Source organism: Goekera deserti (assembly GCF_010685995.1).
Lineage (GTDB): Bacteria > Actinomycetota > Actinomycetes > Mycobacteriales > Geodermatophilaceae > Goekera > Goekera deserti.
Window position 1 is genome coordinate 1 of record NZ_JAAGWK010000026.1, and the last position, 110,013, is coordinate 110,013.

The window sequence follows — 110,013 nt, forward strand, 5'->3', positions numbered from 1 at the left end:
TCCAAGAACCGGGATGGGGATTTGTTACTTGGCACTGACTTTCGGCACGCTGTTGAGTTCTCAAAGAGCGGACGCACGCAGCTGCTGGGCCTCTCGGCCTGTTCACTGCGGCTGGTTGTGTTCCTCGGCGGCGGGCCCGGCCTCGCGGTCGTTCCCGGCGCAAGAAGTAAGTTACGTGCCCCTGCTGGCGGTGTCAAACCGCGCTGGAGTGACGGCGGACACCGGCGCGGAACCCCACCGTCATCCCCCGTTCACACGGTGGCGGAGCGCAGGCTCAGCCCGCGGACGGGCTGCCGTCACCCCGGTGCACACCGGCGATGGTGCGCTTGCCCTTGCGCAGCACCAGCCACGCACCGGGCAGCCAGTCCCCCTCGGCCGGCACCGCGTCGGCGTCGGTCACCCGCTCGTTGTTCAGGTAGGCGCCGCCCTCCTTGACGGTGCGGCGTGCCTCCGACAGGGAGCCGGCCAGGCCGGTCTGCTGCAGCAGCACGGCGATGCTCGGCACCGGGTCGGTCACCTCGACGGCGCCCGCCTCGGTGAGCGCGGCAGCCAGGGTGGCGGCGTCCAGGTCGGTGAGGTCGGCGCGTCCGAACAGTGCCCGGCCGGCGCCCTCGGCCTGGCGCAGCTGGTCGGGTCCGTGCACCAGCAGGGTGAGCTCCTCGGCGAGGGCCCGCTGCAGCTCGCGAGCCGCCGGCCGTTCCCGGCTGGCGGTGAGCAGCTGCTCCAGCTCGTCGGCGGGGCGCTCGGAGAACAGCGGCAGCCAGGCTCGGGCGTCGGCGTCGTCGATGGTGAGCCAGTACTGGAAGAACGCGTACGGGCTGGTGAGCTCCGGGTCCAGCCAGACCGTGGCGCCCTCGGTCTTGCCGATCTTCCTGCCGTCGGCGGAGGTGATCAGCGGGGTGGCGACGGCGTGCGTGGCGGCGCCCTCGGTGCGGCGGGCCAGGTCGACGCCGGCGGTGATGTTGCCCCACTGGTCGGACCCCCCGCTCTGCAGCGTGCAGCCGTGCCGGGCGTACAGCTCGCGGAAGTCGTTGGCCTGCAGGATCTGGTAGCTGAACTCGGTGTAGCTGATCCCGGCGTCGGAGTTCAGCCGGGCCGACACCGCCTCCTTGGCCAGCATCCTGTTGACCCGGAAGTGCTTGCCGAGGTCGCGCAGCAGGTCGATCGCGGTCAGCTGCGACGTCCAGTCGAGGTTGTCGACGTACAGCGGTGCCCGCAGCCCCTGCTCCGCGGCGGGCCGGTCGAGGAACGGGGCGACCACCCGGCGGATGCGGTCCACCCAGCCGGCCACGGTCTCCCGGTCGTTGAGCGTGCGCTCGGACGTCGGCCGGGGGTCACCGATGAGGCCGGTGGCCCCGCCGACCAGCACGATCGGCTGGTGCCCGGCCCGCTGCAGGGCCCGCAGCACCATGAACTGCACCAGGTGTCCGACGTGCAGGCTCGGCGCCGTCGGGTCGAAGCCGCAGTAGTAGGTGACCGGCCCGGCGGCCAGGTGGGCGCGCAGCGCCCCCTCGTCGGTGCTCTGGGCGATGAGCCCGCGGCGGTGCAGGTCGTCGATCACGTCGCCGGTGGGCGACGGGGCAGCGGAGGTCACGGGGTCACATCCTGCCCGGCGGCCGGACCCTGCCCCCGGCCAGCCCGCGACCGGGTGCCCGGACGGAAGGCGCTCACCGTCGCCGCCCCGGTCTCGGTGAACCGCCACGGCAGGTCCACCGCCCGGCTGATGCCGACCCGGGGACCGGCCGTCACCGACGTCACGGGACGGCCGCGGTGCAGCCGGACGGCGCCCGCCGGGTCGAGCAGGTCGACGCCGCGGTCGTCCGGGCCGATCGCCAGGGCAGAGGTGAGCCGGGCCGGGCCGCGCGCCAAGTCACGCACCGAGGAGGAGGCGGGACGGCGGGAGCGGGCGACCTCCTCCCCCGCCACGACCTCCCCGGCGCGCAGCAGCACGGCCGCGCCCTCGCCGTCCGGGCCGACGACGACGTTCGCGCACCAGTGCACGCCGTAGCTGAAGTACACGTACAGCCGACCGGGCGGGCCGAACATCACCTCGGTGCGCGGGGTGCGGCCGCGGTGGCTGTGCGACGCGGGGTCCGCTCCCCCACCGGAGTACGCCTCGACCTCGGTGAGCCGCACCGCGACGGTGCCCTCGTGCCGGTCGGTGACCACCCAGCAGCCCAGCAGGGTCGGGGCCACGACGTCGGCCGGCCCGAGCAGGTCCCCCGGGGTGAGCAGGGGACCCGGCCCGGGCCGGTCGTCGAGCGGGTGCACGGGTGTCAGTCGGCCACGATCACAGCGCCGCCGCCACCGGGGAGGCCGCGGCCCACGCGGTGTGCTCCCCGACCAGCGCGAGCAGCGCGGTGATCTGCTCGGCCACCCGCTCCGGTGCCGTGCCGCCGCGCGCCTTGCGGGCGGCCAGCGCGCCGCGCACCGACAGCACGCTGCGCACCTCCGGGGTGAGCTCGGGGGCGACCTCGGCCAGCCGGACGTCGGAGAGCTCGTCCAGCTCCAGCCCGGCCTTCTCGCAGTAGGCCACCATCGCGCCGCTGATCTCGTGCGCCGACCGGAACGGCACGCCGGAGGAGACCAGCCACTCGGCGACGTCGGTGGCCAGGGCGAACCCCTGGGGGGCGGCCGCCTCGAGCACCTCCGGGCGCAGCGTGAGCGTGGCGATCATGCCGGTGACCGCGGGCAGCAGGAGCATCAGCTGCTCGACGGAGTCGAAGACCGGCTCCTTGTCCTCCTGCAGGTCGCGGTCGTAGGCCAGCGGCAGGCCCTTGAGCATGGTGAGCAGGCCGGTCAGGTTGCCCACGAAGCGGCCGGCCTTGCCCCGGGCCAGCTCGGCGATGTCCGGGTTCTTCTTCTGCGGCATGATCGAGGACCCGGTGGCCCAGGCGTCGTCCAGCACGGCCCAGCCGAACTCGGTCGACGTCCAGAGCACGACCTCCTCGCCCAGCCGGGACAGGTGGACGCCGAGCAGGGCCGCGGCGAAGCAGAACTCCGCGGCGAAGTCGCGGTCGCTGACCGCGTCGATGCTGTTGTCCGCGGCCCGGTCGAAGCCGAGCTCGGCGGCGACGGCGTCGGGGTCCAGGCGCAACGAGGAGCCGGCCAGCGCGCCGGCGCCCAGTGGGCTGACCGCCGCCCGGCGGTCCCAGTCGGCCAGCCGGTCGACGTCCCGGGCGATCGCGTGGGCGTGCGCCAGCAGCTGGTGGGCGATGAGCACCGGCTGGGCGTGCTGCAGGTGCGTCATGCCCGGCGCGGGGACGTCGACGTAGCGCTCGGCCAGCCCGATGAGCGCCTGCTCCAGGTCGGCGAGCTCGCCGACCAGCGCGCGCACGTGGTGCCGCAGGTACAGCCGCAGGTCGGTGGCCACCTGGTCGTTGCGGCTGCGTCCGGCGCGCAGCTTGCCGCCGAGGGTGCCGAGCTTGGCGGTCAGGCCGCGCTCGAGCGCCTCGTGCACGTCCTCGTCGCTCTGCACAGGGGTGAAGCTGCCGTCGGCCACCTCCGCGGACAGCTCGGTGAGGGCGCCGACCATGGCGGTCAGCTCGGCCTCGGTGAGCAGCCCGGCCCGGTGCAGCACCCGGGCGTGTGCCCGCGAGCTCGCCAGGTCGTAGGGCGCCAGCCGCCAGTCCACGTCGGTGGACTTGGACAGCGCCGCCATGGCCGCCGAGGGGCCGCCGCCGAAGCGGCCGCCCCACAGCCGGGTCGACGGGGCGGACGCCTGCGTGCCCGGCTCGGCAGCGATCGGCGGGACAGCGGTGGCCGGGACGGGCGGGGGCCCGGGCTGGGCGGGGGTGGCCGGCACGGCGTCGGTCACTGAGGCGCACCGCCGGCGAGCCGCTGGTCCCGGGCGGTGGCCAGCTTGCTGGGCATGCCCCACAGCTGGACGAAGCCCTTGGCCAGCCGCTGGTCGAAGGTGTCACCGGTGTCGTAGGTGGCCAGGTTGAAGTCGTACAGCGAGGCGTCGCTGCGCCGGCCGGTGACGGTGGCCCGCCCGCCGTGCAGGGTCATCCGGATCTCACCGGTGACCTGCTGCTGGGACTCGGCGATGAAGGCGTCCAGCGAGCGCTTGAGCGGGGAGAACCACAGGCCGTCGTAGACCAGCTCGGCCCAGCGCTGCCCGACGGTCCGCTTGAACCGGGCCAGGTCGCGCTCGACGGTGACCGCCTCCAGCTCCTGGTGGGCGGTGATCAGCGCGATCGCGCCGGGCGCCTCGTAGACCTCGCGGCTCTTGATGCCCACCAGCCGGTCCTCGACCATGTCCAGCCGGCCCACGCCCTGGGCGCCGGCCCGGGTGTTGAGCTCCTCGATGGCCTGCAGCACCGACACCGGCCGGCCGTCGATCGAGGTCGGGACGCCGGCGGTGAAGCCGACGGTCACCTCGTCGGCGTCCCGGACGACGGCGGGGTCGGAGGTGTACTCGTAGAGGTCCTCGATGGGTGAGTTCCAGATGTCCTCGAGGAAGCCGGTCTCGACCGCGCGGCCCCAGACGTTCTGGTCGATCGAGTACGGCGACTTCTTGGTGGTCTGGATCGGCAGCCCGCGCTCCTCGGCGAAGACGATCGCCTTGTCCCGGGTCATCCCGGAGTCGCGCACCGGGGCGAGCACGGTCAGGTCCGGGCCGAGCGCCCCGATGCCGACCTCGAAGCGCACCTGGTCGTTGCCCTTGCCGGTGCAGCCGTGCGCCACCATCGTCGCGCCGTGGTACTTCGCCGCGGTGACCAGGTGCTTGACGATCAGCGGCCGGGACAGCGCGGAGACCAGCGGGTAGCGGTCCATGTAGAGGGCGTTGGCCTGCAGGGCGGGCAGGCAGAACTCGTCGGCGAACTCGTCGCGCATGTCGGCGACGATCGACTCGACGGCACCGCAGTCCAGGGCGCGCTGGCGGATGACGTCCATGTCCTCCCCGCCCTGGCCGACGTCGCCGGCGACGGCGATCACCTCGGCCCCGGTCTCCTCGGCGATCCAGCCGATGGCCACGGAGGTGTCCAGTCCGCCGGAGTAGGCGAGGACGACGCGTTCAGTCACGGGAGGTGCCCTTCAGGTCAGGGTGGTCGGGGTCTGTGGTCGGGCTGGTGCCGGGGACCGGCGCCCCGGAGGCCAGGGCGAGCAGGTGCTCGGCGAGGGCGGGGCCCCCGGCGGGGTCCCGGGAGACGACCAGCAGGGTGTCGTCCCCGGCGATGGTGCCCAGGACGTCGGGCAGGCCGACCTTGTCCAGGGCGGAGGCGAGGAACTGCGCGGCGCCCGGGGGCGTGCGCAGCACCGCCAGGTTGGCGCTGCCGGCGGCCTCGGTGAGCAGCTCACCGAGCATCCGGGTCAGCCTGCCCGGTGCGGACTGGGCCGGGCGCAGCGGTGCGTTCTCCGGCGGCAGCACGTAGCTGGCCGGGGCGCCGTCGGAGCCGCGCAGCTTGACCGCGCCCAGCTCCTCCAGGTCCCGGGACAGCGTGGCCTGGGTGACCTCGACGCCGGCCTCGGCGAGCAGCCGGGCCAGGTGCGCCTGGGAGGTCACCGGACCGGTGGCGATCAGCTCGGCGATCCGGGCGTGCCGCGCGGACCGGCTGAGCGCCGCCGTCATCGTCGGTCCCGCACGGGTCGCCTCACGAGGAGTTCTCCAGCAGCCAGACCAGCAGCGCCTTCTGGGCGTGCAGCCGGTTCTCGGCCTCGTCCCAGACCACGCTCTGCGGACCGTCGATGACCGCGGCGGCGATCTCCGTGCCGCGGTAGGCCGGCAGGCAGTGCAGCACGACGGCGTCCGACGCCGCCCGGGCCAGGGCCGCCTCGTCCAGGGCGTAGGGCAGGAACGGGGCGGCGCGGGCCGCGTACTCGTCCTCCTGGCCCATCGACACCCAGGTGTCGGTGACCAGCACGTCGGCGCCGTCGGCGGCGGCCGCGGCGTCGGCGGTCCAGTGCACCGAGCCCCCGGTGGTGGCCGCCACCTGGGCGGCGCGGTCGAGCACCGCGGGGTCGGGGACGAAGGTCTCGGGCGAGCCGACCCGCACGTGCATGCCGGCCAGCGCCCCGCCCAGCAGGTAGGAGTGCGCCATGTTGTTGGCGCCGTCGCCCAGGTAGGTCATGGTCAGCCCGGACAGCCGGCCCTTGTGCTCGGCGACGGTCTGCAGGTCGGCCAGGATCTGGCACGGGTGGTAGGCGTCGGTGAGCGCGTTGACCACGGGCACGCCGCTGGCCGAGGCCATGGCCTCGATCCGGTCCTGCCCGGAGGTGCGCCAGACGATCGCGGCGGCCTGCCGGTCGAGCACCCGGGCGGTGTCCTCGATGGACTCCCCGCGGCCCAGCTGGCTGGAGCCGGCGTCGATCACCAGCGGGTAGCCGCCGAGCTCGGCGATCCCGACGGAGAAGGACACCCGGGTGCGGGTGGAGGGCTTGTCGAACAGCACGGCCACCGACCGGGGCACGCCGTTGGGCGCCCGCAGCGGGGTGGGGGCGCCGTCGGTGTGCCGGGAGGCCTTGAGCTCGGCGGCCAGCACCAGCACCTCGGCCTGCTCGGCCGGGGTGAGGTCGTCGTCGGAGAGGAAGTGCCGGATCGTCATGCGCCCGACCCTCCCAGGGCGGCGTCGAGGGCTGCGGGCAGGGCGGCGACGAAGGCGTCGACCTGCTCGTCGGTGACCACCAGCGACGGCGCCAGCCGGACGACGTCACCGGCGACGGCGTTGGTGAGGAACCCGGCGGCCCGCAGGTGCGCCTCGACGTGCGCGGCGACGGCCGAGGTGAGGACGACGCCGAGCAGCGCGCCGCTGCCGCGCACCTCGCTGACCGCCTCGTGGCCCAGGCCCTCGATGCCGGTGGTGAAGCGCTGCTCCAGCTGCTTGGCGCGCTGCAGCAGGCCCTCGTCGCGGATGGTGTCCAGCACCGCCAGCGCCGCGGCCGCCGCGATCGGGTTGCCGCCGAAGGTGGAGCCGTGCGAGCCGGCCGACATCAGCTCGGCGGCGTCGCCGAAGGCGAGCGTGGCACCCAGTGGCAGCCCGCCGCCGAGCGACTTGGCCAGGGTGATCACGTCCGGCTGCAGGCCGTCGGCCTGGTGGGCGAACCAGTGGCCGGTGCGCCCGGTGCCGGTCTGCACCTCGTCGACGGCGAACAGCGCACCCACCTGCGCCGCCTGCGCCGCCGCCGCGGCCAGGTACCCCGGGGGCGCGGGCAGCACGCCGCCCTCCCCCAGGATCGGCTCCAGCAGCACCATGGCGGTGGCGTCGGTGAGGTCGAGGGCGTCGGCGTCGCCGTAGGGCACGTGCCGCACGCCGCCGGGCAGCGGGGCGAACGCGGCGGCCTTGCCGGGCTGGCCGGTGAGGGCCAGCGAGCCCATCGTGCGGCCGTGGAAGGACCCCAGCGCGGTGACCACCTCACCCCGCCCGGTCAGCCGGCTGATCTTGAAGGCCGCCTCGTTGGCCTCGGCCCCGGAGTTGCAGAAGAACACCCGGCCGGGCCGGCCGGCCAGTTCCAGCAGCCGCTCGGCCAGCGTCAGCTCGAGCTCGTGCATGGCGAGGTTCGACACGTGCCCGAGGGTCTGTGCCTGGTGGGTGATCGCGGCGACGACCGCGGGGTGCGCGTGGCCCAGGATCGTGGTGGCGATGCCGCCGAGCAGGTCGACGTACTCGGTGCCGTCGACGTCCCAGACGACGGCGCCGGCACCGCGGGCCAGGGCGACCGGGGGTGTGCGGTAGTTGCCCATCATGACCGTCGACCAGCGACGGGTCAGCTCCTCCGTGTGCGTCATGCCGACCCCTCCTCCGGTGTCGTGGCAGAGGACTCTGCCTGCGGCTCCTCGGCCGGGACGACCATCGTCCCGGTGCCCTCGGTGGTGAACATCTCCAGCAGCAGCGCGTGCGGCAGCCGGCCGTCGACGACGGTCGCGCGGGCCACCCCGCCCTCCACCGCGCGCAGGCACGCGGCCATCTTGGGGATCATCCCGGCGTCCAGCGTGGGCAGGATCTGCGCCAGCTCGGCGGCGTCGATCTGCTCGACCAGGGAGTCCCGGTCGGGCCAGTCGGCGTAGAGGCCCTCGACGTCGGTGAGCACGACGAGCTTCACCGCGCCCAGGGCGACGGCGAGGGCCGCGGCGGCGGTGTCGGCGTTGACGTTGTGCACCTGGCCGGCGGCGTCCGGGGCGACGGTGGCCACGACCGGGATGTGCCCGGCCTCGATCAGCGCGGTGACCGGGGCCGGCTCGACGGCGACGACGTCGCCGACCAGGCCGACGTCGACCGGCTGGCCGTCGACCACGGCGTGGGTGCGCTCGGCGGTGAACAGCCCGCCGTCCTCACCGGAGAGCCCGACGGCCAGCGGGCCGTGGTCGTTGATCAGGCCGACCACCTCGGGGGTGACCTGACCGGTGAGCACCATCCGGACGACGCCGATGGTCTCCGGCGTGGTGACCCGCAGGCCGCCGCGGAACTCGCTGGTCACGCCGAGCCGGGTGAGCATGGCGCTGATCTGCGGGCCGCCGCCGTGCACGACCACCGGCAGGATGCCGCAGGTGCGCAGGAAGACCATGTCCTCGGCGAAGGCCCGGCGGCACTCCTCGTCGACCATGGCGTGCCCGCCGTACTTGACGACGACGACGCGGCCGTGGAACTCCCGCAGCCACGGCAGCGCCCCGGTGAGCACGGCGACCTTGGCCTGGTCGCCGGCCGGGTCGTTGGTGCGCATGACCCGGGAGGTGCCGATCCTGCGGCGCCGGCCGGTGGCCGGTGGGCCGACGTCGGGTGGGGTGGGGTCCTGGTTGGTCTGCGTCATGTCGAGTAGGCCGAGTTCTCGTGCACGTAGGCGATGGACAGGTCGTTGGTCCAGATGGTGGCCTGCTCGCTGCCGGCGGCCAGGTCGACGTCGATGGTGACCGCGCGGCCGGTGAGGTCCACGCCGTCCCGGTCGTCGCCGATCGCGCCGCCCCGGCAGACGGTGACGCCGTTGATGGTGACGTCGACCCGGTCGGCCTCGAAGGCGGCGTCGGTGGTGCCGATGGCGGCCAGCACCCGGCCCCAGTTGGGGTCGTTGCCGAACAGCGCGGTCTTGAGCAGGTTGTTGCGGGCGCAGGCCCGGCCGGCGGTGAGCGCGTCGGCGACGGTGGCCGCGTTCCGCACGGTGATCGCGATGTCCTTGGTGGAGCCCTCTGCGTCGGCGAGCAGCTGCATCGCCAGGTCCAGCGAGGCCGCCTGCAGGGCCTCGGCGAACTCCTCTGGCGTCGGGGTGACACCGCTGGCGCCGGAGGACAGCACGACCACGGTGTCGTTGGTGGACAGGCAGCCGTCGGAGTCGACCCGCTCGACGGACAGGGCGGTGGCCGTGCGCAGCGCCGGGCCGAGCAGCTCGGCGGGCACCACGGCGTCGGTGGTGAGCACCACCAGCATCGTGGCCAGCGAGGGCGCCAGCATGCCGGCGCCCTTGGCCATGCCGCCGATGCTCCAGCCGTCCCGCGCCTGCACCGTCGTCTTGGGCACCGAGTCGGTGGTCATGATCGCCCGGGCGGCGTCGGCACCGCCCTCGGTCGACAGCGTGGCCGCGGCGGCGGTGACCCCGGCGGTGAGCCGGTCCATCGGCAGCCGGATGCCGATCAGCCCGGTGGAGGCGACGGCGACGTCGATCGCGCCGATGCCCAGTTGCTCGGCGACGTGCTCGGCGGTGGCGTGGGTGTCGGCGAACCCGTCCGGCCCGGTGCAGGCGTTGGCCCCGCCGGAGTTGAGCACGACGGCCCGGGCCCGCCCCTCGGCGAGCACCTGCCGGCTCCACAGCACCGGCGCCGCCGGGAAGCGGTTGGTGGTGAACACGGCGGCCGCGGCGTCGTGCGGGCCGTCGTTGACCACCAGGGCGACGTCCGGGTCGCCGGAGGACTTGAGCCCGGCGGCGACGCCGGCGGCCCGGAACCCGGCCGGGTGGGTGACGGTCACGGCGCGACCCCCACGAGCGGGAGGCCGGTGGTCTCGGGCAGGCCGAGGGCGATGTTGGCGCACTGCAGCGCACCGCCGGCGGTGCCCTTGGTGAGGTTGTCGACCGCGGCGACGACGACCAGCCGGCCGGCCGCGCGGTCGACGGCGACCTGCAGGGCCACGGTGTTCGCGCCGAGCACCGCGGCCGTGGTGGGCCACTGCCCCTCCGGCAGCAGGTGCACGAACGGCTCGTCGGCGTACGCCTTCTCGTAGGCGGCCCGCGCGGCGTCGGCGTCGGTGCCCGGGGTGAGCGGCGCCGAGCAGGTGGCGAGGATGCCCCGGCTCATCGGCACCAGCACCGGGGTGAAGCTGACGGTGACCGGTCCGCCGGCGACCGCGGTCAGGTTCTGCACCATCTCCGGGGTGTGCCGGTGCACCCCGCCCACCCCGTAGGCACGGGCGGCGCCCATGACCTCCGCGCCCAGCAGGTCCGCCTTGGCCGCCCGGCCGGCACCGGAGGTGCCACTGGCGGCGACCACGACGACGTCCGGATCGACCAGGCCGGCGGCCAGCGCCGGGGCCATGGCCAGCGACACCGAGGTCGGGTAGCAGCCGGGGACGGCGATCCGCCGGGCGCCGGCGAGCACGTCGCGCTGGCCGGGCAGCTCGGGCAGCCCGTAGGGCCAGGAGCCGGCGTGCTCGGAACCGTAGAACTGCTGCCAGGCGGCCGGGTCGGTCAGCCGGTGGTCCGCGCCGCAGTCGAGCACCAGGACGTCGTCGGACAGACCGGCGGCGATGGCGCCGGACGCCCCGTGCGGCAGGGCCAGCACGACGACGTCGTAGCCGGCGAGCTGCTCGGGCTCGGAGGCCTGCACGACCATGTCGGCGTAGGGCAGCAGGTGCGGCTGGGACTCGCCCAGGCGTCGGCCAGCGCTCGACGCTGCGTGCACCCCGGTCAGCTGCAGCCGCGGGTGCCCGGCCAGCAGCCGGCACACCTCACCGCCCGCGTACCCGGTGGCGCCGGTGACCCCGACCGTCCACGTCCGTCCGTCCATCACAGTGCATGATCATGCAGCATCACGGATGATGATGCAACCCGGGGGTCAGCGGATGGGCGGGTCCCCCGGCGGCTGCTGGGTGGCTGTGCCGAACGGGTCGGCCGGGCTGCCGCCGGTGACCGTGGCGGTGTCCGTCGCGGGCGGCTCGCGGTGGCCGTACCGGCTGGCGATGGTGATCAGCAGCCACAGCACGCCGGAGACGAGGAACAGGTTGCGCGGGGTGGCGACGCCGGAGAACCCCAGCACGAACGGCGCCGCGACGAGCAGGCCGGCCAGGATCACGTCGAGCAGCGCCTGGACCACCGGCGGGAGCTGCTTCACCAGGCCGGTGGGGCCCGCGCTGGTGGCGGCCACGACCAGGAACGCGATGCCGAGCACGATGGACGCCGCGGTGGCCATGCCCTCGTCGGTGAACGCGAACAGGAACGGGGCGGCGACGAACAGCGCGCCGACGAGGTACTCGAGCAGACCGTGGACGGCCTGGGGGATCGGGCCTTCGCGCAACATGCCGTGAGCCTAGGTCGGCGCGCACCCGGCGGCCCGCGGTGCCGGGGCGACACCCCGGCGCGGGCGGCGCCGGTCAGCCGACCGGGTCGTCGTCCCCGTAGGGGTGCAGGCGCAGCTGGCGGGCGGTGCCGGTCGGCGTGGTGGAGAGCAGCGTCGCGAGGGCGTCGGCCCCCGCCCGGAGGAACCGGCCCGACCACCGGTCCAGCTGCCCCGCGGCGATCGCCACGGCCAGGGCGACGACGTCCTCCGGGCTGGTCCAGTCGGTCCGCCCGGCGTGCATCGCCATGGCCCGGGTCATCCCGGTGTCGACGACGCCCGGCGCCAGGTCGAAGGCCCGCACCCCGTGCGCGGCGCCGGCGAGGTGGACGGCCTCGGTGATCCGCATCTGCGCGCTCTTGCCGGCGGAGTAGGCGCTGTAGACGTCGCTGCCACGGGTGCCCAGGCCGCTGGCCAGGCCGATCACCCGCCCGCCGCCAGCGGCGAGCATCCCGGGCAGCACGGCGTGCGCGAGCAGGAACGGCCCGCGGACCTGGCTCTGCACCACCTGCCACCACTGGTCGGGGTCGGCCTCCCACAGCGGGACCTCGGCGGCGTCGATCAGCCCGGCGTTGTTCACCAGCAGCGTGACCGGGCCGAGCTCGGCGGTGACCTGCTCGACCGCGGCCCGCACGGCCGCCGGGTCGGTGACGTCGGCGGCCACAGCGAGCGTGCGTGCGTCGGTCGCCGCGGCGATCTCGTGCATCGCCGACCGCAGCCGGTCGGCCGAGCGGGCCAGCCCCACCACAGCGGCGCCGCGGGCGGCGAGGCCGTGGGCCAGGTGCCGGCCGATGCCGGCCGACGCCCCGGTCACCAGCGCCACGGTGCCCTCAAGCTCTGCCATCCGGCCTCCACCGGTCGCGCCGTGAGCCTGCCCCAGGGCCCCGTCCCGTGTCCCGCCCTGAGCCCGTGAAGGGTGGGGAGGAAGGGGTCCGTCCGAGGGTCCTGCTGGGAGTCGTTCCTCAGCCACGGAGCGCCGCGTCGAAGAACTCACCGACGATGGCGATCGCTCTGTCGAATGCCTCCTTGGCCTCATCACCGGTCAGGGTCCGGTCGGACGCCCGGAAGGTGAACGAGTAGGCGAGCGAACGGTGTCCCTCGAGAACTTGCGCGCCGGCGTACACATCGAAGAGGCGAAGACTCTCCAGCAGTTCGCCCGCGCCCTCGATCAGGTACTTGCGGACATCGGCTTCTGCGTGTCGCTGGTGCACCACCAGGGCGGCGTCCATGTGCACCGGCGGGAAGGACGACACCGGCGGGCCGACCGGGATCGGTGCGGCGGGCAGTGCGTCGACGTCCAGTTCCATCGCGCAGCTGCGGGCCGGCAGCTCCAGCGCGGCGCACACCCGGGGGTGCAGCTCGCCCGCGTACCCGACGACCTGCTCCCCCACCAGCAGCTCGGCGCACCGGCCCGGGTGCCAGGGCGCCCGGTCAGCGGCGCGCACGGTCAGCTCCACGCCGGCGGTGGCGGCGACCACCCGGGCGGCCTCGACGGCGTCGGCCCAGTCCGCCGGGCGGCCCGGCCCCCACCAGCCGCGGGGCTCGCGGTTGCCGGTGAGCGCGACCGCGACGTGCCACGGCTGGGCCGGCACCGCATCCAGCAGCGCGGCGAGCGTCTCGTCGTCCGGGCGGGTGTCGACGCCGGGGATCGGCGCCGGCGTGCGGCGGTCACCGGGGAAGACCGCGCCGTGCTCGAAGACGGCGACGTCGCGCTGGCCGCGGGAGAGGTTGCGGGCCAGGGTCGCCAGCAGGCCCGGCAGCAACGTGGTCCGCAGCCCCGGTTCCTCCTCCGACAGCGGGTTGCGCACCACGACGACCTGGCGGCGCACGTCGTTGTCGGGCAGGCCCAGCGCGTCCAGGGCCGCCGTCCCGACGAACGGGTAGGCCGGAGCCTCGACGTAGCCGGCCTCGGCCAGTGCCCGCCCGATGCTGCGCCGGCTGCGCTGCCGGTCGGTCAGCCCGCGGCCCGGGGGCACGTTGGGCAGCACCGAGGGGATGTCGTCGTAGCCGGCCAGCCGGACGACCTCCTCGACCAGGTCGGCCGGGTCGGTCAGGTCCGGGCGCCAGGACGGCGGGGTGACCTGCAGCAGGTCGCCGTCCCCGTCGACCGACGCACCAACGGCGCTCAGCGCCTCGACCACCTGGGACGGCGGGTAGGCCACCCCGGCGATCCGTGCGGGCCGGCCGGCGTGCAGCGGGATCGCCGGCCGGGGGTCGCGGGTGTCCGGGTCGACCGGGGAGCCGACGACCCGCGCGCCACCGTGCTCGGCCAGCAGGGCGGCGGCCCGGGCGAGGGCCACCATGGTCATCTCCGGGTCGGTGCCGCGCTCGAAGCGCTTGGCCGCCTCGCTGGGCAGCTTGTGCCGGCGGACCGTGCGGGCGATGCCGGTGGGCTCCCAGTGCGCGGCCTCCAGCAGCACGCTGGTGGTGCCGTCGCCGATCTCGGTGGTGGCGCCACCCATGACCCCGGCCAGCCCGATCGGGCCCGAGTCGTCGCTGATCAGCAGGTCGTCGGGGTCCAGCGCCCGGTCGGCGCCGTCCAGGGTGGTGACCCGCTCCCCCGGGGCCGCCGGGCGGACGACGATCGGGCCGCGGACGGCGTCCCGGTCGAAGGCGTGCATCGGCTGGCCGAGCTCGAGCATCACGTAGTTGGTGACGTCGACGGGCAGCGAGATGCTGCGGATGCCCGACTGGGTGAGCCGGCGGCGCATCCACCACGGGCTCGGCGCGGTCGGGTCCAGGCCCTCCATCGCGATCATGGAGAACCGGTCGCACCGCGACGGGTCGGCGACCTGCACCTGCCAGGCCGCCTCGCCCGACCAGGCCGGCGGGGTGACCGAGCCGGGGTCGCGCCAGTCGACGGCCAGGCCGGTGCCGATCTCCCGGGCGATGCCGCGCATAGCCAGGCAGTAGCCGCGGTCGGGGGTCACGTTCAGCTCGATGACGACGTCGTCGAGCCCCAGGACCCCGGCGGCCGGCGTCCCCGGGGGCAGCCCGACGTCCCCGAGCACCAGGATGCCGGCGTGGTCCTCACCGATCCCGAGCTCGCGGACCGAGCAGATCATCCCGTCGGACACGTGGTCGTACGTCGTCCGGGCGGCGATCTCGAACCCGCCCGGGAGCACGGCACCGGGCAACGCGACGACGACCAGGTCGTCGACGGCGAAGTTGCGGGCCCCGCAGACGATGCCCCGGGGGGCCTCCTCCCCGACCTCCACCTGGCAGTACCGGATCGGCTTCTTGAAGCCGGTCAGCTCCTCGATCTCCAGCACCCGGCCGAGCACCAGCGGGCCGGTGGTCTCCGGCGTGCGGTGGACCTCCTCGACCTCCAGGCCCAGCCGGACGAAGGCCGTGTCCAGGTCCTCGACCGACGTGCCCGCGGGCAGGTCGACGTACTCGGCCAGCCAGCCGATCGGGACCCTCACTGGACTGCCTCTCTGGCGTACCGGGTGCTCACTGCTCGACTCCGAATGCTCGTGTGAAGCGGACGTCGCCCTCGACGATGTCGCGCATGTCGCCCACCTCGTGGCGGAACTGCAGCGCACGCTCGATGCCGCACCCGAAGGCGAAGCCGGTGTACTCCTCCGGGTCGATCCCGCAGGCGGTCAGCACCCGCGGGTTGACCATCCCGCAGCCACCCCACTCCACCCAGCGCGGCCCGTCCCGGTGCTCGGGGAACCACACGTCGAACTCCGCCGAGGGCTCGGTGAACGGGAAGTACGACGGCCGCCACCGGGTCGTGGCGTCGGCGCCGAACAGCTGCCGGGCCAGGTGGTCCAGCGTGCCGCGCAGGTGTGCCATGGTCAGGCCGCGGTCGACCGCGAGCCCCTCGACCTGGTGGAACACCGGGGTGTGCGTCGCATCCAGCTCGTCGGTCCGGTAGACCCGGCCGGGCGCGATGACGTAGATCGGCGGCCGGCGCTCCAGCATGGTGCGCGCCTGCACCGGGCTGGTGTGCGTGCGCAGCACCAGGCCGGAGTCCTCGGGCGCGACGAAGAAGGTGTCCATCATCGAGCGGGCCGGGTGGTCGGTGCTGATGTTGAGCGCGTCGAAGTTCAGCCACTCCGCCTCGAGCTCCGGGCCCTCGGCGACCTCGTAGCCCATCGCCACGAAGACGTCGGCGATCCGGTCGGTCAGCGTGGTCAGCGGGTGCCGGGCGCCGCGCGGGGTGCGGTCCCAGGGCAGGGTGACGTCGACCCGCTCCTCGGCCAGCGCCCGGGCGTCCCGCTCGACCTCCAGCACCGCCAGCCGGGCGTCGTAGGCCTCGGTCACCGCCACCCGGGCGGCGTTGACCCGCTTGCCGGCGTCCGCGCGGGCCGCCGGGGGCAGCGCGCCGAGCTCGCGGCGGGCCAGTAGCACCGGAGCGCGGTCACCCAGGTGGGCGGGGCGCACGGCAGCCAGCCCGGCCAGGTCGGCCGCGCCGGCGAAGGCGTCCCGGGCAGCGGCGACCGCGGCGTCGAGGGCCTCCGGGGAGAGCGCGGCGACCTGCTTGGGGTCGTAGGGGTCGTTGGCGCCAGACACGGGAGCCCATTCTGCCCGCCCCCGTCCGGGCGCCACGCACGGGCCGCGACAGGGGCCCACCTCCTCCCCCCGGGGGAGGCGGGCCCCGGTTGGACTCCACCGGGCGCCGGGCGGGCCGATGCAGATCACGTGGACCTGATCACCAACGCGACCGTCGCTGACGACACCGTGGCCGCTCTGCGCGAGGTGCTGCGGGCCGGGACGGTGCGCAGCGTCTTCCAGCCCATCGTGCACCTGGACAGCGGCACCGTGGTGGCCTACGAGGCGCTGGCCCGCGGACCGGAGGGCCCGCTGCGCGCCCCGGACGTGCTGTTCGCCGCCGCCCGCGCCGGGGACTGCCTGGCCGAGCTGGACGAGGCCTGCCGGGCGGCGGCGTTCCGCGGTGCGGTCGCCGCGGGCCTGCTGGCGCCGCTGACCGTGTTCGTCAACGTCGAGCCCGAGGTGCTGGACGCCGCCCCGCTGTCGGACCTGCTGGCCATCGCCGAGACCGCCCCCCGCGACCTGCGCGTGGTCATGGAGATCACCGAGCGGGCGCTGGCCGCCCGCCCGGCGGAGCTGCTGCGCACCGTGGAGCGGGTGCGCGAGCTCGGCTGGGGCATCGCCCTGGACGACGTCGGCGCCGACTCGCTGTCCCTGGCGTTCATGCCGCTGCTGCGCCCCGACGTCGTCAAGCTGGACCTGCGGCTGGTGCAGGACCGCCCCGGCCCGGCGATCGCCGAGATCATGAACGCCGTCAACGCGCACGCCGAGCGCAGCGGTGCGGTGGTGCTCGCCGAGGGCATCGAGACCGAGGAGCACCTCGCCGTGGCCCGGGCCCTGGGCGCGACACTCGGGCAGGGGTGGCTGTTCGGCCGGCCCGCCGAGGGTGCCTCCAGCGTGTTCGGCGTCGGCGAGCTGGTGCTGCCGGCGCTGCGCGACACCGGCAGCACGGCCAGCACCTCCCCGTTCGCCTGCCTGCCCGCCGGCACCGCACTGCGCACCTCACCCAAGGCCCTGCTGATCGAGCTGAGCAAGCAGCTCGAGCGCGAGGCTGCCCGGGTCGGCGAGACGTGCGTGGTGGCCTCCACGTTCCAGGACCAGCGCTACTTCACCGAGCCGACCGAGCGTCGCTACACCGCGCTGGCCGAGGCGGTCGGTTTCGTCTGCGCACTGGGCGAGGGCCTGGGCGACGAGCCGGCGCCCGGCGTACGCGGTGCGTCGCTGGCCCCGGACGACCCGGCCCTGGGCGAGTGGGACGTCGTCGTCCTGGGCCCGCACTTCAGTGCGGCGCTGCTGGCCCGCGATCTGGGCGACGACGGCCCGGACGCCGAGCGTCGCTTCGAGTTCGCGCTCACCTACCACCGGCACACCGTGGTGGCGGCCGCCTCCGCGCTGCTGTCCCGGGTCGTGCCCCGCCCGGCCCGGCCGGCGCCGGGGACGTCGGCCCCGGCCACCGCGGCGGGTGAGCGGCGGGCCACCACCGCCCCGCGCGGCCTGCCCACCCCGGAGCCGGGCAGCGCTGCCGACAGCGTGCTGCACCGGGCGCTGGCCGCCACGACCAGCGGCGTGACCATCGCCGACGTCACCCAGCCGCAGCAGCCACTGGTGTACGTCAACCACGCCTTCGAGGTGCTCTCGGGCTACCGCGCCGACGAGCTGCTGGGGCGCAACTGCCGCTTCCTGCAGGGCCCGGAGACCGACCGTGCTGCCATCGCCCGGATGGGCATCGCCGTCGCCACCGGGCAGGAGATCCGGGAGACGCTGCTCAACCACCGAGGGGCGTCCCGGGAGGCGTGGTGGAACGAGGTGTACCTGGCACCGGTCACCGACCACGACGGCACGGTGCTGCAGTACATCGGCGTCCAGCACGACGTCTCCGACCGGATGGCCGCCGAGCGCGCGCTCATCGGCGAGCGGGACCGGGCGCAGAGCTACCTCGCGCAGATCGAGAAGCTCGCCTACACCGACCCGCTGACCGGCCTGGCGAACCGGAGGCGGCTGGAGGAGCAGATCGAGGTCGCCCTCTGGGACGCCCGGGTGGCGGACACCTCGGTCGCCGTGCTGTTCGTCGACCTGGACGGGTTCAAGCCGGTCAACGACGCGCTCGGGCATGCCGCCGGCGACGAGCTGCTGGTGCGCACCGCCCAGCGGCTGCGCGCCCGGCTGCGCCGCGGCGACCTGCTGGCCCGGCTCGGCGGCGACGAGTTCCTCATCGCCCTGCCGGCGCTCAGCCGGCACGTCGGTCAGCTCGAGGCGCAGGTGGTGGCCCAGGACCTGGCCGGGGCCATCGCCCAGCCGGTGGTGGTGCACGGCACCGAGGTGCGCGTCACCGCCAGCATCGGGATCAGCATCTCCCCCGACGACGGCGACACCGTCGGTGAGCTGCTGCACGCCGCCGACCTGCGGATGTACACCCGCAAGCACGCGCTGCGCTGACGTCCGGGACCGGGCCGGCCCGGGCGCTCAGCCCGCGGCGCGGGTGTCCGGGCCGGCCGGCGAGGGCAGCAGCACCGCCAGGCCCTCCCAGGCCAGTGCGGTGAGCTGCTCCACCAGCACCGGGGCGGGCACGTGCCGGGTGCTGGCCCACCAGTGGGCGGACAGCTGCACCATGCCGACCACGCCGTAGGCCCACGTGCCGGCGGCCTCCGGCGAGCGGCCGGAGTCCCGGAGCAACTGGGCGAAGAGGACGGTGAGCGTCTCGGCGACCTCCCGCTCGGTGGCAGCGACCAGGTCGGCGCCGCCGGCCCGGCCGGTGTGGGCGTAGGCGAACCGGTACAGCGCGGGCTCGGCGACGATCAGCTCGACGAAGGCACCGACGACCGCACGCATCTTGTCCCGGCCCTCGCCGCGCTCCTGCGCCATCTCGCCCATCAGCCGGGGCAGCAGGATGGTCTGCGCTATCCGGTCCAGCACCGCGTCCACCAGCTCGTCCTTGTCGGCGAAGTACCGGTAGAGCACCGTCTTGCTGACCCCGGCGACCCGGGCGACGTCGTCGACGGAGAAGTCGGGCCCGGTCAGCCGTACCGCGCTCACCGCGGCGCCGATGAACTCCTCGCGGCGGACCCGGCGGTGCTCGGTCCAGCGCGAGCGGCGACCGTCCTCGGCGCGCGGCGCCGCCACCGGTGCGTCCGCGGCGACGGCCTCCGGCTGGTCCACCTCGGACCGCTCGCCGACCCCCGACCGGCCGCTCCCGCTCTCGCTGTCCACCACTGGAGCTCCCTCCACCTCGCGTCCACTCTGCACGTCCACCGGCGCACGGACGAACCGGGAGCGCGCCGCACGGTCCCACGACCGGGCGCCCGGCGCACCCGCGGCAGCGCTCAGACCTGCGCCGACTGTGTCGCGTACAGGCAGATGGCCGCCGCCGCGGCGAGGTTCAGGCTCTCCGCCCGACCGCGCATCGGCACCCGCACCCGGTGGTCGGCCAGCGCCCCCAGCTCCGGGTCCAGCCCGCGCGCCTCGTTGCCGAACAGCCAGAGCACCGGGCCGGTGAGGAGCCCCGCGGGCCCGGCGTCGGCCAGGCTCACCTCGCCCTGCCCGTCCGCGGCGAGCACCGTCACGCCCGCGGATCGCAGCGCCGGCAGCAGCTCCGGCAGCGGCGCGCTGCGCACGACGTCGACGTGGAACAGGCTGCCGGCACTGCTGCGGACGGCCTTGCCGTTGTAGGGGTCGGCCGACCCGGCCCCGAACACGACGGCGCCCGCCCCGCACGCGTCCGCGGTGCGCAGCACGGTGCCGGCATTGCCCGGGTCGGCCAGCTCGGCCAGCGCCACCGCCAGCGACGGCGGCCGCTGCACCAGCGCGGCGGCCGGCACGTCGGCCAGTGCGCACACCGCCACCAGTCCCTGCGGGGTCACCGTCTCCGACAGGCTCGCCGCCGCCCGGTCGGTGACCAGCCGGACCGGCACCCGCGTGCCGGACAGCAGCTCACGGTGCGCGGCGGCGGCGGCCTCGGTGGCGAACACCTCGCGCACCAGCCCCGGCTCGGCCACCGCCAGTGCCTCGACCACCGACTGCCGGCCCTCGGCGAGGAACGCCCCGGCGGCGTCCCGCCCGGACCGGCGGGTGAGCTTGCGGGCCGCCACCACCCGCGCGGAGCGCTCGGTGAGCACCTCGCTCATGCCCGGCTCCTCTCCGTCCGCACACCCGTGCCGGTCCGCACACACGACGACGCCGCCACGAGGAGGTCGAGCCCCTCGTGACGGCGTCCCGGGCTTCTCCGGCCTCCTGCCCCCGCCACCGGCCTGCGGCCGGTGCGGGCAGGAGGATCCTGCTGCTGCCTCAGGCCGCGTCGGCAGCCGGAGCGGCAGGTGCCGCGGCGACCGCGGCGCGGGCGGTCTCCACCAGGGCGGCGAAGGCGGCCGGCTCGTTGACGGCCAGCTCGGCGAGGACCTTGCGGTCCAGCTCGATGCCGGCCAGCTTGAGGCCCTGCATGAACCGGTTGTAGGTCATGTCGTTGAGCCGGGCCGCGGCGTTGATCCGGGTGATCCACAGCTTGCGGAAGTCACCCTTGCGCTTCTTGCGGTCGCGGTAGGAGTAGGTGGCCGAGTGGAGCAGCTGCTCCTTGGCCTTGCGGTAGAGGCGGGACCGCTGGCCGCGGTAGCCGCTGGCCGCCTCGAGGGTCGTACGACGCTTCTTCTGGGCGTTGACCGCCCGCTTCACGCGTGCCACGTGGAAGCTCCTGTCTCAGTCGATGGGGGGTGGGCCGGTCGGCTCAGATGCCGAGGAGCTTCTTCATCCGGCTGACGTCGGCCGGGGACAGCACCTCGGCACCCTTGACCCGGCGCTTGCGCGAGGAGGACTTGACCTCGAACTTGTGCTGGTTGTTGGTGTGCTCGCGGACGAGCTTCCCGGAGCCGGTCACGCGGATGCGCTTGGCCGTGCCCTTGTGCGTCTTGTTCTTCGGCATGTCCTGGGTCCTTCGTGGGGTCTGTCGGGCCGGACGGCACCCGGGGGCGCCGCGGCTGCGGTGGAGTCGGGGTCGGCTCCTCCTGCCGGGCCCCGCCGCGAGCTCGCGGGCGGGGGCAGGAGGGTCCTGCGTCAGGCCGTCGGCGCCTGCGGTGTGGCGTCCGGCTGGGCCGCGACCGGCTGCGGCGCTGCCGTCTCCGGTGCCGCGTCCGGGTCGACGTCCTGTGCTGCCGCCCGGGCGGCCTGCTGCCTGCGCGCCTCGCCCTGGGCCGCCTCACGCTGCTGGGCGGCCGCGTTCTGCTCGGCCTCCTTGGCCGAACGACGGTCCGCCTGGGCAGCCTGCTGCGCCTGCTGGGCGATGAGCTGGGCGTTCCGGTGCGGGGCGATCACCATGACCATGTTCCGGCCGTCCTGCTTCGGGTTGGACTCGACGACGCCCAACTCGGAGACGTCGCCGGCCAGCCGCTGCAGCAGCCGGTAGCCCATCTCGGGCCGGGACTGCTCGCGACCGCGGAACATCACGGTGATCTTGACCTTGTCGCCGCTCTTGAGGAAGCGCTCGACGTGGCCCTTCTTGGTCTCGTAGTCGTGCGGGTCGATCTTGAGCCGCAGGCGCATCTCCTTGATGACGGTGAGCGCCTGGTTGCGCTTGGCCTCGCGGGCCTTCTGCGCGGACTCGTACTTGAACTTCCCGTAGTCCATGAGCTTGACGACGGGCGGCCGGGCCATGGGAGCGACCTCGACCAGGTCGAGCTCGGAGTCCTGTGCCAGCCGCAACGCCTCGCCGATCGACACGATGCCGACCTGCTCGCCCTCGGGTCCGACGAGTCGGACCTCGGGGACCCGGATGCGGTCGTTGATGCGGGGCTCGGTGATGGCCTCTCCTGTCGCTGTCTGCGGTGAGGAGTCGCTGGCCCACCCGGGCACCGACGAACACGGGCCCCGTGAGCTGCTGCTCACGGGGCCCACTCGCCGGCGGGCACACCCGTCCCGGGGAACGGGGTGCGCAGCGGCCGACCGGACGGACCGGTGGCGCTGACCGGGGACCTGGGCGCCTCAGCGGCGCCAGGTGGGAGCGGGCTCCTCTTGGACGACGGCCCGGGGCGGGGCCGTCGGTCGTGCATGGTGCGCCTCATGTAGCGGGGGGAGGCACCGCTCACTGTACATCTCGGCCGTCCCCGGTGTCAGGCGCGGGTGACGACCGCCCGGTTCAGGCGGGACCGGGCGCCTGCCGGCTGGCGTTCAGCAGCGCCCGCAGCCCGACCACCGCGTCGACCGCCCGCTCGCCGTCGGCGGCCTGCACGGCCAGCATCGGCAGCTCGTCGCCGTCGGCCAGCAGCAGGCTCGCCCACTGGGCGGAGTCGTCGAAGCGCACGGCCCGCACCGCAGCCCAGGGCAGCGTGTGCCCGCTCAGGATGTTCTGCACCCGCACGCCCTCGGCGCCGGCGGTGACCTTGGGCCGGGTCACCAGCAGCACGCCCCCGGCCAGCAGCAGCCCCAGCAGGACCATGGCCGCCTGGTCGGCGGTGCGGAAGGACACCGCGCCGCTGGTGGTCTCCTTGAGCAGCACCGCGATCACGGCGAAGGCGGCCACCAGCCCGGCGGCCACCGACCGGCCGACCACGCGCAGCTTGCGGGGCACCGCCGTCACGGGTGCCGGCCGGGTGGGTGCGGGTTCTTCTCGCATGGCCCCATGGTGCGCCACCGCCGGCAGGCCGCTCCCACGGCGCACGGATGCGCTGGCAGAGTGCCGGTGCGTGGAGATCCCCGGGACCCGACGGCGCGCGGCGGGTGGTCGGCCGGACCGCGGCCGGGTGAGCGCTCCCGCACCCCCCGGCGGCCCGCCGACCGTCGCCGCGCTGGCCCGCCGGGTGCTCGACACGCCCCCTCGGCTCGGCGGCACCCGGCTGGTGAGCATCGACGGGCCGGCCGGGTCGGGCAAGACGACGTTCGCCGGGAGGCTGGCCGACGCGGTGGCCGCCCGCACCGGCCGCCGGGCGTCGCTGGTGCACATGGAGGACCTGTACACCGGCGACGACGTCGGCAGCGGCTGGAGCATGTCCGGCGCGGTGGACCGGCTGGATGCCGGGGTGCTGCGACCGGTGCGGGAGGGCCGCCCCGGCAGCCTGCACCGCTGGGACTGGGCGGCCGGCGCGGCGGAGCCCGCGGCGACGACGGTGCCGGTGGCCGAGGTGCTGCTGGTGGAGGGCTGCGGCGCCTCGCCGCGCCGACACGACCCCTGGACGAGCCTGCGGGTGTGGGTGGAGGCCCCGGCGGAGCTCTGCCTGCGCCGGGGCCTGGCCCGGGACGGCGCCGAGCTGCGCCCCTGGTGGGAGCGCTGGCAGGCCGAGGAGCGGGCGGTCTTCGCGGCCGAGGACACCCGTGCCCGCGCCGACGTCCGGGTGGACGGGGCGGCCTCGGGGGCCCTGCCCCCGGACCGCTACGCGCTGCTGTGAGATCGGTCGGGGACACCGGGTCGACACATGTCCGGAACCCGCGGGGACCACGATGGACGTCGTGACCGCCCTCGACCTCGCCTCACCGGCCGACGTCCTGCCGCTGGCCGGGTACACCGTCGCGGTGACCGCCGCCCGGCGCGCGGAGGAACTCGGGGCACTGCTCGACCGCCGGGGCGCACGGGTGGTGCGGGCCCCGGCGATCCGGATCGTTCCGCTGAGCGACGACACCGAGCTGGTCGCGGCCACCCGCGCGGTGCTCGCGGCCCCGGTCGACCTGGTGGTGGCCACCACCGGCGTCGGGTTCCGGGGCTGGCTGGAGGCCGCCGACGCCTGGGACCTGCCGCTGGTCGCCCACCTGCAGTCCGCACGGGTGCTCGCCCGGGGCCCCAAGGCCCGCGGTGCCATCCGGGGCGCGGGCCTGGTCGATGCGTGGTCGCCGGCGTCGGAGTCATCCGTGGAGGTGCTGGACCACCTGCTGTCCGGCGCGCAGGGGCCACTGGCCGGCCGGCGGGTGGTGGTGCAGCTGCACGGCGACCCGCTGCCGGACTTCGTGGCCGCGCTGCGCGGCGCCGGCGCCGAGGTGATCACGGTGCCGGTGTACCGCTGGGTGCTCCCGGAGGACACCGCGCCGCTGCGCCGGCTGGTCGGCTCGGTCGCGTCCGGCGGGGTCGACGCGGTGACCTTCACCAGCGCACCGGCCGCGGCGAGCCTGCTGCAGATCGCCGCCGAGGAGGGGCACGCCGCCGGGGTGCTGGCCGCGCTGTCCGGTCCGGTGCGCACCTTCTGCGTCGGGCCGGTGACCGCCGCACCCCTGCAGAGCGCCGGGATCACGACCCTGCAACCGGACCGGGCCCGCCTCGGCGCCCTGGCCCGCGAGGTGGTCGCCCGGCTGCCCGAGCGCGACCCGGTGCTCGCCGTCGGCGGGCACCGGCTGCAGGTGCGCGGGCACGCCGCCGTCCTGGACGGCCGGCTGGTGGAGATGGCGCCGGGGCCGATGGCCGTGCTGCGGGCGCTGGCGCGTCGTCCCGGTGCGGTGGTGTCCCGGCCCGACCTGCTCACCGGCCTGTCCGGCGGCGGCGACGCGCACGCGGTCGAGATGGCCGTCACCCGGCTGCGGGCGGCCCTGGGCGCACCCGTGGTGGAGACCGTCGTCAAGCGCGGCTACCGCCTCGCCGTCTGAGCACGCTCGCGGCGGCGTCCCGGCGGTGGCGGCTCTTGCGGTGTCGTTGCTGCCTGTGCGGTCGTGCACCACCGCAAGAGCCGCAACGACTCCGCAAGAGCTGCGCCGGACGACGGTGACTCGGACGGAGCCTGCCCCGCGCCCCAGTCCCCATCGCCCCCGGCGGCGTCCGGCTCGTCGGTTGCTCTTGCGGTGTTGCACCACCTCTTCCCGCGCTGCACGACCGCAGGAGCACGGACAACACCGCAGGAGCCGCGACCCGCCGAGACGCCGCGACCGCCAGGACGCCGAACGCCCGACGCCGGGCGGGGGCGCCGGGGTCAGACGCCGCCGGCGAGGGAGTGCTTCGAGGGGCGCAGGTAGACCGCCCAGGTGAGGGCGACGCAGACGGCGTAGAAGGCGATGAACGCCAGGTACGCGCCGTCGCCGGTGCCGCTGGCCAGGAAGGACTGCCGGAACGCCAGGTTGACCAGCACCCCGCCGAAGGCACCGATCGCGCCGGCGATGCCGATGACGGCACCGGACAGCACCACCCCGCGGCGCTCGGCGGTGACCCGGTCCTCCCCGGCGTCGGCGGCGGCGACGGCCTTGGCGCGGAAGATCGCCGGGATCATCTTGTAGGTCGACCCGTTGCCGATGCCGCTGAAGACGAACAGGAGCACGAAGCCGAACAGGAACAGCGGCAGTGACTCCTGCCGGCTGGCCAGCAGCACGACACCGGCGCCGACGGCCATGGCGACGAAGTTCCAGGCGGTGATCCGGGCTCCGCCGTACCGGTCGGCCAGGACGCCGCCGACGGGCCGGATCAGCGAGCCCAGCAGCGGGCCGAGCCAGGTGAGGTGCGCGGCCGACAGCGGCGTGGAGAAGTCGGCGGTGAACTGGTTCTGCAGCACCTGCCCGAACGCGAAGCCGAAGCCGATGAACGAGCCGAACGTGCCGATGTACAGGAAGGAGATCACCCAGGTGTGCGGCTCGGCGGCGGCCCGGCGCATGGCCCGGGGCTGGTTGCGGGCGGTGGTCAGGTTGTCCATCAGCAGCGCCGCCCCGACCGCGGCCGCGACGATGAACGGGATGTAGACGAGCAGCACGATCCGCGGGTGCTCCGCCCCGGCCGTGGCCAGCACCAGCAGCCCGACCAGCTGCACCACCGGGACGCCGAGGTTCCCGCCGCCGGCGTTCAGGCCGAGTGCCCAGCCCTTGAGCCGGGTCGGGTAGAAGGCGTTGATGTTGGTCATCGAGCTGGCGAAGTTGCCGCCGCCGACGCCGGCCAGGCAGGAGACGACCAGCAGCGTGGTGAAGCTGACCCCGGGCTCCAGCACGACCGCGGTGGCGATGGTGGGCACCAGCAGCAGGGCCGCGCTGATGATCGTCCAGTTGCGGCCACCGAACGTCGCGACGGCGAAGGTGTACGGCAGCCGTACGAACGCGCCCAGCGCGGTGGGCAGCGTGGTGAGCAGGAACTTGCCGGCCGGGTCGATGCCGAAGACCGGCTCGGGCAGGAACAGCACCAGCACCGACCACAGGCTCCAGATGGAGAACCCGATGTGCTCGGAGAACACCGAGAAGAACAGGTTGCGGCGGGCGACGTCCTTGCCGCCGCCGTCCCAGAACTCCCGGTCCTCCGGGCGCCAGTCGTCGATCCAGTGGCCGCGCAGCCCGCCCCCGCGCCGACCGGCCGGTGGCGGGGCGGGCGGCGCTGCGCCGTCCGTGGTGGTCGGGGTCGTCTGCGTCGGTGCGGCCATGGGAAGACGGTGCCGGGACCGCGTTCCAGCCCTGTCGCCCGGGCCGGGCGAGTGTGTTCCGTTCTCCGCACGTGCCGGATCCCCGTCCGGTGAGGGCGCCGTGGGCGGGGCACCCGCACTGGTGAGCCCGGGCCCGGCCGGGTGCAGAAGCGGCCTCGAGCGTCGATCATCCGGGTGTGCGCGACGACCTCGACGGTGATCCCCCGCTCCCCGGCCGCGCGCTCGTCGAGACCGGCGAGCTCGTCGCCGGGTCGATGAGCCGCGCGGTCGCCGGCATGCTGTTCGACCCGGGGTCCTCGCCGCTGCGGCTGGACGACCGGCTGACCTCCTGCCTGGCCGAGGCCGCCACCGCCGCCGCGGCGCTCACCCCCACCTGGGAGCGCGCCCGCGCCGGCGCCGCACTGGCCTTCGCCGTGGAGCTCGCGGCCACCCGCGAGCACCAGGGACGCCGGGTGCGCACCGACGGGTTCCTCACTGCCGGCGGCACCACCCGCTCCCCCGCCGAGCAGCTGGTCGAGGCGGTGCTGCGGGCGGCCCGCGACGCGCCCGAGGAGCGGCGGGTGCGCCACCTCGGCTACCTGTTCGCCGAGGTCGCCGTCTCCCCCGACCTGGACGTCGAGCTGGCCGGCCGGGTGCTGCGCACGGCCGGGCGTTGTGGCTGGCGCCAGCTGGTGCTGCTGGCCGCCGTGGGACGCCGGGAGCGCACCCCGCTGCCGCTGACCCCGCTGCCCTCGGACGCCGGTGCGTGGACCGCCTGGGGCGCCGGCACCGACCTCGCCGAGCTGCGCGCCGCCGGTCTGCTCGACCCGCCCCCGGCCACGCCGCGTCCCGGCGGCGCCGCGCAACCCCGGCTGCGCCCGGCCGACCTGCGGCTCACCCGCGCCGGCGTGCTGGTGCACCGGCTGCTGGCCCTGGACTTCGTCCGGGACGACGAGGTCGCGGCCGCCCTGACCGCACTGGGCACCCCGCCGGCCTGAGCCGCCTCACGAGCCCGGCGCGCCCGGCCCGCGTGCGCGACCGGGTCCGCCGCCCGGCGACGTGGGGTGATCAGCTCGGGTCCAGCGGGCTGTCCCGGGCCGGGACACCCCGCTGGAGCCGAGGTGATCATGGCCCCGCCCCGCACAGGACGCCGGACGCGCGGGGACGCCGAGCGGTCGTGTGGCGACGAGGGAGACCGTGCCGGTGGGACGGGCGGGTCAGAGGGTGACGAGCAGGTCCCCGTCGGACTCGCGGACGGCGTAGACCCGCAGCGGACCGGCGCCGCTGGTGGACGCGCCGTCGGACCAGCGGAAACCGAACAGGTGCAGCGGGCAGACGAGCACGCGGGCATCGGTCTGCCCGTCGGCCAGCGGTCCACCGGCGTGCGGGCAGGACGCCTGGGTGGCGTGCAGCGACCCGTCGCGCAGCCGGAACACGGCCACCTGCGTGTCCCCGGCGGTGAACGCCCGGCCCTCCCCCGGCGGCACGTCCTCCAGCCGGCCCACCCGCACCTCGGTGGTGGTGGGGGTCTGCAGCTCGGTGAGGCTCATCGGACCGGCACCAGCGGCAGGTCGACCAGCGGCAGCGAGGTGCGGAACTGGCCCGGGGTGGCGGGCTCGGCGAGGTCGGCGGCCCACGGGTCGGTGTAGGCGTCGATCGAGCGCTGCATCCCGGCGTCGAGGTCGGCCACGATGCCCTCGCTGTCCTCCAGCAGCACGGCCTGGATCTTCTCCAGCCCGACCCGGGGCACGAAGTCGTAGGTGCGTTCCAGCCAGTGGGCGTTCTCCCGGTAGTACTGCATGAAGCGCCCGGCCAGCTGCACGACGGCGTCCCGGCCGGTCACGGTGGCCAGCAGGTCGCCCTTGCGGACGCTGGCCCCGGCGGCACCGCCGACGTACACCTCCCAGCGGCCCTCGCCGACGGCGACCACCCCGACGTCCTTGACGTAGGCCTCGGCGCAGTTGCGGGGGCAGCCGACGACGGCGAGCTTCATCTTGGCCGGGCTCTCGATGCCCTGGAACCGGGTCTCCAGGTCGATGCCGAGGCCGGTGGAGTCGTCCAGGCCGAAGCGGCAGAAGTCGCTGCCCACGCAGGTCTTCACGGTGCGGAAGCTCTTGCCGTAGGCGTACCCGCTGGGCATCCCGAGGTCGGCCCACATGCCGGGCAGGTCCTCCTTGCGCACGCCGAGCAGGTCGATCCGCTGCCCACCGGTGACCTTGATCATCGGCACCTCGTACTTCTCCGCGACGTCGGCGATGGTGCGCAGCTGCGCCACCGAGGTCACCCCGCCCTTCATCTGCGGGACGACGGAGAAGGTGCCGTCGCGCTGGATGTTGGCGTGCACCCGGTCGTTGATGAACGTGGCGTCGTTCTCCCGCACGAAGTCGCTGCCCCAGACCGTCTTCAGCAGCGAGGTGAGTGCCATCTTCGACCGGGCGTCCTCGGCGCCGGCCGGGGCGAGGGCGGCGAAGACCGCGGACACGCTGCGCAGGTCCTGCTCCCGGACGGCGGCGATCAGCGCCGGCTTGGCCAGCGGGATGCCGGGCACGTACCAGTCGGCGGCGGGGTCCTCGGTCACGTCGCCGTCGGCGGCCCACTCCACGATCTGCCCGACCAGGCCCTTGCAGGAGCCACAGCCCTTGCCGGCCCGGGTGCGGTCCATGACCGCGCCGACCGAGGTGCACCCGCCGGCGACGGCCTCGCAGATCGCGGCCTTGGAGACGCCGTTGCAGTTGCAGACCTGGCTGTCGGCGGGCAGCTCGGCGACACCGACCTCCGCCTTGCCGTCGGACAGGTCGACCAGCAGCTCGATCCGGCGGGCCGGCAGCGGGCTGCCGCGGTCGAAGGCCTGGGTCAGGTAGGCGACCTTGCTGGTGTCGCCCAGCAGCGTGGCGCCGACCAGCCGGTCGTCCCGGACCACCACCGACAGGTGCACCCCACGCCGGGGCTCGCTGATCACCAGGAACTCGTCGTCGTCCCGCTCGGGGCCGGTGACGCCCATCGTGGCCACGTCGACGCCGGCGACCTTGAGCTTGGTCGCCGTCCGGCTGCCGTGGTACTCAGCGGTGGGGTCGGTGCCGGTGAGCACGTCGGCCAGCACCCGGGCCTGCTCCCACACCGGGGAGACCAGTCCGTAGACGGTGCCGCGGTGCTGGGCGCACTCCCCCACCGCGTACACGTCGGGGTCCTCGGTGCGCAGCTGGTCGTCCACCACGATGCCGCGCTGCACCTCCAGCCCGCTGCGGACGGCGACCTCCGTGCGCGGGCGGATGCCGGCGGCCAGCACCAGCAGGCCGGCGTCCACGGCCCGGCCGTCGGCGAGCACCACGCCGCGCACCCGGTCGGGTCCGATGACCTCGGTCGCGGTCAGCCCGCAGTGCACGGTGATGCCCAGGGCCTCCACGCTGGTCTTGAGGATCGCACCGGCGTCCGCGTCGAGCTGGGCGTTCATCAGGTGCCCGGCGGCGTGCAGCAGGTCGACCTGCATGCCCTGGCCCTGCAGTGCGCGAGCGGCCTCCAGCCCGAGCAGCCCCCCGCCGACGACGACGGCGCGCTCGTGCTCGGTGGCGGCGGCCAGCATGACCCGGGTGTCGTCGATGGTGCGGAACCCGACGACGCCGGGCAGCAGGCTGCCGTCGTCCCGGTGCACGCCGGTCATGGGCGGCACGAAGGAGCTGCTGCCGGTGGCCAGCACCAGGTGGTCGTAGCCGGTGACCGTCCCGTCGTCGCCGTGCACGGTCTTGGCCGGCAGGTCGACCCGGGTGACGGCGACACCGGAGCGCAGCTCGATGCCGTTGTCGGCGTACCAGTCGTGGCTGTTGAGCACGATCTCGTCCTCGTGCGTCTCCCCGGCCAGCACCGGGGACAGCATGATCCGGTTGTAGGTGCCGTGCGGCTCCTCCCCGAAGACGGTGATGGCGAACTGGTCGCCGCCGCCGCGCTCGAGCAGCTCCTCGACCAGGCGCGCACCGGCCATCCCGTTGCCGACGACGACGACGCGCGGCCGCGGGTCGAGCTCGGCGTCCGGGCCGAGCGGGACGGTGGTGACGCCCTCCGGGCGCCCCCCCAGGACCGCGGCCATCAGACCTCCACCAGCCCGAGGTCGACCACGATCTCGCCGCTGACGCCCTCGGGCGCGGCGGCGTGCAGCTCCAGCACGGTGCCGCCGGGCAGGTCCTCGACCACCCGCAGCGGCACGTGCACGTCGCCCTTGGCGCCGATCGGGAACCAGCGCATCGGCGCCCCGTCCCGCACCAGCAGCACGTAGACGAGCTCGCCGGTGGAGTTGCCGCCGCGGAAGTACAGCGCCTGCGCGCTCTGCCCCGCGGGCACCTCGTAGCGCAGTGCGGGATCGACCGGGCCGGGCTTGGTGAGCCCGTCACCGACGATCGGGTAGACGCCTTGCAGGAAGCGCGTGCTGCTCCTCATGCTCGTGGTCCTCCTCCGGGTGGGTCCATGGGGCTGTCGGGGGGCGGTGCGCTCGTGCGGTCGGGGGGCCGGCAGGCCGTCGGGGGGCGGTGCCGGGATCAGCTCGTCGGGCCCGCCCACCCGGGTCACCGAGACGGCGCAGAGCTTGAAGGCCGGCATCCGGCTCAGCGGGTCCAGGGCGGGGTCGGTGAGGGCGTTGGCGCTGGAGCCGCCGCCCCAGTGGAACGGGGCGAACACCACGTCCGGGCGGATGGTGTCGGTGACGGTGGCGTGGAACCGGGCCCGGCCGCGGCGGGTGGCGAGCTCAACGACGTCGTCCGGGCGGATGCCGAGGCGGCGCGCGAGGTCGGGGTGCAGCTCGGCCCGCGGGCTGCCGGCGATGAGCTGCAGGCTGCGCGAGCGCCGGGTCTGGGTGCCGGACTGGTACTGGGCCAGCACCCGGCCGGTGGTGAGCACCAGCGGGTGGTCGGCGTCGGTCGGCTCGTGGGCGTCCACGTGCTCCACCGGCAGGAAGCGGGCCCGGCCGTCGGGGGTGGCGAAGGCCTCGGTGAACAGCCGGGGCGTGCCGGGGTGGGCGGGGGCGCCGTCCGGGGTGGCCGGGCAGGGCCAGAACACGCCCTGCTCGGCGTCGATCCGGTCGTAGGTGATGCCGCTGTAGTCGGCCGCTCCCCCGGCGCTGGCCCGGCCCAGCTCGGCGAACACGGTCTCGGCGTCGTCGCTGAAGAACGCGCCGCGGCCCAGCCGGCCGGCCAGCTCGGCGAGCATCTGCAGGTCGTCGCGCACCCCGGGCGGCGGGTCCAGCGCGTGGCGCCGGCGCAGCACCCGGCCCTCCAGGTTGGTCATCGTGCCGTCCTCCTCCGCCCACATCGCGCTGGGCAGCACGACGTCGGCGAGCTCGGCGGTCTCGGAGAGGAAGAAGTCGCTGACCACCAGGCAGTCCAGGTCGCCCAGCCGGCTGGCCACCCGGCGGGCGTCCGGGGCGGACACCGCGATGTTGGAGGCGAGCACCAGCAGCGTGCGCACCCCGCCCTCGGTGCCCAGGGCGTCGAGCAGCTCGAACGCGCTCACCCCGGGCCCGGGCAGCTCGTCGGGGTCGACGCCCCAGACGCCGGCGACGTGCGCGCGGGCCGCCGGGTCGGCGAGCTTGCGGTAGCCGGGCAGCTGGTCGGCCTTCTGCCCGTGCTCGCGCCCGCCCTGGCCGTTGCCCTGCCCGGTGACGGTGCCCCAGCCGCTGCCCTCGCGGCCGGGCAGGCCCAGGGCGAGCGCGAGGTTGATCCAGGCCTGCGCGGTGTCGGTGCCGTGGCGGTGCTGCTCGGCGCCGCGCGCGGTGAGCACGATCGCCCGGCCGGCCCGGGCCAGGGCGTGCACCGTGCGCCGCTGGTCGACGACCGGCACGCCGGTGATCCGCTCGACGCGGTCGGGCCAGTAGCGGGCGACCGCGGCCCGCACCTCCTCGAAGCCGGTGGTGCGGGCGGCGACGTACGCCTCGTCGACGAGGCCGTCGGCCAGCGCGATGTGCAGCAGCCCGTTGGCCAGCGCGAGGTCGGTGCCCGGCAGGGGCTGCAGGTGCAGGTCGGCGCCGCGGGCGGTCGCCGTGCGCCGCGGGTCGACGACGACGTGCAGCGCGCCGCGCTCGCGGCCGGCGTCCAGGTGCTGCACCGCCGGCGGCATCGTGTCGGCCGGGTTGCTGCCGACCAGCACCAGCACGTCGGCCGCGGCCAGGTCCGACAGCGGGAACGGCATGCCCCGGTCCAGGCCGAACGCCCGGATCGACGCGGTCGCCGCCGAGCTCATGCAGAACCGGCCGTTGTAGTCGATCGCGCTGGTGCGCAGCGCGACGCGGGCGAACTTGCCCAGCTGGTAGGCCTGCTCGTTGGTGAGCCCACCGCCGCCGAAGCAGCCCACGGCGTGCGGCCCGTACCGCAGCTGGGTGCGGGTGACCGCGGCGGCGACGGCGTCCAGGGCGGCGTCCCAGGTGGTCTCCACCAGCGGGCTGGTGCGGTCACCGGGGCGGGCGCGCACCAGCGGCCGGGTGAGCCGCTCGGGGTGGTCCAGCAGCTCGGCCGCCGACCAGCCCTTGGAGCAGAGCCCGCCCCGGTTGGTGGGGAAGTCGGCCGGGACCAGCGTCGCGGGGCGGTCGCCGGCGGTCATGGTGATCCCGCACTGCAGCGAGCAGTAGGGGCAGTGCGTCTCGGTGGTGCGCGTGCCGGTGGCTGCCCGGGACGTGGGCGAGGGCAGCGGGACGGGCACGGACCGAGCGTGCCGGGGGTGGGTTTCGACGCCGCTGCCCCGGCGTCAAGGCAGGGTTCCGTCCGGCTCACCGTCGCCGCCGCGGCGTTGTGCGGGTGCGGGTCGCCCCGGCGGCGGGCCCCGGCACCCGGCGGGCCGGCGTGGTGTCATGGCGGGGTGAGCGAGTCGACGGCAGGACGGTCCCGGGACGTGCTGATGGGGCTGGAGGTGACCCGCGAGGGGCTCTCGGTGGAGACCGGCCCGGTGGTGCGGGCCGCCGAGCCGCGCGACGTGCCCCGGCTGGGTGCCACGCTGACGGTCGCGCTGGCCGACTCCCGGTGGACCCGCTGGGCGCTGCCGGTGGACGGGCGGGTGCAGCGGCTGACCCGGCTGCACGAGCTCCTCGCCCACCGCGGCGCGGCCACCGGCACCGCCTGGGTGGACACCCGGGTCGACTCCGTCGCCGCGTGGGAGGCCCCGGACGGCGCGCCCGACACGCAGCCGGTACCCGCGGACGTGGCCGGCGCGCTGGCCCGCGAGGTGCCGTACCTGCACGGCGAGCGCGCCCGCGTGGTCGCCGACACCGCGGCGCTGGTCTCCGCCGTCCGGCCGTCCGGGCCGCACTGGTGGCTCGCCACCCTGGCCACCCGGCCCAGTGCCCGGCGGCGCGGGCTGGCCACCGCCGTGCTGGCCCCGGGCCTGCGCCGCGCCGACCACGCCGGGCTGCCGGCGGCGACCGCGGTGCACAGCTGGGCCGCGGTGCGCTTCCTGCGGGGCTCGGGTTTCGAGGTGTCCGAGACGCTGCGCACCTCGGACGACCAGCTGGCGGTCTACGTCCTGGTCCGCGCTCCGCAGCCGGTCTGAGGTCCGGGGTGGGCGTGCGGGTCCCACCGTCAGCGGGGGCCTGGCCTTCCAGGTAGGGGGCCGGCATCGGCCGCTCAGTCCCAGCTGCCGCGCTGCCGCTTGAGCTGGCCGCGCTGCTTCTTGGCCTCGATCCGGCGTTCCTCCGACCCGCGGGTCGGCTTGGTGCGGCGGCGGGGCGGGGCCGGTGGGGCCAGTGCCGCGCGCAGCGCCGCGGCCAGCCGGGCGCGGGCGGCCTCCCGGTTGCGCAGCTGCTGGCGGTGCTCGCTGGCGGCGATGGTGAGCACGCCGTCGACCAGCCGGTCCCCCAGTCGCTGGGCGAGCCTGGAGCGCTGGGCGTCGGTCAGGCCGGGCAGCGACACCGGGGCGACCGACAGCTCGACCCGGGAGTCGGCGGTGTTGACCCCCTGACCACCCGGCCCGGAGGACCGGGAGAACCGCCACTGCAGCGCCGCGGCGGGGACGACGACGGAGCTGGTGACCTCCAGGTCGCCGGATGCGTCGTCGCCGCTCATGCCGACCATCCTCCCGGAGCTCCCCGGCCGCCGGCCACCGCGTATCGGTGGCACACAACCTGTCATGACAACCTCACTCTGTGATGTCAGGATGGTCGACCCCTTGATCACCACGGAGGTTCGCCGATGAGCATCTACGACGAGATCGGCGGCGCGCGCGCCGTCGCGGCCACGGTCGACGGGTTCTACGACCGGGTGCTGGCCGACCCCACGCTGGCCCCGTTCTTCGCGGGCACCGACGTGGCCCGGGTCACGGCGCACCAGCGCAGCTTCATCGCCGCTGCCCTGGGCGGTGCCGAGCTCTACCGGGGCCGGGACATGGCCACGGCGCACGCCGGCCTGGGCATCGCCGACACCGACTTCGACCGGGTCGTGGCACACCTGGTCGACACCCTGACCGCCCTGCGGGTGCCGGCGGACACCATCGCCCGGATCGGTGCCGCCCTGGAGCCGCTGCGCACCGACGTCGTCAGCGTGTGACCCCGGCGGGTCGGGTCGCCCCCACCCGGTGCGGGGCGCGGGCGCCGTGCTGCGCCCCGCTCCTGCGAGGCCGGTGGACGAGGCCGGGAGCGTGAGCCGGCCGGCACCGCCCGGCGGCTGGGCCGTACCGGGCCCGCGGGCACGGGGGCAGGATGGCCGGGTGCACACCACCGGGTCGCTGGCCACCGCCCTCGCCGCGGGGCCGGTCGTGCTGGACGGCGGCCTGGCCACCGAGCTGGAGGCGCAGGGCCACGACGTGGGCTCCGCGCTCTGGTCGGCCCGGCTGCTGCGCGACGACCCCGCCGCGGTGGTGGCCGCGCACGCGGCGTTCGCGGCCGCCGGGGCGCAGGTCGCGACGACGGCCAGCTACCAGGCGACCGTGGAGGGCTTCGCGGCCGCCGGCCTGGACGCGGCCGCGGCCCGGGAGCTGGTCACCCGGTCGGTGCGGCTGGCCCGGGAGGGTGCGCCGGACGGCTGGGTCGCCGGGTCGGTGGGGCCCTACGGCGCGATGCTCGCCGACGGCTCGGAGTACACCGGCGCCTACCTGGACCCGCAGTGGTCCGGCCGGGCCGGTGGCGGGCTGTCGGTGGCCGAGCTGCGGGACTTCCACCGGCCGCGGATGACCTGGCTGGCCGAGGCGGGCGTCGACGTGCTGGCCGCCGAGACCCTGCCCGGCGCCGCCGAGGCGGAGGCGGTGCTCGCCGAGGCGGCTGCGCTGGGCGTGCCGGTGTGGCTGTCGCTGACCACGGTCACCGGCGCCGACGGCGTGGTGCGCACCCGCCGGGGCGAGCCGGCGGCGGCGGTGCTGGCTGCCGCGGCGTCCTCGCCCGGGGTGGTGGCGGTGGGGGTGAACTGCACCGACCCGGCCGGGGTGCTGGCCGCGGTGCAGGCGGCCGGCACGCCGTGCGTGGTGTACCCGAACAGCGGCGAGGTGTGGGACGCCGCCGGCCGGCGGTGGACCGGCCGGCCGGGGCTGCCGACCGCCGACGTCCGCGCCTGGGTGGCGGCGGGCGCGCGGCTGGTCGGTGGGTGCTGCCGGGTGTCCCCGGCCGACGTGCGGACGGTCGCGGCTGCGCTCACGAGCACGTGGCGGAGTGCCACGGGCGAGGAGAGCTCGCCCGTGGCACCCCGCCACCGAACGGGTCAGAGGATCGGGGTGCCACCGGTGACGGCGACCCGGGCGCCGGACACGTAGCTGGCCTCGTCGCTGGCCAGCAGCACGTAGACCGGGGCGAGCTCGGCCGGCTGCGCGGCGCGGCCCAGCGGTGTCTGCTGCCCGAACTCGGCCACCGTCTCGGCCGGCATGGTGGCCGGGATCAGCGGCGTCCACACCGGGCCGGGGGCGACGCTGTTGGCCCGGATGCCCTTGTCGGCGTACATCTGGGCCAGGCTGGCGGTGAAGTTGGCGATGCCGGCCTTGGTCATCGCGTACGGGGCGAGGCTCGGCTTGGGCATGTCGGAGTTCACCGACGAGGAGTTGATGATCGACGCGCCCGGCTGCATGTGCGGGATCGCGTCCTTGCAGAGGGTGAACATCGCGGTCAGGTTGGTCGCGACGGTGTGGTCCCACTCCTCGTCGCTGATCTCGTCCAGTGTCTCGTGGGTCATCTGGAACGCGGCGTTGTTGACCAGGACGTCGACCCTGCCGAACTCCTCGACGGCCCTGGGGATGATCGTCTTGGCGTGCGACCGGTCGGACAGGTCGCCGGGCACCAGTACGGCCCTGCGGCCGGACTGCTCCACGTAGCGCGCGGTCTCCTCGGCGTCCTCGTGCTCGTCGAGGTAGGCGATCAGCACGTCGGCGCCCTCCCGGGCGAAGGCGATGGCGACGGCGCGGCCGATGCCGCTGTCCCCGCCAGTGATCACGGTGGCCTTGCCGGCGAGCTTCCCGTGGCCCTGGTAGCTCTGCTCGCCGTGGTCGGGCTTCGGGTCCATCTCACCGAGCGTGCCGGGCGGGGTCTGCTCCTGCCGCGGCTGGGACTCGGGACGGGGCTCGGCTGTGGCATCTCCGGACATGGAGTCCTCCTGCTCGCTGCTGCACTGCGACGCCGCTGGCTCGGGCGTACCCCGCCGACCTACCCGGCGTCCCCGGCCGGAACCCCCCGGGGTGCCCGCGCCGCCGGAACGGAGGGCCGTCACCCGCTGTTCACCTCATCCCCACGGGCCTCGACTGTCGCGTCCGTCACGGGTGCACCAGGATGGGTTGCACGCAACAGGCGTCGGCGAACGGGGACACGATGCGCGGCACGGACACACCGGACGGACCGACCCGGGGCGGGGAACCGGCCGTGGTCCGCCCGCCGGCGACCGTGCGCCGCCCACGAGGGCGCAGCAGCACCGGCGCCTCGGCCCTGGCCACCGCCGCGCTCACCGCCGCCGCCCTGGTGACCCTGCCCGGTGCCATGGCCTCGGCCGGGTCGGCGACCGACGCGCAGGACCGCACCGCCGACGGCGGCACGGCGGCCGGGTCGCTGCTGCCGGAGGCGCCCGCGGCCTCGCTCGCGGCGGGCACCAGGACGGCGTCGACGACGACGTCCTCGTCCTCGGCGTCCCGGTCGAGTGCGGCCGTCCTCCCCACCCGGTCGTCGGCGGACACCCCGACGGCGGACGCGCCGGCCCCCGGGGTCACCGGCCGGGCACCCGCCCCCGCCACCCAGCTGCTCCCGGCGCCGGCCCCCCGGCCACTGCCGGACCCGTCGAGCGCGCCTTCCCCGCTGGCCGCCGGTGGCATCCCGGCCACCGCGCTGGACGCCTACCGGGCCGCGGCCGCGAGCCAGCCCGACTGCGGCATCAGCTGGACCCTGATCGCGGCCATCGGGCGGGTGGAGTCCAACCACGGCCGGTTCGCCGGCGCCGTGCTGCACTCCGACGGGCGCTCGTCCCGGCCGGTGGTCGGCATCCCACTGGACGGCAACGGCACCGCCCGGATCACCGACACCGACGGTGGCCGGCTCGACGGCGACACGGTGTTCGACCGCGCCGTGGGGCCGATGCAGTTCATCCCGAGCACCTGGGCGCGCTACGGCCGGGACGGCGACGGCAACGGCACGCGCGACCCGTTCGACGTGCACGACGCCGCGGCCGCGACGGCCGCCTACCTCTGCGCGGCCGGCGGGGACCTCACCACCCCCGCGGGTCAGTCGAAGGCCGTGTACGCCTACAACCACTCGGCCAGCTACGTCGCCACGGTCCTGTCGCTGGCGGCGGACTACGCCGGCACGCCGCCGCCGGTGCTGCCGCCCGCGCCGGGGCCGGCCCCGCAGCCGCCGGTGTCCGAGCGGCCGGTGCCCCGGCCCTCCCCTGCCCCGGCTCCCGCCCCCGTCCCGGCTCCTGCCCCTGTCCCTGCTCCCACCCCTGCCCCTACGCCGGGACCGGTGCTGACCGGCCCGCCGCAGCCGGAGCCCGGTCTCGAACCGATCCCGACGCCCACCCCCGGACCGACGCCCGAGCCGGTGCCCAGCCCCGGACCCACCCCGACGCCGAGCCCGACCCCGACGCCCGAGCCCAGCCCGACGCCGAGCCCGACCCCGACGCCTGGGCCGACCCCGAGTCCCGAGCCCGGCCCGGCCCCGGCTCCCGACCCGACGCCGACGCCGACGCCGACGCCCGAGCCGACCCCGAGCCCCGATCCCAGCCCCACCCCGGCGCCCGAGCCCGCGCCCGCGCCCAGCCCGACGCCCCAGCCCAGCCCGACCCCCGCGCCTGCTCCGTCGCCGGAGCCCGGCCCGGAGCCGACCCCGAGCCCCACCCCCGAGCCGACCCCGAGCCCCACCCCCGAGCCGACGCCGTCCCCGACACCCGAGCCGTCCCCGACACCCGAGCCGACCCCGGCTCCCCCGTCCTGCGCCACACCCGTCACCGTCGACGTGCTGGACGGCGCCGCGGACCCGGCCACGGCGGGCGAGGTGGCCGACCGGCTGCGCGCGGCCGGCGTCGTCGTCGGTTCGGTGACCGAGCAGGCCGACGCGGGCCCGAGCGCGATCCGGCACCCGGCCGCCGACGACGCGGCTGCCCGGCTGCTGGTCGGTGTGCTGGACGCCGTGGTGGCCGACGACCCGCGGGGCGCCGACCAGCCGGCCGTCGTCGACCCGGCGGCGCTGCTGCAGCCGGCCGACGTCACGACGCTGGTGCTGGTGCTCGGCACCGACGACGCACCGTTGCTCGCCGCACTGCGGCAGCTGTCGGAGCAGACCCCGGTGTGCGCACCGGCCCCGTGACGACGCGCCGGGTGCCGTGGCACCCGGTCCGCGCGCGGTCCTGGTGGGTCGGGCGCGGCGACGTGCTGCGTGTGCCGGTGGTGATCACCGCCCCCTGGGCCCACCGCCCGCGCGGCGGCGCACGAGCCGGGTTCCCGGAGCGGGGCCGGGGAGCCCTGGCGGGGGTGACGGGTTCGCCGCGTGACCCGCTCGCCGAGTCCTGTACGCGGCACGGCCCGCCGTCCCGGTGAGGGGCGGCGGGCCGTGGGCCGTACCGGGGGCAGTCAGGCCGCCCGGTTCCCCGCGATCGCGCGGGCGGGCAGCGGCGTGATGGCCGTGGCGGGGGCGGCGGGGCCCCAGCGCATCTCCATCCGGCGACGTCCGAGGGTGTCCGTCACCGGAACCCAGTGGATCTCCGTGCAGCGTGCGTACATGTCCGATCCTCCTGTCGTTCACCTGTTGTTCACCTTGTCTCCCTCATCGTCCCCCCTCATGCAGGACTGGAGTGGTCGTTATCTGATCGTGACCTTGCCGTCGACCGGTGCCGAGGTGGGTACGGGCCGCGGCAGCTGCGGGCGTGCGGCACCCTGGGCAGCACGATGACGAGCACCCGCACCGCCTCTCCCCTGCTCGACGACGCCGCCGACCTCGGCGCCCTCCGCGCCCGTGGCGCCGACCCCGACGCCGTGTTCGAGCGCTTCGCCGGCTGGGCCGCCGACGCCGGCACGGTGCTCTACCCGGCGCAGGAGGAGGCGCTGATCGAGCTGGTCAGCGGGGCCAACGTGATCCTGTCCACGCCCACCGGCTCCGGGAAGTCGCTGGTGGCCACCGGCGCCCAGTACGCCGCGCTGGCCGCCGGGCGGCGCAGCTTCTACACCGCGCCGATCAAGGCCCTGGTGAGCGAGAAGTTCTTCGCCCTCTGCGGCGTCTTCGGGGCCGACAACGTCGGGATGCTCACCGGCGACGCCAGCGTCAACGCCGGGGCACCGATCATCGCCTGCACCGCCGAGGTGCTGGCCAACGTCGCCCTGCGCGAGGGCCGCGACGCCGACATCGGGCTCGTGGTGATGGACGAGTTCCACTTCTACGGCGACCCGGACCGCGGCTGGGCCTGGCAGGTGCCGATCCTGGAGCTGCCCCGCGCCCAGTTCCTGCTGATGTCCGCGACCCTGGGCGACGTCACCGGCATCCGGGAGGACCTCACCCGCCGGACCGGCCGGACGACGGCGCTGGTCACCTCGGCCGAGCGTCCGGTGCCGCTGCACCACTGGTACGCCACCACGCCGATGCACGAGACGATCCAGGAGCTGCTGGACACCCGCGAGGCACCGGTCTACGTCGTCCACTTCACCCAGGCCTCGGCCCTGGAACGCGCCCAGGCCCTGATGAGCGTCAACGTGTGCAGCAAGGAGGAGAAGGCCGCGATCGCCGACATGGTCGGCGGGTTCCGCTTCTCCTCCGCGTTCGGGACGACGCTGTCCCGGCTGGTCCGGCACGGCATCGGCGTGCACCACGCCGGCATGCTGCCCAAGTACCGCCGGCTGGTCGAGCAGCTCGCGCAGGCCGGGCTGCTCAAGGTCATCTGCGGCACCGACACCCTCGGGGTGGGCATCAACGTGCCGATCCGCACGGTGCTGTTCTCCGCGCTGAGCAAGTACGACGGCACCCGGGTGCGGATGCTCAACGCGCGGGAGTTCCACCAGATCGCCGGGCGGGCCGGCCGGGCCGGGTACGACACCGCGGGCACCGTCGTCGTCCAGGCGCCCGAGCACGAGGTGGAGAACCTCAAGCAGTTCGCCAAGGTCGCCGACGACCCCAAGAAGCGTCGCAAGCTGGTGCGCCGCAAGGTGCCCGAGGGCATGGTGCCGTGGAGCGAGGCGACGATGAAGCGCCTGGTCGACGCCCAGCCCGAGCCGCTGGGCAGCCACTTCGCCGTCTCCACGTCGATGCTGCTCAACGTGCTGGCCCGGCCGGGCGACCCGTTCGCGGCGATGCGGCACCTGCTCACCGACAACCACGAGCCGCGCACGCGGCAGCTGCGGCACGTCCGCGAGGCGATCGGCATCGCCCGTGCGCTGATCACCGCCGGGGTGGTGGAGCGACTGGACGAGCCCGAGCCGGACGGGCGCCGCTACCGGCTCACCGTGGACCTGCCGCCGGACTTCCAGCTCAACCAGCCGCTGTCGATGTTCGCCCTGGCCGCGATCGACGTGCTCGACCCGGACGCCGAGACGTACCCGGTCGACGTCGTCTCGGTGATCGAGGCGACCCTGGACGACCCGCGGCAGGTGCTGGCCGCGCAGCTGAACAAGGCCAAGGGCGAGGCCGTGGCGCAGATGAAGGCCGAGGGCATCGAGTACGACGAGCGGATGGAGCTGCTCGAGCAGATCAGCTACCCGAAGCCGCTGGCGGAGGTGCTGGAGTACGCCTTCGACGTCTACCGGCAGGGCAACCCCTGGGCCGCGGACGCCGCGCTCTCGCCCAAGTCGGTGGTCCGGGACATGTGGGAGCGGGCCTTCACCTTCCGTGAGCTGGTCGGCTACTACGGACTGACCCGCTCCGAGGGTGCCGTGCTGCGCTACCTGTCGGACGCGTTCAAGGCGCTGCGCTCGGGGGTGCCGGCCGCGGCCCGCACCGAGCAGGTCACCGACATCGTGGAGTGGCTCGGCGAGCTGGTGCGCCAGGTCGACTCCTCGCTGCTGGACGAGTGGGAGGAGCTGACCAACCCGACCGGCCCGCTGGACGCACCGGTGTCGGTGCCCGCGCGGCCGCGCCCGGTCACCGGCAACGAGCGGGCGTTCACCGCGATGGTGCGCAACCAGCTGTTCCGCCGGGTCGAGCTGTGGGCCCGGCGACGCTGGTACGACCTGGGCGAGCTGGACGCCGCGGCCGGTTGGGACGCCGAGCGCTGGGGCGAGGTGGTGCGGGCCTACTTCGCCGAGCACGCCGAGGTGCAGACCGGCGCCGACGCACGCGGGCCTGCGCTGCTGGTGGTGGACAAGTCCCCCGGCACCTGGCGGGTGCGGCAGATCCTGGACGACCCGGCCGGCGACCATGACTGGGGTTTCGACGTCGAGGTCGACCTGGAGGCCTCCGACGAGGAGGGCACCGCGGTGATCCGCTTGGTCGACGCGGGCCGCAAGGACTGAGGAAGGACCCCGCTGCCCCCCACCACCCGCACGCTCGCGGCGGGCTCCCTACAGCGGGGCCGGAAAGAATGAGGGCATGGAACTGCTGCACCGGACGACGACGCGGCTGCAGCTGGACGCCGTGGTGCCCGGCGACCTGGAGGCGCACCACGCCCTGCTGTCCGACCCGGCCACCTGGACGCACCTGCCCTCCGGCCGGCACCGGGACCGGGCACAGACCGCGGCCGGGCTGCAGCAGGTGGTGGACCGGTGGCGGCACTCCGGCCTGGACTACTGGACGGCGCGGCTGCGCACCGACCTGCCCGCCGGGACCGTGCCCGCCGGGCTGCAGCCGGGGGCCGTCGTGGGCACCGGCGGGTGCGCGCTGCGCTCGGGCACCCGCTGGTGGAACCTGTACTACCGGTTCACCCCCGCCGCCTGGGGCCACGGCCTGGTCGCCGAACTGGTGCACACCGCCCTGGACGCCGCACGGTCCGTGGACCCCGAACTGCCTGTGATCGCCTATCTGCTGGAGCACAACGTCGCCTCGCGCCGGCGGGCGGAGCGGTCGGGGCTGACCTGCGTCTGGCGCGGCCCGGACGCCGGCAACCCGGACCCGGACGCCGTCCGGCTGGTGTACGCCGACCGCCCCCTGTCCGAGGACCTCCTGGACCAGATCGCCGCGACCGCCTGACCGCCTCGGGCCGGTCGGCGCCGCCGTCGCCGGGCTGACGGTGCCGGGCCGACGGTGCCGGGCCGACGGTGCCGTCGGCTGTGGGCAACACCCCGTGCCCGCTTCCATGGGCAGCGCCGCGCCGGCTCCCGTGGACGGCACGCCGCGCCCGCTCCTGTGGGCGGCGCACCGTGCCCGGCACGGCCATGGCCGGGGGCCGCAGCCCGATCAGCTGCTCCCGGACGTCGACCCCCGCTGACCCCAACGTCCATCAGCGCGGCGGTCCCGACCGCGGGCGGGTCACTGTCTGCCGCTCCCCCCCGCGGCCGCGGCACCAACACCCGGCACTGTCCCCAGACCCGCCAGGATCGCGGCGGTCCCGGCCGATAGCGGGCCACTGCACGCCGCAGGCGCGTCCTCCGTGCCACTCGCGTGCCCCGCGGAGCAGGGGGCCGGCGGGGGTCGGGCAGCACGGTCTCCCCGATCAGACACACGCCGTCCCCGAACGCACCGCACGCGGCGGCTCCACCTCCAGTGCAGCGATGACGCCAGACCGGCCAGGAAGCTGACAGTCCTGGCCGTGGAGGGGCCATTGCCTGCCGCGGCGCCCGACCTCGCGGACACATGCGGCACGAGCCGAGCCGTGGCCGACGTCCGTCCACGAGGTCGGTGGCCCGGCCGACGACGGGCCACCGACTTCGCCGCACCGCACGCGGCGGCTCGACTCGCGATCGAGCGATGGCCCCAGACCGGCCAGGACGCCGGTGGTCGTGACCGCGGACTGGCCACCGCCCGCCGCGGCGTCCGCCGCCGCTGGCTCACTCATGACGGGCCGAGCAGTGGCCGCGGGGCCGCCAGGAGCGGGGTGGCGCCGGCTGAGGGGGCCACCGCCCGCTACGCACCAGCGGCAGCCCGACCGCACACCCAGCAGTGTCCCGCGACCGGCCAGGAGCGCAGCCGTTGCGGCCGGCAGCGGGCCACTGCCCGCCGCAGCGTCAGGCCCGGCCACGGACGCCCGACCGGCAGCAGTGGCCCCGGGCCGGCCAGGGGCACCGCGGTCATGGCCGAAGGTGGGCCACTGCTGCCCGCACCCCCTGGAACGCGCGGCGGCGGGGCGCGTGACAGGCTCGGGGCGATGCGGCGGTGACCGGGTGGGAGATGGTGGCCGTCGTCCTGGCAGGTCTCACCGCAGGGTCGATCAACGCCGTGGTCGGATCGGGCACGCTGGTGACCTTCCCCGTGCTGCTGGCGGTCGGGCTGCCCCCGGTCACCGCCTCGATCAGCAACGGCATCGGCCTGGTGCCCGGCAACCTCACCGGCGCGATCGGCTACCGACGCGAGCTGGCCGGCCTGGGCGGGCTGGTGTGGCGGCTGCTGCCCGCGTCGGTCGGCGGTGCGGTGCTGGGCGCGGTGCTGCTGGTCCGGCTGCCGGCGTCGGCGTTCGAGGCCGTCGTCCCGGCGCTGGTCGGACTGGCTGTCGTGCTGGTCGCCGTCCAGCCGTGGCTGCAGCGCCGGCTGGCCGCCCGCCGGGCGCGGCGCCCCGGCGGGGACACCAGCACCCCCGGGGAGCGGCCCGGGCCCGGCCGGCTGGCGCTGCTGGCGACCGGGGCCGCGGTCACCGGAACGTACGGCGGCTACTTCGGCGCCAGCCAGGGCGTGCTGCAGATCGGCATCTTCGGGCTGCTGCTGCGCGAGCCGCTGCAGCGGCTCAACGCGGTGAAGAACGTGCTCACCCTGGCGGTCAACGCCGTCTCCGCGGTCGCCTACGTCGTGGTCGCGGGTGACCGGGTCGACTGGACGGCGGCCGGCCTGGTCGCGGCCGGCTCGCTGATCGGCGGCTGGCTGGGCGCCCGGGTCGGGCGGCGGCTCCCGGCGCCGGTCCTGCGCGGCGCGATCGTGCTGCTCGGCGTGGTCGCCATCATCGTGCTGGTCACCCGGTGAGCGTGCTGGAGTTCGTCCTGCTCGTGCTGGCCGGGGTCGCCGCCGGGCTGACCGGCAGCATCGCCGGGCTGGCCTCGCTGATCAGCTACCCGGCGCTGCTGGCCACCGGCATCCCCCCGGTGACGGCCAACGTCACCAACACCGTCGCGCTGGTGCTCAACGGCGTGGGGTCGGTCAGTGCGTCCCGGCCCGAGCTGCGCGGGCAGGGTCGGCGGCTGGTCGGTCTGTGCCTGGCCGGGGTGCTGGGCGGCGCGGTGGGCGCGGTCCTGCTGCTGCTGACGCCGTCGGCGGCGTTCGAGCGGATCGTGCCCTGGCTGATCGCGGCGGCGTCCGCGGCCATCCTGGTGCAGCGGGCACCGCGCGAGCTCGCCGCCGAGGGCGCAGCCGGGCAGGCGGGGCGCCCGCACCGCGACCAGTGGTGGCTGCCGCTGGTCGTGTTCGTCATTTCGATCTACGGCGGGTACTTCGGTGCGGCGGCCGGGGTGCTCATGCTGGCCACCTTCCTGCTCACCACCGGTGAGGGTGTGCCCCGCGGCAACGCGCTGAAGAACGTGGTGCTGGGCATCGCGAACGCCGTGGCCGCGCTCGGCTACGTCGTGTTCAGCTCGATCGCCTGGTCGGCGGCGGTGCCCCTGGCGATCGGCTTCCTCGTCGGCGGCCGGCTCGGCCCGGGCGTGGTGCGGCGGGTGCCGCAGACGCTGCTGCGCCGGGTGATCGCCGTCGCGGGGCTGGCCCTCGCCGTCCGGCTGGGGCTGCAGGCCTACGGCTGACCCGGCCCGGGACGCCCCTCCCCTGCCGTGCCGTCCGTCGTCCCCCTTCGGCCCGGTCGTTGGGGATAACGGCCGGAGCGAGCGTGAGGACGGCCACAGCGCCAGGCCGCGCCGGGCCCGCCTGCCGCGACCCCGGCGCGACGACCTGCCGGGCCCGCCTACGCTGAGCGCGGACCAGGCCACGGTCACCGCCGACCCCCTCGTCGAGCGGCTGGCCGCGTGGTGACGGGCTACACGAGGAGCACCCACGGATGACCGAGCAGACCCCGCGTCCCCCCGGCGGCCGCCAGCACCCGCAGCCCGAAGGTGCCGAGTCCATCGGCGAGCGCTTCACCCGGGCGCTGTCCACCGCGGTCCCGGGCGAGCTGACCGAGCCGGAGCTGCTGCCCTCCCGGCTGGCCCGCGCCTGCGTCGCCACCCTGGACGTCGACGCCGCCGGGCTGGGCGTGCACAGCGACCCGGGCCTGCGCATCCCGATCGGCTCCAGCGACCCGGCCGCGACCCACGCCGAGCGGCTGCAGTTCTCCCTCGGGGTCGGCCCGTCCGCCGAGGCCCGCTCGGCCGGCACCGTGCTCACGTTCGACGCCGACGACCTGGCCCGCAACTGGCCGTCGCTGTTCGCCTCGCTGTCGACCGACACGCCGTTCCAGGAGATCATGTCGGTCCCGCTGCAGGGTCCGCTGGCCGGCGTGGTGGTGCTCGACCTCTACGTGCGCGAGGCCGGCGGGCTGGCCCGGGTGGACGCGCACGCCGTCGACGTCGTCGCCCGGGTGATGACCCAGGAACTCGTGCGCGCCGCCCTGTTCAGCGAGGCCCTCACCGGTGGGCCGGGCTGGATGGAGGGCGAGGACGTGCGCCGGCGCAGCCAGGTCTGGCAGGCCATGGGCATGATCACCATGGTCACCGACCTGGACAGCGCCGACGCCCTCGCCGCCCTGCGGGGCCGGGCCTTCGCCCTGGGCCGGCTGGTCGACGACCTGAGCGCCGACATCGTCACCGGCGTCCTGGACCCCGGCAGCCTGCTGGTCTGAGCCCGCGGGGACGCCGCTCCAACCCCCGCGGGACGCCGCTCGCCCCGCGGGGGGCGGCGCTCAGAGCAGCCGGCGGCTGTCCGCGGCGACGACCCGCAACCACCGGTGGCCGTAGCCCTCCAGCGCCAGCACCGTGGTCCCGCCCTCGCCGACGTCGGTGCTCTGCACCTGCAGCAGGTCCACCAGCCGGTGGCCCGGCCCGCAGCCGTCCAGGGTCACCGGCACGGTCACCGGCTCGGCGGACAGGTTGTGCATCGCCACCAGCGTGCCGTCGTCCCAGGTGCAGCGGTGCACCAGCACGGCCGGCTGGTCGGTCTCGAGCACCTCGATGTCGCCCCAGCCGAGCTCCGGGCTCTCCCGGTAGCGCCGGATGAGCAGCTTCATGAAGCTCATCAGCGAGTCCGGGTCCTGGCGCTGCTGGGCCACGTTGACGAACTCCGGGGCGAACCCGCCCTCGACCACCGGCCCGGGCAGCCTGGACGGCGCCGCGGTGGAGAAGCCGCCGTTCTCCCCCGCCGTCCACTGCATGGGCGTGCGGACGGCGAGCCTGCCCTCGGCCGCCAGGTTCTCCCCCATGCCGATCTCCTCGCCGTAGAACAGCACCGGGGTGCCGGGCAGGGAGAACATCAGGCTGTAGACCATCCGCACCCGGCGCGGGTCGCCGTCCAGCATCGGCGGCAGCCGGCGGGTGATCCCCCGGCCGTACACCTGCATCCGCTCGTCGGGGGCGAACGCGGCGAACACCTCGGCGCGCTCGTCGTCGCTCAGCTTGTCCAGGGTCAGCTCGTCGTGGTTGCGGGCGAAGGTGGCCCACTGGCAGTCCGGGGAGACCGGCGGGCGGGCCAGCAGCGCGTCGACCAGCGGCTGGGCGTCCGCCCGGGCCAGCGACAGGTACATCGCCTGCATCGCGATGAAGTCGAACTGCATGGTCAGCTCGTCGCCGTCGGCACCGCCGAAGAACTGGGCCTGCTGATCGTGCGGCAGGTTCACCTCACCGAGCAGCACGCCGTTGCCCGAGCGCCGTCCCAGCAGGGCGCGCAGCGCGCGCAGGTAGGCGTGCGGGTCGGCGAAGGCGGCGGCCTCCTCGTCGGTGACACCCTCGGTCTCCAGCAGGAAGGGGACGGCGTCGACGCGGAAGCCGGACAGCCCGAGCTGCAGCCAGAAGCCCATCACCTTGGCGATCTCGTCGCGCACCAGCGGGTTGGCGATGTTCAGGTCCGGCTGCTCCTTGTAGAAGCGGTGCAGGTACCACTCGCCGGTCTTCTCCTCCAGCTGCCAGGTGCCGGTCTCGGCGTCGGGGAAGACGACGTCCGCGCTGGTGTCCGGCGGCGGGTCCGAGCGCCACACGTAGAAGTCGCGGTAGGGGTTGTCGGTGGACGTGCGGGCCTCGGCGAACCACGGGTGCTTGATCGAGGTGTGGTTCATGACCAGGTCGGCGATCACCCGCATGCCCCGGTCGTTGGCGGTGCGGATCATCTCGACCAGGTCGCCGTGGCTGCCCAGCCGCGGGTCCACGCCGTAGAAGTCGGTGATGTCGTAGCCGTCGTCGCGCTCGGCGGTCGGGTAGAAGGGCATCAGCCACAGGCAGGTGACGCCGAGCTCGGACAGGTGGTCCAGCCGCTGGGAGAGGCCCTCGAAGTCACCGATCCCGTCGCCGTTCCAGTCCATGAACGTCTCGACGTCCAGGCAGTAGACGACGGCGGTCTTCCACCACAGGTCGGCGGTGTCCGTGATCCTCACGCGGCGACCGCCACGGCCGGGGCGGGCTTGGTGACACCCAGCTGCGGCAGCACCTTCTCCCCGAAGGCGTCCAGGAACGCCGTCTGGGTCTGCCCGACGTGGTGCAGGTAGACCTGCTCGAAGCCGAGGTCCACGTACTCCTGCACCCAGGCGGCGTGCTGGCCGAGGTCGGCGGAGACCCGCACGGCCTCGCGGACGTCGTCCGGGCTGACGTGCGCGCTGGCCAGGTCGAAGGCGACCGGGGTGTCCAGGTCCCAGCACAGCGGCGGGGGGAAGACGTTGCTGCGCCACTGGTCGTGCGCGGTGGCCAGCGCCTCCTCCTCGGTGGGCGCCCAGGAGACGTGCACCTGGATGGTCAGCGTGCCCCGGCCCCCGGCGTCGCGGTAGGCGGCGATCATGTCGCGCAGCTTGTCGTGCGGCTGGTTGATGGTGACCAGGCCGTCGGCCCAGTCGGCGTGCCGGCGGGCGGTCTCCACGCTGACGGCCGGGCCGATCAGCGCCGGCTGCACCTCCGGCAGGGTCCACAGCTGGGCGCGGTCGACGGTCACCAGGCCCTCGTGGCTGACCTCCTCGCCCTTGAGCAGGGAACGGATGACGTCGACGCACTCGCGCAGCTTCTGGTCGCGGATCTCCTTGCGCGGCCAGACCTCACCGGTGACGTGCTCGTTCATCGCCTCGCCGCTGCCCAGGGCGACCCAGAACCGGCCGGGGAACATCGAGCCCAGGGTGGCGATGGCCTGGGCGATGATCACCGGGTGGTAGCGGTAGCCCGGCGCGTTGACCGCCCCGAACGGCAGGGACGTCGTGGCGAGGGCGGCACCGAGCCAGGCCCAGGCGAACCCGGACTCGTTCTGCCGCGGGTTCCAGGGCATCAGGTGGTCGGAGCACATGGCCGCGGTGAAGCCGACCTCTTCGGCGTGCTGGACGGCCCGCAGGAGCTCAGCGGGTGCGATCTGCTCGTGGGAGTTGTGGAAGCCGATCACGGTCATGCCCCTGTCTAGCGGGATCCCGACCGGTCGGCCACGCGGACTGGTTGGTATCGCGCCCCATCGGTCCGGCGGGCCCCGGACCGCCCCGTACCGGAACGAGTGTGGGTTGTGAGATACCTTCGTCTCGTGACTGTGGAGGAAACGGCGGCCCCTGTCCCGCATGCGGCCCCCCGGCCCAGCGGGCGGCGGGACCACGAGCGCAACCGCCATCGCATCATCACCGCGGCTCGCGAGCTGTTCGCCTCCAAGAACGCATCCGACGTCCAGCTCAAGGACGTCGCGCAGACCGCGGGGGTCAGCCAGGCCACCCTGTTCCGGCACATCGGGTCCAAGCAGTCGCTGCTGACCATGGCCTACCAGGACCGGATCAGCGAGATCATCGACGCCGCGGACGCCGCGCTGGCCGAGGACGACCCCTGGACGGCGGTCTGCACCCTGGTGCGCACCCTGGCCGGGTGGTTCCACGAGGACCGGGGGCTGTTCGAGTTCGCCGCCTCCGCGGACGTCGCGGCCGACCCGCAGCACGCGACCATGGTGGCCCGGCTGGAGCAGGTGCTGGCCCGGGCCCGGGCCGACGGCTCGCTGCAGGTGCACATCGGCGCGGCCGACCTGGTGCCGCTGCTGGCGGTGGCCGCCCGGCAGGACTGCGACCGGTGGGACGACTACACCGACGTGCTGCTCGGCGGGCTGCGCCAGCCCTACGCCCGGCCCTGCTGACCCGCTGACCTGCTGACCCGGGCGGCCCCCTCCGGGCCGCCGTCGGGCCGGGCGGGTGGCACCACCGACACTGGACGGCGTGCTGCCGCCCGCCGGGACCCCCGGCACCGACCTGCCGGTGCGCGCGGTGCTCGGCGAGCTCACCGGTGTGCTGGCCGACCGGGGCGCCGCGGTGCTGGTCGCGCCGCCGGGCACCGGCAAGACCACCCTGGTGCCGCTGGCCCTCGCCGGGGCCGGACCGGACGACGGCGGCACGGTGCTGGTCGCCGAGCCCCGCCGGGTCGCCGCCCGGGCCGCGGCCCGGCGGATGGCGGCCCTGCTCGGCGAGCGCGTCGGGGACCGGGTCGGGTTCAGCGTGCGGGGCGAGAGCCGGCGCAGCGCGGCGACCCGGGTCGAGGTGGTCACCACCGGCCTGCTGGTGCGCCGGCTGCAGGCCGACCCGGAGCTGTCCGGCGTCGCCGCGGTGGTGCTGGACGAGTGCCACGAGCGGCACCTGGACACCGACCTGGCGCTGGCCTTCACCCTGGACGCCCGCGCGGCACTGCGCCCGGACCTGCGACTGCTCGCCATGTCGGCCACCGCCCGCTCGGCCGCCGTCGCGGACCTGCTGGGCGGCGACGGCGGGCCGGCCCCGGTGGTGGAGACCCGCGGCGCGCTGTTCGACGTCGAGCCGGTGTGGTGCCCGCCGCCGGCGACGGTGGCGGCCGCGCACGGCACCCGGGTGGACCCGCGGCTGCTGGACCACCTGGCGGCCGTGGTGCGGCGCGCGCTGGCCGAGACCGGCGACGACGTGCTGGTGTTCCTGCCCGGCGCCGGGGAGATCGCGGCGGTGGAGCGCCGGCTGGCCGGGGCGGACGTGGACGTGCGGCCGCTGCACGGGCGGCTGCCGGCCGCCGTGCAGGACGCCGCGCTCACCGCGGGCCCCCGCCGGCGCGTGGTGCTGGCCACCGACGTGGCCGAGAGCAGCCTGACCGTGCCCGGCGTCCGCGTGGTGGTGGACGCCGGGCTGGCCCGGGTGCCGCGGGCGGACCTGGCGCGCGGGCTGGGCACGCTGGTGACGGTCCGGGTGTCCCGGTCCTCGGCCGTGCAGCGCGCCGGCCGGGCCGGCCGCGAGGGTCCGGGCCGGGTGTACCGCTGCTGGTCGGCCGCCGAGCACGACCGGCTGCCGGCGCACCCGGAGCCGGAGGTGCGCACCGCGGAGCTGTCCGCGTTCGCGCTGGAGCTGGCCTGCTGGGGCGCGCCGGGCGGTGCCGGGCTGGCCCTGCCGGACACCCCGCCGGCCGCGGCGATGACCGTGGCGGACCAGACCCTCGGCGAGCTCGGGGCGGTGGACGGCGAGGGCCGGGTGACCGCACGGGGCCGCGCGCTGACCGCCGTCGGCGCGCACCCCCGGCTGGCCCGGGCGCTGCTGGACGGCGCGCCGCGGGTGGGGCGGCGGCGGGCCGCGGAGGTGGTCGCGGTGCTGTCCGGCGACCTGCCGACCCACGGCTCGGACGACCTGGTGGCCGTCTGGCGGGCGCTGGCCGCGGGCACCGACCGGGCGGCGACGGCGCGCTGGCGGGAGGAGGTGGCCCGGCTGGAGCGGGCCGCACCGGCCGCCCCGGCGCCGCGCGGGCTGCCCGACGACCTGGCCGCCGGCCTGGTCGTGGGCCTCGCCCATCCCGGCTGGCTGGCCCGCAGCCGGCCCGGTGGGCGCACCGCCCTGATGGCCTCGGGCACCGGCGTGGAGCTGCCCGGCCCGGGAGGTGCGGGCGGTCCGGGCTGGTGGGCAGTGGCCGCGGCCGACCGCGCGCCGGGACGGCGGGACGCGCGGCTGCGGCTGGCCGTGGCCGTCGACGAGGCCACCGCACTGGAGGCGGCCGCGGACCGGCACACCGACGCCCCCGAGGTGGTCTGGCGGGACGGGGACGTGCGCGCCGCGCGGGTGGAACGGCTGGGTGCGATCGTGCTCGCCGAGCGCCCGCTGCCGGACCCCGACCCGGCCGCGGTGGCCGCGGCGGTCGCCGAGGGCCTGCGCCGCGAGGGCCTGGCGCTGCTGCGCTGGACACCGGCCGCGGACTCGCTGCGCCAGCGGCTGGCCGCGGCGCACGCCGGGCTGGGCGAGCCGTGGCCGGCCGTGGACGACGACGCGCTGCGCAACGCACTGGGCGGGACGACCGCGGTGGCGACCGCGCGCAGCCGCGCCGACCTGCGGCGGATCGACGTGGTGGCCGCGCTGCGGCAGCTGCTGCCCTGGGAGGTGGCCGGCCGGCTGGACGAGCTGGTGCCCGAACGGGTGGTGGTGGCCACCGGGGCGGCGGTGCGGATCGACTACACCGACCCGGACGTGCCCACGCTGTCGGTGCGGGTGCAGGAGGTGTTCGGCTGGGCCGCCTCGCCGGTGGTCGCCGGGCGGGCGCTGCGGCTGCAGCTGCTGTCCCCCGCCCGCCGGGTCGTCGCCACCACCGCCGACCTCGCCGGTTTCTGGAGCACCGGCTGGCCGGCCGTGCGCAGCGAGATGCGCGGCCGGTACCCCCGGCACCCCTGGCCGGAGGACCCGGCCTCGGCCCGGGCCACCAACCGTGCGGCCCGGCGGACGTGAACTCCGCTGTCGTCCGGCCGGGGACGGGGCCGCCGCCTCCCGCACCGACGTAGCGTCTGCTGCCGTGGACGACCGGGACGGCCTGCTGGTGCGCTTCGTGTACCGGGACACCGACCGGACCGGTGAACTGGGCGTGCAGGTGCGGTCCGGCGGCTTTGCCGGGGCCGCCGCAGCGTGGTTCGGCGACGACGAGCTGCTGGGGTTCTCCGGCCGGCTGACCGCCTGCCCGCTGGGCGACTCCCGACCCGGGATCTCAGGCGGTTACACCGAGGACGGCCACGTCGCCGAGTACGTCGGGTTGACCGCCCGGGCGGTGGGCCGACGCGGGCAGGTCGGGGTGCTCGTGCACCTGGCCACCGCGATCGAGCACCCGGGCTCGTCGACGGGCGAGGTGCGCGTCGAGGTCATGACCTCCTACGAGGCCCTGGGCCGGTTCGCTGCCCAGCTGCGGCAGCTGGTCGAGGGGACGGCGGACGAGGCGCGCCTCGATGCCGAGGAGGTCGGCCGGTAGACACGTGGCCGGCTGGTGGTCCGCGTGGCCGGCCGGTGGTCCGCGCGAGCGGCCGGTGGCCTCCTGGTCGGCACGCGCTCACGCGCCCGGCCGGTGGTCACGTGTACGGCCGGTGGCCACACGGGCGGTCAGCCGTCCGGGTGGCCCACCGTCCAGCGGCTGGGCCGCCCGAGACAACGTCCCCACAGGTCGCGGAGGGGAGCTCGCAGCACCTCGTGATCGACCACCAGTTCTGTCATACCCCCCTGGCAAGGTGCAGGTCATGGAGGCGACGGCGGTGCGGCTGGGGCTGGAGCTGGGGGTCGCGCTCGCGGCCGACCCGGTGCCGGACCGGTCGTGGTCGCCTTCCCGTGTCCGGATCAGCGACGCGGTGCAGGTGCACCGCTTCGGGGCCGCGGCGGCGGTCGCGGAGCTCGGCGTGCTGGCCAGCGTCCGGGCCGAGCTGGCCGCCTACGAGGCTGCGCTGGTCGAGCGGCTGGCCGCCCTGCGCCCGGCACTGCCCCCGCTGCCCGGCGACGACGCCGACTGGCTGGCCGACACCACCCCCGACGACGTCGACGACTGGGTGGTGGAGGAGGTGCAGCTGGCCACCGGCTCCAGCCGGAGCGCCGCCGCCCGGACCGTCGAGCTGTCGCTGGTGCTGTGCCGGCAGCTGCCGGCCACCTGGGCAGCCCTGGCCGACGGTCTCGTCGACCTCCCGCGGGCACGCGCAATCGCCGACGCCCTCGGCCATCAGGCCGCCTCTGCCGGCGGACCGGTGCCCGACGACGTCGTCGCCGGGGTCGAGCAGCAGGCGCTGGGCTGGGCGCGCGCCGGGGAGACGCCGGGTCGGCTGAAGGAACGCACCGCGGCCGCCGTGATCAGCGCCGACGCCGCAGCGGCCGACCGGCGCCGGCAGGTACGGGAACGCGCCGCGGACGTGCGCGTCCGCACCGTCGGGGACGGCATGAGCGAGCTGGTCGTCGACCTGCCCTCTGCCGACGCGGCAGCGTGCCGCGCCGCGGTCGACGGCTACGCCCGGCAGTGGAAGGCCGACGGCGACCCGCGCCCCATCGGCCAGCTCCGCACCCTCACCACGCGCGACCTGCTCACCCGTCCCTGGGACGAGCGGAGCGCACTCACCGCGGTCCTCGTCCTGCACGCCGATCTCACCCCCACCGGCGCCGGATCACCCACCGGCACCGCGCCGCGCCCCACCACCGGGCTCGGCGACACCGGCCCCGCGCGACCTGCCGCGACCGGGGTCCTCACCGGGGCCCAGGTCGACGGCGCCCCGGTCACCCCCGCGCAGGTCGCCGACCTGCTCAGCCGCCTCGCCGCGCTGCCCGAGGACCTCAGCGCACCGGGTGCGGCCGTCGTCGTCGGCTGCACCGACCCGGACACCGGGGAGCTGCGGGCCGTGGCCACCCCACGCGACCTGCGCCGCGCCGCCGCCGCCGGCACCGGGCTCGCCCCGCCACCACCCACCGACCGCTACCGACCCACCCCGGCCCAACGCCGGTTCGTCACCACCCGCGACCGCACCTGCCGCTTCCCCGGCTGCACCCGCCCCGCCCGCGCCACCGACATCGACCACGTCCACCCCCACGCCGAGGGCGGACCCACCGACGTCAACAACCTGGCTAGTAGCCAAACCATCCCCTCCCGCGGGCGGCGCTCGATAGGCTCGCCCACGGGAGCTTTTCGAGGACACCGACGACGGGGAGAGCACTAGTGAGCTATCGGAACAAGACCTATGTGGCCTTCGCGAGTGAGGACATCCGTTCTTATTGGCTCATGGAAGCATGGCGGGAGAACGTACACATCGACTTCAATTTCTTCGACGCCCACGACCTGTATGTCGCTCGGGACACGAGCAAGCCGGAATCCATCAAGGCTCGACTTCGTGAGCGGATGAAGAACGCTAAGCAGTTCGTCCTCCTCGGCAGCCGTTCGGCCAAGGCCAAGGGGGGTGATGGTCGGTCATTCCTCGCTTACGAGGTGCAGACCATGCTTTCGCTCGACCTTCCCGTCGTCGTGGCGAATCTCGATCAGGACCGCAACGTCGACCGGAGCTTCATCCCGACGCCTCTGCTGGACGCGGACTACTACACGCTGTCGGTGTCATTCCAGCCTGCCATCATCAAGTACGCACTAGACAACTATGCGCCGCAGTATGCCGCGAGCGGAAAGACCGGGCCCCACTTTTACAACGAGAGCCACTACAAGAAGCTGGGTCTGTGACCACAGCGATTCGGCGGGACCTTACGAAGGCCCGCTTCTGGCGGCACTTCTCAGTTCAGACCCTGGCGGCCGTCGGGCTCTTCGCCGTATTGATAGGACTGTTTGACGTTATTTTTCCCAATGTCGTCCCTAAGGGTGGGCGCTGGGTGGCGATCGTCGTCGTTGTTCTGTCGCTCATATATGGCGCGGTCAGGGCGTGGCCCAGACCGATCGAACAAAGCTATGACTCGCCGAACACAACGATCCGACTAGTCGAAGGGGATCTCTTCGCCGAGCCCGGCCACCTGGTTATCGGGATGTCGGACACCTTCGATACTGAAGTGCCTCATGTGATCGCAAGCAACAGCGTGCAGGCCCAGTTCGCGAGGCGCATCTTCCACGAGGATATGCGAGAGCTGGATCGGCAACTGGCCGAGGCCCTGATCGATGCATCCCCTCTGTGCTCAATAAGCAAGCCAGGGAAGCAGGTCAAATATCCGGTTGGTACCGTCGCTACCCTTCGGGATCATGCACGCCGATACTTCTGTGTCGCCTACACTGAAATGAATGAGCACTGCGAGGCTCGTGGCACAACCGATGGCATCTGGCGCAGCCTCGAGAATCTGTGGAAAGCGGTTTGCGCGCACGGGAACGGCGGAGTCGTATCCATCCCCGTCATCGGGGGTGGCCAATCCCGGCTCTCTCAAGTCCTGCCCGCGCAGGACGCGATCAGGTTTACTATTCTTTCTTTCGTTCTGGCCTCACGTAGAGAGAAGATCTGCGACGAGCTTCGCATCGTCGTTCGCCCGTCGGATTACGACAAGTTGGACCGTCTCGAGATCCAGGCATTCCTGAAGTCGCTTCGTGCGTCATGATGTCCGCCATGAGTATTCAACTGCCCGATGACGGGCCATGCGCCTTCTGCGCATATCTGTCCGGCGAGCGCCCGTACACCGTACTCGCTCGGTACGACCTCATCGCGGTGCTTGTCACGCGCGAGCAGCGCGGCGTATCACACCTCTTAGTGGTTCCGATCCGCCATGCTCAGACGATTCTTGACGTAAACGAGGGCGAGTCGGCTGCGCTTATGCGTGGCGTCCGAGCGGCCGCGCGAGTCATAGCCACAGTTGAGGGGTCACCTGGAATCGCTATCTGGCAAAACAACGGTGTGCCCGCTGCCCAGGCGATAGGACACCTGCACTTTCACGTCGCGGGCACCTTGCCTGAGGGCGGAACGGAGTGGGGGGACGTCGAGGAGATGTCGATCGCCGAGACCGAGCGGATCGCGCAGCGACTGCGCCGCGGAGCGGCGCTTTAAATTGAAGTAGCAACATAACTCGGGAGCCGGACCACAGCCTCTCCCGGCCAACCGGCGGCGGCTCCGTAGGTTCGCGCCCTTGCCGCCCGGGGTCGCGGTCAGGGGCCGTACCTTGGCCTAGCGGCGAGCACGGTGGACCCTTGACCGCGAGCACGGGTGGCGCATGCTCGTGCCGGAGGGGTCGTCGCACCGCAAGGTGACTTGACAGGCCGGGGACGCGTCGCCGATGCTCCCCGGCGTTCGCGGATAAACGGTCGTATAGCCCGCGCTCTCACGACCGGAGTAGGGCCCCAATTCCCGCGAGCCCTAGATCATTCGTTGCGCGGGCGGCAAGCTGCTGGTGCCGAAGCAGTAGACCTCTCCGAGGGCGTAGGCGCCGGGGCCGATCAGATGCTGATCGGTTGCCTCGGAGGCCCCTGTGATTGCACCGTCTCTGCCTGCGTCCAGTCCGGCGGGCTGGTTTGTCACGCTCTACCCCGGTGCCGGTGAGGTCGGGGGCTCGTTTCGCTACTCGGTGCCCGTGCAGCGTTCGCCTGGGGGTGGCGACCCAGAGCGCTCGCGCGAGGAGGCGGCGCGCCGGGCAGGTCGCAAGGTGCGTCGGTACTGCGCGCACAACCGACTAAACCGGCTGGGCACGCTCACCTACCGGGGACAGGGGTGTCACGACCCGATCCAACTGCGCCGGGACGTGGCCCAGTTCTTCCGCTCGCTGCGACAGCTGCTTGGAGAGGACCCGTTCCCCTACGTGTGGGTGCCGGAGTGGCACAAGACCGATCACGGTCTGCACGTGCACTTCGCGGCCGGACGGTTCATCCCGCGGCGGCTGATCGAGCAGGCGTGGGGCCACGGGTTCGTGCACATCAAGCTGCTCGGGCAGCTAGCGGCGGGCGCTGGCCCTCGTGACGAGGCGCGGGTGGCGGCTCGGTACCTGTCCAAGTACGTGCGGAAGTCCATCGACGAGCGCCGGATAGCCAACCGGCACCGGTACGAGGTGGCTCAAGGGTTCCAGCCGACGACGGTGCCGCTGCACGCACGCACGGTCGATGACGTCCTCGCCTTGGCTATCGCGGCCATGGGTGGTGAGCCGACGGATGTATGGCTCTCCGATGAGGCGATCGGCTGGGAGGGGCCGCCGTCAGTGTGGGCGATGTGGCCGTGACCTCGGAGGAGCTGGCACAACGGGTTGCAGCCTCCTGCGCCGCTTCAGGGGTGCCGGTGCATGTCGAGGATGCACTCGCGGTGGCGGGGATCGTTGCGCTGTTGCGGGCGCCGGCGGATCGGTCGCGCGCGAAGGCCCGGAGGGTCTAGCGCGTGGCCGGCCGGCGGGGCTCACAGCCGCCAGGACACCTGCACGCGGTCGGGGTCGAGGGCTCGGGCTCCCCGGGTGCCGGGGCCGATCGTGATGTTGGCGATGAGGGTTCGCAGGATCGCGGCTTGCCGATCGAGGTTGAGCTCAGCCCATTGGCGGCGCAGATCCTCGCCAGTGCCCAGGCCGGTGAGGGTGTCGGTGCGGTTGACTCGCGAGAGCCGCGTTTCCGCGTCCTTAACGCGCTTGTCAAGGGGGCTGCGGGCGGCTTCCCATTCCTGGCTGCTGATGGCGCCGGTCCCGAACTGCTTGGCGAGATAGTCCTGCGCCTCTTTAGCTTCGGCCAGCTCGGACGACAGCCGGGAGACCTCGGCGTCGGCGCTGCCTCGTCCAGCGATCGCGTCTGCCACGGCAGGACTGTCGAGGCGGTAGAGGGCGTAGTCGGTGACCAGCTGCTCAAGCGGCGCCGCGACCACGGTCAGGCCGCCGCAGCCACGGTGGTCGGGGCCGGACAGGCAGACGTAGCGCCGGGAGTCGACACGGCGGGAGGAGAACAGCGTGCCGCCGCACTTGCTGCACCGCAGCAGCCCTGACAGCAGGTAGGCGCGCGGAGTCCGGCGACCGGAGACCCTGCGGGACTCAATGGTAGCCAGCACTCGCTGGTGCAGCTCTTCGCTGATGATCGGTTGCCAGACAGCCTTGCCGATCACCTCGCCCTTGTGGGCGCGCAGCCCGGCGCTACGCGGGTTGGACAGGACCAGGCGCAGGCTGTGGGTCTGCCACGGCACGCCCTTCACACTGCGAATGCCGCGCTGATCGAGGTCGGTGCACAGCGAGCGCAGCGACTCCCCGGCCACGAACCGCTCGGCCAGCTCCCGAACGATCGGGGCCTCGTCGGGGCGGTGGGTGATCGCGTCGTCTTCGAAGCCGAACGGGCGCAACGAACGGCCGTGCGGCAGCCCCAACTCGGCGTTCTGCAGCATTTTCCGCTTCACGCGGCGGCTCTTCGTCGCGCTCTCCTCCGCTACCACCGCACCCATGATCTGGGCGACCAGCAAGCTGTCACCCGAACCCAGGTCGGCATGCCCGGCGACGGCGCGGACGTGGCGCACCCGTGCGGCGTCGATGACCTCGAAGAACTGCTCGAGCTCCAGCGGCCGCCTGGTCAGTCGGCTCAGGTCGTAGATCAGCACGCCGTCCCGCGCGCCGGTGGTCAGATCCTCGAGCATCTGCGAGTAGTTGGGGCGGCGCTTGCCTGAGTAGGCGGAGAAGTCGTTGTCGATGTACTCGCCGCCCACCTGCCAGCCCAGGTCGGCGGCGAGCTTGCGGCAGTCCTCCACCTGGCGCTGCACGCCGAGTCCTTCCCCGGCTTGGTCGCTGCTGATGCGGGCGTAGATCGCGGCGGACCGGGGTGTCGTCACAATCAGTCATACTAGGGACAGGTCAGGAACCTCTGCTGCCTGTGCCGCCACCACCACCGGCTCAAGACCCACGCCCCCGGCTGGGTCTTCGCGATGGACACCGACGGCACCCTCCACGTGACCACACCCACCGGCGTCACCCGCAGCACCCGACCACCCGGTCTGCACCCAGCCGAGCACGACCCGCCACCCTTCTGAGGCAGCACCGACCACCGCTCACCCGGGCGGCGTCGTCAGCACCCGGGTCAGCGTGACCTGCTCCTCGACGTAGCCGAGCCGGGCGTACAGCGCGCGGGCCGGGCCGTTGGCCGCGCCGGTGTCGAGCGTGACCACCGGCAGCCCACGGGACCGCGCCCACTCCTCCACCGCACCGACCAGCGCGGCCGCCACCCCACGGCGACGTGCACCCGGCGCCACCACCAGCTCCCCGAGGTACGCCTGCGGCTGCCCGGTGAAGTGGTGCTGCTCCTCGGCTCCGGCGAACCCGAGCACCTCCCTGCCGTCGACGGCGACCAGCAGCACCCGACCGCCGTCGCCCGACGGGACGGGTCCACCGGCACCCGTGCCCGACCCGGTCCCGTCGAGCGCCGACGACGACCCGGCGTGAGCGCCCGCCCCGTCGGACACCGACGACGCCTCGGTCCCGTCGAGCGCCGTCGACGTCCTTGCCCGGTCAGGCGCCGTCGACGGCGCGGCCGTGCACGCGTGCTCCACCCACCCGACGACGGCGGACCGCTGACCGTCGGCCGGTCGCCACGGGGGCATGCCCGCGGTCAGCTCCCCCGCGAGAGCGCGCAGCGCGGGGTGGTCGTCGTCGGTCGCCGGGCGGATGCGAACGGATCGGTCCACACCGCCAGCCCACCACACCGGGACGGGCCGCGACGAGACGGACACGACCTCGTCTCGGCGCGCGCTCCGGCAGCCGGTCTTGCGACGATGGGGCGGTGACCGTCTCACCCACGACCGACGAGTGGGGCATCGACGCCAGCTGGCTCGACGGCTCCGACACCGAACACGCCATCTCCCCCGAGACCATCGACCGCCTGCGTGCGGTCATCGGCCGGCCCCCGGCCGACCTGGACGAGCGCGGCCCGATCGTGGCCCGCCCCGGCGACGACCTGGAGGTCGAGCGCGCCGAGGTCCAGCTCGAGGACGGCGGGACCCGGTCGGTCGACGGCGCCCTGCCCGAGGACTTCCCGCTGGGCTACCACTGGCTCACCACCCCCGACGGCGTCCGCCGCCGGCTGATCGTCTCCCCCGGCCGCTGCTGGGCGCCCGGCGACGGCCGCTCCTGGGGCTGGGCCGTCCAGCTGTACGCCCTGCACGGCGAGGGCAGCTGGGGCATCGGCGACCTCGCCGACCTCGGCGCGGTCCGCGCCCTGGCCCAGCAGCAGGGCGCCGGCTTCGTCCTGATCAACCCGCTGCACGCCGTCGCCCCCACCGCCGGCCAGGAGTCAAGCCCCTACCTGCCGGCCACCCGGCGCTTCCGCAACCCGCTGTACCTGCGCGTGCAGGACGTGCCCGGCGCCGACCGGGTCGAGCTGGACCACGCCGCGGGCCGCGCGCTGTCCGAGGCCGAGCTGATCGACCGGGACGCCGTCTGGGCGCTCAAGCGCACCCAGCTGCGCCGGGTCTTCGACGCCCGTGACACCGGCGACCGCAGCTTCAACGACTGGTGGTGGGACCAGGGTCAGCCGCTGCAGGACTGGGCCACCTGGTCGGTGCTCGCCGAGCAGCACGGCGGCGACTGGCACGCCTGGCCCGAGCACCTGCACGACCCGCACGGCGCCGGCGTCACCGAGTTCGCCCGCGCCCACGAGGACGACGTCGCCTTCCATGCCTGGCTGCAGTGGGCCCTGGACCTGCAGTTCCGCGCCGCCACCGACGGGCTGACCGTGATCCAGGACCTGCCGATCGGGGTCGCCGGCGGCGGCGCCGACGCCTGGACGTGGCAGGGCGTGCTCGCAGCCGGCGTCGACGTCGGCGCGCCACCGGACGCCTTCAACAGCCAGGGCCAGAACTGGGGCTCCCCGCCCCTGGTGCCGTGGCGGCTGCGCGCGGCGGACTACGTGCCGTTCATCGAGTCGATCCGGGCCACCATGACCGGCGCCGGCGGCCTGCGCATCGACCACGTGATGGGCCTGTTCCGGCTGTGGTGGGTGCCCTCGGGCGCCGGTGCGACCGAGGGCGCCTACATCCGCTACCCGGCCGAGGACCTGCTGGACATCGTCGCGCTGGAGAGCCACCGTGCGCAGGCGATCGTCGTCGGCGAGGACCTCGGCATCGTCGAGGACGGCGTCCGGGAGCGGATGGCCGAGCACGGCATCCTGTCCTACCGGCTGCTGTACTTCGAGGAGGAGACCCCGGAGCACTGGCCCACCGGCTCGATGGGTGCGGTCACCACCCACGACCTGCCCACGATCGCCGGGCTGTGGACCGGCACGGACGTCGCCGAGCAGCTCGAGCAGGGCACCGGCACCGAGGACGAGCTGGCCCGGGGCCGCACCGAGCTGATGCAGAAGGTCACCGGTGTCACCGCCGACGCCGAGCCGGCCGAGGCCGTGGCCGCCGCCCACCGGCTGCTCGCCGAGGCACCGTGCACGCTGCTCTCGGTCACCCTGGACGACGCCGTCCTCGCCGAGCGGCGACCCAACATGCCGGGCACCACGCAGCGGCCCAACTGGTCGATCCCGCTGCCGGTCGCCGTCGAGGACCTCGCCGCGCACCCCGGGGTGCAGGAGCTCACCCGGCTGCTCGGCGAGGCCGTCGCGGCACCGCGGCCGGCGTCCCGGCGCTCGGGCAAGCCCGCCAAGGCGACCAGCAAGCGCAAGGCCAAGAAGGCGGAGAAGTCGGCCCAGGCCGCCACGTCGGAGCAGGGGTCGGAGGAGACCGCCGCGCCGGCCGAGGACGGCGGGGCCTGAGCGCGGTCAGATCCAGCTGTCGACCATCACGCCGCGGTTGCGGCGCAGGGCCAGCGCGCTGGCCAGGTCGGGCTTGTCCCGGAGCAGGTCGGCGATGCCGGTGCCGTCCCGCAGCCGGGACATCAGCGCCGAGCTGCTGATGCCCAGCGCGCTGGACAGCCCGGCCACGCCCTCGCCGAGCCCGGCCGGGGTCGCCGTCCGCACCCCGGCGCGGGTGACCGTCGTCGGGGCCGCGGCGGTGGTGCCAGCAGCGGCCCCGGCGGTCGGCAGGGTGGCGGCGATGGTGGCCACCAGGTCGGTCTGGCTGACCCCGGCCGCCGCGGCGAGCTCGCCGACCGTCCGGCCACCGGCCAGTGCGGCGTTCATCGCCCGGCTGTCCATGCCGAGCAGCTCGGCGACCGCCCGGTTGGTCCGCTCGGTGCCGCTGCCGGCCACCGTGCCCGCCGGGCGCGGCAGCGGGGCGCCCGCGGTGCGGGACGGGGCGGCCGGGGCCGACCTGAGCGCGCTGACGTCCACGTGTGAGCCTGCCTCCCGGCGCCGCGGTGGCGCCCGGGGTGGTCCTCGGCTGTCCCGAGCCCGATCGGTACGCCCGGACGGGTGGTGATCGGCACCCCGGCCACCCCAGGTGGACCGTGATCGAACGCGTGTTCGACCTCCGTGCCATGCTGGCCCGGTGGCAGGGGGCATGTACCGCGGACGCTCCGGCCCCTCGCTGTCCGACCGGGCCGCCTCCTCCGGGGTCCCCGCGCGCGGGGCCGACCACGAGTCCGCGGAACGGGAGCCGGTGGGCAGCGCGTCGCCCGAGCCGCCGGTGCCCCGCCCGTTCGTGCCGCCCGGGCCGGTGCGCCCGCGCCCCGTCGCCGCCGAGCCCGAGCGGACGTCGGCGCCCGGCCACTCCCCAGGGCCCGGTCCCGCATCGTCCCCGGCCCGGCCTGCCCGGCCTGCTCCCGCCGCCCGGCGGGGGGCGAGCGGAGGCCGGCACTGCTGGGTGCGCGACCCGCCGGACGCGCCCGGCATCTGGCCCGGCCTGCTGGTGGAGTGGCGGCAGCGGGAGGACGGCTGGCACGGGCGGGTGGCCTACACCGTGGCCGGCGCGCACGGGCCGGTGCTGGTGGAGGCGTGGCTGCCGGCCGACCGGCTCAAGCAGGGCTGAGCGCACGGGCGGGGTTACCCGACCGGCCCGGCTGGCTATGGGTGCCGTACCGCCCGGGGCACGCACCGGGCACCGACGAGCGGAGGACGAAGATGACCAGCGCACACGACGGACCGACGCTCGACGACGTGCTGCTCCCCGAGGAGCCGGTCACCCGCGACCGCACCCAGCACGCCAAGGACCCGCACCCCGACGACGAGCTGCTCGAGCACCGCACCGAGCTGGAGCGGCAGGCCGTCGGCTCCGACGACGCCTCACCCACCGGCGCCTACGAGCACCCCGCGACCGACTGACCAGCAGCACCCGCCGACCAGCACCACCGGCCGATCAACCGCACCAACCGGTCAGCCGCATCGACCGACCAGTCAGTTGCACCGACCGGTCAGCCGCACCGACCGGTGGGTGGCGCCGACCGACCGTCGCCGCCGGTGCCGACCGCCCCCGCGGCCGGCCCGGCGGCCGGCCCGGCGAGCGCCCACCCGCCGAGCTCCCCACCCGGGGACCACCGGGCACCACCACCCGGCTGGAGCCCGGCCCGCCGGTTCAGCCCGGCGCCAGCGACCGCGTCCGGACCAGCAGCAGCGTCAGCACCAGCGCCCCCGCCAGCAGCCCGCCGGCCAGCAGCGCCACCGCCGTCCAGCCGCTGCCCTGCCACGCCCGGCCGGCCAGCGTCCCGGCGACGGAGGACCCGACGTAGTACCAGAACATGTACAGCGAGGCGGCCTGCCCGACGGCCCGGCCGCCGAGGGCCGCGCGGGTGGCCACCCAGCCGCTGGCGACGGCGTGCGCGGCGAAGAAGCCCACCGTCAGCACGCACAGCCCGAGCACGAACACCGCCAGGGGCCGGGCCAGCGTGAGCGCCACGCCCACCCCGGCCAGCAGCACCGCCAGCGGGACGACGGTGCGGCGACCGAACCGGTCGGCCAGCAGGCCCGCCGTCGGCGAGCTGGCCGACCCGAGCAGGTAGGCGGTGAACACCAGCCCCGCCAGCGCCGGGTCGAGCAGGTACGGCGGCGTCTCCAGCCGGAACGTCGCCGCGTTGTAGACCGCCACGAACGCGCCCATCAGCAGCGCCGCGAAGCCGTAGAGCGCCAGCAGCGCCGGGTCGGTGAACGCCCCCGCCAGCTGCCGCAGCAGCGAGCCCTCGCGCGGCACCGGGACGAACCGCCGGGCCGGCGGCAGCAGCAGCCACACCGCCACCGCGCAGCCCAGGGCCAGCAGCGCCACCCCTGCCGTGGCCGGGCGCCAGCCGCCCACGCCGGTGAGCAGCCCGCCCACCAGCCGGCCGGTCAGCCCGCCGACCGCGTTGCCGCTGATGAACAGCCCGATCGCCCGGGAGGCCACCGAGGGGTCCAGCTCCTCGCGCAGGTACGCCACGGCCACCGCGGGCAGCCCGGCCAGCGCGAAGCCCTGCAGGCCGCGCAGCACCAGCAGGACCTCCCAGGAGGGGGCCGCCGCCGTCGCCACGGCCAGCACCGCCGCCACGGCCACGCTCACCCGCAGGATGACGGTGCGCCCGCGCCGGTCCGACAGCGGCCCGAAGACCAGCAGGCCCACGGCCAGCGCGCCGGTCGTCACCGAGATCGCCAGGGTGGCCGCGCCCGGGGTCACCGAGAAGGCCCGGGTCAGCTCCGGCAGCAGCACCTGCGGCTGGTAGAGCATCGCGAACACGGCCAGCCCGGCCAGGAAGATCGCCACCGATGCACGGCGCAGCCCACGCTCCCCGGCCCGGTGTCCGGGTGGGAGCGCGTCGGCAGGGAGCACGACCCGAGGGTGCGCCTGTGCCGCGGCACACGTGCGCACCGGGTCAGGCGGCGCGGCCCCGGGCGGCTCGGGCGTAGTCGGCGACCGCCTCGCGGGCGACCTCGGCGTCGTCCAGGTGCACCGGGGGCCCGCTGTCCTGCATCTGCGTCTCGTGCCCCCGCCCCACCACCAGGACGACGTCGCCGGGGTCGGCCGCCCGGACGGCAGCGGTGATCGCGGCCCGCCGGTCGAGTTCGACGGAGACCTCCGAGGGGCCGCCGATCAGACCGACCCGCAGCTCCTCGACGATCTGCCGCGGGTTCTCACCGTGGCTGCCCTCGTTGGTCAGCCACACCCGGTTCGCCAGCCGGGCCTCCACCCCGAGCAACTGCCGCTTCGCCCGGTCGCGGCGCCCGCGGGCGCCGAGCACCAGGTGCACGCACTGCTGCCCACCGGCCAGCCCGTGGGCGGTGCGCAGCGCCGCCCGGAGCGCACGCGGGGTGTGCGCGTAGTCGACCAGCACCCGGGGTGCGCCGGGCTCGGTGACCAGGGTGTTGCGGCCTGGCGGCGGCGTCAGGCCGGCCAGGCCGGCGGTGACGTCGGCGGCGGGCAGCCCGAGCCGGCGGGCGGTGGCCCAGGCGACGGCCAGATTGCCCACGTTGACCTCGCCGAGCAGCGCGGAGCGCAGCCGGTGCTCGCCGTCGCCGTCGGCGAGCAGCACCTCGGTGCCGCGCCGGCCGGTGTCCCAGGACAGCACCCGGACGTCGGCCCCGCCGGACCGGCCGACCCGGGTCACCGGCACCCGGGCCTGGTCGGCCAGCCGCCGCCCCCACGGCTCGTCGACCGACACCACGGCGTGCCCGGCCCGGCCCGGGGCGAACAGCGCCGCCTTGCTCGCCCAGTACTGCTCCAGGGTGCCGTGGTGGTCCAGGTGGTCCTCCTCGAAGCCGGTGAACACCGCGACGTCGAAGCGCAGCGCGTCCAGCCGGCCCACGTCCAGGCCGATCGAGGAGGCCTCGACCACGGCGTCGGTAGCGCCCTGCCCGGCCATCCAGGCCAGCAGCCGCTGCAGCTGCGGGGCCTCCGGGGTGGTCAGGCCGGTGCCCTGCTCCTGGTCGCCCACCCGGGCGCCCAGCGTGCCGACCACCCCGGCCCGCCGGCCGGCGGCCTCCAGGGCGGCGTGCACCAGGGCACTCGTCGTCGTCTTGCCGTTGGTGCCGGTGACCCCGACCAGGCGCATCCGCTCCCCCGGGTCACCGGCGAGCAGCGCGCCGACCGGGCCGAGCACGGCCCGCACCGAGGGCACCTGCAGCTGCGGCACCCCCCACCCGGGCTGCAGCGGGCGGTCGACCAGCAGCGCGGCCGCGCCGGCCCGCACGGCCGCGGCGGCGAACCGGTGCCCGTCGGCGTCGCCACCGCGCACGCAGGCGAACAGCGCGCCGGGCAGCACCGCCCGGCTGTCGATCTCCAGCGTGGTCACCGGCGCGTCGCCGGTGCGGTGCACCGGACCGGCGACCGCCTCCCGGACCCGTGACTCGACGGTGTGCAACATGATCGGGGCCAGCACGCCCCCGACGGTAGGCGAGGCCCCGGCCACCGGCAGGTCGGGACCGCCACCGGACCCGGTACCGGTCGGTGCGGCGGTGCGCACCGGGTGCCGGCGACGGACGTCCACCGGAGCTGGTTGGCTGGGGCGGTGCCACGCCTGGGACCCGACGACGTCGCCTGCTGGCTGCTCAAGACCACCCGGCCGCCGCACGTGATCGACCCGGGCTGGACGCCGGGGGGCGTGCGGGAGCTCACCCGCTGCGTGCGGGCCTCCTACCGGCTTGGGTTGATGACGGCGGGCGCGCCGTGCCTGCTGTGGCTCAGCGGCCGCGCCGACCCGGGCGTGCACGCGATCGGTGCGGTGCTGGGCGCGCCCCGACCCGGCCCGGACGGCCCGCTGGTCGACGTCCGGCTGCGGCTGCTGGCGGAGCCGGTGCCCCGCGGCGCGCTGCTGGCCGACGCCCGGGCCCGCACGGCCGAGGTGCTGCGGATGCCGGCGGGCAGCAACCCGTCCTGGCTGTCCGACCCGGAGTTCGCCGCCGTCCACGACCTGCTGGAGGCGCCGGGCGCGTGACGGCGGCGACCCTCGCCGTCCCGAGGTGACCGACACCGCGATCCCCGGGCCGGCCGGCGCCGACCCGACCACGCCCACCCCGGGACGTGTGGTCCCGGAGCTGGGACGATGGGTCCCCGTGAGCGCACACCGGTACCTGTGGGGCGGCCTGGCCTGGCTGCTCACCCTCCAGTTCTTCGTCGTCGAGGCGGTCGCCGCGGCCGGCTTCGGTGGCTACTCCCGGGTCGACGACGTGATCAGCGACCTCGGCACGGCGGCGTCCCCGGACGCCGGGCTGATGAACGCCTCCTTCCTGCTCCAGGGTCTGCTCATCGCCGCCGGCACGGTGCTGCTCGTGCCGGTGCTCAAGGCGGGCGCCGCCCGGACCGCCGGGGGGCTGCTGGTGGTGGCCGCGCTCGGCGTGCTGCTGGTCGGGTTCGCCCCGTCCGACGGCAACGGCACGCTGCACGGCATCGGTGCCGCGGCGTACCTGCTGGGCGGCGGCGCCGGGCTGATCGCGCTGGCCTACGCGGTCCGGCCGCGCTCGGAGGCACTGGGCACCACGCTGGCCCTGCTCGGGCTGCTCGGCATCGTGGGCACGATCTTCTTCGCCACCGGCGTGACCGGGCTGGTCGGCGAGGGCGGGACCGAGCGGCTGGCCGCCTACGTCGTCCCGCTGGGCCTGCCGCTGACCGGCATCGCGCTGTGGCGCTTCGGTGAGGACTGGGAGGCCCGGCTGCAGGCGCAGTCCGACGGCACCCCGAGCCGCCGGCAACTGCGGGCCGCCGAGCGCGAGCAGGCCGCCGAGCGCGCCCGGCAGCGCGACGACGCCCTGGAGGCCGCCGCCCGCCAGGCGGAGCAGCGCCGAACAGCACCGCCGGCCCGCGACCCGGACGACGACTACGACGAGGACAACCCCTGGGGTGCCCGCCGCACCGACTGAGGACGCCGTCCCGTACGTGAGCTGCCGGCGTCCCGGCCACCCGCGCACACCGGACCGCCGTCGCGACGGCGCCCCCTCCGGGGACTGTGACGCCGGTCGCTGGGTACGGCGCAGGGCGCGTTCGCGTACGACGATGGAAGACTCGATGGACGGGAAGGCCTCATGACCGGCAACACCACGCACCGTTTCCGCAACACCACGATCCTCACGGTGCAGGCCGTCGACGCCACGCAGGTGGTCACCTCCGCGGAGATCGACGAGCGGCTGGCCGACACCTACCAGCGGGTCGGGCTGCGCCCGGGCCTGCTGCAGCGGCTGGCCGGCATCCGCGAGCGCCGGTGGTTCCCCGAGGGGTACAGCTTCGTCGACGCCGCGGCCACGGCCGGGGCCAAGGCGATCAGCGAGAGCGGCGTCGACCCGGCCGACATCGGCCTGATGGTCAACACCTCGGTGAGCCGCAAGCACCTGGAGCCGTCGACCGCCGTGGCGGTGCACGCCCAGCTGGGCCTGCCCAGCTCGTGCCAGAACTTCGACGTCACCAACGCCTGCCTCGGCTTCGTCAACGGCATGGAGCTCGCCGGCGCCATGATCGACTCGGGCCTCACCGACTACGCGCTCGTGGTCAACGGCGAGGACTCCCGGGCGGTGCAGGAACTGACGATCGACCAGCTCAACCAGCCCGGCACCACCAGCCGCGACGTCATCGCCCAGTTCGCCACCCTGACCCTGGGCTCCGGAGCGGCGGCGATGGTGCTCGGCCGCGCCGACCGGCACCCCGAGGGCCACCGCCTGGTCGCCGCGGTCAGCCGGGCCGGCACCGAGCACCACGAGCTGTGCATCGGCAGCAACGAGGGCATGCAGACCGACCTCAAGGGCCTGCTCGACGCCGGTCTACAGCTGTCCAAGGACCTGTGGGCGGAGGCGGCGACCGAGTTCGACTGGGACGCCGGCATGAGCCGCTACGTCATCCACCAGATCTCCCAGGTGCACACCAACGCCATCTGCGAGGCCCTGGGCATCGAGCAGGACCGGGTGCCGCGCACCTTCCCCGACCGGGGCAACATCGGCCCGGCCTCGGTGCCGTTCACCCTCGCCGGGCAGAACGACAGCCTGGTCGCCGGCGACCGGGTGCTGCTCATGGGCATCGGGTCCGGCCTGAACGCCGCCTGCCTCGAGATCGCCTGGTGACGGCGACCCCCGCACCCCCCGCGAGCCCAGCACCCCCCACCACCCCCGCGGCCGGCTCCCCCGGACTGCGCGCCGCCGCGCTGCGCCGCGACCTGCCCGGTGACCTCCCGGGGCTGGACCCGGCCTGGTCCCGGCTGGTGGAGGTCACCGACCGGGACGGCCGGAGCAACGCCTGGCACGTGCTGGACAGCGGTGGCGAACCCACCACCGGCACCCTGCTCTGCGTGCACGGCAACCCCACCTGGTCCTACCTGTGGCGGCGGCTGGTCGCCGCGGCGCCGCCCGGCTGGCGGGTGGTCGCCCCCGACCAGCTCGGCATGGGCTTCTCCGACCGGCTGGGCGCCCCGCGCACCCTGGCGCAGCGGGTCGCCGACCTCGGCGACCTGACCGACGCCCTCGGCGTCACCGGGCCGGTGGTCACCGTGGCCCACGACTGGGGCGGGGTCATCTCCCTGGGCTGGGGCCTGGACCACCGCGACCAGTTGCGCGGCGTGGTGCTCACCAACACCGCCGTCGCCCAGCCGCCGGACGACCTCGGCCCGGCACTGATCCGGCTGGCCCACTCGCGCGTGTGGCGCACCCCGGTGTGCGTGCGCACCCCCACCTTCGTCCGGGCCGCGACCGCGCTGTCCTGGCCGCCGCTGCCCGGCGCCGTCCGGGACGCCTACGCCGCGCCCTACGCCGGGGCCGACCGGCGGGCCGCGGTGGGCGACTTCGTCGCCGACATCCCGTTCACCCCCGAGCACCCCTCCTGGCCGGAGCTGGTTCGGGTCAACGAGGGCATCCGCGCCCTGGACGTGCCGGCGCTGCTGCTGTGGGGGCCCAACGACCCGGTCTTCGCCGAGCGGTACCTCGCCGAGCTGCGCCGCCGGCTGCCGCAGGCCCGGTTGCACCGGTTCAGCGGCGCCTCGCACCTGCTGCCGGAGGACGCCCCGCAGTACGCCGACGCCGTCGTCCGGTTCGTCGCCGGGCTCGACACACCCGCCGCCGGGCAGGCGGCGGCACCGCAGCCGGACCCGGGCCGCCGGCTGTGGTCGGCGCTGGCCGAGCGCGCCGGTGACGACGACGCCGCGGTGGTGGAGGTGGCCGGGCGGACCGTCAGCTGGTCGCTGCTGGCCCGCCGCGTGGAGGAGATCGGCCGCGGCCTGGCTGTCGCCGGCCTGCGCGCCGGCGACCGGGTGGCGCTGCTGGTGCCGCCGTCGGTCGACCTGACCGCCGCGGTGTACGCCGTGTGGCGGGCCGGCGGCGTGATCGTCGTCGCCGACCAGGGACTGGGCCTGGCCGGCATGCGGCGCGCGCTGCGCAGCGCCTCGGTCCAACACGTGATCGGCAGCGCCGAGGGCCTGGCCGCGGCCCGGCTGATGATGCTGCCCGGCACCCGGTTCTCCGCCGGCCCCCTCGGCCCGGCCGCCCGGCGCGCGCTCGGCGTGCGGTACTCGCTGGTGGAGCTGGCCCGGCTCGGCCGGCAGGCCCGCACCCTGGGCGACCAGGCGCACCGCCGGCCGGTGGACGCCGAGTGCGCGGTGCTGTTCACCTCCGGGGCGACCGGGCCGGCCAAGGGCGTGGTCTACACCCAGCGGCAGGCGCTGGCCCAGATGGAGCTGGTGCGGCGCACCTACGCGCTCACCCCCGAGGACCGGCTGGTGGCGGCCTTCGCGCCGTTCGCCCTGTTCGGGCCCGGGCTGGGCATCGGCTGCGCCACCCCGGCCATCGACGTCACGAAGCCGGGCACGCTGACCGCGGCCGCGCTCGGGGACGCCGCCGCGGCCATCGCCGCCACCGTGGTCTTCGCCTCCCCGGCCGCGCTGCGCCGGGTGACCGCCACCGCCGGCGAGGCCACCGGGGCGCACCGCGCGGCGCTGGGCCGGGTGCGGCTGCTGATGTCCGCCGGGGCACCGGTGCCCGCCTCGCTGCTGCGCGCGGCAGGTGCGCTGATGCCGGCCGCCGAGGCGCACACGCCCTACGGCATGACCGAGTGCCTGCCGGTCACCGACGTCTCGCTGGCCGAGGTGGAGGCGGCCGGCACCGGGGACGGGGTCTGCGTGGGGCGCCCGCTGCCCGGGGTGGACGTGCGGCTGTCCGCGGTGTCACCCGACGGCACCGCCGACGGCCCGCTCACCGACGCCCCCGGGGTGACCGGCGAGATCTGCGTGCGCGCGGCGCACGTCAAGGACCACTACGACGCGCTGTGGGTCACCGAGCAGCAGAGCTCCCGGGACGCCGGCTGGCACCGCACCGGCGACGTCGGGCACCTCGACGAGGGCGGCCGGCTGTGGGTGCAGGGCCGGCTGCCGCACGTGGTCACCACCGCGGCCGGCGTGCTCACCCCGGTCGGGGTGGAGCAGCGGGTCGAGCGACTCGACGGGGTCACCGCCGCCGCCGTCGTCGGGGTGGGGCCGGTGGGCACGCAGGCGGTCGTCGTGGTCGTCGTGCCGGTGCGGGCGCCGCGCGGGCTGGGGGTCGCCGACCCGGACCTCGCCGCGGCCGTGCGGGCCGCCGCCGGCACCGAGGTGGCCGCCGTGCTGGCCGCACCCCGGCTGCCGGTGGACATCCGGCACGCCTCCAAGGTCGACCGCGCCCGGGTCGCCCGGGACGCCACCGCTCTGCTCGCCGGCTCCCGGTGACCGGCACCCGGGTGCTGGTTACCGGCGCCAGCGGGATGATGGGCCGGGCCACCGTGCTGGAGCTGCTGGCCCGGGGGCACCGGGTCCGGGTGCTGCAGCGTCGCCCGGCCGGGCTGCCGGTCGAGGAGGTGCTCGGCGACGTCGCCGACGCCGACGTGGTGGCCCGCGCGGTGCGCGGCACCGACGCCGTGCTGCACCTGGCCGCGAAGGTCGACGTCGTCGGGCCGTGGGCGGAGTACGAGCGGGCCAACGTGGTCGGCACCCGCCGCGTGGTCGAGGCCTGCCGGGCGGCGGGCGTGGGCCGGCTGGTGCACGTGTCCTCCCCGGCCGTGGCGCACGCCGGCAGCGCGCTGATGGGCGTGGGCGCCGAGCCCGCCGACCCGGTGGGCACCCGCGGGCACTACGCCCGGTCCAAGGCGCTGGCCGAGATCGAGGCGCTGGCCGCCGACTGCCCCGACCTGGCCGTGCTCGCCGTCCGGCCGCACCTGGTGTGGGGTCCCGGGGACACGCAGCTGGTGGAGCGGCTGGTGACCCGGGCCCGTGCCGGGCGGCTGCCGCTGATCGGGGCCGGCTCCGCGCTGATCGACACCACCTACGTGGACAACGCCGCGACCGCGCTGGCCGCGGCGGTCGAGGTGTGCGGGCCCGTGCACGGCGAGGCGTTCGTGGTGTCCAACGGCGAGCCGCGCCCGGTCGCCGAGGTGCTCACCCGGGTGTGCGCCGCGGCCGGCGTGCCCGGGCCCCGGGGCCGGGTGCCGTTCCGGCTGGCCTGGCTGGCCGGGCTCGCCGTGGAGGGCGTCTGGTCGGCCACCGGGGCGACCGCCACCCCGCCGCTGACCCGGTTCCTGGCCGAGCAGCTGTCCACCGCGCACTGGTTCGACCAGCGCCGCACCCGGCAGGCCCTCGGCTGGGCGCCGACGGTCACCCTGGACGAGGGCTTCACCCGGCTGGCCGGCTGGTACGCCGCCGCCTGAGCCGACGGGCCCGGACGCCGGTCCGGAGCGCGGGCCCTACGGTGGCGGCGTGCCCGAGCTCGTCGTCCCGCGGCTGTCGGTGGCGCCCGCGGTGCGGGCCGCCGCCGACGACCCGTCACTGCTGCCCGACGGCATCGACGCCGCCCCGCGCGGGATGGACGACGCGCAGCTGGCCGCCTGGGTGGAGTCGCTGCACGCCGACACCCGGGAGGGCACGCCCCGCCCGGAGGGGTTCGTGCCCTCCACGCACCTGTGGTGGGTCGAGGGAGACGACTACCTGGGCCGGGTGCACGTGCGGCACCGGCTCACCCCGTGGCTGCGCGAGCTCGGCGGGCACGTCGGGTACAGCGTCGTGCCCGCCCACCGGCGGCGCGGGCACGCCACCGCCATGCTCGCCGCGGCACTGCCGGTGGCCGCCGCCCTGGGCATCGAGTGCGCCCTGGTCACCTGCGACGTCGACAACACCGCCTCGCGCCGGGTGATCGAGCGCAACGGCGGCCTGTTCGCCGACCAGCGCGGGGAGAAGCTGCGCTGGTGGGTGCCCACCGGCTGAACCGGTCGCGGACGGGCGCCGCCGACGAGCGACGTGTCACCGCGACACGCCACGACACGTCCGCCCGTGCGCACGTCGCATCCCGCTCCTGATCAGGTCCGCACGGCCACGACCACCGCCGCGCCGATGTAGCCGAGGTTGACGAGCACCCGCGCGGCGATGCCTGCCGGCCGGTCCATCGGCCGCGTCGCCGTCCCCGTGTGCCGGATCGGCTCGAAGTGGACCGGGAGGTAGGCGGTGATCAGCGCTGCGGTGACCCAGCCGCCGGTACCGCGAGCAGACGGGACGATGAGCAGCACCCCGGCCGCGACGTCCAGGAGCCCGGTCAACGGGACGACGACCCGGGGACAGGGCACCCAGCCCGGTACGAGACGCGCGTAGTGGTCAGGCACGGTCAGGTGGGTGACCCCACTGACGATCATCAGCGCGCCCAGCAGCATCGCCAGCACACTCATCCGGTCCACCTCTCGTCGTCCTGGAGGTCACCGTGGTGTCTCGTCGGTCGGCTCGTCGTGAACAGGACGATGGACGGGTGCTCCTCACCGGCGGTGGTGTCGTCGTCCACGGGCAGGAGACCCCGGCCGAGACCACGTTGCACTCACAGCCCGTGTGGAAGCTGGTCGTCGCCCTGGACGGCGACCTCGTCCTCGGGCAGCCTGGCAGCCCCGGGACACGCAGCTCCGCGGTGCTCGTGCCCCCGGACGTGCAGCACACGCTGACGGCGAGCGGTGCCTTCCGCTGCCTGCTGGCCGAACCCTGGGTCGCCGGGGTCCCTTCCCCGTCCAGCGAGATCCGGCACCTGGACGGGAAGACCGCACAGCGACTGGCCGAGGAGGCCACCTCTGCGGGCACGTCGTCGAGCGGATCGGAGTTGCGGGGTCTCGCAGCAGCGTTCCTGGGCACGGCGCGGCTGTACAGGGACGATTGGCAGCCAGCACGTGTCGGCGCGAGAGTGCGGGAGGCAGCCGTCCGCTCGCTCGAGGTCGAGACCCTGCGCGAGCTCGCGTCGCACCTGGGGCTCTCCCCCGTCCGGCTCCGGGAGGTGGTTCGGGCAGAGCTCGGCGTCCCGCTGGTACGCCTGCGGCTGTGGCAGCGGCTGGTACGGACGGCTGGGGCCGAGGGGACGGGACTGGCCGAGCGGGCCGCGGCCGCCGGGTTCAGCGACCAGGCCCACCTGAGCCGGACCAGCCGACGGATGGTCGGCCGCTCACCGGCGGACCTGCTCGCCCATCGTGCAGCTCCTCAGGCGTGACCGAGGACGTTCACCACCTGACCGTCCGGGTCGCGGGCGACGAAGCGCCGCACGCCCCACGGCTCGTCGGTCAGTGGGTGCACGACCTCCGCGCCGGCCGTGACCGCCGGCGCGTATGCCGCGTCCACGTCGTCCACCTGGACGGACACCGCGGCCGCCGCGTCGTGCGTCATCAGGCTGAGCTGAACGCCGGGCGGGTCGACCACGGTCACTATCCACCCGCAGTCCATCAGCACGTCCAGCCCCAGACGGCGGTGGAGAAGCGCACCGCGTCGGGGATCGACCGGCTCTCCAGGTCCACCACGACCCGCCGGACGCTCACCGGGGCTCCAGGACGACGGCCACCGTGGCGGCGAGCTCGCGGCAGGCCTCCAGCGCGGCGCCGTCCGGGGCGCCGGTGAGGCTCAGCGGCGCGGCGACCTGCCGCCACCCCAGGGCCGTGGTGACCGTGCGGACGCTGGTCAGCGCACCGGCGGTGTCGTCGTTGCCGTGCACGTAGACGCCGTAGGGCAGCCCGCGCGTGGCGTCCAGGCAGGGGTAGAACACCGTGTCGAAGAAGTGCTTGAGCGCCCCGGACATGTAGCCGATGTTCGCCGGGGTGCCGAGCAGTACGCCGTCGGCGGCGAGCAGGTCCGCGGCACCGGCGGACAGGGCCGGGCGCACCACCAGCTCGACGTCCCCGACGAGTGCCACGCCCTCGCGGACCGCCTCCAGCACGGCCTGCAGCGCGGGTGAGGGCGTGTGGTGCACCAGCAGCAGTCTCGGCACCGCGCGATCATCCCCCGGCCGGCGGCAACCCCCGACCCCGCCCGCCGACCGCGCCCGGACGCCCTCCTCCCGGCGCGTCCCGGCGCGACGCGTCGACAGAGGTTTACGCCGCGCACCCCGGGGATACAGGCTGTCCGCCGAGCGCCCGCCGACCGCGGGTGCCGATGGACTCGGACGCCACGAGCGTCCGGTTGGGGGACTGCACACGGTGTCGAACTGCGCTCACGGCTGCTGCCTCCCGCTCCCCGACGCCCTCGCCGCGTCCGCCCTGACGGTGGGTGCGCTGCACCGCGCCCAGCTGGCCGCCGGCGGCGACCTGGGCGCGATCGAGCTCGAGGCGCACCTGGCCGGGTTGATCGACGTGGACGACGAGCAGCACGACCTGCTGGCCGGCCTGCTCAACGACCACTTCATCGCCTACAGCAGCCAGTGGCGGGCGGGTCTGCGCCGTCCCACCGGCGACCACGAGCAGCCCACCGGGGCCTCCTGCGAGTGCCGGGTCTGATCCCCGGCGCGCCTTGACCGGAGCCGGGTCGGCTGTCGTCCGCGGGCAGCCCGCAGGACCGGCCGACCTCGCCGGTTCCGCCCGTCCCGGTGGACACCGACTGCTGTCCGGACCCCCACGGTCGCTGACCGTGGGGTCCGGCCCGTCCGCACACCCTGATCACAGTCGGCACGGATCACGCACAATCCAATACGCGGAGTGATCATCCTCCGCGTGTCTGCAGGTGTGCCGTGCATCTCAGCAACCCATCAGCCGTGCTGTCGTCACGGCCCGTCACCGGCGTCGGCGGAGGTCAGCCGTCCGCCACGCCCGGCGCGCAGCACGAGGACGGCGCCGCACGGCCCGCCGTCCCCGGCTGTGCGGTCGGCGGAACCCACCTAGCGTCTGTGCGGTCCGGTCGTGGCCGACCGTCCCGGCAACCGCAGGGACACCGACCGGACACCGCCGAACCGGGTGCCGCAGACAGCGGCGACCGGACCGGGGACCCATCGCAGTACTGGGGTGGAGCACGACACGGACCTCGTCCGCTCGTGCCGGGCACGTTCCCTGCCCGAACCCGTCAGCTAACTCGGTAGGCGGTACACGGAGAACAGGAGACACACGTCCTCGTGACGACCCTCAGCACGACCACCGCTCGCCGCTCGTCCTCCCTCGCCCGCCGCGCCGCCGTCACCCTGGTGGCCGCCGCGGGCGTGGTGTTCAGCCCGCTGCCCGCCCTGGCCGACGCCTCGGCGCCGACCGCGGCGCTCGCCGCACCGGTCGCCTCGATCGCCGCCCCCACCGGCGCCGCCCAGGTCGCCGTGGACACCGCGATGGCCCAGCGCGGCAAGCCCTACGTCTGGGCCGGCTCCGGCCCGGGCTCGTTCGACTGCTCCGGCCTCACCCAGTTCGCCTACGCGGCCGCCGGCATCTCGCTGCCGCACTCCTCCCGCGCCCAGTCCACGATCGGCGCCCCGGTCGCCCGAGCGGACCTGCAGCCCGGCGACCTGGTGTTCTTCTACTCCCCGGTGGGTCACGTGGGCGTCTACATCGGCAACGGGCAGATCGTGCACGCCCCGACCCGCGGCGACGTCGTCAAGGTGAGCGACCTGGCCACCATGTACGGCTACAACGGCGCGCGTCGCCTGGCCTGAGCCCAGCGGTCACGCCCCCGCTGGGGGCGGGGGCGTGACCCGGCCCACGATCAGCCGCGCGCCCTGCGGCTACGTCGGTGGACGCCAGGGTAGGGGGGACTCGACAGCACCGCTCACCCGCCGCGAGGAACCGATGCCCGCACCGACGACGACGCACCCGCAGCGCCAGGGCCGACCGGCACCACGACGCGGCCGCGGGTGACCCCCCGACCGGGCGGGGACCCCACCGACGGGGGGCCCGGTGGGACGCCGGGCCCCGTCGGGGTGTGCACCGTCTACCAGCCGATCGTCGACCTGCACGACCGGACACCGGTCGCCGTGGAGGCCCTCACCCGCGGCCGGCAGGGTGAGACGCCGGAGGCGCTGTTCGCCGCGGCGGCCGCCGGCGGCAGCAGCACCGCCGCACTGGACGAGGCCTGCCTGCGCTCGGCACTGATCGGCTTGCAGCACCTGGCCGGCCCGGCATCGGTCTTCGTCAACCTGGAGCCGGCGACACTGTCCGAGCTCGACCCGGCGCGACTGGGCGACCTGGCCGCGCTGGCGCCGGCCTCGGTCCAGCTGGTGCTGGAGGTGACCGAGCGGGCGTTGCTCCGCCGGCCCGCGCACCTGGTCCGCGCGGTCACCGAGCTGCGGGCGCGGGGCTGGCGGATCGCCCTGGACGACGTCGGTGCCGAACCGGCCGGCCTCGCGCTGATGCCCTTCCTGCAGCCCGACGTGATCAAGCTGGACCTCGCGCTGGTGCGCGGGCACACCTCGCTGCAGGCCGCTGCCGTGGTCAACGGCGTGCGCGCCGAGGCCGAGCGGTCCGGCGCCCTGGTGCTCGCCGAGGGCATCGAGACCGAGCAGCAGCTGGAACGGGCGCTGTCCATGGGCGCGCAGCTGGGGCAGGGCTTCCTGTTCGGCCGACCCGAGCCGGTACCGACGCCGTCCCTGGGCACGCTGCGGCTGCGGCCGGTGCCGCCCCCGGACGCCCGCACGCGTGGCCGCACGCCCTTCGAGCTGCTCAGCGCGGCCTCCGCACCGCAGCGCGCCCGGACCGCGCTGCTGACGTCGATGACCCTGCAGCTCGAGCGGCAGGCACTGCTGCTGGACGACCAGACGGTCGTGCTGGCCAACTGGCAGCACGCCGACCTCATGACACCGAGCACGCGCCGGCGGTACGAGTCGCTCGCCACGCTGACCGCCATGACCGCGGTCACCGGCGTGCAGATGCCGGAGGTGCCCGTGCCCGGTGTGCACGGCACCGCGGTGGACCCCGCGGACCCGCTCGCCGAGGAGTGGGTGATGACCGTGGTCAGCCCGCACTTCGCCGCAGCCCTGGCCGCCCGCCTCGTGCCGGGCACCGGAGCGGGCGCGGACGCCGCGGCGGGCGGCGCCGCCGGTGGCGCGGACCGCACCGGCGCCGGCCGCGGCCGGGTGCTCGACTACGTCCTCACCTACGACCGTGACCGGGCCGTGGAGGCGGCGGTGTCGCTGCTGGACCGGGTGAGCCCGCCGGCTGTGCCGACGGTGGCGCCCCGGGCCCCCGACGTGCCGGTGCCCGCGGACGCCGGCCGGCGGGCACCCCGGGTGCCCGAGCGGGAGCTGCCGGGCCTGCTGACCCGGGCCATGGCCGGCGCCGGCACCGGCTTCGTCATCGCCGACGCGCGTCGTCCGGACCTGCCGCTGGTGTACGCCAACGAGGCCTTCCTGGAGCTGAGCGGGTACACCGCGGAGGAGGTGATCGGTCGCAACTGCCGCTTCCTGCAGGGCAGCGACACCGACCTCAACCAGGTCCGGCCGCTGTCCCGGCGGATCCTCGGCGGCCGCCAGGTGCAGGCCGTGCTGCTCAACTACCGCCGCGACGGCACCCCGTTCTGGAACGAGGTGCGGATCAGCGCCGTCCGCGACCGGGACGGCGAGATCACCCACTTCATCGGCCACCAGCTGGACGTGACCACCCGGGTGGAGCGGGAACGGCACACCACCTACCTGGCCTACCACGACGAGCTGACCGGGCTGCCCAACCGCGTGCAGCTGATGGAGCACCTGGAGCTGGAGATCGCCCGGTCCCGGCGCAGCGGGCTGGGCGTGGCCGCGGTGCTGCTGGACCTGGACGGGTTCAAGACGGTCAACGACGACCACGGCCACGCCGCCGGGGACGCCGCGCTGGCGTGGGCCGCGCACCGGCTGCGCGGGGCGGTGCGCTCCGGGGACCTGCTGGGCCGCCTGGGCGGCGACGAGTTCCTCGTGGTGCTGGCCGGCCTGCCCGCCGGCGAGCCGGCCGGTGCGGCCACGGTGCAGCGGGTCCGGGGGCACCTGCAGGAGTCGCTGGACGCGCCCTGCCCGGTCGCCGACGTCCACGTCCGGCTGAGCGCGAGCTCCGGGACGGCCCTGTTCCCCGGGGACGCCGACGGGGCTGCCGGCCTGCTCGCGGTCGCCGACGCCGCGATGTACCGGGACAAGGAGCGGCGCCGCCCGGGTTCGGCGCCGCAGCGGAGCGGGTAGCGCCGCGCCGTGACCCACCCCGAGACCGACCTGACCGTCGCCGTCACCGGACCGACCGGCACCTTCGGGTCCGGCCTGGTGCCGCTGCTGCAGGCCGACGACCGGGTGTCCCGGGTCGTCGGCATCGCCCGGCGGCCCTTCGACCCGGCCGCCCGCGGCTGGACCAAGATGGCCTACCGCCAGGGCGACGTCCGGGACGCCGGTGCGCTGGCCGACGCGTTCGCCGGTGCCGACGTCGTGGTGCACCTGGCCTTCCTGATCACCGGCAACGCCGGCCGGCAGACCACCCGGGCGATCAACGTCGACGGCACGCTCAACGCCTTCCGGGCCGCCGCGGCCGCCGGGGCGCGGCGCTTCGTGTACGCCTCCTCGGTGGCCGCCTACGGTTTCCACCCGGACAACCCGGTGGGCATGACCGAGCAGTGGCCCACCCGCCCGGCGGCGCGGCTGTTCTACGCCCAGGAGAAGGCCGAGCTGGAGCAGCTGCTGGCCGAGGAGTCCGCCCGGTACCCGCAGGTGCAGCTGTACCTGGTGCGCCCGCCGCTGGTGCTCGGCCCGGACGCGGTCGGCGGCAAGGACCTGCTGCCGGGCCCGCTCGCACCGCTGGGCCGCCGGCTGGCCGGACTCGCCATCCGCCCGCTGCCGGTGCCGGTGCCGGTGCTGGTGCCGGCCCTGCAGCTGCAGCTGGTGCACTCCGACGACGTCGGCCAGGCGCTGCAGCGGTGCGTGGTCGCCGCCGGCCCGCCCGGGGCCTACAACATCGCCGGGGACGGCGTGCTGACCCTCGCCGACGTCGCCCGGGCGTACGGCGCGGTGCCGGTGTCGCTGCCGGCGGGGCCAGCGCAGCGGGTGGCGCGGGCGGTGTCCCGGCTGCCGTTCCTGCCGGCCACCGCCGAGTGGGTGGAGGCGCTCAGCCACCCGGCCGTGATGGACACCACCAAGGCGCGCGAGCAGCTGGGCTGGCGGCCCCGGTACACCGGCCTGCAGGCCCTGCAGGACACCCTCGCCACCCGCTGACCGCCGGGGTCAGCGGGGCGGCACCGGCTCCGGCAGCTCGGCCAGCCAGCCGACGAGCTCCGCGGCGAGCGCCTCGGGCACCTGCAGCTGCGGGGTGTGCCCGACGCCGGGCAGCTCGAGGTAGCGCCACCGCGGGTGCCGGCGGGCGACGTCACGCGCGTTGGCGACCGACACCAGCCGGTCGCGGTTGCCGTGCACGAGCAGCACCGGCGCCCGGACGGCGGCCATCGCCCGGCGGTAGCGCCGGGGGTCGACCAGCAGCCGCAGCAGCGAACGAGCCGCGGTCAGGAACGCCCGGTCCATCCCGACGACGTCCTGACGCTGTTCCAGCAGCGCGACCGAGCGGTCGAGAAGGGCCGGTGGCACCGCGGCCGGGTCGACACCGCACAGCCGCAGCATGTCGGTGACCTGCGCGCGCGCACCGGTGCGGGCACGCCGGGCCCGCATGACCCACTCACCGACCCCGGGCACCGCGTAGCCGGCGAACACCAGCGCCACCAGGGGGTCCAGCGACCGGCGCGGGCCGGGCACGGCAGGGTCGAGCAGCACCAGCCCGCGCACCCGGGACGCCGGGGCGGTGGCCGCCTCCAGCAGCGAGATCATCCCGCCCATCGAGTTGCCGACCAGGACCGCGGGCTCGCCGGCGACCTCGCGCAGGAACCGGTCCAGCACGGCGACGTTGGCGTGCACGGTGGCCTGCCGCTCGCCGGGCTCGCTGCGGCCGAAGCCGGGCAGGTCCAGCGAGAGCACCCGGGCGTGCGGGGTGAGCAGCGGCGCCAGCAGGTCCCAGTTGAGGTGCGACCCGCCGAGACCGTGCACCAGCACGACGACCGGCCCGTCCGGCCGCCCGCCGTAGTCGACCATGTGCACCGGCCCGCCGAGGTCGACGGTCCTGCTCGTGCCGACCGTGCCGGCGTCCTGCGCTGCGCCTGTCATGCCCCACCCCTCCCTGCGCGCCCGGTCGGGCACCGGACCAGTCTCCCTGCCCGCGGGCCGCCGTGCGTCCGGGTGGGGTGTGCGCTGCGCCGCGGTCCGGGGGCGGGGGTGGCGATGCGGAGCGGACGGCAGGTGCCCCAGTGGTCGATGGGATCGACACAGTGCGCGCCTCATCGACGCGAGGTGAGACAGCCATCACAGTGTGTGTTCGCCGGGCTGTTCGATCCGGTCGAGGAGGCAGCGTGTCCCAGGTCGACGACCGTCCGTCCCTGCCCCTGTTCCTCACCGAGCCGGCCCGCGCGACCGCCGACCTCGGGCTGCTGCTGGCGGCCGGTCCGCTGCTGCGGCGGCTGCCCGGCGGTGACGGGCACCCGGTGCTGGTGCTCCCGGGCCTGCTCGCCGACGACGGGTCCACCCGGCTGCTGCGCACGGTGCTGGGCGGGCTCGGGTACGACGTGCACGGCTGGCGGCTGGGCCGCAACGTCGGGCCGACCGCGCTCGCGGTCGACGGTATGCGCGAGCGGCTGGAGCAGCTGCACCACCGGCACGACCGGCCGGTGACGGTCATCGGCTGGAGCCTGGGCGGGATCTACGCCCGGGACCTCGCCCGCCGCACCCCGCACGCCGTGCGCCAGGTGATCACCCTGGGCAGCCCGTTCCGGATGGCCTCGGTCGACCAGACCCGCGTGCACCGGGCTTTCGACCACTACTCCCACCTGCACGTCGAGCGGCGCAGCCTGCCCCTGGAGGGCGGGCCGCTCCCGGTGCCCTCGACGTCGGTGTACTCCCGCTACGACGGCATCGTGCACTGGTCCTGCTGCCTGGAGACCCCCGGCCCGCGGGCCGAGAACATCGCGGTGCAGGCCAGTCACCTGGGGCTGGGCCACCACCCCGCCGTCGTCTACGCCGTGGCCGACCGGCTCGCGCAGGCCGAGGGCGCGTGGCAGCCGTTCCGGGCCCCGGGCGTGCTGCGCCCGGCGTTCCCCCGGCCGGACCTGCCGGCGTCGGCGGCCTCCGCCGCGGCCGCCTGAACCGGCCGCCTACCGTCGTCGGGGACGGCGGCAGGCGGACGGCGGCAGGTGGACGGGGGACGGCGCGGTGGTGGGTGACCGGTACGAGTTCCACACCCGGTGGCGGGTGGCGGGCACGGTCGAGGAGGTCACCGACGTGCTGCGGGAGGCGCACACGCTGCCCACCTGGTGGCCGTCGGTCTACCTGGACGTGGTCACCGTCGCCGAGGGGGACGCGCACGGGGTGGGTGCCGCGGTGGCCCTGTTCACAACCGGCTGGCTGCCGTACACCCTGCGCTGGACGCTGACGATCACCGCCGTCGAGCCCGAGGTGGGGTTCTCCTTCTCCGGCACCGGGGACCTGGAGGGCACTGGGCACTGGACGTTCACCCAGGACGGTCCGGAGGTGGCGATCACCCTGGACTGGCACGTGCGGGCCGGCAAGCCGCTGCTGGCCCGGCTGGGCTGGCTGCTCAAGCCGGCGTTCGCCGCGAACCACCACTGGGCGATGGCCCGCGGGCAGGAGAGCCTGGCCCTGGAGCTGCGCCGCCGCCGGGCGGCGACACCGGAGCAGCGGGCCGCCGTGCCCGCGCCCCCGCCGCCGACCTTCCGCCGCCGGGGCTGACCCGCCGCCCGAGGTCACCCGGTGCCCGTGCTGCCGGTGCGGCGCCCCGCTGCCGGTGACGTCAGTCGCGGTGCCAGTGCAGGTAGCCCGCGCTCGCGGTGCTCAGCACGATCACCGACAGCGCCGCGCTGCGCCGGGCGACGTCCCCGGTGCGGAACGAGGTCAGCACCGCGGCGGCGTCCAGGCCGGTGAGCAGCATGGTCAGCTCGGTGGTGCGTCGCGCCTGCGGCACCGGGGTGACGAGCAGCGCGGCGCCCATGGCGATGTTGCGGGCGGCGACCAGGCGCACCAGCAGCGGCAGCGCGACGTCGTCGGTGGTGGCTGCCGGGTCGACCCCCAGCAGCCGGGTGATGGCGCGGGGGGCGAACAGCGCGCCCGTCCCCAGCCAGATGGACAGCGTGCCGATGCTCTTCCGGGTGGTGTCCCACGTCTTGGTCACCCCGACCGGGTGCCCGGGCCCCGCTCCGTCCAACCCCCGGTGGCCGAGCCGGCGAGCACCAGCACCACGGCCAGCCAGGGCAGCGTCACCCAGCTGGCCAGCACGTCGCTGACCGCGGCCACCGCGAAGGCGCCCGCCGACGGGTCGTCCAGCGGGCCCAGCACCCGCGCCGCACCCAGCGCCGCCACCGACGCCGGCACGGTGATCAGCGCCGACACTGCTCCCCCGGTCAGCACACCGGCCAGCACCGCCGCCGGCGCCCGGCGCACCGCCCGCACCGCCAGCCCGGTGCCCCGCCGCAGCGCCCCGGCCGGCCGGACGCCGTCCCCGGTGGGCAGCCCGGCCAGTGCCCCGGTCAGCCACAGCTGGGCGACCAGGGCGGTCGAGAAGCCGACGACGTCGACGAGCACCGCGTGCGGCACGCTCGGGTCGTCCCAGACCAGCACCTGCCGGACGACGTCGGGCACGGTGTTCAGCAGCGTCACGGCGGCCGCGGTCAGCCACGCTGCCCGCGCGTGCCGGCGCAGCACCCGCCAGGCCCCGCCCAGCACCGCCGTCGGAGACATGTCCACCCCGCAGGCGTCCCCCGTACCCGCACCCCGCGCATCTCCCGCGCCCACAGTTCGCGCGCCTTCTGTGCCCTGGGTTGCCCGGGGCGCGGGGTGGGCGTCCGACGGGGTCACGTGCCGGGTGCGGTGCGGTGCGCCACGGCCTGGACGACCCGGCCCCCGAGGCGGGTGCGCAGCTGCCGCTCGCCCACCTGCAGGCCGCACCGTGCGAGCTCGGCGACCAGCTCGCCGGTGTCGAAGCGGTCGTCCGGATGCCGGGACACCGCGCGCAGCCAGCGGGCGTCGACGAACCGCGCGGTCATCTCGGTGAGCGCCAGCTGGCCGCCGGGGCGCAGCACCCGCGCGGACTCGGCGACGGCGGCCCGCCAGTCGGCGATGTGGTGGAAGGCGTGGAAGCTCAGCACCAGGTCCACGCTGGCGTCGGGCACCGGCAGCGCCGTGGCGTCGGCGACCTGGAAGCGCACCCGGTCGCCGAGGTCGGCGGTCGCCAGCCGGGCCCGGCCCACCGACGCCGCGTGCACGTCGACGGCCAGCACGTCCCGCGCGCCGAACCGGGTGACCGCGACCCGGGCGCCGAGCCCGCGCCGGCCGGTGCCGATCTCCAGGCAGCGTTCGCCCCGCGCGCCCAGCCGGGCCAGCGCCGGCCCCTCCAACCGCAGCCCCACCTGATAGCGGAGCCGCGAGTCGACCCACAGCCGGTTCGCGTCGACGTAGGTGGGCGGGCTGGTGCGGCGCGCGGTCTGGACCATGCCCCCGCGCCTACCCGGCGTCGCGTCACCGACACCACCGGTCGTACATCACCGATGCCCAGCTGTCCGGCACCCGTGATGTGCCCGTCTCCGTCCCGGCACCGCCCTGCACTATCTGCCTCCTGCCGGCGTTGCCCGCTCTGCAGTGCGGGCATCGGGTCTGGAGAGCGGGCAACGCAGGGCGCGCCCAGGGCAGACGCGGCCCCGCGGAGGAGCGTGAGCGTCCGCTGGCGCCGGGCGTCCCGGGTCGGGGGTCGGGGGTCGACTGCTCAGCGACGGTTGCGGCGGTGGAGTGGGTCGGAGTACCGCCCGGCGCTCAGCTCCCGGGCCGTGGACGACGCTCGCAGGTGTGCGAACGCGGCCTCGTCGGACCAATCGGTCGAGGCGCCGAGCTCGCGCCAGAACAGGCGCCCGGGGTCAGCCACGGCGACAGCAGTGCGGGGGTCGCCAGGCGCGAGCGCGCCTGCGTCCTTCCAGTCGGGCAGCCGCAGGCGCAGGACCGTCTGACGCCACTCGTGGCGGGAACCGGCCGCCACGAGGAACTCCAGGTCGTACAGCGAGACCCGGTCGCGCCCGCTCCAGTGCCAGACCGACAGTCGCCGGCCGTCGTTCGCTCCAGCCATGTCCGGCAGCGTAGGTCCGGCTGGGCGACCTGCGCGGTCGGTTTCCGGCCGAGGCGGTGCTGGCGGCTACGGGGACGGACGCTCGACGTCCGTGTCGAAGGTCAGGGTCAGCGAGCTCCGGTAGGCCGCCGTCGGCGCCGTCTCGACCGGCGTCGGGACGGGCTCCTGCCCGACCGGCCAGCAGCGGACCGCCCGGTGGGCACAGCCGTCCTGCTCGGCGTGCTCGGCGACCAGGTGCACCTGCTGGCCCACCCGGAGCCGCCGGTACCCGGGCACCTCGACAGCGGAGAAGTGCACCCAGCAGTTGCCCGGCGTCCACGCGGACGCGATCACCCCCCAGCCGAGGTCGTCGTGCCACTGCTCGACGGTGCCGACGACGCTGTCCACGCAGCAGAGTGTCCGAGCCCGCAGCCCGCTCGCCCAGCGAATTCGACGGCGCGCGAGAGTCGGCTGCTCGCCCGGCCTTTGACTGCGCGGCAACGGGCGCTCGGCGGGCGGCCGATCGAACGCAAGCGGCAGGCCGTCGCGGGGCTACGGCGGCGGACGCCTGGCCTCGGCGGCAGGGGTCTGCACCGAAGGCGAGCTTCAACGAACTCCGGCAGGCGGTCGCCGGCCCGGGCGAGGTCGCCGCCGGGACATGTCAACCGGAAGTGACGCTTTCCGGCGGACATGGTGCCCGGTGCGCGGGCTGGCACACCTGGAGAGGTTGGTACCCGGCCACCTCCTTGGGGAAGGGGTGCACCCGGCCACCCGGCCACCCGGCCACGCCGCACCGGACGCCCCGACGAGCCACCTGTCGTCCGGCTCGCGCACTCACGATCGGCCCGCCGACCAAGCCGCGCAGGCACCGGGGTCCCAGGGCCCGTGCCGGACCGGCGGACCACCGAAGTAGTCGGTCACGCCCAGCGGCACCTCGGCCAACGACTCTCTTCGACCACCGCCCGGCACACCTCCTGCACGGACTCGGACGGGCTCTCTCCCATGGACACGAGCCTGCCGGCCGTGGTGGCCGGCCACCGGGCACGGCGACCGGCAACTCAGCGAGGGATCGGCTCCTGGAGCACCTGCAGCAGCTCACCTGGCCTGGTGACGAGGAAGAAGGAGCTCCCGTCGCCGTGCTGCACCTCGACGTGGCGACGCACCAGCCCGGCCGGCCCGTGCTGCCGAGCAGCGTGCAGGCCCGGCCTGTTCACCGTCACCCGACGGATCGCGGTGCGGTCGATGCTGATGGGTCGTCCGCCCGTCAGCGCGTCCACCCGGTGCGGACTGAACAGGAGCCGTCGGTCGGTCACCGTCACCCAACCGCCCAGCGCCCGCCAACCCCCCGAGAACGTGTTGGCCAGTGCGCGGAACAGCGTGTGCTCACCTGGCTGCAGCTGCGGGCACGTGATCCAGGCACTCATGCTCGGACGGTAGATCACCTGGTGCGTGGCGACCCCCGCTCCCGGTCCTGCTGCCGGACGACCGGTCGACTCAGCCCGGTCCGCCACCGGCAGCTGACCAGTCCTCCGGCAGCCACTCCCCGACGACGTCGGCGGCGATGAGGGACCGGTGGACGGGTCCCGGCGCAGGGGGACGGTGCCGGCCTGTGTGAGCGCCAGCGACGCGGTCACGGCCGCCGGGGCCGGACCGGCCCGCGCGTCCAGGATGACATCGTCGTCGTCATGATCGGCCTCGCCCTCCCGGCACCTCCGCCCGCGGACGACGTCGTCCGGCTGCGCCCCTGGCGGGCAGCCGACGTGCCGAGCCTGGTGCTCGCGTACCGCGACCCGCTCGTGCAGCGGTTCTCCTGGCGCACCACCCCGTACTCCGACGCCGATGCACAGCACGACCTCGCCGAGCACGAGCAGGCCCGTCGTCGCGGGGAGTCACTGGCCTGCGCCTTGGTCGACTCGCACGACGAGCACCGGCTGCTCGGAGGCGTGGCGTTGCACGACGTCCGGCGGGACCACGGACGGGCGTCCGTCGGGTACTGGCTGGCTCCTGGTGCCCGCGGCCGGGGCGCGGCGACACACGGCGTCCGTCTGCTGGCCCGCTGGGCCCTGGACGAGCTGGGACTGGCCCGGCTGGAGCTCACCTGTGGTCCGGACAACGAGGCCTCCCAGCGCGTCGCCGAGCGCTGCGGGTTCACCCGCGAGGGCGTCCTGCGGTCCCATGTGCCGTTCCAGGGGGGCCGCCGGGACAGCGTCCTGTTCAGCCTGCTCCCCGGCGAGCTGCGCTGACCACGGGCGTCCTGGCGCGCCGGTTGCCCGGGCTCAGTCCAGGCGCATGGTGCCCTCGCGGAGGTAGCGGGTGTGCCAGGACAACGACTCCTCCAGCAGGTGCGGCGTGTGCTTGCCGCGGGCGCCGGCGGTGGCGCGGTCCAGGTAGTCCTGCAGCATCGGCCGGAAGTACGGGTGCGCGCAGTGGTCGATCACCTTCTGCGCCCGCCGCCGGGGGGCCAGGCCGCGCAGGTCGGCGACGCCCTGCTCGGTGATCAGCACGTGCACGTCGTGCTCGGTGTGGTCGACGTGGCTGACCATCGGCACCAGGCAGGAGATGGCCCCGCGCTTGGCCGTGGACGGCGTCAGGAACATCGACACGAAGGCGTTGCGGGCGAAGTCGCCGGAGCCGCCGATGCCGTTCTGGATGCTCGAGCCCATGACGTGGGTGGAGTTCACGTTGCCGTACAGGTCGGCCTCGATCATGCCGTTCATCGCCAGGCACCCCAGCCGGCGCACCACCTCGGGGTGGTTGCTGATCTCCTGCGGGCGCAGCACGATCCGGTCGCGGAACTGCGCGATGTCGGCGCGGAAACCGGCCATGCCCTCCTCGCTCAGCGAGAACGACGTCGCCGACGCCGAGGACAGCGTGCCCGAGCGCAGCAGGTCGAGCATCCCGTCCTGGATCACCTCGGTGTAGGCGGTGAGCCGGGCGAACGGTCCGTCGTCCAGCCCGGCGAGCACCGCGTTGGCGATGTTGCCGACCCCGCTCTGCAGCGGCAGCAGGTCCGCCGGCAGCCGCCCCTTGCCGACCTCGTGGGAGAGGAAGTCCACGACGTGCTCGGCGATCCTCCGCGAGTCGGCGTCCACCGGGGAGAAGGCGGTGGCGCGGTCGGGTGCGTGCGTCTCGACCACGGCGACGATCTTCTCCGGCGGGCAGTGCAGGTACGCCGAGCCGATCCGGTCCTGCGGGCCACGCATCTGGATGGGCTTGCGGTCCGGGGGCAGCGCGGTGCCGTAGTAGACGTCGTGCATGCCCTCCAACTCAGCGGGCTGCCAGGAGTTGACCTCCAGCACCACCCGCTCGGCCTGGTCGATCCACGTCTTGTTGTTCCCCACCGAGGACGACGGGATCAGCTCACCCTGCTCGGTGATCCCGGTGACCTCGATGACGGCGACGTCCAACTGGCCGAAGATGCCCTCCCACACCATCTGCGCCACGTGCGACAGGTGCACGTCGAGGTAGTCCATCTGCCCGGCGTTGATCTTCGCCCGGGTCACCGGGTCGGACTGGTAGGGCATCCGCAGGTCGATGCCGTCCACCGCGGCCAGCACGCCGTCCAGCTCCGGTGCGGTCGAGGCGCCGGTGTAGACGCTGACCGCCATCCGCTCCCCCCGGGTGCCGGCCTCGGTGATCCGGGCCGCCAGGGCCTCGGGCACCACCTTGGGGTGCCCGGCGCCGGTGAACCCGCTCATCCCGACGCGGGCGCCGGCGGGGATCAGCTCGGCCGCCTCGGCGGCGCTCATCAGCTTGCCGCGCGCCCGGGCGTCGGCGATCCGGCCGCCGCTCACCGGCCGGCCCCGTCCGTCGTCCGTGCCGTGTCCTGCGCTGCGTGCTGCGCCATCGCGGGGGTGCCCTCCGTCGTCTCTCGGGTGGGTCGGTCCGGTGCGGTCGACCCGTCCCGCCCCAGTGTCGGCGTGCTGCCTGCACGGTGCCCGGGTGCGGTCGGCGCACACCTGCCTTCCGTGCCCTGGTCAGCGGGTCGATGGCGGGGGCACCCGCCGGCAAGGGGTGCACCAGCCGACGGCAGGCCAGGCGCAAGGGGCCGCTGCCACGGTCAGGGCACCCGACCAGGAGGAACCGTGAACCAGCAGATCCACCCCCAGCCGTTCGCCCCCCAGCCCGGAACGCCGACCGGGTACGCCCCCCACCCGACCATGCCGCAGGCGCCCGGGCCGCAGCACCCGGCGGCACCCCCGTGGCAGGCAGGCGCGCCACTCCCCCCGCCGGCGCCCCGGCGCTCGCGGACCGGCGCGGTGATCGGTGCCGTCGCCGGTGGCGTCGTCGCCCTCGCCGGCCTCGGCGTCGGCGCCCTGGTGCTCTTCGGCGGGCAGACCCTGGACACCGCGGAGGCCGAGAGCCAGATCTCCCGGCTCACCGAGGAGCAGGCGGGCCTGGCCCCCACCGACGTGCGCTGCCCGGCCGACATCGCCGTCGAGGCCGGCAGCACGTTCACCTGCACGGCCACGCTGGACGGCCAGTCGCTGGGCTTCACGCTGCGCCAGACCGACGACGAGGGCAGCGTCGACGTGGAGAGCGACACCACGTTCGTGGTGCTCACCACCGTCGAGGAGATGCTCGCCCAGCAGATCACCGACGAGGTCGGCGTGGCCGTCACCGCCGGCTGCGAGTCCGAGGGCCGCAGCGTCATCGTCGACGGCATCGGCACGCCGATCTCCTGCACGGTCGCCAACGCCGAGGACCCCACCGACGTGCTCGACGTGGTGGCGCAGGTGGCGGCCGACGGCAGCGTCAGCTACGAGTCGGCCTGAGCTCCGGGGCACCCGCGCAGCGCCGCGCGGGTGCCCCGGCCCGGTCCCGGGCCCTGGTCCCGAGCCCCGGTCCCGAGCCCTGGCCCTGGCCCTGGTCCCGACCCAGGTCACCGCCCCGTCCGGGCGCGCGGTGGTCGACGGCAAGCGAGCGGTAAGGGCCACCGGCCAGGCTGACGCCGACCCGCTCCCCAGCGGACACCACTGCAGGAGGTACCACCCGTGCTGTACACCGACGCCGACCGTGCCAGCCGCCGGCCCGTCCCCGGCCCACGGCTGCCCGACCGGCTCGTCCCCCGCACCACCGACGCGACGGGCACCGCTGCGGCACCGCCGGCGGCCGACCTCGCGCTGACCACCGGCCACACCCTGCGCCTGATGCCCACCCCGCGCGGCCCGGTCGACCACCGCGCGGTGCTGGTCAGCCAGCAGCGGCTGTGGGCGGCCCTCGGCGTGCCCGGCGTCGCGGCACCCGCCGTGCCGGCACCCCGCTCGGGCACGGGCACCCACCTGTACCTGCTCGGCGACGCCGCCGGGGTGCTGGTCGGCTGCGTGCACCTGGTGCCGGCCACGGGGTCCGACCCGGCCGAGGCGAGCTGGTGGCTGGCCGACCACCAGGCGGGCAGCGACCTGGACCAGCAGCTGGACGCCGCCGTGCGGCGCTGGGTCACCGCGGCCTGGCCGGCCGTTGCGGTCCGGTTCGCCGGCCGGGACGCCCGGTGGGGCCTGCTGCTCACCGAGCCGCTGGTCGACCGGCGGCACCTGCCGGCGCCGGCCGGCGACCGGCCGGCACCCCACCCGGCGGCCGGCCACGCACTGGAGGACGCCGAGGCCGCGCGCCGCGCTGCGGCGCTCGAGGCCGCGCGGTTGCGCCGGCTGCTGGCCGCCCGCCGCTGGAACCGCCGGGCCGAGCTCGCCACCCGCCGCGCGGCCCGGGCCAGCTCCAGCCTGCGCTGACCCCTCGTCGAGGAGGCGCCCAGCCCGGGGTCACCGGGTCGGGACCGCCCAGTGAGAGCCCCCGAGTCGAGGCGGAGCCGCCGGGTCAGGCGTCGTCGAGGGCGGCCAGCTCGGTGCGCAACCGCTCGGCGAACAGCTCCGCCTCCTGGTCCGCCGCGACCGCCAGCCCGGCCATCAGCGTCTCCCGCACCACGGCCGCCGGCTCGCCTCGGCGCCGGGCGATCTGCGCCCGCAGCAGGTGCACGGCCGGCTGGTACACCCGCTCACCGGTGCGCCGTCCCTCCGACAGCGCGCGCAGCGCGGTGCGGTCGGCGTCGTCGTCCCGGCCGGCGAGGGCCTCCACCTCGGCGATCATCCCCAGCAGCAGGTGGCTGAGCAGGTCGCCCGGTGCGACCTGCTGCAGGGTGGCGTGCGCATCCAGGATGGTCGCCAGCCCCTCCTCCACCTGCCCCAGTCGCGCGGTCGCCGCCCCCTGCGGGTGCCGGACCAGCGCCGCCAGCTTGGGCAGCAGGAGTTCCTCGGCCATCGCCACGGCCGTGGTGGCGCACACCAGGGACCGCTCGGGCCGCTGCAGGAACAGCGCCCGCCAGCTCTCCAGGTAGTGGATCATCGCGGTCGTGTAGCGGTCGTCGGCGGCGCGCGCGGCGGCGAAGGCACGCTCCGCGGCCGCGTCACCGGCACCCACGTCGCCGAGCAGCGACAGCGCCATCGCCTGCCACGCGGGCGCGGAGGCCCGCGGGTTCTGGATGAACAGCGAGAAGTCGACGTCTCCGGCGTCGTCGTCCAGCAGCCGGACGGCGGCGGTGAACTGGTCCATGCCGGCGCGCAGCCGCCCGCGCAGCACCAGCACCTGGCCGCGGGCGTGGTCGGCGGACAGCCGCAGCGTGGTGTCGTCCCAGCGCTCGGCGGCCTGCTCCATCTCCGACACCAGCAGCTCGGCGGCGGGCAGGTCGTTGGCGGCGAGCGCGACCGCCACCCCACCGGTCATTTTCGGCCGGGCGTCCGCCTGGTCGTCGTCGCGGGCGCCGTCCGGGGCGGCCGGCGGGCCTTCCACCAGGCCCTGCGTGCGGGTGCGGTGGATCGCCTGGGCCGAGGTGTCGTAGCCGAGGGTCATGGTGAGCAGCCCGGCCAGCTGCCGCCGGGCCTCGCGCTCCAGCTGGGCCACGCCGGGGCCCGACCGCCCCACCAGCACCGCCAGCGCGTCCCGGCAGTGCCGCTCTGCCTCGCGTGGGGCGGCGCGCCGCCGGGCGGACGCGGCGGCCACCAGGCTGAAGCGTGCCGCCTTCTCCGGGTCGCCCACCGCGCCGGCGGAACGGTGGTGGTAGGCCAGCGCCGGTGCCGCGTCCGGGGCGTCGCCCAGCCGCCGCTCCAGCACCTCGGCCACCCGGGCGTGCAGGGCGGCGCGCCGCATGGGGCCGGTGGCGGCCAGCAGCGCCTCCTGGACCAGCGCGTGGGTGAACGACCAGGTGCCCGGACCGTCCGGGTGCGGCACCAGCACCCCAGCGGTGACCGCCCGGTCCAGGTCGTCGGCCAGGGCCAGCGGTGAGCGCTCGACGACCTCGCCCAGGACGCCCACGTCGACGGTGCGCCCGACCACCGCGGCCGCGGACAGCAGCTCCCGGGTCGAGCTGTCCAGGTGCCGGTAGCGGCGCTCCAGCACCGCCTGCACGCTGGCCGGCACCTCGGTCACCGCGCGCTGCCGGTCGATGCCCTCGTCGGCCAGCAGCCGCACCAGCTCGCCGAGGAAGAACGGGTTGCCGCTGGTGCGCCGGTGCAGCCGGCGGGCCGCCTCCTCGGTGACCGGCCGGCCCAGCCGGGCGGCACAGATCTCCTGCACCGCGGCCGGGTCCAGCCCGCTCAGCTGCACCCGCTCGACGTGCGCCTGCCGGGTCACCGAGGCCAGCACCCGCCGGCCCTCCGACAGCGGCGACTCGTCCGGGTCGCGCACGGTGACCACCACCAGCAGCGGCACCTCGTGCGTCGCGGCCAGCAGGTAGTCCAGCAGGTCCACGCTGTCGGCGTCGGCCCACTGCAGGTCCTCCAGCACCAGGCACACCGGGCGTTCCCGGGCCAGGTCGGAGAGCACCGCGGCAACGGCGTCGAAGAGCACGACGCGCTGGTGCTGGGCCAGCCCGACGGCGGGTCCGGCGTCCGGACCGGGCAGCAGCGCGGCCGCCGCCCGGCCGCGTCCCTCGGTCGCAGCGGCGACCCGGGGCCGCCCGCGCACCGCGGTGAGGCCCTCCAGTGCCTGCGACCAGGGCCAGAACGCCGGGGTGCCGCCGCCGTCCTGGCAGCGGCTCCACACCACGTCGAAGCCACGCTGGGCGGCGAGGTCGGCGACCTCCTCGGTCAGCCGGGTCTTGCCGATCCCCGACTCGCCGAACAGGGCCAGCCCGGCGGTCTCCCCCGATGCCGCCCGGTCCAGCGCCGCCGCTGCCCGGCGCCGCTCGGGCAGCCGGCCGACCAGCGGCGCGGCCGGCCGGGACCCGCCGCCGGACGCGGTCGCCGGCGCCGGCGCCGGGTCGACGACGACGGGCCGGGCCGCGGGCTCCGGCGTCCAGGCCAGCGACGGGTCGTGCCGCAGCACGCGGGCGTACAGGCGCTGCAGCTCCGGACCGGGGTCGACACCCAGTTCCTCGGCCAGCACCCGGCGGGTGCGCTCGTACAGCTCCAGCGCCTCGGACTGCCGGCCGTGCCGGTACAGCGCGGTGATCAGCGAGCCCTGCAGGCCCTCCCGCAGCGGGTGCGCGGCGGCCACCAGGGCCAGCCGGTCGGCCAGCTCGGCGTGCCGGCCGAGCAGCAGGTCCAGCTCGGCGCCGAGCTCGACCGCGGCCAGCCAGTGGGCGGACAGCCGCGCCGCCTCGGCCTGCACCACCTCCGACCGGACGTCGGCCAGCGGCTGCCCGCGCCACAGCGACAGCGCCTCGTCCAGCTGGTGCCGGGCGCGTTCGGTCGCCCCCTCCGCGGCGAGCGTGCGCGCACCGTCGACGAGGTCGGTGAACCGCAGCGCGTCGACGTCGTCCCGGGCGACGGCGAGCCGGTAGCCGGGTGCCTGGGTGACGATCGGCGACGGGCTGCCGTCGGCCGGGCGCAGCTGCTTGCGCAGCCGGGACATGGTGACGTGCACCGAGGCCGTGGTGCCGGGCGTCGGCGCACCCCGCCACACCTGGTCGATGAGCACGTCGACGTCGACGACCCGGTCGGCTTCCACCAGCAGGTGGGCCAGCACAGCCCGGTTCCGGGGTGGCCCGGGGTCGATCTCCCGGTCGCCGTCGGTGACGACGAGTCGGCCGAGGATGGCGAACCTCATGCCGGTCCCCTCCCCTCGACGGTCCTCCGGGCTCCCATGTCCCCCTCCTGCTGCCGCTGCTCCGGTCCACGGTGGCGGTCGTCACACCCTGTGCTCGGCATCCTGGCCCATGCGCGTCGTCCCTGGCCAGTGGAGCAGGGACGACCCGGCAGATCGTCACTGAGCGTGATCGGTCGGGCGCAACTCCGGTACGGGGAGGTACCGGATCCTCGCGTCGGTCGGCGGCCGAGGCCCGAGCGGTGCGCGAAGGGGCATCCTGTCATCTGTGGCCGTCCCCGCACCGTCCCGCGGGCCCGGCAGCGCGCCCGGGAAGGGCTGACCGTGCCACCGGTGACCGGGCTGCCGGACGCCGCCCGCCCGCGGGGGGCCGGCGGTCCGCAGTCGTGGCGCGCCCGGGCGGAGCAGGAGCGTCCCGCGCTGCTGGGCACCGCCCTGCTGCTCACCGGCGACCGGGCCGCCGCGGAGGAGCTGGTGCAGCGGGCACTGGCGCGGGGCGTCCGGCACCCCGAGCGGCTGCTGCAGCAGCTGGTCGCCGCGTACACCGGACGGCGGGTCCGGCTGCGCGCCGAGCAGGTGCTGGAGTCCGCCGGGCCGCCGCCGGCCGAGCCGCAGCCGGCCCGGGCCCTGCGCGAGCTGCCCATGGCCGAGCGTGCCGCGGTGGTGCTGCGGCACCACGCCGGGCTCGATGCCGAGGCGACCGCCCGCCTGCTCGGCCGGCCGACCGACCGGGTCGGCGCCGCGACCGCACGGGCCGAGCAGGCACTGCTGGCGGTGCTGCCGGGCGAGGGCTTCCGCCGGCCCGGCACCGCCCGCACCGACGGCGAGCGGGTGCAGGACGCCCTGGCCGCCCTGGCCGGCGGCCCCGGTGGCTGGCGGCTGGACACCGGCCAGGCGCTGGCCGACGCGCTGGCCCGCCGGCGCTCCGGCCGGCGGCGCGTCCTGGGGGCGCTCCTCGCCGCGGCCGTGCTCCTCGGCGTGGGCGTGCCGCTGAGCCGGCAGCTGCCCGGCCCGCCACCCGCGGCCGCGCCCGCCGGCGCACCGGACCCGCCCTCGGTGCCGGTGCTGGTGGAGCCGGCCCGCGGCTCGCTGGCCGGCGACGCCGACGTCGTGGAGGCCGTCCGCCGCCGGGACTGGCCGGGCATGGTGGCCCCGCCGGTCGCGGACCGCGACGTGGTCTTCGTCGCCGACACCCCGGGCGGGCGAGTGGCGCTGGTCGCCGGCACCGTGGACGACGACGTCCGCGGCATCTGGTTCACCGGCCCGACCGGCAGCCCGGTCGCGGCGTTGACCCCCCACGTGCCGGCCGGCCTCGGCCGGGACCGCCCGGCGGCACTGGCGGTCGGCGCGCCGGACGCCGTCACCGTGGTGGTGGTGGCCGCGCCGGGCGACCGGGTCGAGGTCTCCGACCGGCTGCAGGTCGGCCCGCGCGGCACGGTGGCCCGGGTGTACACCGACGCCGGCGCCGTCGACGGCACCGCCGTGCTCGGGGCCCGCTCGACCGCCGGCGGACTGGGCACCAGCGTGCGCGTGCTGCGCGGTGACCAGCTGGTCAGCCGGTCGCCGGTGGCCTGGCCGGACCGGCCCGACGTCGTCGCGCCACCGCCGGCCCTGGGCGCGCTGCGCGTCCCGGCCGCCCCGCCGGACGAGCGCGCCGTCGCCGCGGCGCTGCGCGAGACGGCCGTGCCGCTGGCCACCGAGCCCGCCGACATGGCACCGGCGGTGCTGTGGGCCGGTGCCGCGTCGGCGTCCGGCGGCGGTGCGGTGGTGCTGGTCGGGCGCAGCCCGGGGGGCGGTCTGGTGGTGACCACCTGGGCGAGCCGGGGCCCGTCGGTGGTGCCCTGCGGCACGCAGACCCCGCCCGGGGACACCCGCCGGGAGCGGCTGACCGTGGCCCGGGTCTGCCTGCTGCCCGAGCCGGTCTACGGGACGAACCGCCGGCGCACCACCGAGGGCACCGCGCCCGGCGCCGGCGCGCGCGGGCGCGGGCTGCTGGTGTTCACCGCCCCGCCCGAGGCCCGCACCGGCGAGGTGCTGGACGCCGACGAGCGGGTGGTGGCCACGCTGGACCTGGGCGCCGGCGGCGCGGTCGTGCCCGCACCGCACGGCGCGGTCGCGGTGCGCACCCGGACCGCGGACGGCGGCGAGCTGACCACCACGGCGATCGCGGCCACCCCGCCGCAGCCCTTCGGGGACTACGGCACCGGCCCCGTGCGCTGACCCGGCCGCGGACGCGCGAGGACCCCTCGCCCGCGGTGCGGGGAGGGGTCCTCGGGGACGAGCGGGTCAGGCGGCGGAGAGCGCCCGCCGGACCTTGGGGCCGCCGGTGGTCATCTTCCACAGCTTGGCCAGCTGCGCCGGGGCGTTGCGCGGCGTGGTCTCCGCCAGCCACCCGTTGGGCAGCGAGAGCCGGAACACCTTGTGCCAGGCGGAGGCGACCTGCTGGGGCAGCGGCGCCTCGTGGTAGCGCAGGCCGTTGCGGGCGAAGAGGTCCTTCACCTTCGGGGCGATCTTGGCGTACCGGTTGCTGGGCAGGTCGGGGAACAGGTGGTGCTCGATCTGGTGGCTCAGGTTGCCGGTCATCAGGTGCATGGCCTTGCTGCCGGAGATGTTGGCCGAGCCGAGCATCTGCCGCAGGTACCACTCACCGCGGGTCTCGCCCTCGATGGAGGTCTTCTCGTAGGTCTCCACGCCCTCGGGGAAGTGCCCGCACATGATCACCGAGTGCGACCAGAGGTTGCGCACCACGTTGGCGGTGACGTTGGCCAGCAGGGTGGGCACGAACGACGGGCCGGACAGCGCCGGGTGCACCAGGTAGTCCTTGGTGGCCTGCCGCCGGATCTTGCCCAGCACCTGCTTGTAACCGGCGACGAAGGCCGGGTCGTTGCGCCGGCGCTTCGAGGCCAGGTTCTTGCCCAGCTCCAGGTCGTAGGCGGCGATGCCGTACTCGAAGAAGCACGCGTTGACGAAGTTCCACAGCGGCTGGGCCAGGTAGATCGGGTGCCAGCGCTGGTCCTCGTCGACCCGCATGATGCCGTAGCCCAGGTCGTTGTCCTTGCCGACGACGTTGGTGTACGTGTGGTGCAGCTCGTTGTGCGAGTGCTTCCACTGCTCGGCGGGGCTGGCCATGTCCCACTCCCAGGTCGTGGAGTGGATCTTCGGGTCGCGCATCCAGTCCCACTGGCCGTGCAGGATGTTGTGCCCGATCTCCATGTTCTCCAGGATCTTGGCGACCGAGAGACCGACGGTCCCGAGCAGCCAGGCCGGCGGGAAGAACGAGGCCAGCAGGACGGCGCGGCTGCCCAGCTCGAGCCGGCGCTGCACGTCGATGACCGTGCGGATGTAGGCGGCGTCGGACTCGCCGCGGCTGTCCAGCACCTCCTGGCGGATCTCGTCGAGCTCCTTGCCGAGCAGCTCGATCTCCTCGGCGGACAGGTGGGCGATCGGGTTCTCGGACTTCTTCTGCAACGTGGTCATGTCCGGCTCCTGAGCGGTCGGTGGGTCAGTGGTCGATGTCGCAGGCGCCGGCGGCGGCGCTGATGCAGGTCTGGACCAGCACGCCGTCGCCGGGGGCGGCGACGGTCAGCTCGCCGTTGCGCAGGTCGCGCACCGCGCCCTCGCGCAGCGGCAGCACGCAGCCGAAGCAGATGCCCATCCGGCAGCCGCTGGGCATCAGGACGCCGGCGGACTCGGCGGCGTCCAGGATCGAGGTGGCGCCGTCGGCCTCCACCGCGGTGCCGGTGCGGCCGAAGGAGACGGTGCCGCCCTCGCCCTCGCCGGTGACGACGACGCCGGTGCGGAAGCGCTCGACGTGCAGCGTGCCCAGGCCCGCGGTGGCCCAGTGCTCCTCGAGCAGGTCCAGCAGCGGCAGCGGCCCGCAGGCCCACGCGGAGCGCTCGGCCAGGTCGGGCACCAGCTCGGTGAGCAGTGCGGCGTCCAGGTGGCCGTCGGTGCGGGTGTGCCGCTCGACCAGCCGGATCGCACCGGACGCGGCCAGTGCCCGCAGCTCGGCGCCGAACACGACGTCGTCCGGGGTCGGCGAGGAGTGCACGACCACGACGTCGGACGGCTCGGCGAGGTGGTTGCGCAGCATGCCCATGACCGGGGTGATCCCGGAGCCGGCGGTGACGAACAGGGTCTTGGCGGGCAGCGGGGCAGGCAGCACGAACTCACCGGTCGCCTGGTCCAGGTGCACCAGGGTGCCCGGCCGGGTGCGGTGCACCAGGTGGGTGCTGACCACCCCGCCGGGTACGGCCTTGACCGTGATGGAGATGCAGCGGTCGGCGCGGGCGAGCTCGGAGGTGATCGAGTAGGTGCGCCACTGGCGCACCCCGTCGACGTCGACGCCCACCCGCACGTACTGGCCGGGCACGTGGCCGGCCCAGTCGGCCCCGGGCCGGATGACCAGGGTGGCGGCGTCGGCGGTCTCCCGGGTGACGGACTCCACGCGGCCCCGCAGGTCGGTGCCCGAGCGCAGCGGGTGGACCAGGTCGAGGTAGTCGGCGGGCAGCAGCGGCGTGGTGGCCAGCTCTGCCAGCCGCACCGCGCGGTCGCGCAGCGCGGCCAGCACCGGACGGACCGGGCGGGTCGGGCGCGAGGGCTTGACGGTGGTGGACATGCACCCATCATGGTGACGTCCGGAGCCAAATGCCTGTGTGCTGAACGTGAAGGCGACATACCTTTCTGTTCCCATCGAACAACTGGAGTGGGTTTGCCCGTGGACGCCGCACCGCTCGAGCACGAGCACAGGCCGCTGCCGGCGACCATCGCAACGGCGCTGCGCGCCCAGTTGCCGTCGATCGCCGAGCGCACGGTCGCGGCGATCGTCGACGAGGTGCCCACCTACGTCACCGCGTTCTCCGCCGGCATGGGACGCACCATCGAGGGCGCCGTGCAGCTGGCCCTGGGCGGCTTCCTGGAGCTGGCGACCGCCAGCACCGGGGCCGACGCCGGCACGCCGATCCGGCCCGCCGTCGACGGTGCGTACGCGCTGGGCCGGGGCGAGGCCCGCAGCGGCCGTTCGATGGACGCGCTGCTGGCCGCCTACCGGGTCGGTGCCCGGGTGGCCTGGCGGGACCTGAGCGCAGTGGCCGTGGCGGCGGGCCTGGAGGTGGCGGCGCTGGCCCGGTTCGCCGAGCTGGTCTTCGAGTTCATCGACCGGCTGTCGGCCTCCAGCGCCACCGGCCACGCCGACGAGCTGGCCACCAGCGGCCGCGCCCTGCAGCGCCACCTGGAGCGGCTGGCCACCCTGCTGGCGACCGGGGCGCCGGCCGACGACCTGACCGCGGCGGCCGCGCGCGCGGAGTGGCCGGCGCCGCGGTCGCTGACCGCCGTCGTGCTGCCCCAGGCCCGGGTGCGCGGCGCCCTGCTGCGGCTGGACACCCGCACGCTGCAGGTGCCCGACGCCGGCCTCGTGCTGGGCCCCGGCCCGGTGACAGCCACTGGCCGGGGGGACGCCGACCTGACGCTGCTGCTGGTGCCCGACAGCGAGGGACGGGCCCGCGCCGGCGTGCTGCGTGCGCTGCACGACCGCACTGCCGTCGTCGGGCCGGCCCGGCCGTGGCAGCAGGCCGCCGCCTCCTGCGAGCGGGCCGCGCGCGCGGTGCGGCTGGGCCTGACCGGGCCGGCCCCAGCCCCGCTGGACACCGACGACGTGCTGCCCGAGCTGGTGCTGCGCGCCGACGACGCCGCGCTGGCTGACCTGCGCGCCCAGGTGCTGGAGCCGCTCGCCGCGCTGGGCGCCGATGCCCGGGCCAAGCTGACCGAGACGCTGCGGGCGTGGCTGCTGCACCACGGCCGCCGTGAGCGGGTCGCCGCGGAGCTGTTCGTGCACCCGCAGACCGTGCGCTACCGGATGACCCAGCTGCGCGACCTCTACGGCGCCCGGCTGGACGACCCGCGCACCGTGCTGGCGATGACGGTGGCGCTCGGCGTGGCACCGGCCTGTGCTCCGACCCGAGGACCCGGGCCGGCGCTCAGGCGACCGCGCGGCGCAGGGTGACCAGCGTGCCGGCCACCACCGAGAGCAGCACCCAGCCGGTCAGCACCAGCACCGGGGTGGCGGTGGCCGGTCCGGCCGCGAGCAGCACCAGCGAGGTGGTCGGGTCCAGCTTCTCGCCGATCTCCGGGCGGGCCGTCAGCAGGACGGGGAACACGCCGAGCACCACGAGGTAGGCGCCGGTGAGCGCGGCCGGGGCATTGGTGAGGGCGGCGCCGATGCCGGCACCGACCACGGTGAACGCGGCACCGCCGGCGACCAGGACCGCGGCCGCACGGGCGGTGCCGTCCCAGGTCACGCCGTCCCCGCCGAGGGCGAGCAGCGCGCAGGCGACGCCGACCCCGACGGCGGTGAGCACCGCGCCGAGGCCGGCCGCGGCGACGACCTTCGCGGTCACCACCCGGCCCCGGCGGGGCACGGTGAGGAAGGTGGTCTGCACCGTGCGGTGGGTCCACTCCCCGGCCGTGGAGAGCACGCCCAGCGCCAGCAGCACCAGGGCGCCCAGGCTGCCGAGCACGGCGATCATCTCCACCGCCCGGCCCGCCTCCTCCCCGGCCAGCAGGACGACGGTGATCGCGGCGGGAGCGACGAGCGTGGCCGCGATGGCGACCAGCTTCCCCGAGCGGGTGGACAGCGACTTGCGCACCTCCAGGGCGGTGAGCGCGGTCAGCGGCACGCCGGTGGTCCGGACGTGCGGGCGGGCGGTGGCGGTGGTCGTGGGCGCGGTGAGCGTGCTGGTCATGGCGGTGTCCTCCGGTGGTGGGTACGTGGGTGGGTCAGGCGGTGGTGAGCTGGAAGAACAGGTCCTCGAGGTCCTGCTGGGACGGCCGCAAGCCGGTGAGCGCGATGCCGGCACCGGCGGCGACCGCGCCCACCCGGGCCGGGGTCGCGCCGGGCACGGTGAGCACGGCACCGTCGCGGCGGGCGTCCAGGCCGGCGGCGGCCAGCGCGCGCTGCAGGCCGTCGGCGTCCTCGGCCTCGGCGACCGCGCCGTCGCCACCGAGCAGCTCGCGGATGGGCGCGTCGGCCACGACCCGGCCGGACCCGATGACCAGCAGCCGGTCGACGGTGGTCTCGACCTCGCCGAGCAGGTGGCTGGACAGCAGCACCGTGCCGCCGCGGGCGGCGTGCCCGCGCAGCAGGTCCCGCATCCAGCGGATGCCCTCCGGGTCCAGACCGTTGGCGGGCTCGTCGAACACCAGCACCGCGGGGTCGGCCAGCAGCGCACCGGCGATGCCCAGGCGCTGCCGCATGCCCAGGGAGTAGCCGCCGACCCGGCGGCGGGCCGCGCCGGCCAGGCCGACCAGGTCCAGCACCTCACCGACCCGGGACGACGGCACCCCGACGGCGTCGGCCAGCAGCTGCAGGTGCACCCGCCCGGAGCGGCCGGGGTGCACCGCGGAGGCGTCGAGCAGCGTGCCGACCACCGCGCCGGGGTTGGCCAGCTCCCGGTACGGGCGGCCGTCGACCAGCGCCGTGCCCGAGGTGGCTGGCACCAGGCCGGTCATCATCCGCATCGTGGTGCTCTTGCCGGCGCCGTTGGGGCCCAGGAAGCCGGTGACGCTGCCCGGCTCCAGGACGAACGACACGTCGTCGACGACGGTCCGGTCGCCGTAGCGCTTGGTCAGGCCGTGGACCTCGATCATGGTGGTGCCTCCTCGCCGACCGGTCCCTCCGGTCGGGGACCACCCTCGCGGCCGGCGACGGTGCGCCGCGTCGCCCGGCGGTCGCCGCCCGGGGCCCCGGAGGTCGCGTCCGTGTCGTCCGGAGGTCGACACCGGTCGAGCCGCACGGACGACGCGGGACGACGCCCGGCCGCCCTACGCTGTCGATCATGAGGAGGCTGCTGCGCCCGCTGGCCGGGCTGCGCCGCCGGAGCAAGCTGCTGGAGCTGCTGCTGGCCGCCCTGGTCGGGATCGCGACCGGTGCCGGGGTGGCCGACGAGTCCTCGGTGCTGCCGGCCGGTGCGGGCCTGCTGGTCGGGCCGGGGGTCGCGCTGGTGCTGCTGCACCTGCGCCGCCGCCGGCCGCTGGTGCCGTTCCTGCTCACCGTGGCCGTCTCCGCCGTGGCGCTGGGCGCGTCGGCGTCGCTGCTGGTCACCGCCTACGCGCTGGCCCGCTACGACGACCGCTGGCGGGTGCGGGCCGGCTGCGCGGTGCTCGGCGTCGTCGCCGGGTCCCAGGTCTGGACCGGCCCGCGGCTGGACGAGGGCGTGGCCCTGGTGGCCACCGCGCTGTTCGCCGTCCTGCTGCCCGGTGCGGCCGGTGCCGTCGTCTGCGCCCGGGCTCAGCTGATGGCCGCGCTGCGGGAACGCGCGGAGCGGGCCGAGGGCGAGCGCGAGTCGATGGCCCGGGAGGCGGTGCTGACCGAGCGGACCCGGATCGCCCGGGAGATGCACGACGCGGTCGGGCACCGGGTCAGCCTGATGGTGCTGCAGGCCGGGGCGATCGAGGTGGCCGCCCGCGACGCCGACCGGGTGGAGCACCTGGCCGGGGAGGTGCAGCGGGCCGGCCGGCAGGCCCTGGACGAGCTGCGGCAGATGGTCGGCGTGCTGCGCGACGGCGCCGAGCACGCCCCGCTCGCCCCCCAGTCCGGGCTGCCGGAGCTGCCCCGGCTGGTCGCCGACTCCCGTGCCGCCGGCATGGCCGTCGAGCTGACCGGGCCACCCGTCGACGCCGAGCCGGTCGACCCCGGGGTGGGCCGGGCGGCGTACCGGATCGTGCAGGAGGCGCTGACCAACGCCGGCCGGCACGCGCCCGGCGCCACGACGTCGGTGGTCGTCGAGCGGCCGCCGGGCCGGCTGGTGGTGCGGGTGGTCAACGGCCCGCCGCCGGCGCCGTCGAGCGGCTCACCGGGCGGCGGCTACGGGCTCACCGGCCTGGGCGAGCGGGTGCGCACGCTGCACGGCACGCTGCGCGCCGAGCCCCGGCTGGACGGCGGCTTCGTGGTCGAGGCCGAGGTGCCGGCGTGACCGGCGGGCCGCCGACGGGAGGGGACCGCGTGGGCGACGTCCGGGTGCTGCTGGTCGACGACGAGCCGCTGGTGCGCTTCGGGTTGCGCACGGTGCTGGAGTCGGTGGGCGGCTTCGCGGTGGTCGGCGAGGCCGGCGACGGCGCGCAGGGCGTGCGGGCGGCGCGGGAGCTGGTGCCCGACGTCGCGCTGGTCGACATCCGGATGCCGGTGCTCGACGGGCTGGCCGCCACCCGCCAGCTGCTCGCGCTTCCCCGGCCGCCCCAAGTGGCCGTGCTGACCACCTTCCACGACGACGAGTACGTGCACGCCGCGCTGGCCGCCGGCGCCGCCGGCTTCCTGCTCAAGGACACCCCGCCGCGGGAGATCGCCGCCGCGGTGCGCGCCGTGGCCGACGGCACCGCGACGCTGTCCCCCGCCGTCACCCAGGCGCTGATCGACGCCTACGTCGACCGCCGGGCGGCCCCGCGCCGGGCGCAGGCGCTGGCCCGGACGGCGAGCCTGTCCGACCGGGAGCTGGAGGTGCTGCGGCTGCTGGGCGGCGGGGTGTCCAACGCCGAGATCGCCGGCACCCTGTTCGTCAGCGAGGCGACGGTGAAGACCTACGTCGGGCGGCTGCTCACCAAGCTGGAGCTGGCCAACCGCACCCAGGCCGCGATCCTCGCCCACGAGGCGGGCCTGCTCGACTGAGCCCCCGGCGGGTGGACCGGTGCGCGGTCAGCGGTCGGGCCGGGTGACCGCCAGCTCCTCCCGGCTGACCTCGTGGCCGGCCGCGCAGCGCACCTCGACGTGCACCCGGTGCCCGCAGCCGCTGTGCTCCAGCGCCAGCGGCGGCCCGTCCGGCCCGGCCAGGTGCCGGTCGCCGAACTGCATCATCGCCAGCACGACGGGGACCAGGTCCCGGCCGCGGTCGGTGAGCAGGTACTCGTGCCGGGTGCGCTGCCCCGGCTCCCGGTAGGGGCTGCGATCCAGCAGCCCGGCGGCCACCAGCTCCTTGAGCCGCGCGGCGGCCACGGCCTCCGTGACGCCGACCAGCCGGGCGAAGTCGTCGAAGCGGCGGGTGCCGTAGAACGCCTCGCGCATCAGCAGCAGCGCCGACCGGGTGCCGACGACGTCCAGCGTGCGGGCGGCCGAGCAGCGCGACATGTCCCACTCGGCGCGGCTCGCGGCCTCGATCGGGATGCGGCGCGACATGCCGGCAGCCTACCCGAGCTGGCTTGTGTCGACACCAGTCAGCCCGCTACGGTGCTGACCATGGTCGACCAGAGCCAGCTTGCCCGCCCGTCCTCCCCCGGCGCGGTGCTGGCGGTGCTGTCGCTGGCCGCCTTCATGGCCAGCCTCGACCTGTTCATCGTCAACGTCGCCTTCGACGCCATCGGCCGGGACCTCGACGGCGCCTCGCTCACCTCGCTGAGCTGGGTGCTCAACGCCTACGCGATCGTCTACGCCGCGCTGCTGGTGCCGCTGGGCCGGCTGGCCGACCGCTGGGGCCGCAAGGCCGGCTTCCAGCTGGGCCTGGCGGTGTTCACGCTGGCCAGCGTGGCCTGCGCGCTGGCACCGGGGCTCTGGACGCTGGTCGCCGCGCGGGTGCTGCAGGCCGCCGGCGCCGCGCTGCTCACCCCGACCAGCCTCGCGCTGCTGCTGCACGCCATGCCGGTCGAGCGCCGGGTGCGGGCGGTGCGCACCTGGGCGGCGACCGGTGCGCTGGCGGCCGCGGCCGGTCCCGTCGTCGGCGGGCTGCTGGTGTCGGCGTCCTGGCGGTGGGTGTTCCTGGTCAACCTGCCGATCGGCGTCCTGGCGCTGGTGGTCGCCGTCCGCGTCGTCCCGGAGTCCCGGGAGAGCTCCCCCGGGCGGCTGCCTGACCTCGCCGGTGCCGCCCTGCTGGTGGCCGGCATCGGGTTGCTGTCGCTGGCCCTGGTGCAGGCGCCGGAGTGGGGCTGGGGCTCGGCGCGGGTCTGGCTCGTGCTCGCGGCCGCACTGCTCTGCGCGGCGGTGTTCTGGTGGCGCTCGATGCGGCACGCATCCCCGGTGGTGGAGCCGGCGCTGCTGCGGGTGCGGGCGTTCGCCTGGTCGAACGCGACCGCGCTCGTCTTCGGGGTCGCGTTCGCCGGTAACCTGCTGGTCAACGTGCTGTGGATGCAGCAGGTGTGGGGCTGGTCGGCACTGCAGACCGGGCTCGGCGTGGCACCGGGGCCGCTGATGGTGCCGGTGTTCGCCGCGGTCGCGCAGCGGCTGTCCGCACGGCTGTCGCCGGGTGTGACCACGGCGTTGGGCTGCCTGCTGGTGGCCGCCGGGCTGCTGTACGCCACCCTGGCCCTCGGCCCGGAGGTCGACTACCTGGCCGACGCGCTGCCGGGCTGGCTGATCGGCGGGGCGGGGGTGGGCCTGGCGCTGCCGACGATCCTGTCGAACGCGACCGCCGACCTGCCGCCGTCCCGGTCGGCCACCGGCAGCGCGGTGGTGAACATGAGCCGCCAGGTGGGCACGGTGCTCGGGGTCAGCGTGCTGGTGGCGCTGCTCGGCACCCCGGTCGGCTTCCCCGCCGTCGACGACGCCTACGACGCCGTCCGGATCGCCATGCTGCTGGCCGCCCTCCTCGCCGCGGGCACCGCGCTCGGCATGACCCCGCGCCGCACCCCGGCCCCGGTCCCCGACCCACCGGGCGTGCCCCGGGTGAGGCCGGACCGCACCGGGGCCCTACCGTCCGCTGGATGAGCGACCAGGACAGCGACCGGACCAGCGACCAGATCGGCGACCGGGCCGACGACCAGAACGGCGGCGAGGACCTCGTCGGGCCTGCCTGGTTCCGGCAGTCGCTGGCCCAGGTGCCCGAGCACGTCGACGTCGACGTGGACGGCGTGCGCGTGCACTGCCGGGTGTGGGGCCGGGTCGGCGCGCCGGGGCTGGTGCTGGTGCACGGCGGTGCCGCGCACTCGGGCTGGTGGGACCACGTCGCGCCGCTGCTGGACACCCACCGCGTGGTCGCCGTCGACCTGTCCGGGCACGGGCGCAGCGACCGGCGCCCGGAGTACGGCGTGGACCGCTGGGCGAGTGAGGTGGTCGGGGTGATCGACGCACTCGGGTTGGACCGACCGGTGCTGGTCGGGCACAGCATGGGCGGCTGGGTGTCCACCGCGGTGGCAGCCGACCACCCGCACGCGGTGTCCGCGGTCGCGGTGATCGACTCCCCGCTCAACGACCGGGCGCCGGAGCAGCAGGCGCCCCGCCGCGAGCACCGGGTGTACCCGACGCTGGACGCCGCGGTGGCCCGGTTCCGCACGCTGCCGCCGCAGGAGGTGCTGCTGCCCTACGTGCGCGACCACGTCGCCCGGGAGTCGCTGCGCCCGGTCGAGGGCGGCTGGACGTGGGCGTTCGACCCGGCCTTCTTCGGCCGGAAGACGCCGGTCCGCGGCCTGCTGCCCCGGGTGGCGGTGCCCTTCCTGCTGCTGCGCTGCGAGCACGGGCTGGTCTCCCCGGCGATGGCCGCGGACATCGCCGGGCTGCTGGAGGGCCGGCTGACCACCGTCGACCTGCCCGCCAGCGGCCACCACCCGATGCTGGACCAGCCGCTGGCCCTGGTCGTGGCGCTGCGCACCCTGCTGGCCGCCTGGCCGCCGGCCACCGGCTCGTAAGGTCGGCGCACCGAGCCGGGCGACGTCGCCCGGCCAGCGAGGGGAGAGCTCCGTGCAGCTGTTCGACCTGACCGGCACGACCGCCGTCGTCACCGGGGGCACCCGCGGCATCGGGCTGATGATCGCCCGCGGGCTGCTGCAGGCCGGCGCCGACGTGGTCGTGTCCTCCCGCAAGGCCGACGCCTGCGAGCAGGCCCGCGCCGAGCTGCTGGCCGGCGGCGACGGCGGCCCGTTGGACGGCGGTCGGGTGCGAGCGGTGCCCGCCGACCTGTCCCGCGAGGACGAGTGCCTGCGGCTGGCCGAGGTGGTCGGTGAGCAGACCGGGGCCGTGCGCGTACTGGTGAACAACGCCGGCGCGACGTGGGGCGCCCCGCTGGAGGAGTTCCCGTCGTCGGCCTGGGACAAGGTGCTGGACCTGAACCTGAAGTCGCCGTTCTTCCTGACCCGGGCGTTCCTGCCGCTGTTGGAGGCCGCCGGCAGCGCCGACGACCCGGCGCGGGTGGTCAACGTCGGCTCGATCGACGGGCTGCGGGTGCCGCTGATGCCCACGTACTCGTACTCGGCCAGCAAGGCCGCGCTGCACCACCTGACCCGGGTGCTCGCCGTCGAGCTGGGCCCGCGGCACGTCACGGTCAACGCCGTGGCCCCAGGGCCCTTCGAGTCCAAGATGATGGCCGCCACCCTGGAGGCCGCCGGCGACCAGATCGCCGCCGCGGCACCGCTGCGCCGGATCGGCCGGCCCGACGACATGGCCGGCGTCGCGATCTTCCTCTGCTCCCGGGCCGGCGCCTACGTCACCGGCGCGGTGATCCCGGTGGACGGCGGGCTCTCGCTGCGCCCCTGACCGCCCGCCCGCTCACCCGAGGGCGGGCGCGGGACTCGACTCCGCGGCCGGGGCGGGCCGCGGCACCGGGAAGGACGCCGGCAGCCGCCGGGACAGGAACGCCCGGCGGGTGGCGGTCACCGCCGCCACCAGAGCCGGCCCGCGCAGCGGGTGCGCGACGGCGTTGGCCGAGCCGGGCCCGTGCCGGTGCAGCATGTCGGCCATCCGGGCCGCGTGGTCGACCGGGCGCCCGCACGGGCTGGTGGTCTGGTCGGCCCAGGTGAGGGCGTCGGCGAGCGGGCCGGTGCAGTACACCGGGTCGGCGAAGTCGGCGAGCTCGGTCTCCAGCCCGCGGACGGCGGCGACGAACCGTGCGCCCGAGTGGTGCGCGACCAGGCCGGCGATCACCGGTGGCCACCCCCGCTGGTGCAGGTACCGGGCGCCGTCCAGGGGGTGGAAGCCGGTGCCCCGCACCTGCTCGGCGTAGCCGATGTCGTGCAGCCACGCCGCGGCCACCAGGGCAGGCCGCTGCTCGGCGGGCAGCACCTCGGCCGCCTCCGCGGCACGCGCGGCCACGGTGCGGGTGTGCTCCCACCGGTCGCCGGAGTTCCTCAGGAGGTCCGCCGCGAGGTGCTCGGCGGCCTCCACCACCCACGGACCTGGCCACGACCTCGACTCAGTCACCCGGTCAGGTTGCTGGTGCGACACCCGATCGCGCAAGCCACACCGGCGTAGCGATCACCACGTCCGGTGTCGTGGTGATCCGGGCCGTCGATGGGGTAGTGGGCCGGCATGTCGATGACCCAGCCGATGGAACCCGAGCTCCCCGGACAGCAGGACGGCATCCCGGCCGCCGACGCCGGCACCGGCGCACCCCCGCCCGCCCCGGGCTTCGGCGCCCGGACCGGCGAGCCCGACGCCGCCCACCAGGTGGAGGGCGACCCGGCACCCGAGGCCGACCTGCCGGACTCGACGCCGTTCCGCACCCCGGACCCGGACGACGTCCGGCGCGACTGAGCCGGCCGGGCGGCCCGGGTGGTCAGTCGACCAGCACGCGCGGCGCCTCCAGCTGGAAGCGCCGCCACAGGCCACCCTGGTAGTCGAGCACCTCGACGCTGCCGCCGTCCTGCACCAGGACGTCGAAGGCATGGTGGGTCGAGTGGTCGTGACCGGCCAGGCAGCCGGGCCGCTCGGGCTGCAGCGTCAGGTACCGCATCGTCTCCTGGTGGAACAGCCACAGCTTCCCGGCGTCGTCGGCGCGGCCGGTGACCAGGCAGCCCAGCTGCTGGTCCAGCACATTGACCCGGTCGGCGTCGACGGCGCCGCTGAACCCACTGCGGACACCGCTGACCCGGTCGACGACGGACAGCGAGTCCCGGCCGGTGAGCAGCCGCCCACCGACGTAGGCCATCGCTGCCACTGCTGCCTCGATCATGCGGACCTCCGGGTCGTGGGGTGCCCCATGCTGGCCGCCCGGGGTGAACAGCAGGCGGTGCGGCCGGTGAACGACGGGCGGCGGCGCCCGGCGACGGTCCACGGGGGCGGCCGCCCGCCGGACGGTGCCGTGCTGCGGCCTACCGGGCGCGTACGGCGGCGCGCGAGGGCAGTGTCCACGCCGCACCGAGCACCCGGTCCAGCTCGGGGTCGAAGGGGTCCAGCCCGCCGCCCGGGTACGGGGTCAGCTCGCCGAACCACACGGTGCCGCCGACGTCGTAGAGGTCGACCCGGACGAAGTCGAAGGCGGCGCCGAGAGCCTCGGCCACCTCGGTCATCCGCGCCAGCGTCGCCGGTGGCCCGGTGACCGGGCCGGGCGGCACCCGCTCGACGACGTCCACCGGCGTCCAGTCCGGGGTGTAGAGCCGGCGCCGGTGGTCGGTACCGGCGCGCCCGGTGTCCACCTGCACCAGCCGCACCCGCCCGTCGAAGACCAGGAACTTGTGGTCGGTCAGTGCGGTGCCGGCCGGGGTGGGGCCGGCCGGGG

General features: G+C 75.5%; 101 protein-coding genes, 1 pseudogene and 1 riboswitch. Of the genes and pseudogenes, 49 read left to right on the plus strand and 53 right to left on the minus strand.

Annotated features, from left to right (window positions below; genetic code table 11):
* Nucleotides 1-274: 274 nt before the first annotated feature.
* The 14 genes from tyrS to pheS form a co-directional block, all read right to left on the minus strand.
* Nucleotides 275-1,594: a tyrosine--tRNA ligase gene (gene tyrS, locus G1H19_RS17840; protein WP_162392450.1), complete on the minus strand. Its 1,320-nt coding sequence runs from the start codon at nt 1,592-1,594 to the stop codon at nt 275-277.
* Nucleotides 1,591-2,271, minus strand: coding sequence for a DNA-3-methyladenine glycosylase (locus G1H19_RS17845; RefSeq protein ID WP_162392451.1), 681 nt, complete (start codon nt 2,269-2,271; stop codon nt 1,591-1,593). The genes tyrS and G1H19_RS17845 overlap by 4 nt, the downstream gene beginning before the upstream one ends.
* Before the next feature lie 19 nt (nt 2,272-2,290).
* Entirely contained in the window at nt 2,291-3,817 is a 1,527-nt protein-coding gene (gene argH / locus G1H19_RS17850) for an argininosuccinate lyase (protein ID WP_162392452.1), read from the minus strand.
* A complete protein-coding gene (locus G1H19_RS17855; RefSeq protein ID WP_162392453.1) occupies nt 3,814-5,028 on the minus strand; it encodes an argininosuccinate synthase in 1,215 nt (404 codons plus the stop codon). Before G1H19_RS17855 ends, argH begins: the two co-directional genes overlap by 4 nt.
* Nucleotides 5,021-5,575 (minus strand): arginine repressor, encoded by a 555-nt coding sequence (locus G1H19_RS17860; RefSeq protein ID WP_152730504.1) that lies wholly within the window; start codon nt 5,573-5,575, stop codon nt 5,021-5,023. The genes G1H19_RS17855 and G1H19_RS17860 overlap by 8 nt, the downstream gene beginning before the upstream one ends.
* A 22-nt stretch (nt 5,576-5,597) precedes the next feature.
* Nucleotides 5,598-6,548 (minus strand): ornithine carbamoyltransferase, encoded by a 951-nt coding sequence (gene argF, locus G1H19_RS17865; protein WP_152730505.1) that lies wholly within the window; start codon nt 6,546-6,548, stop codon nt 5,598-5,600.
* Nucleotides 6,545-7,729 carry an acetylornithine transaminase gene (locus G1H19_RS17870; RefSeq protein ID WP_152730506.1) on the minus strand — a complete coding sequence of 395 codons (1,185 nt, stop codon included), beginning with the start codon at nt 7,727-7,729 and terminating at the stop codon, nt 6,545-6,547. The genes argF and G1H19_RS17870 overlap by 4 nt, the downstream gene beginning before the upstream one ends.
* The gene (argB, locus tag G1H19_RS17875) at nt 7,726-8,748 is read right to left on the minus strand and encodes an acetylglutamate kinase (protein ID WP_152730507.1); all 1,023 of its coding nucleotides are present in this window, start codon (nt 8,746-8,748) and stop codon (nt 7,726-7,728) included. The genes G1H19_RS17870 and argB overlap by 4 nt, the downstream gene beginning before the upstream one ends.
* On the minus strand, nt 8,745-9,896 hold the full coding sequence (gene argJ / locus G1H19_RS17880; RefSeq protein ID WP_162392454.1) for a bifunctional glutamate N-acetyltransferase/amino-acid acetyltransferase ArgJ: 1,152 nt from the start codon (nt 9,894-9,896) through the stop codon (nt 8,745-8,747). The genes argB and argJ overlap by 4 nt, the downstream gene beginning before the upstream one ends.
* Entirely contained in the window at nt 9,893-10,930 is a 1,038-nt protein-coding gene (gene argC, locus G1H19_RS17885) for an N-acetyl-gamma-glutamyl-phosphate reductase (protein WP_152730508.1), read from the minus strand. The genes argJ and argC overlap by 4 nt, the downstream gene beginning before the upstream one ends.
* A gap of 48 nt (nt 10,931-10,978) precedes the next feature.
* Nucleotides 10,979-11,440, minus strand: coding sequence for an SPW repeat domain-containing protein (locus G1H19_RS17890; protein WP_152730509.1), 462 nt, complete (start codon nt 11,438-11,440; stop codon nt 10,979-10,981).
* 73 nt (nt 11,441-11,513) lie between these two features.
* Nucleotides 11,514-12,320: an SDR family NAD(P)-dependent oxidoreductase gene (locus G1H19_RS17895; RefSeq protein WP_152730510.1), complete on the minus strand. Its 807-nt coding sequence runs from the start codon at nt 12,318-12,320 to the stop codon at nt 11,514-11,516.
* 118 nt (nt 12,321-12,438) lie between these two features.
* Nucleotides 12,439-14,901 carry a phenylalanine--tRNA ligase subunit beta gene (gene pheT / locus G1H19_RS17900; RefSeq protein ID WP_162392455.1) on the minus strand — a complete coding sequence of 821 codons (2,463 nt, stop codon included), beginning with the start codon at nt 14,899-14,901 and terminating at the stop codon, nt 12,439-12,441.
* Nucleotides 14,902-14,929: 28 nt separating this feature from the next.
* The gene (pheS, locus tag G1H19_RS17905) at nt 14,930-15,997 is read right to left on the minus strand and encodes a phenylalanine--tRNA ligase subunit alpha (RefSeq protein ID WP_162392456.1); all 1,068 of its coding nucleotides are present in this window, start codon (nt 15,995-15,997) and stop codon (nt 14,930-14,932) included.
* A 129-nt stretch (nt 15,998-16,126) separates the two neighbouring features.
* Here pheS and G1H19_RS17910 point away from each other — a divergent pair, with 129 nt between their 5' ends.
* Nucleotides 16,127-18,412 (plus strand): diguanylate cyclase domain-containing protein, encoded by a 2,286-nt coding sequence (locus tag G1H19_RS17910; RefSeq protein ID WP_235927950.1) that lies wholly within the window; start codon nt 16,127-16,129, stop codon nt 18,410-18,412.
* Between the two features lie 27 nt (nt 18,413-18,439).
* Here the strand turns inward: G1H19_RS17910 and G1H19_RS24160 are convergent, their stop codons facing one another.
* The 6 genes from G1H19_RS24160 to G1H19_RS17940 all read right to left on the minus strand — a co-directional run bounded on the left by G1H19_RS24160 (nt 18,440) and on the right by G1H19_RS17940 (nt 22,571).
* On the minus strand, nt 18,440-19,183 hold the full coding sequence (locus tag G1H19_RS24160) for a TetR/AcrR family transcriptional regulator (RefSeq protein WP_162392457.1): 744 nt from the start codon (nt 19,181-19,183) through the stop codon (nt 18,440-18,442).
* A gap of 113 nt (nt 19,184-19,296) precedes the next feature.
* Nucleotides 19,297-20,097 (minus strand): TrmH family RNA methyltransferase, encoded by an 801-nt coding sequence (locus G1H19_RS17920; RefSeq protein WP_152730512.1) that lies wholly within the window; start codon nt 20,095-20,097, stop codon nt 19,297-19,299.
* Nucleotides 20,098-20,257: 160 nt separating this feature from the next.
* On the minus strand, nt 20,258-20,647 hold the full coding sequence (gene rplT / locus G1H19_RS17925) for a 50S ribosomal protein L20 (protein WP_162392458.1): 390 nt from the start codon (nt 20,645-20,647) through the stop codon (nt 20,258-20,260).
* A 43-nt stretch (nt 20,648-20,690) separates the two neighbouring features.
* Nucleotides 20,691-20,885, minus strand: a complete 195-nt coding sequence (gene rpmI, locus G1H19_RS17930) for a 50S ribosomal protein L35 (RefSeq protein ID WP_152730513.1) — start codon at nt 20,883-20,885, stop codon at nt 20,691-20,693.
* A 131-nt stretch (nt 20,886-21,016) separates the two neighbouring features.
* A complete protein-coding gene (gene infC, locus G1H19_RS17935; protein WP_235927951.1) occupies nt 21,017-21,811 on the minus strand; it encodes a translation initiation factor IF-3 in 795 nt (264 codons plus the stop codon).
* Between the two features lie 283 nt (nt 21,812-22,094).
* Entirely contained in the window at nt 22,095-22,571 is a 477-nt protein-coding gene (locus G1H19_RS17940; protein ID WP_152730514.1) for a PH domain-containing protein, read from the minus strand.
* Nucleotides 22,572-22,698: 127 nt separating this feature from the next.
* On the opposite strand from G1H19_RS17940, the gene G1H19_RS17945 reads away from it, so the two are divergent.
* Nucleotides 22,699-23,340 carry a uridine kinase family protein gene (locus G1H19_RS17945; RefSeq protein ID WP_162392459.1) on the plus strand — a complete coding sequence of 214 codons (642 nt, stop codon included), beginning with the start codon at nt 22,699-22,701 and terminating at the stop codon, nt 23,338-23,340.
* A 61-nt stretch (nt 23,341-23,401) separates the two neighbouring features.
* Nucleotides 23,402-24,523 (plus strand): uroporphyrinogen-III synthase, encoded by a 1,122-nt coding sequence (locus G1H19_RS17950; protein ID WP_235927952.1) that lies wholly within the window; start codon nt 23,402-23,404, stop codon nt 24,521-24,523.
* A 320-nt stretch (nt 24,524-24,843) separates the two neighbouring features.
* On the opposite strand, the gene G1H19_RS17955 is transcribed toward G1H19_RS17950, so the two are convergent.
* Complete coding sequence (locus G1H19_RS17955) at nt 24,844-26,265, minus strand: MFS transporter (RefSeq protein ID WP_152730516.1); 1,422 nt, start codon at nt 26,263-26,265, stop codon at nt 24,844-24,846.
* Between the two features lie 176 nt (nt 26,266-26,441).
* Between G1H19_RS17955 and G1H19_RS17960 the strand changes: the two genes are divergently transcribed.
* Nucleotides 26,442-27,242, plus strand: a complete 801-nt coding sequence (locus G1H19_RS17960) for a hypothetical protein (RefSeq protein WP_162392460.1) — start codon at nt 26,442-26,444, stop codon at nt 27,240-27,242.
* Nucleotides 27,243-27,461: 219 nt separating this feature from the next.
* On the opposite strand, the gene G1H19_RS17965 is transcribed toward G1H19_RS17960, so the two are convergent.
* The 3 genes from G1H19_RS17965 to G1H19_RS17975 are packed head-to-tail and all read right to left on the minus strand — an operon-like array spanning nt 27,462 to nt 32,922.
* Nucleotides 27,462-27,794 (minus strand): Rieske (2Fe-2S) protein, encoded by a 333-nt coding sequence (locus tag G1H19_RS17965; RefSeq protein WP_152730517.1) that lies wholly within the window; start codon nt 27,792-27,794, stop codon nt 27,462-27,464.
* Nucleotides 27,791-30,325 (minus strand): nitrite reductase large subunit NirB, encoded by a 2,535-nt coding sequence (gene nirB, locus G1H19_RS17970; RefSeq protein ID WP_152730518.1) that lies wholly within the window; start codon nt 30,323-30,325, stop codon nt 27,791-27,793. The genes G1H19_RS17965 and nirB overlap by 4 nt, the downstream gene beginning before the upstream one ends.
* On the minus strand, nt 30,325-32,922 hold the full coding sequence (locus G1H19_RS17975; protein ID WP_162392461.1) for a molybdopterin oxidoreductase family protein: 2,598 nt from the start codon (nt 32,920-32,922) through the stop codon (nt 30,325-30,327). The genes nirB and G1H19_RS17975 overlap by 1 nt, the downstream gene beginning before the upstream one ends.
* A 156-nt stretch (nt 32,923-33,078) precedes the next feature.
* Between G1H19_RS17975 and G1H19_RS17980 the strand changes: the two genes are divergently transcribed.
* Nucleotides 33,079-33,765 carry a GNAT family N-acetyltransferase gene (locus tag G1H19_RS17980; RefSeq protein WP_235927953.1) on the plus strand — a complete coding sequence of 229 codons (687 nt, stop codon included), beginning with the start codon at nt 33,079-33,081 and terminating at the stop codon, nt 33,763-33,765.
* A 74-nt stretch (nt 33,766-33,839) separates the two neighbouring features.
* Here the strand turns inward: G1H19_RS17980 and arfB are convergent, their stop codons facing one another.
* Nucleotides 33,840-34,277, minus strand: coding sequence for an alternative ribosome rescue aminoacyl-tRNA hydrolase ArfB (gene arfB / locus G1H19_RS17985; RefSeq protein ID WP_152730519.1), 438 nt, complete (start codon nt 34,275-34,277; stop codon nt 33,840-33,842).
* A gap of 126 nt (nt 34,278-34,403) precedes the next feature.
* Here arfB and G1H19_RS17990 point away from each other — a divergent pair, with 126 nt between their 5' ends.
* Both G1H19_RS17990 and mmuM read left to right on the plus strand, forming a co-directional pair.
* Nucleotides 34,404-34,757 (plus strand): group I truncated hemoglobin, encoded by a 354-nt coding sequence (locus G1H19_RS17990; RefSeq protein ID WP_152730520.1) that lies wholly within the window; start codon nt 34,404-34,406, stop codon nt 34,755-34,757.
* Nucleotides 34,758-34,917: 160 nt separating this feature from the next.
* Nucleotides 34,918-35,952 carry a homocysteine S-methyltransferase gene (mmuM, locus tag G1H19_RS17995; protein WP_162392462.1) on the plus strand — a complete coding sequence of 345 codons (1,035 nt, stop codon included), beginning with the start codon at nt 34,918-34,920 and terminating at the stop codon, nt 35,950-35,952.
* Here mmuM and G1H19_RS18000 read toward each other — a convergent pair.
* Nucleotides 35,901-36,692: an SDR family oxidoreductase gene (locus tag G1H19_RS18000; protein ID WP_235909905.1), complete on the minus strand. Its 792-nt coding sequence runs from the start codon at nt 36,690-36,692 to the stop codon at nt 35,901-35,903. The genes mmuM and G1H19_RS18000 overlap by 52 nt on opposite strands.
* 353 nt (nt 36,693-37,045) lie before the next feature.
* Here G1H19_RS18000 and G1H19_RS24165 point away from each other — a divergent pair, with 353 nt between their 5' ends.
* The 6 genes from G1H19_RS24165 to G1H19_RS18030 all read left to right on the plus strand — a co-directional run bounded on the left by G1H19_RS24165 (nt 37,046) and on the right by G1H19_RS18030 (nt 46,496).
* Nucleotides 37,046-38,974 carry a lytic murein transglycosylase gene (locus tag G1H19_RS24165; protein ID WP_202925808.1) on the plus strand — a complete coding sequence of 643 codons (1,929 nt, stop codon included), beginning with the start codon at nt 37,046-37,048 and terminating at the stop codon, nt 38,972-38,974.
* Between the two features lie 578 nt (nt 38,975-39,552).
* On the plus strand, nt 39,553-42,102 hold the full coding sequence (locus G1H19_RS18010; protein WP_152730522.1) for a DEAD/DEAH box helicase: 2,550 nt from the start codon (nt 39,553-39,555) through the stop codon (nt 42,100-42,102).
* Between the two features lie 76 nt (nt 42,103-42,178).
* Nucleotides 42,179-42,775: a GNAT family N-acetyltransferase gene (locus G1H19_RS18015; protein ID WP_152730523.1), complete on the plus strand. Its 597-nt coding sequence runs from the start codon at nt 42,179-42,181 to the stop codon at nt 42,773-42,775.
* Between the two features lie 1,122 nt (nt 42,776-43,897).
* The gene (locus tag G1H19_RS18020) at nt 43,898-44,695 is read left to right on the plus strand and encodes a sulfite exporter TauE/SafE family protein (RefSeq protein WP_162392463.1); all 798 of its coding nucleotides are present in this window, start codon (nt 43,898-43,900) and stop codon (nt 44,693-44,695) included.
* The gene (locus tag G1H19_RS18025; protein WP_162392464.1) at nt 44,692-45,465 is read left to right on the plus strand and encodes a sulfite exporter TauE/SafE family protein; all 774 of its coding nucleotides are present in this window, start codon (nt 44,692-44,694) and stop codon (nt 45,463-45,465) included. The genes G1H19_RS18020 and G1H19_RS18025 overlap by 4 nt, the downstream gene beginning before the upstream one ends.
* 251 nt (nt 45,466-45,716) lie before the next feature.
* Nucleotides 45,717-46,496, plus strand: a complete 780-nt coding sequence (locus G1H19_RS18030; protein WP_235909906.1) for a hypothetical protein — start codon at nt 45,717-45,719, stop codon at nt 46,494-46,496.
* 60 nt (nt 46,497-46,556) lie between these two features.
* On the opposite strand, the gene G1H19_RS18035 is transcribed toward G1H19_RS18030, so the two are convergent.
* Nucleotides 46,557-48,236, minus strand: a complete 1,680-nt coding sequence (locus G1H19_RS18035) for an alpha-amylase family protein (RefSeq protein WP_162392465.1) — start codon at nt 48,234-48,236, stop codon at nt 46,557-46,559.
* Nucleotides 48,233-49,225, minus strand: a complete 993-nt coding sequence (locus tag G1H19_RS18040; RefSeq protein WP_152730524.1) for a TIGR03885 family FMN-dependent LLM class oxidoreductase — start codon at nt 49,223-49,225, stop codon at nt 48,233-48,235. The genes G1H19_RS18035 and G1H19_RS18040 overlap by 4 nt, the downstream gene beginning before the upstream one ends.
* A 126-nt stretch (nt 49,226-49,351) precedes the next feature.
* Between G1H19_RS18040 and G1H19_RS18045 the strand changes: the two genes are divergently transcribed.
* The 8 genes from G1H19_RS18045 to G1H19_RS22715 all read left to right on the plus strand — a co-directional run bounded on the left by G1H19_RS18045 (nt 49,352) and on the right by G1H19_RS22715 (nt 57,713).
* Nucleotides 49,352-49,942, plus strand: coding sequence for a TetR/AcrR family transcriptional regulator (locus tag G1H19_RS18045; protein ID WP_152730525.1), 591 nt, complete (start codon nt 49,352-49,354; stop codon nt 49,940-49,942).
* 79 nt (nt 49,943-50,021) lie between these two features.
* Nucleotides 50,022-52,523: an ATP-dependent helicase HrpB gene (gene hrpB, locus G1H19_RS18050; protein ID WP_162392466.1), complete on the plus strand. Its 2,502-nt coding sequence runs from the start codon at nt 50,022-50,024 to the stop codon at nt 52,521-52,523.
* Nucleotides 52,524-52,587: 64 nt separating this feature from the next.
* Nucleotides 52,588-53,034, plus strand: a complete 447-nt coding sequence (locus G1H19_RS18055; RefSeq protein ID WP_152730526.1) for a hypothetical protein — start codon at nt 52,588-52,590, stop codon at nt 53,032-53,034.
* 262 nt (nt 53,035-53,296) lie between these two features.
* On the plus strand, nt 53,297-54,748 hold the full coding sequence (locus G1H19_RS18060) for an HNH endonuclease signature motif containing protein (RefSeq protein WP_162392467.1): 1,452 nt from the start codon (nt 53,297-53,299) through the stop codon (nt 54,746-54,748).
* On the plus strand, nt 54,748-55,257 hold the full coding sequence (locus tag G1H19_RS18065) for a TIR domain-containing protein (protein WP_162392468.1): 510 nt from the start codon (nt 54,748-54,750) through the stop codon (nt 55,255-55,257). The genes G1H19_RS18060 and G1H19_RS18065 overlap by 1 nt, the downstream gene beginning before the upstream one ends.
* On the plus strand, nt 55,254-56,111 hold the full coding sequence (locus tag G1H19_RS18070) for a macro domain-containing protein (RefSeq protein WP_152730528.1): 858 nt from the start codon (nt 55,254-55,256) through the stop codon (nt 56,109-56,111). Before G1H19_RS18065 ends, G1H19_RS18070 begins: the two co-directional genes overlap by 4 nt.
* An 8-nt stretch (nt 56,112-56,119) precedes the next feature.
* A complete protein-coding gene (locus tag G1H19_RS24920; RefSeq protein WP_202925809.1) occupies nt 56,120-56,554 on the plus strand; it encodes an HIT family protein in 435 nt (144 codons plus the stop codon).
* A gap of 592 nt (nt 56,555-57,146) precedes the next feature.
* Nucleotides 57,147-57,713, plus strand: a complete 567-nt coding sequence (locus G1H19_RS22715; RefSeq protein WP_456071366.1) for a rolling circle replication-associated protein — start codon at nt 57,147-57,149, stop codon at nt 57,711-57,713.
* Between the two features lie 170 nt (nt 57,714-57,883).
* Here the strand turns inward: G1H19_RS22715 and G1H19_RS18085 are convergent, their stop codons facing one another.
* Nucleotides 57,884-59,281, minus strand: coding sequence for a recombinase family protein (locus G1H19_RS18085; RefSeq protein ID WP_162392469.1), 1,398 nt, complete (start codon nt 59,279-59,281; stop codon nt 57,884-57,886).
* A 27-nt stretch (nt 59,282-59,308) separates the two neighbouring features.
* Between G1H19_RS18085 and G1H19_RS23520 the strand changes: the two are divergent.
* Nucleotides 59,309-59,479: pseudogene (locus G1H19_RS23520) on the plus strand (HNH endonuclease); the annotation flags it as partial.
* Nucleotides 59,480-59,497: 18 nt separating this feature from the next.
* Here G1H19_RS23520 and G1H19_RS23525 read toward each other — a convergent pair.
* On the minus strand, nt 59,498-60,130 hold the full coding sequence (locus G1H19_RS23525; RefSeq protein ID WP_162392470.1) for a GNAT family N-acetyltransferase: 633 nt from the start codon (nt 60,128-60,130) through the stop codon (nt 59,498-59,500).
* A gap of 95 nt (nt 60,131-60,225) precedes the next feature.
* Here G1H19_RS23525 and malQ point away from each other — a divergent pair, with 95 nt between their 5' ends.
* Nucleotides 60,226-62,202, plus strand: coding sequence for a 4-alpha-glucanotransferase (gene malQ / locus G1H19_RS18095; protein ID WP_162392471.1), 1,977 nt, complete (start codon nt 60,226-60,228; stop codon nt 62,200-62,202).
* A gap of 6 nt (nt 62,203-62,208) precedes the next feature.
* On the opposite strand, the gene G1H19_RS18100 is transcribed toward malQ, so the two are convergent.
* Complete coding sequence (locus G1H19_RS18100) at nt 62,209-62,718, minus strand: hypothetical protein (protein ID WP_152730532.1); 510 nt, start codon at nt 62,716-62,718, stop codon at nt 62,209-62,211.
* A 472-nt stretch (nt 62,719-63,190) separates the two neighbouring features.
* On the opposite strand from G1H19_RS18100, the gene G1H19_RS18105 reads away from it, so the two are divergent.
* Both G1H19_RS18105 and G1H19_RS18110 read left to right on the plus strand, forming a co-directional pair.
* Nucleotides 63,191-63,355, plus strand: coding sequence for a hypothetical protein (locus G1H19_RS18105; protein ID WP_235909907.1), 165 nt, complete (start codon nt 63,191-63,193; stop codon nt 63,353-63,355).
* A gap of 92 nt (nt 63,356-63,447) precedes the next feature.
* A complete protein-coding gene (locus tag G1H19_RS18110) occupies nt 63,448-63,648 on the plus strand; it encodes a hypothetical protein (RefSeq protein ID WP_152730533.1) in 201 nt (66 codons plus the stop codon).
* Nucleotides 63,649-63,898: 250 nt separating this feature from the next.
* On the opposite strand, the gene G1H19_RS24170 is transcribed toward G1H19_RS18110, so the two are convergent.
* Nucleotides 63,899-65,119, minus strand: coding sequence for an MFS transporter (locus G1H19_RS24170; protein WP_202925811.1), 1,221 nt, complete (start codon nt 65,117-65,119; stop codon nt 63,899-63,901).
* 43 nt (nt 65,120-65,162) lie between these two features.
* Nucleotides 65,163-66,665: a Mur ligase family protein gene (locus G1H19_RS18120; RefSeq protein ID WP_235927954.1), complete on the minus strand. Its 1,503-nt coding sequence runs from the start codon at nt 66,663-66,665 to the stop codon at nt 65,163-65,165.
* A gap of 129 nt (nt 66,666-66,794) precedes the next feature.
* On the opposite strand from G1H19_RS18120, the gene G1H19_RS18125 reads away from it, so the two are divergent.
* The 6 genes from G1H19_RS18125 to G1H19_RS18150 all read left to right on the plus strand — a co-directional run bounded on the left by G1H19_RS18125 (nt 66,795) and on the right by G1H19_RS18150 (nt 73,481).
* Nucleotides 66,795-67,220, plus strand: coding sequence for a hypothetical protein (locus G1H19_RS18125; protein ID WP_162392472.1), 426 nt, complete (start codon nt 66,795-66,797; stop codon nt 67,218-67,220).
* Nucleotides 67,221-67,338: 118 nt separating this feature from the next.
* A complete protein-coding gene (locus G1H19_RS18130; protein ID WP_162392473.1) occupies nt 67,339-68,142 on the plus strand; it encodes a DUF998 domain-containing protein in 804 nt (267 codons plus the stop codon).
* A gap of 162 nt (nt 68,143-68,304) precedes the next feature.
* The gene (locus tag G1H19_RS18135) at nt 68,305-69,330 is read left to right on the plus strand and encodes a 3-oxoacyl-ACP synthase III (protein ID WP_152730535.1); all 1,026 of its coding nucleotides are present in this window, start codon (nt 68,305-68,307) and stop codon (nt 69,328-69,330) included.
* The gene (locus tag G1H19_RS18140; protein ID WP_235927955.1) at nt 69,327-71,954 is read left to right on the plus strand and encodes an alpha/beta fold hydrolase; all 2,628 of its coding nucleotides are present in this window, start codon (nt 69,327-69,329) and stop codon (nt 71,952-71,954) included. Before G1H19_RS18135 ends, G1H19_RS18140 begins: the two co-directional genes overlap by 4 nt.
* Nucleotides 71,951-72,928 carry an NAD-dependent epimerase/dehydratase family protein gene (locus G1H19_RS18145; RefSeq protein WP_235927956.1) on the plus strand — a complete coding sequence of 326 codons (978 nt, stop codon included), beginning with the start codon at nt 71,951-71,953 and terminating at the stop codon, nt 72,926-72,928. The genes G1H19_RS18140 and G1H19_RS18145 overlap by 4 nt, the downstream gene beginning before the upstream one ends.
* 49 nt (nt 72,929-72,977) lie before the next feature.
* Nucleotides 72,978-73,481: a GNAT family N-acetyltransferase gene (locus tag G1H19_RS18150; RefSeq protein WP_202925812.1), complete on the plus strand. Its 504-nt coding sequence runs from the start codon at nt 72,978-72,980 to the stop codon at nt 73,479-73,481.
* Between the two features lie 92 nt (nt 73,482-73,573).
* Here G1H19_RS18150 and G1H19_RS18155 read toward each other — a convergent pair whose 3' ends face one another.
* Nucleotides 73,574-73,936, minus strand: coding sequence for a hypothetical protein (locus G1H19_RS18155; RefSeq protein WP_152730536.1), 363 nt, complete (start codon nt 73,934-73,936; stop codon nt 73,574-73,576).
* Between the two features lie 77 nt (nt 73,937-74,013).
* On the opposite strand from G1H19_RS18155, the gene G1H19_RS24700 reads away from it, so the two are divergent.
* Nucleotides 74,014-74,733 carry an AraC family transcriptional regulator gene (locus tag G1H19_RS24700; RefSeq protein ID WP_162392474.1) on the plus strand — a complete coding sequence of 240 codons (720 nt, stop codon included), beginning with the start codon at nt 74,014-74,016 and terminating at the stop codon, nt 74,731-74,733.
* Here G1H19_RS24700 and G1H19_RS18165 read toward each other — a convergent pair.
* Nucleotides 74,724-74,906, minus strand: a complete 183-nt coding sequence (locus tag G1H19_RS18165; protein WP_235909908.1) for a VOC family protein — start codon at nt 74,904-74,906, stop codon at nt 74,724-74,726. The two genes, G1H19_RS24700 and G1H19_RS18165, sit on opposite strands and share 10 nt — an antisense overlap.
* A gap of 145 nt (nt 74,907-75,051) precedes the next feature.
* Entirely contained in the window at nt 75,052-75,501 is a 450-nt protein-coding gene (locus G1H19_RS18170) for an NAD(P)H-dependent oxidoreductase (protein ID WP_162392475.1), read from the minus strand.
* A gap of 208 nt (nt 75,502-75,709) precedes the next feature.
* Between G1H19_RS18170 and G1H19_RS18175 the strand changes: the two genes are divergently transcribed.
* From G1H19_RS18175 to G1H19_RS18190, 4 genes are all read left to right on the plus strand, one after another.
* A complete protein-coding gene (locus G1H19_RS18175; RefSeq protein WP_152730538.1) occupies nt 75,710-76,006 on the plus strand; it encodes a hypothetical protein in 297 nt (98 codons plus the stop codon).
* A 432-nt stretch (nt 76,007-76,438) separates the two neighbouring features.
* A riboswitch (cyclic di-AMP (ydaO/yuaA leader) is annotated at nt 76,439-76,599 on the plus strand.
* 15 nt (nt 76,600-76,614) lie between these two features.
* Nucleotides 76,615-77,139 (plus strand): C40 family peptidase, encoded by a 525-nt coding sequence (locus G1H19_RS18180; RefSeq protein ID WP_322099344.1) that lies wholly within the window; start codon nt 76,615-76,617, stop codon nt 77,137-77,139.
* Between the two features lie 198 nt (nt 77,140-77,337).
* A complete protein-coding gene (locus G1H19_RS24705; protein WP_152730539.1) occupies nt 77,338-79,626 on the plus strand; it encodes an EAL domain-containing protein in 2,289 nt (762 codons plus the stop codon).
* Between the two features lie 9 nt (nt 79,627-79,635).
* Nucleotides 79,636-80,643: an NAD-dependent epimerase/dehydratase family protein gene (locus G1H19_RS18190; protein WP_162392476.1), complete on the plus strand. Its 1,008-nt coding sequence runs from the start codon at nt 79,636-79,638 to the stop codon at nt 80,641-80,643.
* 9 nt (nt 80,644-80,652) lie between these two features.
* Here G1H19_RS18190 and G1H19_RS18195 read toward each other — a convergent pair whose 3' ends face one another.
* Complete coding sequence (locus G1H19_RS18195) at nt 80,653-81,579, minus strand: alpha/beta fold hydrolase (RefSeq protein ID WP_152730540.1); 927 nt, start codon at nt 81,577-81,579, stop codon at nt 80,653-80,655.
* 242 nt (nt 81,580-81,821) lie between these two features.
* Between G1H19_RS18195 and G1H19_RS18200 the strand changes: the two genes are divergently transcribed.
* Together G1H19_RS18200 and G1H19_RS18205 are read left to right on the plus strand one after the other, a co-directional pair.
* The gene (locus G1H19_RS18200; protein ID WP_202925814.1) at nt 81,822-82,610 is read left to right on the plus strand and encodes a lipase family alpha/beta hydrolase; all 789 of its coding nucleotides are present in this window, start codon (nt 81,822-81,824) and stop codon (nt 82,608-82,610) included.
* Between the two features lie 67 nt (nt 82,611-82,677).
* Nucleotides 82,678-83,214, plus strand: coding sequence for an SRPBCC family protein (locus tag G1H19_RS18205; RefSeq protein WP_162392477.1), 537 nt, complete (start codon nt 82,678-82,680; stop codon nt 83,212-83,214).
* A gap of 61 nt (nt 83,215-83,275) precedes the next feature.
* On the opposite strand, the gene G1H19_RS18210 is transcribed toward G1H19_RS18205, so the two are convergent.
* From G1H19_RS18210 to G1H19_RS18235, 6 genes are all read right to left on the minus strand, one after another.
* Entirely contained in the window at nt 83,276-83,653 is a 378-nt protein-coding gene (locus G1H19_RS18210) for a DUF4267 domain-containing protein (RefSeq protein WP_152730541.1), read from the minus strand.
* Entirely contained in the window at nt 83,650-84,219 is a 570-nt protein-coding gene (locus G1H19_RS18215; protein WP_152730542.1) for a hypothetical protein, read from the minus strand. The genes G1H19_RS18210 and G1H19_RS18215 overlap by 4 nt, the downstream gene beginning before the upstream one ends.
* A gap of 113 nt (nt 84,220-84,332) precedes the next feature.
* Nucleotides 84,333-84,971: a class I SAM-dependent methyltransferase gene (locus G1H19_RS18220; RefSeq protein WP_152730543.1), complete on the minus strand. Its 639-nt coding sequence runs from the start codon at nt 84,969-84,971 to the stop codon at nt 84,333-84,335.
* A gap of 269 nt (nt 84,972-85,240) precedes the next feature.
* Complete coding sequence (locus tag G1H19_RS18225) at nt 85,241-85,594, minus strand: hypothetical protein (RefSeq protein WP_152730544.1); 354 nt, start codon at nt 85,592-85,594, stop codon at nt 85,241-85,243.
* Nucleotides 85,595-85,660: 66 nt separating this feature from the next.
* On the minus strand, nt 85,661-85,981 hold the full coding sequence (locus G1H19_RS18230; RefSeq protein WP_162392478.1) for a S1 domain-containing protein: 321 nt from the start codon (nt 85,979-85,981) through the stop codon (nt 85,661-85,663).
* Nucleotides 85,982-86,631: 650 nt separating this feature from the next.
* Nucleotides 86,632-87,015 (minus strand): hypothetical protein, encoded by a 384-nt coding sequence (locus G1H19_RS18235; protein ID WP_152730545.1) that lies wholly within the window; start codon nt 87,013-87,015, stop codon nt 86,632-86,634.
* Between the two features lie 243 nt (nt 87,016-87,258).
* Between G1H19_RS18235 and G1H19_RS18240 the strand changes: the two genes are divergently transcribed.
* Nucleotides 87,259-87,816, plus strand: coding sequence for a GNAT family N-acetyltransferase (locus G1H19_RS18240; RefSeq protein ID WP_152730546.1), 558 nt, complete (start codon nt 87,259-87,261; stop codon nt 87,814-87,816).
* A 33-nt stretch (nt 87,817-87,849) separates the two neighbouring features.
* On the opposite strand, the gene G1H19_RS18245 is transcribed toward G1H19_RS18240, so the two are convergent.
* A complete protein-coding gene (locus tag G1H19_RS18245; protein ID WP_202925815.1) occupies nt 87,850-89,367 on the minus strand; it encodes an acetyl-CoA hydrolase/transferase family protein in 1,518 nt (505 codons plus the stop codon).
* Between the two features lie 465 nt (nt 89,368-89,832).
* On the opposite strand from G1H19_RS18245, the gene G1H19_RS18250 reads away from it, so the two are divergent.
* Both G1H19_RS18250 and G1H19_RS18255 read left to right on the plus strand, forming a co-directional pair.
* Nucleotides 89,833-90,348, plus strand: a complete 516-nt coding sequence (locus G1H19_RS18250) for a DUF4333 domain-containing protein (protein ID WP_162392479.1) — start codon at nt 89,833-89,835, stop codon at nt 90,346-90,348.
* A 219-nt stretch (nt 90,349-90,567) separates the two neighbouring features.
* Nucleotides 90,568-91,302, plus strand: a complete 735-nt coding sequence (locus G1H19_RS18255) for a hypothetical protein (protein ID WP_152730548.1) — start codon at nt 90,568-90,570, stop codon at nt 91,300-91,302.
* A gap of 85 nt (nt 91,303-91,387) precedes the next feature.
* On the opposite strand, the gene G1H19_RS18260 is transcribed toward G1H19_RS18255, so the two are convergent.
* On the minus strand, nt 91,388-94,612 hold the full coding sequence (locus tag G1H19_RS18260; RefSeq protein WP_152730549.1) for an AfsR/SARP family transcriptional regulator: 3,225 nt from the start codon (nt 94,610-94,612) through the stop codon (nt 91,388-91,390).
* A gap of 330 nt (nt 94,613-94,942) precedes the next feature.
* On the opposite strand from G1H19_RS18260, the gene G1H19_RS18265 reads away from it, so the two are divergent.
* Nucleotides 94,943-96,829, plus strand: a complete 1,887-nt coding sequence (locus G1H19_RS18265) for a hypothetical protein (protein WP_152730550.1) — start codon at nt 94,943-94,945, stop codon at nt 96,827-96,829.
* Between the two features lie 66 nt (nt 96,830-96,895).
* Here G1H19_RS18265 and G1H19_RS18270 read toward each other — a convergent pair whose 3' ends face one another.
* Both G1H19_RS18270 and G1H19_RS18275 read right to left on the minus strand, forming a co-directional pair.
* Complete coding sequence (locus G1H19_RS18270) at nt 96,896-98,086, minus strand: fatty acid desaturase family protein (RefSeq protein ID WP_152730551.1); 1,191 nt, start codon at nt 98,084-98,086, stop codon at nt 96,896-96,898.
* Between the two features lie 25 nt (nt 98,087-98,111).
* Nucleotides 98,112-99,227 carry a ferredoxin reductase gene (locus G1H19_RS18275; protein WP_152730552.1) on the minus strand — a complete coding sequence of 372 codons (1,116 nt, stop codon included), beginning with the start codon at nt 99,225-99,227 and terminating at the stop codon, nt 98,112-98,114.
* Between the two features lie 99 nt (nt 99,228-99,326).
* On the opposite strand from G1H19_RS18275, the gene G1H19_RS18280 reads away from it, so the two are divergent.
* Nucleotides 99,327-100,610, plus strand: a complete 1,284-nt coding sequence (locus G1H19_RS18280) for a PucR family transcriptional regulator (protein ID WP_235927957.1) — start codon at nt 99,327-99,329, stop codon at nt 100,608-100,610.
* Here the strand turns inward: G1H19_RS18280 and G1H19_RS18285 are convergent.
* Both G1H19_RS18285 and G1H19_RS18290 read right to left on the minus strand, forming a co-directional pair.
* On the minus strand, nt 100,585-101,349 hold the full coding sequence (locus tag G1H19_RS18285; RefSeq protein ID WP_152730554.1) for a hypothetical protein: 765 nt from the start codon (nt 101,347-101,349) through the stop codon (nt 100,585-100,587). The two genes, G1H19_RS18280 and G1H19_RS18285, sit on opposite strands and share 26 nt — an antisense overlap.
* A 34-nt stretch (nt 101,350-101,383) precedes the next feature.
* Entirely contained in the window at nt 101,384-102,253 is an 870-nt protein-coding gene (locus G1H19_RS18290) for an ATP-binding cassette domain-containing protein (protein WP_152730555.1), read from the minus strand.
* Between the two features lie 188 nt (nt 102,254-102,441).
* On the opposite strand from G1H19_RS18290, the gene G1H19_RS18295 reads away from it, so the two are divergent.
* Together G1H19_RS18295 and G1H19_RS18300 are read left to right on the plus strand one after the other, a co-directional pair.
* Complete coding sequence (locus G1H19_RS18295) at nt 102,442-103,578, plus strand: sensor histidine kinase (RefSeq protein WP_152730556.1); 1,137 nt, start codon at nt 102,442-102,444, stop codon at nt 103,576-103,578.
* A gap of 29 nt (nt 103,579-103,607) precedes the next feature.
* The gene (locus tag G1H19_RS18300; RefSeq protein WP_162392480.1) at nt 103,608-104,267 is read left to right on the plus strand and encodes a response regulator transcription factor; all 660 of its coding nucleotides are present in this window, start codon (nt 103,608-103,610) and stop codon (nt 104,265-104,267) included.
* A 27-nt stretch (nt 104,268-104,294) separates the two neighbouring features.
* Here the strand turns inward: G1H19_RS18300 and G1H19_RS18305 are convergent, their stop codons facing one another.
* Entirely contained in the window at nt 104,295-104,771 is a 477-nt protein-coding gene (locus tag G1H19_RS18305; protein WP_152730557.1) for a winged helix-turn-helix transcriptional regulator, read from the minus strand.
* Nucleotides 104,772-104,831: 60 nt separating this feature from the next.
* Between G1H19_RS18305 and G1H19_RS18310 the strand changes: the two genes are divergently transcribed.
* Genes G1H19_RS18310 through G1H19_RS18320 form a run of 3 tightly spaced genes read left to right on the plus strand, consistent with a single transcriptional unit; the run spans nt 104,832 to nt 108,053 of the window.
* Nucleotides 104,832-106,292 carry an MFS transporter gene (locus tag G1H19_RS18310; RefSeq protein ID WP_152730558.1) on the plus strand — a complete coding sequence of 487 codons (1,461 nt, stop codon included), beginning with the start codon at nt 104,832-104,834 and terminating at the stop codon, nt 106,290-106,292.
* The gene (locus G1H19_RS18315; RefSeq protein WP_152730559.1) at nt 106,289-107,209 is read left to right on the plus strand and encodes an alpha/beta fold hydrolase; all 921 of its coding nucleotides are present in this window, start codon (nt 106,289-106,291) and stop codon (nt 107,207-107,209) included. The genes G1H19_RS18310 and G1H19_RS18315 overlap by 4 nt, the downstream gene beginning before the upstream one ends.
* Before the next feature lie 52 nt (nt 107,210-107,261).
* On the plus strand, nt 107,262-108,053 hold the full coding sequence (locus G1H19_RS18320) for an SDR family oxidoreductase (protein ID WP_162392481.1): 792 nt from the start codon (nt 107,262-107,264) through the stop codon (nt 108,051-108,053).
* A gap of 12 nt (nt 108,054-108,065) precedes the next feature.
* Here G1H19_RS18320 and G1H19_RS18325 read toward each other — a convergent pair whose 3' ends face one another.
* Nucleotides 108,066-108,716, minus strand: coding sequence for an HDIG domain-containing metalloprotein (locus tag G1H19_RS18325; RefSeq protein ID WP_162392482.1), 651 nt, complete (start codon nt 108,714-108,716; stop codon nt 108,066-108,068).
* A gap of 108 nt (nt 108,717-108,824) precedes the next feature.
* Here G1H19_RS18325 and G1H19_RS18330 point away from each other — a divergent pair, with 108 nt between their 5' ends.
* Complete coding sequence (locus G1H19_RS18330) at nt 108,825-109,049, plus strand: hypothetical protein (protein ID WP_152730561.1); 225 nt, start codon at nt 108,825-108,827, stop codon at nt 109,047-109,049.
* 22 nt (nt 109,050-109,071) lie between these two features.
* Here the strand turns inward: G1H19_RS18330 and G1H19_RS18335 are convergent, their stop codons facing one another.
* The gene (locus G1H19_RS18335) at nt 109,072-109,467 is read right to left on the minus strand and encodes a hypothetical protein (RefSeq protein WP_152730562.1); all 396 of its coding nucleotides are present in this window, start codon (nt 109,465-109,467) and stop codon (nt 109,072-109,074) included.
* A gap of 139 nt (nt 109,468-109,606) precedes the next feature.
* On the minus strand, nt 109,607-110,013 hold a 407-nt coding region (locus tag G1H19_RS18340; protein ID WP_268895419.1), incomplete at its 5' end, for an ATP-grasp fold amidoligase family protein.

What these genes read in the sequence shown, in the direction of transcription:
- G1H19_RS17860 (WP_152730504.1), bottom strand. Translation starts at nt 5,575, where the DNA reads ATGACGGCGGCGCTCAGCCGGTCCGCGCGGCACGCCCGGATCGCCGAG.
- argF (WP_152730505.1), bottom strand. Translation starts at nt 6,548, where the DNA reads ATGACGATCCGGCACTTCCTCTCCGACGACGACCTCACCCCGGCCGAG.
- G1H19_RS17870 (WP_152730506.1), bottom strand. Translation starts at nt 7,729, where the DNA reads ATGACGCACACGGAGGAGCTGACCCGTCGCTGGTCGACGGTCATGATG.
- argB (WP_152730507.1), bottom strand. Translation starts at nt 8,748, where the DNA reads ATGACGCAGACCAACCAGGACCCCACCCCACCCGACGTCGGCCCACCG.
- argC (WP_152730508.1), bottom strand. Translation starts at nt 10,930, where the DNA reads ATGGACGGACGGACGTGGACGGTCGGGGTCACCGGCGCCACCGGGTAC.
- G1H19_RS17890 (WP_152730509.1), bottom strand. Translation starts at nt 11,440, where the DNA reads ATGTTGCGCGAAGGCCCGATCCCCCAGGCCGTCCACGGTCTGCTCGAG.
- G1H19_RS17895 (WP_152730510.1), bottom strand. Translation starts at nt 12,320, where the DNA reads ATGGCAGAGCTTGAGGGCACCGTGGCGCTGGTGACCGGGGCGTCGGCC.
- G1H19_RS17920 (WP_152730512.1), bottom strand. Translation starts at nt 20,097, where the DNA reads ATGAGCGAGGTGCTCACCGAGCGCTCCGCGCGGGTGGTGGCGGCCCGC.
- rpmI (WP_152730513.1), bottom strand. Translation starts at nt 20,885, where the DNA reads ATGCCGAAGAACAAGACGCACAAGGGCACGGCCAAGCGCATCCGCGTG.
- G1H19_RS17940 (WP_152730514.1), bottom strand. Translation starts at nt 22,571, where the DNA reads ATGCGAGAAGAACCCGCACCCACCCGGCCGGCACCCGTGACGGCGGTG.
- G1H19_RS17955 (WP_152730516.1), bottom strand. Translation starts at nt 26,265, where the DNA reads ATGGCCGCACCGACGCAGACGACCCCGACCACCACGGACGGCGCAGCG.
- G1H19_RS17965 (WP_152730517.1), bottom strand. Translation starts at nt 27,794, where the DNA reads ATGAGCCTCACCGAGCTGCAGACCCCCACCACCACCGAGGTGCGGGTG.
- nirB (WP_152730518.1), bottom strand. Translation starts at nt 30,325, where the DNA reads ATGGCCGCGGTCCTGGGGGGGCGCCCGGAGGGCGTCACCACCGTCCCG.
- arfB (WP_152730519.1), bottom strand. Translation starts at nt 34,277, where the DNA reads ATGAGCGGCGACGACGCATCCGGCGACCTGGAGGTCACCAGCTCCGTC.
- G1H19_RS17990 (WP_152730520.1), top strand. Translation starts at nt 34,404, where the DNA reads ATGAGCATCTACGACGAGATCGGCGGCGCGCGCGCCGTCGCGGCCACG.
- G1H19_RS18000 (WP_235909905.1), bottom strand. Translation starts at nt 36,692, where the DNA reads ATGGACCCGAAGCCCGACCACGGCGAGCAGAGCTACCAGGGCCACGGG.
- G1H19_RS18010 (WP_152730522.1), top strand. Translation starts at nt 39,553, where the DNA reads ATGACGAGCACCCGCACCGCCTCTCCCCTGCTCGACGACGCCGCCGAC.
- G1H19_RS18015 (WP_152730523.1), top strand. Translation starts at nt 42,179, where the DNA reads ATGGAACTGCTGCACCGGACGACGACGCGGCTGCAGCTGGACGCCGTG.
- G1H19_RS18030 (WP_235909906.1), top strand. Translation starts at nt 45,717, where the DNA reads ATGACCGAGCAGACCCCGCGTCCCCCCGGCGGCCGCCAGCACCCGCAG.
- G1H19_RS18040 (WP_152730524.1), bottom strand. Translation starts at nt 49,225, where the DNA reads ATGACCGTGATCGGCTTCCACAACTCCCACGAGCAGATCGCACCCGCT.
- G1H19_RS18060 (WP_162392467.1), top strand. Translation starts at nt 53,297, where the DNA reads ATGGAGGCGACGGCGGTGCGGCTGGGGCTGGAGCTGGGGGTCGCGCTC.
- G1H19_RS24920 (WP_202925809.1), top strand. Translation starts at nt 56,120, where the DNA reads ATGAGTATTCAACTGCCCGATGACGGGCCATGCGCCTTCTGCGCATAT.
- G1H19_RS18110 (WP_152730533.1), top strand. Translation starts at nt 63,448, where the DNA reads ATGACCAGCGCACACGACGGACCGACGCTCGACGACGTGCTGCTCCCC.
- G1H19_RS18135 (WP_152730535.1), top strand. Translation starts at nt 68,305, where the DNA reads ATGACCGGCAACACCACGCACCGTTTCCGCAACACCACGATCCTCACG.
- G1H19_RS18155 (WP_152730536.1), bottom strand. Translation starts at nt 73,936, where the DNA reads ATGAGTGTGCTGGCGATGCTGCTGGGCGCGCTGATGATCGTCAGTGGG.
- G1H19_RS18165 (WP_235909908.1), bottom strand. Translation starts at nt 74,906, where the DNA reads ATGACGCACGACGCGGCGGCCGCGGTGTCCGTCCAGGTGGACGACGTG.
- G1H19_RS18195 (WP_152730540.1), bottom strand. Translation starts at nt 81,579, where the DNA reads ATGACAGGCGCAGCGCAGGACGCCGGCACGGTCGGCACGAGCAGGACC.
- G1H19_RS18215 (WP_152730542.1), bottom strand. Translation starts at nt 84,219, where the DNA reads ATGTCTCCGACGGCGGTGCTGGGCGGGGCCTGGCGGGTGCTGCGCCGG.
- G1H19_RS18220 (WP_152730543.1), bottom strand. Translation starts at nt 84,971, where the DNA reads ATGGTCCAGACCGCGCGCCGCACCAGCCCGCCCACCTACGTCGACGCG.
- G1H19_RS18225 (WP_152730544.1), bottom strand. Translation starts at nt 85,594, where the DNA reads ATGGCTGGAGCGAACGACGGCCGGCGACTGTCGGTCTGGCACTGGAGC.
- G1H19_RS18240 (WP_152730546.1), top strand. Translation starts at nt 87,259, where the DNA reads ATGATCGGCCTCGCCCTCCCGGCACCTCCGCCCGCGGACGACGTCGTC.
- G1H19_RS18260 (WP_152730549.1), bottom strand. Translation starts at nt 94,612, where the DNA reads ATGAGGTTCGCCATCCTCGGCCGACTCGTCGTCACCGACGGCGACCGG.
- G1H19_RS18270 (WP_152730551.1), bottom strand. Translation starts at nt 98,086, where the DNA reads ATGACCACGTTGCAGAAGAAGTCCGAGAACCCGATCGCCCACCTGTCC.
- G1H19_RS18275 (WP_152730552.1), bottom strand. Translation starts at nt 99,227, where the DNA reads ATGTCCACCACCGTCAAGCCCTCGCGCCCGACCCGCCCGGTCCGTCCG.
- G1H19_RS18285 (WP_152730554.1), bottom strand. Translation starts at nt 101,349, where the DNA reads ATGACCAGCACGCTCACCGCGCCCACGACCACCGCCACCGCCCGCCCG.
- G1H19_RS18290 (WP_152730555.1), bottom strand. Translation starts at nt 102,253, where the DNA reads ATGATCGAGGTCCACGGCCTGACCAAGCGCTACGGCGACCGGACCGTC.
- G1H19_RS18295 (WP_152730556.1), top strand. Translation starts at nt 102,442, where the DNA reads ATGAGGAGGCTGCTGCGCCCGCTGGCCGGGCTGCGCCGCCGGAGCAAG.
- G1H19_RS18305 (WP_152730557.1), bottom strand. Translation starts at nt 104,771, where the DNA reads ATGTCGCGCCGCATCCCGATCGAGGCCGCGAGCCGCGCCGAGTGGGAC.
- G1H19_RS18310 (WP_152730558.1), top strand. Translation starts at nt 104,832, where the DNA reads ATGGTCGACCAGAGCCAGCTTGCCCGCCCGTCCTCCCCCGGCGCGGTG.
- G1H19_RS18315 (WP_152730559.1), top strand. Translation starts at nt 106,289, where the DNA reads ATGAGCGACCAGGACAGCGACCGGACCAGCGACCAGATCGGCGACCGG.
- G1H19_RS18330 (WP_152730561.1), top strand. Translation starts at nt 108,825, where the DNA reads ATGTCGATGACCCAGCCGATGGAACCCGAGCTCCCCGGACAGCAGGAC.
- G1H19_RS18335 (WP_152730562.1), bottom strand. Translation starts at nt 109,467, where the DNA reads ATGATCGAGGCAGCAGTGGCAGCGATGGCCTACGTCGGTGGGCGGCTG.